Origin of the sequence: uncultured Rikenella sp. (assembly GCF_948810725.1) — a bacterium.
GTDB lineage: Bacteria > Bacteroidota > Bacteroidia > Bacteroidales > Rikenellaceae > Rikenella.
This window is the reverse complement of the sequence record NZ_CAQIVA010000001.1, coordinates 279,949-378,521: the sequence shown is the minus strand read 5'-3', so window position 1 is coordinate 378,521 and position 98,573 is coordinate 279,949. Positions and strand designations below refer to the sequence as shown.

General features: G+C 57.0%; 103 protein-coding genes, 1 tRNA gene and 1 pseudogene. 59 read left to right on the top strand and 46 right to left on the bottom strand.

All coding sequences use genetic code 11. The annotated features are described in order from the left end of the window. The first annotated feature begins 292 nt into the window (after positions 1 to 292). The 4 genes from pgmB to Q9S52_RS01900 all read left to right on the top strand — a co-directional run bounded on the left by pgmB (position 293) and on the right by Q9S52_RS01900 (position 6,025). Positions 293 to 958: a beta-phosphoglucomutase gene (pgmB, locus tag Q9S52_RS01915; protein WP_304707987.1), complete on the top strand. Its 666-nt coding sequence runs from the start codon at positions 293 to 295 to the stop codon at positions 956 to 958. A gap of 12 nt (positions 959 to 970) precedes the next feature. After that, the gene (locus tag Q9S52_RS01910; protein WP_304707986.1) at positions 971 to 3,292 is read left to right on the top strand and encodes a family 65 glycosyl hydrolase domain-containing protein; all 2,322 of its coding nucleotides are present in this window, start codon (positions 971 to 973) and stop codon (positions 3,290 to 3,292) included. Position 3,293: 1 nt separating this feature from the next. Beyond that, entirely contained in the window at positions 3,294 to 4,625 is a 1,332-nt protein-coding gene (locus Q9S52_RS01905) for an alpha-amylase family glycosyl hydrolase (RefSeq protein WP_304707985.1), read from the top strand. Positions 4,626 to 5,188: 563 nt separating this feature from the next. Next, the gene (locus tag Q9S52_RS01900; RefSeq protein ID WP_304707984.1) at positions 5,189 to 6,025 is read left to right on the top strand and encodes a pentapeptide repeat-containing protein; all 837 of its coding nucleotides are present in this window, start codon (positions 5,189 to 5,191) and stop codon (positions 6,023 to 6,025) included. Positions 6,026 to 6,116: 91 nt separating this feature from the next. Here the strand turns inward: Q9S52_RS01900 and dnaA are convergent, their stop codons facing one another. Next, positions 6,117 to 7,526: a chromosomal replication initiator protein DnaA gene (dnaA, locus tag Q9S52_RS01895; RefSeq protein WP_304707983.1), complete on the bottom strand. Its 1,410-nt coding sequence runs from the start codon at positions 7,524 to 7,526 to the stop codon at positions 6,117 to 6,119. A gap of 444 nt (positions 7,527 to 7,970) precedes the next feature. Between dnaA and Q9S52_RS01890 the strand changes: the two genes are divergently transcribed. The 6 genes from Q9S52_RS01890 to recA all read left to right on the top strand — a co-directional run bounded on the left by Q9S52_RS01890 (position 7,971) and on the right by recA (position 13,665). Continuing rightward, positions 7,971 to 9,737 carry a phospho-sugar mutase gene (locus tag Q9S52_RS01890; RefSeq protein WP_304707982.1) on the top strand — a complete coding sequence of 589 codons (1,767 nt, stop codon included), beginning with the start codon at positions 7,971 to 7,973 and terminating at the stop codon, positions 9,735 to 9,737. A gap of 13 nt (positions 9,738 to 9,750) precedes the next feature. Continuing rightward, positions 9,751 to 10,524 (top strand): MBL fold metallo-hydrolase, encoded by a 774-nt coding sequence (locus Q9S52_RS01885; RefSeq protein ID WP_304707981.1) that lies wholly within the window; start codon positions 9,751 to 9,753, stop codon positions 10,522 to 10,524. A gap of 253 nt (positions 10,525 to 10,777) precedes the next feature. Continuing rightward, positions 10,778 to 10,927 (top strand): hypothetical protein, encoded by a 150-nt coding sequence (locus Q9S52_RS01880; protein WP_297625535.1) that lies wholly within the window; start codon positions 10,778 to 10,780, stop codon positions 10,925 to 10,927. Between the two features lie 45 nt (positions 10,928 to 10,972). Then, positions 10,973 to 11,776 carry an SDR family oxidoreductase gene (locus Q9S52_RS01875; protein ID WP_304707980.1) on the top strand — a complete coding sequence of 268 codons (804 nt, stop codon included), beginning with the start codon at positions 10,973 to 10,975 and terminating at the stop codon, positions 11,774 to 11,776. 36 nt (positions 11,777 to 11,812) lie between these two features. Next, a complete protein-coding gene (bcp, locus tag Q9S52_RS01870) occupies positions 11,813 to 12,277 on the top strand; it encodes a thioredoxin-dependent thiol peroxidase (protein WP_294591309.1) in 465 nt (154 codons plus the stop codon). 317 nt (positions 12,278 to 12,594) lie between these two features. Continuing rightward, positions 12,595 to 13,665: a recombinase RecA gene (gene recA, locus Q9S52_RS01865; protein WP_294591307.1), complete on the top strand. Its 1,071-nt coding sequence runs from the start codon at positions 12,595 to 12,597 to the stop codon at positions 13,663 to 13,665. A gap of 180 nt (positions 13,666 to 13,845) precedes the next feature. On the opposite strand, the gene Q9S52_RS01860 is transcribed toward recA, so the two are convergent. Then, positions 13,846 to 13,995 carry a hypothetical protein gene (locus Q9S52_RS01860; RefSeq protein WP_304707979.1) on the bottom strand — a complete coding sequence of 50 codons (150 nt, stop codon included), beginning with the start codon at positions 13,993 to 13,995 and terminating at the stop codon, positions 13,846 to 13,848. Positions 13,996 to 14,260: 265 nt separating this feature from the next. Between Q9S52_RS01860 and Q9S52_RS01855 the strand changes: the two genes are divergently transcribed. The 17 genes from Q9S52_RS01855 (at position 14,261) to nagA (ending at position 29,323) form a co-directional block, all read left to right on the top strand. Then, positions 14,261 to 14,860, top strand: coding sequence for a hypothetical protein (locus Q9S52_RS01855; RefSeq protein ID WP_294591305.1), 600 nt, complete (start codon positions 14,261 to 14,263; stop codon positions 14,858 to 14,860). A gap of 741 nt (positions 14,861 to 15,601) precedes the next feature. Beyond that, on the top strand, positions 15,602 to 16,252 hold the full coding sequence (locus Q9S52_RS01850; protein WP_304707978.1) for a hypothetical protein: 651 nt from the start codon (positions 15,602 to 15,604) through the stop codon (positions 16,250 to 16,252). A 9-nt stretch (positions 16,253 to 16,261) separates the two neighbouring features. Beyond that, the gene (locus Q9S52_RS01845; protein WP_304707977.1) at positions 16,262 to 16,960 is read left to right on the top strand and encodes a hypothetical protein; all 699 of its coding nucleotides are present in this window, start codon (positions 16,262 to 16,264) and stop codon (positions 16,958 to 16,960) included. Positions 16,961 to 17,163: 203 nt separating this feature from the next. After that, positions 17,164 to 19,449: a bifunctional (p)ppGpp synthetase/guanosine-3',5'-bis(diphosphate) 3'-pyrophosphohydrolase gene (locus tag Q9S52_RS01840; RefSeq protein ID WP_370648981.1), complete on the top strand. Its 2,286-nt coding sequence runs from the start codon at positions 17,164 to 17,166 to the stop codon at positions 19,447 to 19,449. 27 nt (positions 19,450 to 19,476) lie between these two features. Further along, positions 19,477 to 19,893 carry a hypothetical protein gene (locus tag Q9S52_RS01835; RefSeq protein WP_304707976.1) on the top strand — a complete coding sequence of 139 codons (417 nt, stop codon included), beginning with the start codon at positions 19,477 to 19,479 and terminating at the stop codon, positions 19,891 to 19,893. 34 nt (positions 19,894 to 19,927) lie between these two features. Beyond that, positions 19,928 to 20,314 carry an HIT family protein gene (locus Q9S52_RS01830; RefSeq protein ID WP_304707975.1) on the top strand — a complete coding sequence of 129 codons (387 nt, stop codon included), beginning with the start codon at positions 19,928 to 19,930 and terminating at the stop codon, positions 20,312 to 20,314. Positions 20,315 to 20,812: 498 nt separating this feature from the next. Continuing rightward, the gene (locus tag Q9S52_RS01825) at positions 20,813 to 21,331 is read left to right on the top strand and encodes a helix-turn-helix transcriptional regulator (protein WP_304707974.1); all 519 of its coding nucleotides are present in this window, start codon (positions 20,813 to 20,815) and stop codon (positions 21,329 to 21,331) included. 45 nt (positions 21,332 to 21,376) lie between these two features. Next, the gene (locus tag Q9S52_RS01820) at positions 21,377 to 21,526 is read left to right on the top strand and encodes a hypothetical protein (RefSeq protein WP_304707973.1); all 150 of its coding nucleotides are present in this window, start codon (positions 21,377 to 21,379) and stop codon (positions 21,524 to 21,526) included. A gap of 134 nt (positions 21,527 to 21,660) precedes the next feature. After that, complete coding sequence (locus Q9S52_RS01815) at positions 21,661 to 22,041, top strand: START-like domain-containing protein (RefSeq protein ID WP_304707972.1); 381 nt, start codon at positions 21,661 to 21,663, stop codon at positions 22,039 to 22,041. 95 nt (positions 22,042 to 22,136) lie between these two features. Further along, on the top strand, positions 22,137 to 23,534 hold the full coding sequence (locus tag Q9S52_RS01810; protein ID WP_304707971.1) for an alpha/beta hydrolase: 1,398 nt from the start codon (positions 22,137 to 22,139) through the stop codon (positions 23,532 to 23,534). Positions 23,535 to 23,540: 6 nt separating this feature from the next. After that, the gene (locus tag Q9S52_RS01805) at positions 23,541 to 25,010 is read left to right on the top strand and encodes an LptF/LptG family permease (RefSeq protein ID WP_304707970.1); all 1,470 of its coding nucleotides are present in this window, start codon (positions 23,541 to 23,543) and stop codon (positions 25,008 to 25,010) included. Further along, positions 25,003 to 26,223: a bifunctional 3,4-dihydroxy-2-butanone-4-phosphate synthase/GTP cyclohydrolase II gene (locus Q9S52_RS01800; protein WP_304707969.1), complete on the top strand. Its 1,221-nt coding sequence runs from the start codon at positions 25,003 to 25,005 to the stop codon at positions 26,221 to 26,223. Before Q9S52_RS01805 ends, Q9S52_RS01800 begins: the two co-directional genes overlap by 8 nt. A 42-nt stretch (positions 26,224 to 26,265) precedes the next feature. Then, positions 26,266 to 26,424: a hypothetical protein gene (locus Q9S52_RS01795; protein WP_304707968.1), complete on the top strand. Its 159-nt coding sequence runs from the start codon at positions 26,266 to 26,268 to the stop codon at positions 26,422 to 26,424. Between the two features lie 52 nt (positions 26,425 to 26,476). Continuing rightward, positions 26,477 to 26,638 (top strand): hypothetical protein, encoded by a 162-nt coding sequence (locus Q9S52_RS01790; RefSeq protein ID WP_304707967.1) that lies wholly within the window; start codon positions 26,477 to 26,479, stop codon positions 26,636 to 26,638. A 38-nt stretch (positions 26,639 to 26,676) separates the two neighbouring features. Beyond that, positions 26,677 to 27,666, top strand: coding sequence for a methionyl-tRNA formyltransferase (gene fmt, locus Q9S52_RS01785; RefSeq protein WP_304707966.1), 990 nt, complete (start codon positions 26,677 to 26,679; stop codon positions 27,664 to 27,666). A 51-nt stretch (positions 27,667 to 27,717) separates the two neighbouring features. Next, a complete protein-coding gene (locus Q9S52_RS01780) occupies positions 27,718 to 28,050 on the top strand; it encodes a hypothetical protein (protein ID WP_297625580.1) in 333 nt (110 codons plus the stop codon). An 85-nt stretch (positions 28,051 to 28,135) separates the two neighbouring features. Beyond that, a complete protein-coding gene (gene nagA, locus Q9S52_RS01775; RefSeq protein ID WP_294591278.1) occupies positions 28,136 to 29,323 on the top strand; it encodes an N-acetylglucosamine-6-phosphate deacetylase in 1,188 nt (395 codons plus the stop codon). Positions 29,324 to 29,348: 25 nt separating this feature from the next. On the opposite strand, the gene Q9S52_RS01770 is transcribed toward nagA, so the two are convergent. From Q9S52_RS01770 to Q9S52_RS01755, 4 genes are read right to left on the bottom strand one after another with little or no spacing between them, the layout of a single operon-like run. Further along, positions 29,349 to 29,636, bottom strand: coding sequence for a septum formation initiator family protein (locus Q9S52_RS01770; RefSeq protein WP_294591276.1), 288 nt, complete (start codon positions 29,634 to 29,636; stop codon positions 29,349 to 29,351). Positions 29,637 to 29,674: 38 nt separating this feature from the next. Then, entirely contained in the window at positions 29,675 to 30,475 is an 801-nt protein-coding gene (gene thiD / locus Q9S52_RS01765) for a bifunctional hydroxymethylpyrimidine kinase/phosphomethylpyrimidine kinase (protein WP_294591274.1), read from the bottom strand. A gap of 2 nt (positions 30,476 to 30,477) precedes the next feature. Continuing rightward, positions 30,478 to 31,455 carry a thiamine-phosphate kinase gene (gene thiL / locus Q9S52_RS01760; protein ID WP_294591272.1) on the bottom strand — a complete coding sequence of 326 codons (978 nt, stop codon included), beginning with the start codon at positions 31,453 to 31,455 and terminating at the stop codon, positions 30,478 to 30,480. 4 nt (positions 31,456 to 31,459) lie between these two features. Then, positions 31,460 to 32,431: a nitronate monooxygenase family protein gene (locus Q9S52_RS01755; RefSeq protein ID WP_304707965.1), complete on the bottom strand. Its 972-nt coding sequence runs from the start codon at positions 32,429 to 32,431 to the stop codon at positions 31,460 to 31,462. 124 nt (positions 32,432 to 32,555) lie between these two features. Between Q9S52_RS01755 and Q9S52_RS01750 the strand changes: the two genes are divergently transcribed. Further along, positions 32,556 to 33,584 (top strand): ATP-grasp domain-containing protein, encoded by a 1,029-nt coding sequence (locus Q9S52_RS01750; protein WP_297625598.1) that lies wholly within the window; start codon positions 32,556 to 32,558, stop codon positions 33,582 to 33,584. A gap of 7 nt (positions 33,585 to 33,591) precedes the next feature. Next, on the top strand, positions 33,592 to 35,538 hold the full coding sequence (locus Q9S52_RS01745) for a 6-phosphogluconolactonase (protein WP_304707964.1): 1,947 nt from the start codon (positions 33,592 to 33,594) through the stop codon (positions 35,536 to 35,538). A 106-nt stretch (positions 35,539 to 35,644) separates the two neighbouring features. On the opposite strand, the gene Q9S52_RS01740 is transcribed toward Q9S52_RS01745, so the two are convergent. Beyond that, positions 35,645 to 36,064 (bottom strand): hypothetical protein, encoded by a 420-nt coding sequence (locus Q9S52_RS01740; RefSeq protein WP_304707963.1) that lies wholly within the window; start codon positions 36,062 to 36,064, stop codon positions 35,645 to 35,647. Positions 36,065 to 36,554: 490 nt separating this feature from the next. Between Q9S52_RS01740 and Q9S52_RS01735 the strand changes: the two genes are divergently transcribed. Beyond that, complete coding sequence (locus Q9S52_RS01735) at positions 36,555 to 38,921, top strand: ABC transporter permease (protein ID WP_297625605.1); 2,367 nt, start codon at positions 36,555 to 36,557, stop codon at positions 38,919 to 38,921. 87 nt (positions 38,922 to 39,008) lie between these two features. Here Q9S52_RS01735 and Q9S52_RS01730 read toward each other — a convergent pair whose 3' ends face one another. After that, positions 39,009 to 39,920 carry an alkaline phosphatase gene (locus Q9S52_RS01730; protein WP_297625608.1) on the bottom strand — a complete coding sequence of 304 codons (912 nt, stop codon included), beginning with the start codon at positions 39,918 to 39,920 and terminating at the stop codon, positions 39,009 to 39,011. Between the two features lie 50 nt (positions 39,921 to 39,970). Further along, positions 39,971 to 41,167 carry a MalY/PatB family protein gene (locus Q9S52_RS01725; RefSeq protein WP_297625611.1) on the bottom strand — a complete coding sequence of 399 codons (1,197 nt, stop codon included), beginning with the start codon at positions 41,165 to 41,167 and terminating at the stop codon, positions 39,971 to 39,973. A 79-nt stretch (positions 41,168 to 41,246) separates the two neighbouring features. Here Q9S52_RS01725 and Q9S52_RS01720 point away from each other — a divergent pair, with 79 nt between their 5' ends. Beyond that, positions 41,247 to 42,377, top strand: a complete 1,131-nt coding sequence (locus tag Q9S52_RS01720; protein WP_304707962.1) for a pseudouridine synthase — start codon at positions 41,247 to 41,249, stop codon at positions 42,375 to 42,377. A gap of 92 nt (positions 42,378 to 42,469) precedes the next feature. Beyond that, positions 42,470 to 43,297, top strand: a complete 828-nt coding sequence (locus Q9S52_RS01715) for a hypothetical protein (protein ID WP_304707961.1) — start codon at positions 42,470 to 42,472, stop codon at positions 43,295 to 43,297. 552 nt (positions 43,298 to 43,849) lie between these two features. On the opposite strand, the gene Q9S52_RS01710 is transcribed toward Q9S52_RS01715, so the two are convergent. After that, positions 43,850 to 44,350 (bottom strand): DNA-deoxyinosine glycosylase, encoded by a 501-nt coding sequence (locus Q9S52_RS01710; protein WP_304707960.1) that lies wholly within the window; start codon positions 44,348 to 44,350, stop codon positions 43,850 to 43,852. 43 nt (positions 44,351 to 44,393) lie between these two features. Between Q9S52_RS01710 and Q9S52_RS01705 the strand changes: the two genes are divergently transcribed. The 6 genes from Q9S52_RS01705 to Q9S52_RS01680 all read left to right on the top strand — a co-directional run bounded on the left by Q9S52_RS01705 (position 44,394) and on the right by Q9S52_RS01680 (position 48,623). Then, positions 44,394 to 46,613 (top strand): cation-translocating P-type ATPase, encoded by a 2,220-nt coding sequence (locus Q9S52_RS01705; protein ID WP_304707959.1) that lies wholly within the window; start codon positions 44,394 to 44,396, stop codon positions 46,611 to 46,613. Between the two features lie 69 nt (positions 46,614 to 46,682). Beyond that, a complete protein-coding gene (locus Q9S52_RS01700) occupies positions 46,683 to 46,832 on the top strand; it encodes a hypothetical protein (RefSeq protein ID WP_294591253.1) in 150 nt (49 codons plus the stop codon). 69 nt (positions 46,833 to 46,901) lie between these two features. Beyond that, entirely contained in the window at positions 46,902 to 47,117 is a 216-nt protein-coding gene (locus Q9S52_RS01695; protein WP_304707958.1) for a heavy metal transport/detoxification protein, read from the top strand. A 7-nt stretch (positions 47,118 to 47,124) separates the two neighbouring features. Further along, positions 47,125 to 47,535 (top strand): secondary thiamine-phosphate synthase enzyme YjbQ, encoded by a 411-nt coding sequence (locus Q9S52_RS01690; protein ID WP_304707957.1) that lies wholly within the window; start codon positions 47,125 to 47,127, stop codon positions 47,533 to 47,535. A gap of 11 nt (positions 47,536 to 47,546) precedes the next feature. Continuing rightward, positions 47,547 to 48,008, top strand: coding sequence for a GNAT family N-acetyltransferase (locus Q9S52_RS01685; protein WP_304707956.1), 462 nt, complete (start codon positions 47,547 to 47,549; stop codon positions 48,006 to 48,008). Between the two features lie 9 nt (positions 48,009 to 48,017). Further along, a complete protein-coding gene (locus Q9S52_RS01680) occupies positions 48,018 to 48,623 on the top strand; it encodes a manganese efflux pump MntP family protein (protein WP_304707955.1) in 606 nt (201 codons plus the stop codon). Between the two features lie 247 nt (positions 48,624 to 48,870). On the opposite strand, the gene Q9S52_RS01675 is transcribed toward Q9S52_RS01680, so the two are convergent. Continuing rightward, positions 48,871 to 49,134, bottom strand: a complete 264-nt coding sequence (locus Q9S52_RS01675; RefSeq protein ID WP_297625646.1) for a hypothetical protein — start codon at positions 49,132 to 49,134, stop codon at positions 48,871 to 48,873. Between Q9S52_RS01675 and Q9S52_RS01670 the strand changes: the two genes are divergently transcribed. Then, positions 49,118 to 50,149, top strand: coding sequence for an endonuclease/exonuclease/phosphatase family protein (locus Q9S52_RS01670; RefSeq protein WP_300828583.1), 1,032 nt, complete (start codon positions 49,118 to 49,120; stop codon positions 50,147 to 50,149). The two genes, Q9S52_RS01675 and Q9S52_RS01670, sit on opposite strands and share 17 nt — an antisense overlap. A gap of 63 nt (positions 50,150 to 50,212) precedes the next feature. Here Q9S52_RS01670 and Q9S52_RS01665 read toward each other — a convergent pair. The 4 genes from Q9S52_RS01665 to Q9S52_RS01650 all read right to left on the bottom strand — a co-directional run bounded on the left by Q9S52_RS01665 (position 50,213) and on the right by Q9S52_RS01650 (position 52,346). Then, positions 50,213 to 50,287 (bottom strand) — tRNA-Pro (locus tag Q9S52_RS01665). 59 nt (positions 50,288 to 50,346) lie between these two features. Then, entirely contained in the window at positions 50,347 to 51,123 is a 777-nt protein-coding gene (locus Q9S52_RS01660) for an inositol monophosphatase family protein (RefSeq protein WP_304707954.1), read from the bottom strand. A gap of 4 nt (positions 51,124 to 51,127) precedes the next feature. After that, entirely contained in the window at positions 51,128 to 51,766 is a 639-nt protein-coding gene (locus Q9S52_RS01655) for a 7-carboxy-7-deazaguanine synthase QueE (RefSeq protein WP_304707953.1), read from the bottom strand. Position 51,767: 1 nt separating this feature from the next. Further along, positions 51,768 to 52,346 carry a phosphoribosyltransferase gene (locus Q9S52_RS01650; RefSeq protein WP_304707952.1) on the bottom strand — a complete coding sequence of 193 codons (579 nt, stop codon included), beginning with the start codon at positions 52,344 to 52,346 and terminating at the stop codon, positions 51,768 to 51,770. A 68-nt stretch (positions 52,347 to 52,414) separates the two neighbouring features. On the opposite strand from Q9S52_RS01650, the gene purE reads away from it, so the two are divergent. The 5 genes and pseudogenes from purE (at position 52,415) to Q9S52_RS01625 (ending at position 55,621) form a co-directional block, all read left to right on the top strand. After that, positions 52,415 to 52,927 (top strand): 5-(carboxyamino)imidazole ribonucleotide mutase, encoded by a 513-nt coding sequence (gene purE / locus Q9S52_RS01645; protein ID WP_297829481.1) that lies wholly within the window; start codon positions 52,415 to 52,417, stop codon positions 52,925 to 52,927. A 136-nt stretch (positions 52,928 to 53,063) separates the two neighbouring features. Beyond that, positions 53,064 to 53,891 (top strand): zinc transporter ZupT, encoded by an 828-nt coding sequence (gene zupT / locus Q9S52_RS01640; protein ID WP_294591231.1) that lies wholly within the window; start codon positions 53,064 to 53,066, stop codon positions 53,889 to 53,891. A 10-nt stretch (positions 53,892 to 53,901) separates the two neighbouring features. Beyond that, entirely contained in the window at positions 53,902 to 54,057 is a 156-nt protein-coding gene (locus Q9S52_RS01635) for a hypothetical protein (protein WP_304707951.1), read from the top strand. A gap of 261 nt (positions 54,058 to 54,318) precedes the next feature. Next, positions 54,319 to 55,176 (top strand): annotated as a pseudogene (locus Q9S52_RS01630) (alpha-galactosidase); the annotation flags it as partial. 13 nt (positions 55,177 to 55,189) lie between these two features. Next, a complete protein-coding gene (locus Q9S52_RS01625; RefSeq protein WP_304707950.1) occupies positions 55,190 to 55,621 on the top strand; it encodes a hypothetical protein in 432 nt (143 codons plus the stop codon). Between the two features lie 27 nt (positions 55,622 to 55,648). Here Q9S52_RS01625 and Q9S52_RS01620 read toward each other — a convergent pair whose 3' ends face one another. From Q9S52_RS01620 to serC, 7 genes are all read right to left on the bottom strand, one after another. Next, positions 55,649 to 56,194 carry a 2-oxoacid:acceptor oxidoreductase family protein gene (locus Q9S52_RS01620; protein WP_297625672.1) on the bottom strand — a complete coding sequence of 182 codons (546 nt, stop codon included), beginning with the start codon at positions 56,192 to 56,194 and terminating at the stop codon, positions 55,649 to 55,651. Between the two features lie 9 nt (positions 56,195 to 56,203). After that, positions 56,204 to 57,004, bottom strand: a complete 801-nt coding sequence (locus tag Q9S52_RS01615) for a thiamine pyrophosphate-dependent enzyme (RefSeq protein ID WP_304707949.1) — start codon at positions 57,002 to 57,004, stop codon at positions 56,204 to 56,206. Between the two features lie 3 nt (positions 57,005 to 57,007). After that, entirely contained in the window at positions 57,008 to 58,105 is a 1,098-nt protein-coding gene (gene vorB, locus Q9S52_RS01610; RefSeq protein ID WP_300828675.1) for a 3-methyl-2-oxobutanoate dehydrogenase subunit VorB, read from the bottom strand. A gap of 3 nt (positions 58,106 to 58,108) precedes the next feature. After that, positions 58,109 to 58,339 carry a ferredoxin family protein gene (locus Q9S52_RS01605; RefSeq protein ID WP_294591219.1) on the bottom strand — a complete coding sequence of 77 codons (231 nt, stop codon included), beginning with the start codon at positions 58,337 to 58,339 and terminating at the stop codon, positions 58,109 to 58,111. 181 nt (positions 58,340 to 58,520) lie between these two features. Beyond that, positions 58,521 to 59,780 carry a DUF1015 domain-containing protein gene (locus Q9S52_RS01600; RefSeq protein WP_304707948.1) on the bottom strand — a complete coding sequence of 420 codons (1,260 nt, stop codon included), beginning with the start codon at positions 59,778 to 59,780 and terminating at the stop codon, positions 58,521 to 58,523. Between the two features lie 4 nt (positions 59,781 to 59,784). Beyond that, positions 59,785 to 60,708 (bottom strand): 3-phosphoglycerate dehydrogenase, encoded by a 924-nt coding sequence (locus Q9S52_RS01595; RefSeq protein ID WP_304707947.1) that lies wholly within the window; start codon positions 60,706 to 60,708, stop codon positions 59,785 to 59,787. 205 nt (positions 60,709 to 60,913) lie between these two features. Continuing rightward, positions 60,914 to 61,987 (bottom strand): 3-phosphoserine/phosphohydroxythreonine transaminase, encoded by a 1,074-nt coding sequence (serC, locus tag Q9S52_RS01590; RefSeq protein ID WP_304707946.1) that lies wholly within the window; start codon positions 61,985 to 61,987, stop codon positions 60,914 to 60,916. A 202-nt stretch (positions 61,988 to 62,189) separates the two neighbouring features. Between serC and Q9S52_RS01585 the strand changes: the two genes are divergently transcribed. The 3 genes from Q9S52_RS01585 to nadD are packed head-to-tail and all read left to right on the top strand — an operon-like array spanning position 62,190 to position 64,414. Next, positions 62,190 to 63,071 carry a YicC/YloC family endoribonuclease gene (locus tag Q9S52_RS01585; RefSeq protein ID WP_304707945.1) on the top strand — a complete coding sequence of 294 codons (882 nt, stop codon included), beginning with the start codon at positions 62,190 to 62,192 and terminating at the stop codon, positions 63,069 to 63,071. 15 nt (positions 63,072 to 63,086) lie between these two features. Then, positions 63,087 to 63,653: a guanylate kinase gene (gene gmk, locus Q9S52_RS01580; protein WP_297625692.1), complete on the top strand. Its 567-nt coding sequence runs from the start codon at positions 63,087 to 63,089 to the stop codon at positions 63,651 to 63,653. Further along, a complete protein-coding gene (nadD, locus tag Q9S52_RS01575; protein ID WP_304707944.1) occupies positions 63,650 to 64,414 on the top strand; it encodes a nicotinate (nicotinamide) nucleotide adenylyltransferase in 765 nt (254 codons plus the stop codon). The genes gmk and nadD overlap by 4 nt, the downstream gene beginning before the upstream one ends. 62 nt (positions 64,415 to 64,476) lie before the next feature. Here the strand turns inward: nadD and Q9S52_RS01570 are convergent, their stop codons facing one another. The 8 genes from Q9S52_RS01570 to Q9S52_RS01535 are packed head-to-tail and all read right to left on the bottom strand — an operon-like array spanning position 64,477 to position 72,700. Beyond that, positions 64,477 to 64,956, bottom strand: a complete 480-nt coding sequence (locus tag Q9S52_RS01570) for a lipocalin family protein (protein WP_304707943.1) — start codon at positions 64,954 to 64,956, stop codon at positions 64,477 to 64,479. A gap of 56 nt (positions 64,957 to 65,012) precedes the next feature. Next, positions 65,013 to 66,794, bottom strand: coding sequence for an aminopeptidase P family protein (locus Q9S52_RS01565; protein ID WP_304707942.1), 1,782 nt, complete (start codon positions 66,792 to 66,794; stop codon positions 65,013 to 65,015). A gap of 4 nt (positions 66,795 to 66,798) precedes the next feature. After that, positions 66,799 to 68,892 (bottom strand): S46 family peptidase, encoded by a 2,094-nt coding sequence (locus Q9S52_RS01560; RefSeq protein WP_304707941.1) that lies wholly within the window; start codon positions 68,890 to 68,892, stop codon positions 66,799 to 66,801. Continuing rightward, positions 68,889 to 69,509, bottom strand: a complete 621-nt coding sequence (locus Q9S52_RS01555; protein WP_304707940.1) for a Maf family nucleotide pyrophosphatase — start codon at positions 69,507 to 69,509, stop codon at positions 68,889 to 68,891. Before Q9S52_RS01555 ends, Q9S52_RS01560 begins: the two co-directional genes overlap by 4 nt. A 14-nt stretch (positions 69,510 to 69,523) precedes the next feature. Then, on the bottom strand, positions 69,524 to 70,162 hold the full coding sequence (locus Q9S52_RS01550) for a fumarylacetoacetate hydrolase family protein (protein ID WP_304707939.1): 639 nt from the start codon (positions 70,160 to 70,162) through the stop codon (positions 69,524 to 69,526). After that, positions 70,159 to 71,331, bottom strand: a complete 1,173-nt coding sequence (gene lpxB / locus Q9S52_RS01545; protein ID WP_304707938.1) for a lipid-A-disaccharide synthase — start codon at positions 71,329 to 71,331, stop codon at positions 70,159 to 70,161. The genes Q9S52_RS01550 and lpxB overlap by 4 nt, the downstream gene beginning before the upstream one ends. Positions 71,332 to 71,340: 9 nt before the next feature. Continuing rightward, the gene (gene trmD, locus Q9S52_RS01540; RefSeq protein WP_300727217.1) at positions 71,341 to 72,021 is read right to left on the bottom strand and encodes a tRNA (guanosine(37)-N1)-methyltransferase TrmD; all 681 of its coding nucleotides are present in this window, start codon (positions 72,019 to 72,021) and stop codon (positions 71,341 to 71,343) included. 19 nt (positions 72,022 to 72,040) lie between these two features. Continuing rightward, the gene (locus Q9S52_RS01535; protein WP_304707937.1) at positions 72,041 to 72,700 is read right to left on the bottom strand and encodes an MBL fold metallo-hydrolase; all 660 of its coding nucleotides are present in this window, start codon (positions 72,698 to 72,700) and stop codon (positions 72,041 to 72,043) included. Positions 72,701 to 72,787: 87 nt separating this feature from the next. Between Q9S52_RS01535 and rlmD the strand changes: the two genes are divergently transcribed. Genes rlmD through Q9S52_RS01520 form a run of 3 tightly spaced genes read left to right on the top strand, consistent with a single transcriptional unit; the run spans position 72,788 to position 75,291 of the window. Beyond that, positions 72,788 to 74,197 (top strand): 23S rRNA (uracil(1939)-C(5))-methyltransferase RlmD, encoded by a 1,410-nt coding sequence (rlmD, locus tag Q9S52_RS01530; protein ID WP_297625726.1) that lies wholly within the window; start codon positions 72,788 to 72,790, stop codon positions 74,195 to 74,197. A gap of 14 nt (positions 74,198 to 74,211) precedes the next feature. Beyond that, positions 74,212 to 74,868, top strand: coding sequence for a tRNA (5-methylaminomethyl-2-thiouridine)(34)-methyltransferase MnmD (gene mnmD / locus Q9S52_RS01525; RefSeq protein ID WP_297625729.1), 657 nt, complete (start codon positions 74,212 to 74,214; stop codon positions 74,866 to 74,868). Positions 74,869 to 74,883: 15 nt separating this feature from the next. Next, positions 74,884 to 75,291 carry a cytidine deaminase gene (locus Q9S52_RS01520; RefSeq protein WP_304707935.1) on the top strand — a complete coding sequence of 136 codons (408 nt, stop codon included), beginning with the start codon at positions 74,884 to 74,886 and terminating at the stop codon, positions 75,289 to 75,291. A gap of 41 nt (positions 75,292 to 75,332) precedes the next feature. Here Q9S52_RS01520 and Q9S52_RS01515 read toward each other — a convergent pair whose 3' ends face one another. The 5 genes from Q9S52_RS01515 to Q9S52_RS01495 form a co-directional block, all read right to left on the bottom strand. After that, the gene (locus Q9S52_RS01515; protein WP_297625735.1) at positions 75,333 to 75,554 is read right to left on the bottom strand and encodes a hypothetical protein; all 222 of its coding nucleotides are present in this window, start codon (positions 75,552 to 75,554) and stop codon (positions 75,333 to 75,335) included. After that, positions 75,544 to 76,266, bottom strand: a complete 723-nt coding sequence (locus Q9S52_RS01510; protein ID WP_304707933.1) for an RluA family pseudouridine synthase — start codon at positions 76,264 to 76,266, stop codon at positions 75,544 to 75,546. The genes Q9S52_RS01515 and Q9S52_RS01510 overlap by 11 nt, the downstream gene beginning before the upstream one ends. 487 nt (positions 76,267 to 76,753) lie before the next feature. Continuing rightward, positions 76,754 to 77,698, bottom strand: a complete 945-nt coding sequence (locus Q9S52_RS01505) for a ribose-phosphate pyrophosphokinase (RefSeq protein WP_304707997.1) — start codon at positions 77,696 to 77,698, stop codon at positions 76,754 to 76,756. 71 nt (positions 77,699 to 77,769) lie between these two features. Next, positions 77,770 to 78,366: a ribosome biogenesis GTP-binding protein YihA/YsxC gene (gene yihA, locus Q9S52_RS01500; protein ID WP_304707930.1), complete on the bottom strand. Its 597-nt coding sequence runs from the start codon at positions 78,364 to 78,366 to the stop codon at positions 77,770 to 77,772. Positions 78,367 to 78,384: 18 nt separating this feature from the next. Continuing rightward, a complete protein-coding gene (locus Q9S52_RS01495) occupies positions 78,385 to 79,725 on the bottom strand; it encodes an MATE family efflux transporter (protein ID WP_304707928.1) in 1,341 nt (446 codons plus the stop codon). 82 nt (positions 79,726 to 79,807) lie between these two features. On the opposite strand from Q9S52_RS01495, the gene Q9S52_RS01490 reads away from it, so the two are divergent. Then, on the top strand, positions 79,808 to 80,218 hold the full coding sequence (locus Q9S52_RS01490; RefSeq protein WP_294594672.1) for an OsmC family protein: 411 nt from the start codon (positions 79,808 to 79,810) through the stop codon (positions 80,216 to 80,218). A gap of 10 nt (positions 80,219 to 80,228) precedes the next feature. After that, complete coding sequence (locus tag Q9S52_RS01485; RefSeq protein WP_304707925.1) at positions 80,229 to 80,471, top strand: hypothetical protein; 243 nt, start codon at positions 80,229 to 80,231, stop codon at positions 80,469 to 80,471. Between the two features lie 156 nt (positions 80,472 to 80,627). On the opposite strand, the gene Q9S52_RS01480 is transcribed toward Q9S52_RS01485, so the two are convergent. Beyond that, on the bottom strand, positions 80,628 to 81,497 hold the full coding sequence (locus tag Q9S52_RS01480) for a glucosaminidase domain-containing protein (protein WP_297625744.1): 870 nt from the start codon (positions 81,495 to 81,497) through the stop codon (positions 80,628 to 80,630). A 171-nt stretch (positions 81,498 to 81,668) separates the two neighbouring features. Here Q9S52_RS01480 and Q9S52_RS01475 point away from each other — a divergent pair, with 171 nt between their 5' ends. Continuing rightward, positions 81,669 to 82,271 (top strand): DUF4254 domain-containing protein, encoded by a 603-nt coding sequence (locus Q9S52_RS01475; protein ID WP_304707922.1) that lies wholly within the window; start codon positions 81,669 to 81,671, stop codon positions 82,269 to 82,271. A 15-nt stretch (positions 82,272 to 82,286) separates the two neighbouring features. Beyond that, complete coding sequence (locus Q9S52_RS01470; protein WP_304707920.1) at positions 82,287 to 83,354, top strand: glycosyltransferase family 9 protein; 1,068 nt, start codon at positions 82,287 to 82,289, stop codon at positions 83,352 to 83,354. 108 nt (positions 83,355 to 83,462) lie between these two features. Here the strand turns inward: Q9S52_RS01470 and Q9S52_RS01465 are convergent, their stop codons facing one another. From Q9S52_RS01465 to Q9S52_RS01425, 9 genes are all read right to left on the bottom strand, one after another. After that, entirely contained in the window at positions 83,463 to 84,686 is a 1,224-nt protein-coding gene (locus tag Q9S52_RS01465; RefSeq protein ID WP_297625753.1) for a 6-phosphofructokinase, read from the bottom strand. 102 nt (positions 84,687 to 84,788) lie between these two features. Further along, the gene (fbaA, locus tag Q9S52_RS01460) at positions 84,789 to 85,862 is read right to left on the bottom strand and encodes a class II fructose-bisphosphate aldolase (protein WP_297625756.1); all 1,074 of its coding nucleotides are present in this window, start codon (positions 85,860 to 85,862) and stop codon (positions 84,789 to 84,791) included. 61 nt (positions 85,863 to 85,923) lie between these two features. Then, the gene (locus Q9S52_RS01455; RefSeq protein WP_297830444.1) at positions 85,924 to 86,313 is read right to left on the bottom strand and encodes a thioesterase family protein; all 390 of its coding nucleotides are present in this window, start codon (positions 86,311 to 86,313) and stop codon (positions 85,924 to 85,926) included. A gap of 22 nt (positions 86,314 to 86,335) precedes the next feature. After that, positions 86,336 to 86,923, bottom strand: a complete 588-nt coding sequence (locus Q9S52_RS01450; RefSeq protein ID WP_304707916.1) for a DNA-3-methyladenine glycosylase I — start codon at positions 86,921 to 86,923, stop codon at positions 86,336 to 86,338. Beyond that, entirely contained in the window at positions 86,924 to 88,141 is a 1,218-nt protein-coding gene (locus tag Q9S52_RS01445; RefSeq protein ID WP_304707914.1) for an FprA family A-type flavoprotein, read from the bottom strand. 25 nt (positions 88,142 to 88,166) lie between these two features. Continuing rightward, positions 88,167 to 89,669 carry a monomeric [FeFe] hydrogenase gene (locus tag Q9S52_RS01440; protein ID WP_304707912.1) on the bottom strand — a complete coding sequence of 501 codons (1,503 nt, stop codon included), beginning with the start codon at positions 89,667 to 89,669 and terminating at the stop codon, positions 88,167 to 88,169. Positions 89,670 to 89,938: 269 nt separating this feature from the next. After that, positions 89,939 to 90,100: a hypothetical protein gene (locus Q9S52_RS01435; protein WP_297830449.1), complete on the bottom strand. Its 162-nt coding sequence runs from the start codon at positions 90,098 to 90,100 to the stop codon at positions 89,939 to 89,941. A 101-nt stretch (positions 90,101 to 90,201) separates the two neighbouring features. Next, on the bottom strand, positions 90,202 to 90,729 hold the full coding sequence (locus tag Q9S52_RS01430) for a (4Fe-4S)-binding protein (protein ID WP_304707908.1): 528 nt from the start codon (positions 90,727 to 90,729) through the stop codon (positions 90,202 to 90,204). Continuing rightward, positions 90,722 to 91,039 (bottom strand): hypothetical protein, encoded by a 318-nt coding sequence (locus Q9S52_RS01425; protein ID WP_304707906.1) that lies wholly within the window; start codon positions 91,037 to 91,039, stop codon positions 90,722 to 90,724. Before Q9S52_RS01425 ends, Q9S52_RS01430 begins: the two co-directional genes overlap by 8 nt. Positions 91,040 to 91,197: 158 nt before the next feature. On the opposite strand from Q9S52_RS01425, the gene ligA reads away from it, so the two are divergent. The 5 genes from ligA to Q9S52_RS01400 all read left to right on the top strand — a co-directional run bounded on the left by ligA (position 91,198) and on the right by Q9S52_RS01400 (position 96,961). Then, on the top strand, positions 91,198 to 93,228 hold the full coding sequence (ligA, locus tag Q9S52_RS01420) for an NAD-dependent DNA ligase LigA (RefSeq protein WP_304707904.1): 2,031 nt from the start codon (positions 91,198 to 91,200) through the stop codon (positions 93,226 to 93,228). 75 nt (positions 93,229 to 93,303) lie between these two features. Continuing rightward, on the top strand, positions 93,304 to 94,191 hold the full coding sequence (gene dapA / locus Q9S52_RS01415) for a 4-hydroxy-tetrahydrodipicolinate synthase (protein WP_297625777.1): 888 nt from the start codon (positions 93,304 to 93,306) through the stop codon (positions 94,189 to 94,191). Between the two features lie 22 nt (positions 94,192 to 94,213). Further along, positions 94,214 to 95,005: a DUF4919 domain-containing protein gene (locus tag Q9S52_RS01410; RefSeq protein ID WP_304707902.1), complete on the top strand. Its 792-nt coding sequence runs from the start codon at positions 94,214 to 94,216 to the stop codon at positions 95,003 to 95,005. Positions 95,006 to 95,026: 21 nt separating this feature from the next. Further along, a complete protein-coding gene (lpdA, locus tag Q9S52_RS01405; protein WP_304707996.1) occupies positions 95,027 to 96,430 on the top strand; it encodes a dihydrolipoyl dehydrogenase in 1,404 nt (467 codons plus the stop codon). Between the two features lie 18 nt (positions 96,431 to 96,448). Continuing rightward, positions 96,449 to 96,961, top strand: coding sequence for a PH domain-containing protein (locus Q9S52_RS01400; protein ID WP_297625784.1), 513 nt, complete (start codon positions 96,449 to 96,451; stop codon positions 96,959 to 96,961). A gap of 4 nt (positions 96,962 to 96,965) precedes the next feature. Here Q9S52_RS01400 and Q9S52_RS01395 read toward each other — a convergent pair whose 3' ends face one another. After that, positions 96,966 to 98,282 (bottom strand): hemolysin family protein, encoded by a 1,317-nt coding sequence (locus tag Q9S52_RS01395; RefSeq protein ID WP_304707898.1) that lies wholly within the window; start codon positions 98,280 to 98,282, stop codon positions 96,966 to 96,968. Positions 98,283 to 98,573 lie beyond the last annotated feature (291 nt).

Below are 98,573 nucleotides of genomic sequence, written 5' to 3'. Positions count from 1 at the left end.
GTAAAACGCCCTATGGGCGTCCGTTTATTCCGAGAGGCAACGCAACTGAAAACCGAAACCGCGATTGAACGCGTGGCCGGGAGAGAGCGCATTCACACCGAAATACAAGTACATGCCCCCGATGTCGTTGACCCCCGAAGACCAACTGTAACCGCTTTCGCAGACACTATACAGCGCCCCGCCGCCCGTACCGCGATAACCCGAATCGCGGAAGCCCGGGGCGGACTGGGGAGGTGAGATTCCGTCTAAAAATTCCTATATTTGACCCAAGGGAGATTCAGAACAACCGAATATGAACATACGAGGAGCGATTTTCGATCTGGACGGTGTGATCGTCGATACGGCGAAATACCATTATCTCGCCTGGCGGCGGCTGGCCGAGGAGCTGGGCTTCGACTTCACCGAGGCGGATAATGAACGGCTCAAGGGGGTCAGTCGGATGCGGTCGCTCAATATCCTGTTGGAGGCGGGCGGTTTCGGGCCCGATGCTTTCTCCGAGGCCAGGAAAGAGGAGATGGCGGCGAGAAAAAACGGATGGTATGTGGAGTATATCTCGCGGATGACACCGCGGGAAATCTTGCCCGGCGTGCTCTCTTTTTTGGAGCAGGTGCGGGCGGACGGGGTGCGGACGGCGCTGGGGTCGGCCAGCAAAAATACAGGTATCATACTCGATCGGCTGAAGATCGGAGCGCTGTTCGATGCGGTGGTGGACGGGACGATGGTGCAGCGGACGAAACCCGATCCGGAGGTCTTTCTGACTTGCGCTTTGATGCTGGGGGGCGGTATTCTGCCGGCGGAGTGCGTCGTATTCGAGGACGCCGAGGCGGGGATCGAGGCGGCGCGTGCGGGAGGGATGCACTGTGTCGGGATCGGCTCGCCGGAAATTTTGCGCGGGGCCGATCGAGTGGTGCCGGGATTTGCGGGGATTTCGTGGAAAGAGATTAAAAAATCAGATTAATACGTTACGGTAATGGGAGAGCGCAGATTGGAAATCGATCCGTGGCGGATCGTCGAGACGGGGTTCGACGCCGCCGACGGGCGGGCGTGTCGGGCGTCGGAGAGTCTTTTCAGCGTGGGGAACGGGGCGATGGGCGGACGGGCCAATTTCGAGGAGTTTTTCAGCGGAGAGTCCTTGCAGGGGAACTATATCGGCGGGGTGTACTATCCGGACAAGACGCGGGTGGGGTGGTGGAAGAACGGCTATCCGGAGTACTTTGCCAAGGTGCTCAACTCGGCGTTCTGGCCGGGGGTGGATCTATATATAGGTGGCGAGCGGCTGGATTTGGCGGCTCCGGGGGCGGTGGTCGGCGATTTTCGGCGCGAACTGGATATGCGGCGGGGGCTGTTGACGCGGGAGTTTACGGTGGTGCTGCCGAAGAGCGGCGTGCGGGTGGCGGTGGAGGCGAGGAGGCTCGTCTCGATGGCGGAACCGGAGTTGGGGGCGGTATCTTATAAACTGACATTGCTGTCGGGGGATAATTTGGCGGTGGCGGCGACGGCGTTTGTCGAGGGCGATGTGCGGAACGAGGATGCCAACTACGACGAAAAATTCTGGGAACTCTCGTCTTTGGATCGGGACGCTCGTGCGTTGACGATGCGGACGCGGAAGACGGGATTCGAGGTGTGTTGGGGGCAGCGGGTGGCGGTCTCTTGTGCGGATCGGAGGCTGAGCGGCGAAAATTTATCGGCGGGAGAGCGGGTGGCGGAGCGTTTCGAAGCGGTTTTGTCGGCGGGGCAATCTGTTGTCATTGAGAAGTTTGTGGGGGTGGCTTCTTCGCTCAATCATCTGGCGGGGGAACTGGCCGATGCGGCGTGCGGAGTGGCGCAACGGGCTCTTGAACACGGGGTTGAGGCGGTTTTGATGGCGCACGAGGCGGCGTGGGCGGAACGGTGGGAGGGGTGTGATGTGGTGATCGGCGGCGACGAGCGGGCGCAACAGGGAATCCGGTTCTGCATTTTCCAGCTGCTTCAGACCTATACGGGGCGGGACAGCCGATTGAACGTCGGGCCGAAAGGGTTTACGGGCGAGAAGTACGGTGGGAGTACCTATTGGGATACGGAGGCGTACTGTCTGCCGTTCTACCTGGCGACGTGCGGCGAGGAGGTGGCGCGACAGCTGCTTCTGTATCGCTACAAACAGCTGCCGCAGGCGATCGAGAATGCCCGCAAGCTGGGATTTTCGGGCGGGGCGGCGCTCTATCCGATGGTGACGATGACGGGCGAGGAGTGTCACAACGAGTGGGAGATCACCTTCGAGGAGATTCACCGGAACGGGGCGATTGCCTATGCGATCTACAATTTCTGTCGCTATACGGGGCGGCAGGACTATCTTTTCGAGGGCGGGGCGGAAGTTTTGATTGGGATTGCGCGGTTCTGGGCCCAGCGGGCTACGTGGTCGGAACCGAAGGGGAGATTCGTGATTCTGGGGGTGACGGGGCCGAACGAGTATGAGAATAATGTCAACAACAACTGGTATACCAACTACTTGGCGGCGTGGTGCCTGAAATATGCGATTGATGCGGTGGGGTATGTCGCGTCCCGTGATCCGAAACACCGGGCGGCGGCGGTTTCGGCGGCCGAGTTGGCGCGGTGGGCGGAGGTGGCGGAGGGGATGTTTTTGCCGGTATGGCCGGAATCGCCGGTGGATAAGGAGGGGATATTCCTGCAACAGGAGGGCTATATGGACAAGGAGCAGGTGATGGCGGAGGATATTCCTGTGAGCGAACGTCCGATCAACCAGCACTGGTCGTGGGATCGGATTCTGCGGAGCTGTTTCATCAAGCAGGCGGATGTGTTGCAGGGGCTTTATTTCTTTCAGGAGTTTTTCGACAGGGATGTCATTGCGCGGAATTTCGACTTCTACGAGCCGCGGACGGTGCATGAATCGTCGCTGTCGCCGTGCGTGCACTCCATTCTGGCCTCTCTGACGGGGCGCGCCGAAAAGGCGTATGAATTGTACCTGCGGACGGCACGGTTGGATTTGGACGACTATAACCGAGAGGTGCACGAGGGGCTGCATATCACGAGTATGGCGGGGTCGTGGCTCTCGGTGGTCGAGGGGTTCGGCGGGGTGCGGGTCGGATGCGACGGCAGGCTGCACATTGCGCCTAAATTGCCGGAGGGGTGGAGTTCGCTGGCGTTTCGGCTGCATTACCGGGGGGCGATTCTGGCGATTCGCGTGGCGGCGGGCGAGGTGGCGGTCTCTTCGGAAAATGGTGTGGCGGCGGAAACGGTGATCGGCGGGGATTGGTATAAAATTGGAAAGGAAGAAATTACAATAAAAATCGGATAGAATGGGGCAGTTGTTGTATCGTTGTCAGTCGCCGGCGTGCAAACGGCATCCGGAGTGGGCTTCGGAGGCGGTGATCTATGAATTGAACGTGCGGCAGTTCTCGCCGGAGGGGACGTTCGGTGCGGTGCGGGCGCAGTTGCCGCGGCTCAGGGATTTGGGGGTCGATATTTTATGGCTGATGCCGATCTACCCGATTGGTGAGGAACGGCGGAAGGGGACGCTGGGCAGTTACTATTCGATTCGGGATTATTGTGCGGTGAATCCGGAGTTCGGGACGTTCGAGGAGTTCCGGGCGTTGGTGGAGGCCATCCACGAGACGGGGATGCGGATTATTTTGGACTGGGTGCCGAACCACACGTCGCGGGATGCGGTGTGGGTGACGGAGCATCCGGAGTGGTACAAGCGCGATCCGGAGACGGGGGAGATCGCTACGCCGTACGACTGGACGGATACGGCGCAGCTGGACTACGACTCTCCGGCGATGCGGCGGGGGATGACGGAGGCGATGCTGTTCTGGCTGCGCGAGACGGCGATCGACGGTTTCCGGGTGGATATGGCGATGCTCGAACCGTTGGCGTTTTGGGAGGCGTGTGTGCCTGAGCTGGAGGCGTTTATGGATGCGCAGTCGCGCGGGTTGTTCATGTTGGCGGAGGCGGAGGGGCCGGAGTTTCACCGGGTGGCGTTCGATGCGACTTATTCGTGGGAGGTGCACCACCTGATGGTGGATATCGCACAGGGCAAGGTGCCGGAACCGGCGTCGGCGTTGCGGGGGAGGCTGCAATACGAGGCGGAGCTGTATCCGCCGGCAGCTCTGCGGATGCGATTTACGTCGAATCACGACGAAAATTCGTGGAACGGATCTGAATTTCAACGCTTCGGGGGGTCGGTGCGGATGATGGCGGCGCTGACTTATCTGTTGCCGGGCATGCCGCTTATTTACAACGGGCAGGAGGCGGGTTCGGATCGGCAGTTGGCTTTCTTCGATAAGGATGGTGTCGATTGGTCGGCTCTCGGAGGCGGGTGGACGGCTTTCTATCAGGAGTTGAATGCTTTGCGGCATTCTCAGGCGGCTTTGCGGGGCGGAATGGAGGGGGGAGATGTGTATGCGATGGATAATTCGTTGTCGAACAGGGTTTTGTCGATCAAACGAAGGGTGGGGGATTCGCTTGTGATGGGGCTCTTCAATCTTTCTGCGGAACACGCGGATTTCGAGGTCTACGATGAAGATTTCAACGGTTCGTTCCGGCAGGTGGGCTCTCCTTCGCTGGCGGAGTTGCGCGGCCATTCGCATTTCTATCTCCCGCCGTGGGGCTTCTTTGTCTATTATCTGTAACCGTTCGATTATCCGTGTTTACCCGGATAGAACCGTACCTTTCTTGAAAGAAAGGTACCCAAAGAACTTTTGCAGAGGTCGTCCCGGTGGGCCGACCACGTGTTCTCTCCGCCTTGTTTCGTTGGGCTGTGATTTTTCCGATGGGCGCGCTTAAAGGTATTTTGCCACATAATAGCGCGCCACACCGGGAAAATCCAGCCCAACCAATCGGGCAGACACGGCCAGCGCATCCCGTAGGGATGCGCTCTAAAGTTTTTCTGGTTCTCTTTGTTCTCAAAGAGAACGGTATCCTCCCGGGCAAGTACAAATAATCGAAGGATTAAAAAAATAAAAAAGGGGATGTTTGAATCCCCTTTTGGCTTTCATTGTACCACACATTCGGCGATTGCTTGCGCAGGCGCGATCGTGTTTTACTATGAAGAAGTGTAATATGTGCTTACTTGCCATCGGTGAGAAGGTCGTGTTGGCTCTTCCAGACCGGTGAGTTGAAGCGTTACCCGATTAGCTACAAACCTCGTGCCAAAAGAGAAATTTGATAGAAATAAAAAATATCGGAAAGGAATATGAAGTCGGATTGTCAGAAGATATGGATGGGAGATTTTGAGGGGAAAGAGGTAAAAATCGGTCGTTCTTTTGATGCGGTTATGGTGTGTCAGTTTCGAGGGGCTGATTTCAGTCGTGGGGGACGGGGAGAACGATGGCGGAACAAGACGTTCAGTGAATGCGACTTTACGGAGGCGGATTTAACCGGGGTGCATGCGTATGGGTGTCGGTTCGAGTGGTGCGATTTTGTGCGGACGAGATTGGCGGAGTTCGGCATGGGGAGCGGGCGGAAACCATCCGTGTATGAACACTGTCTGTTTCAGGAGGTGAAACTGCAGGAGGTTGAACGGTGTGCGTTTATTGATTGTAGGTTTGTCAATTGTGATTTCGAGGGAGTGGATTTCGGGTGGTCGTATTTTAGGGATGTTGTTTTTATGGGAGAGGTTGCGAACTGCGTGTTCGGTGTCGGCGAGGCGACGCGAGGAGGAGAGAGCGATCGTATGGAGGGCGTCTCGTTTGAAGAGGCTGTGTTGCGGGGCGTACGTTTTGGCGGAGGTGTCGGGTTGGATGGAGTCGGGTGGCCGAAGAGGGGCGTGTATGCCTATTTTTCGAATTTCCGGACCCGGTGCGATAGTCTGATCGGGCAGGCGGAGAGCAGATCCGTGGAGAGTGAGGAATTGAAAAGATTTTGGGAAATTTTTGCCAGAGATGAGAGGCAGAGAACGTATTTGATCAATCTGGAGGAGCTGACCGACTCGTTGGGTTTTCAGGAGCGGACGATCCGGTTGATTTGGGATTGTGCCGATTGGATGTTGCTCGATGGGGAAAAATTACCGGCGATGGCGGGCGTGGAATAGCGTGTGCCGGTCTGTAAAAAAGACAACAAAATCCTGAATATTTTGTTGTCTCAAAGATATAGACTGATTCGCGTAATAAATGCGGAATCGATCACCGTAACAGAACCCGTTCGATCTCTTCGACCTGTTGCCGGATAATCTTGTCCGTCTCGATCAAGTTCGGAATCGTTTTGCAAGCATGCAAAACCGTGGCATGGTTCTTTCCCCCCAAAGCCAATCCAATCCCGGAGAGCGGAGTCTTCGTATGCCGTTTGCAGAGGTACATGGCAATCTGTCTCGCCTGTGCCACCTCGCGTGTGCGTTGTGCCGACAAAAGTACAGACTTGTCGATTTTCAATGTAGAGCAGGTCAATTCGATAATGGAATCCACCGTAATCTCCCTCGTCTCGATCTTCACGATGTCCCGCATCACATTTTTGGTCAGCTCCAGCGTAATCTGCTTCCCGAGCAAGCGCGAATGCGCTTCCAATGAGGTCAAAGCCCCTTCGATCTCCCGCACATTGGCTTTGATGTTCTGCGCCAAAAAGTGAATCACCTCCTCGTCCACCTCCAGTCCCATCCGTCCGCACTTGTGGCGGATGATTTCGATTTTAGTCGCCGTATCCGGCACGGTAAGCTGTGCCGACAAACCCCATTTGAATCTGGTAATCAGTCGTTCTTCGATATCCGTCAACTCCACCGGCGGCCGATCCGAAGTGAGAATCAGCTGTTTTCCCAGCATCCTGAGGTGGCTGAATATGTTGAAGAAGATATTTTGCGTCCCCGGCTTCCCCGCGAGTTCCTGAATGTCATCGATAATCAGCACGTCGATCATCTGGTAGAACTGGATGAAGTCGTTGAGTTCCCCTCGCCAAGCCGCGGTCTGGAACTGGCTCTGGAACCGGTTTGCGCTGACATAAAGCACCTTGCACTCCTGATCCCGTTCCTTGATGGCCCATCCGATCGCCTGTGCGATATGGGTCTTCCCGAGACCCGACCCCCCGTAGATAAAGAGCGGGTTGAACGAAGTCTTCCCCGGCGCCACGCTAATGGATATTCCCGCCGATCTGGCCAGCCGGTTGCAGTCTCCTTCGATATGGTTTTCGAAGGTCAGTTCCGGATTGAGCTGCGGATCGACCGTCTCGCGCTTGATCCCCGGAATGATAAACGGGTTCTTGATCGTCGAGGTGTCGGTCTGACTATATAAAGATGCGTTGCTACTATTCCCTCCCCCCTGTTGTCCTTTCGGATGGGCGGTGGGAATGGCGTAGTGCAGCCTGGTTTTCACCCCGAACTCTTCGCGGATAATCGGTCGCAGCATCGAGATGTAGTTCTGCTCGATATACCGCACATGGCCCTGATCCGGCACCCGCACACGGAGATTCTCTCCGTCGAAGCTCAACGGAACCATCGGCTTGAACCATTTGACGAACTCATCGTCCGAGGTCTGACGCTTGATCAGACTCAGACAATGTTGCCAAATGGCGTGATACCGCTCTTCTAAAATCTCGCCCGAAGCCATGAGTGATGAGTGAAAAAAACAGGTCTTTCCGAACAGGGGAATTTCCCCTTTCAGCAGTGCAAAAGTGAGTAATAAATCGGAATAAAAAAAACATCCGGGAGTTGTTTTTTTTGAATGTTTGATTATGCCCGTTTCGGCCTTTTCGACAACCGTTTGGTAATAGCCGATTTAAGGATTAATAGGTGAATTTATTGTAGATGTGAAAATTTTATTCAACTGAAAATCATTCTATTGTTTGATTTTTAAATTCTTTTCTTTTTGGTCTTCAACACATTGGGCGGCGGCGAAAAAATGGCGGCCGGGGCGGCGACGGTTCGGGGTGGATTTCGGGGGTGAAAAGGGTTTTCGAACCGGGGGTTGCGGGTTCGGAGAAAAACGCTAAATTTGTAGGGAGCTAAGGGGAGGTTTCGGGCGAAAACGAAGAATTTTTAAACCCACGATATTATGGAAAATCAGGTAGACAAAACGGTGATCGAACGGGCACAGCAGTGGCTCGACGGCGGATTCGACGAGGCGACCAAGGCGGAGGTGCGCCGGATGATGGAAAACGACCCGAAGGAGTTGACGGAGTCGTTCTATCGGACGCTGGAGTTCGGAACGGGCGGTTTGCGTGGGATTATGGGGGTGGGGACGAATCGGATGAATGTCTACACGGTGGGGATGGCGACGCAGGGGCTGGCGAACTACCTGAAAAAGTCTTTCCCGGGACAGGAAATCAAGGTGGCGGTGGCGCATGACTGTCGGAACAACAGCGACCTGTTTGCCAAGACCACGGCGGATGTCTTTGCTGCCAATGGCTTTACGGTCTATCTGTTCGACGCGCTGCGGCCGACGCCGGAGCTCAGTTTCGCGATCCGCTATTTGGGGTGTATGAGCGGTGTGGTGGTGACGGCGTCGCACAATCCGAAGGAGTACAACGGGTATAAGGCCTATTGGAACGACGGGGCGCAGGTGATTGCGCCGCATGATAAGAATATCATCGACGAGGTGAATAAAATCTCGGACGTGTCGCAGGTCAAATTCTCGGGAGCGGAGGCGGCCGGGGGGCGTATCGTGATGATCGGCGACGAGGTGGATAAGGCTTATCTGGATATGATCGCGGGGTTGTCGGTATCGCCGGAGGCGGTGCGGGCCAATAAAGGGATGGGGATTGTCTATACGCCGATTCACGGGACGGGGGTGCGGCTGGTGCCGGAGTCTCTGGCGCGGTACGGGTTCGAAAATGTGATCCATGTGCCGGAACAGGACGTGAATGACGGGAATTTCCCGACCGTGGTGTCTCCCAATCCGGAGGAGCCGTCGGCGCTGAAGCTGGCGCTGGCCAAGGCGGACGAGACGGGGGCCGATCTGGTGATCGCAACCGACCCGGATGCCGACCGGATCGGGATCGCGGTGCGGCAGTCTTCGCAAGACGGGGGCGGGATGCTGTTGCTCAATGGGAACCAGACGGGGACGTTGCTCACCTATTATTTGCTGGAACGGTGGAAGGAGTTGGGGCGGTTGCATCCGAACGGGGGGAAGGAGTTTGTGGTGAAGACGGTGGTGACCACGGAATTGATAGCACGGATTGCGGCTTCGTTCGGGGTGGAATGCTATGATGTGCTGACGGGCTTCAAGTTCATCGCGGCGGTGATTCGCGAAAACGAGGGTAAGAAACAGTTTATCGGCGGGGGCGAGGAGAGCTACGGCTACTTGGTGGGAGATTCGGTGCGGGACAAGGATGCGGTGGCGAGTGCGTCGATGGTGGCCGAGTGTGCGGCGTGGGCGAAACATACGGGGAAGGGATCGCTGCTGGATTTGCTGAAGGCGATTTACGTGAAGTACGGTTTCTTCAAGGAGGGGCTGGTGTCGGTGGTGCGCAAGGGGAAGGAGGGGCAGGAGGAGATTCGGCAGATGATGGCGGATTTCAGAGCGACTCCGCCGACTTCGCTGGCGGGTTCCCGGGTGGTCGAGGTGCGTGATTACCAGGGGCAGTATAAAATTGTCAATGGCGTGAGGGAGGTGATGGATCATCTGCCGAAGTCGGACGTGTTGCAGTTCGTGACCGAGGATTCGACGATCGTTTCGGTGCGGCCGAGCGGTACGGAACCGAAGATCAAGTTCTACTTCGGGGTGCGGGAGCCGCTCGCGGATGTGGCGGCTTATGATGCGGTGAATGCGCAGCTGGGCGAGAAGATCGAACGCATCAAACGGGAGTTGAAGCTGGTCTGACACTTTTCCACTCATGACGGAACTGACTTTTCTGGGCACCGGCACCTCTCAGGGGGTGCCGATGATCGGATGCCGCTGCGGGGTCTGTGCCTCGTCGGATCGGCGGGATCGGCGGCTGCGGTCGTCGGCGCTGGTGACGGCGGAGAACGGGGCGCGGATCGTGATCGATACGGGGCCGGACTTCAGGTATCAGATGCTCCGGGCCGGGGTGGCGGGGATCGAGGCGATCCTCTACACGCACGGGCATATGGATCATGTGGGAGGGATGGACGATGTGCGGGGGTTCAACTATGCGATGGGGCGGGCGGTGGATGTCTGGTGCGAGCCGCGGGTGGAGGAGACGCTGCGGCGGGTGTTCGACTATGCTTTCGCGGAGCCGAAGTATCCGGGGGTGCCGGAGGTGGTTTTGCATTCGATTCGCTCGACGGACGAGGCGTTCGATGTGCACGGGGTGCGGGTGATGCCGGTGCGGGGGATGCACTATCGGTTGCCGGTATTGGGGTATCGGATCGGGAATATCTGTTATCTGACGGATATGAATGCGATCGAACCGGAGGAGATCGAAAAGTTCAGGGGGGTGGATATCTTGGTGGTCAATGCGTTGCGCAGGGAATCGCACCTCTCGCATTTTACGCTCGACGAGGCGTTGGCGGTGATCGAGGCTGCGAAGCCGGGGCGGGCTTATCTGACCCATGTTTCGCATCAGTTGGGGTTTTATGAACAGGTGAGCCGGGAGTTGCCGGAGGGGGTGTTTTTGGCTTATGATGGGCTGACGGTCAGGGCGTGATTTTGTGTATGGCTTGAGTGCAGCTCCATCCTGTTGGGTAGAGGCTGCCACAGCGAAACGCAGTTTCGCCCGTCCACGGGACGTGGGGCCCGCGCGGCTCTACGAGCCGCAACTGCAATGCCTCATTTACCAACCAACTATCGGTTTCGGCTGTGTGCTCCGGAGGTGGGCCAAAGGCCGAAACCCCCAATGAGGCTGCCGGTAAACTGCCCCGGGCTTCCGTGATCCGGGCAATTATGGGCGATTAGGTGCTTTGGCGAGCGTCGGCGGCACCGGGTACAGTTGGTCGTCGGCGGTCAGCGGGACTAACGGGGTGTTCTTGGACTTCCGCCCGCAGTACCTCAGTTCCAGCTACGTGAACAGCCGTGGCCACGGTTTTCAGTTGCGTTGCCTCTCGGAATAAACGGAACGGAGAAAATACGATTTTTTCAGAAAAACAAAGAGATACATGGATTTCAAAAACAAAGTCGTCGTTGTGACAGGAGCGTCGTCGGGGATCGGAGAGGCGTTGGCCCGGCGGTTTGCAGCTCGGGGAGCGCATGTGGTGGCCGGAGCCCGGACGGCGGACAAACTGGAGGCTATGGTGAGCGGGTTGCCAACGGAGGGGGTTGCCGTGGAGTGCGACGTGACGAGAGAGGAGGATTGTAAACGGCTGATCGATAGGGCGGTGGAACGATTCGGCGGGATCGATGTGCTGGTCAATAATGCGGGTATTTCGATGCGCGCTTTGTTCGACGATGTGGATTTGGACGTGCTGCGCAGGTTGATGGATACCAACTTTTGGGGGGCGGTTTATTGTACGAAATATGCACTGCCTTATATTCAACGCGCTCGGGGAAGTATCGTCGGGATTTCGTCGGTGGCCGGTTTTCACGGGCTGCCGGGACGGACGGGCTATTCGGCGTCGAAGTATGCGATGCACGGCTTGTTGGAGACGGTGCGGATCGAGAACCTGAAAAAAGGGGTGCACGTCTTGATCGTGGCTCCGGGTTTTACGGCGTCGAACGTCCGGTTTGCGGCGCTCACGGCGGACGGGTCGCAGCAGGGAGTGTCGCCGCGCGAAGAGGGGAAGATGATGACGGCAGACGAGGCGGCGCGGCGGATCATCAAGGCGATCGGTCGGCGGAAACGGACGCTCCTGATGGATTTCGACGGAAAAGGGACGCGGATTCTGAAATTTTTTGTGCCGGGGTTGCTGGATAAGATCTATTACCGGCACATGGCGAAAGAACCGGATTCGCCTTTTAAATAGTCGAGCATACGATATATAATAGAAGACCGAGAAAATATGTTGAAAGCGGGAGATAAAGCGCCGGATTTCAAAGCGGCGGATCAGAACGGGAATATTGTATCTTTGTCCGGCCTGTTGGCGGAGGGGAAACGGGTTATTCTCTATTTTTACCCGAAGGACAATACGCCGGGGTGTACGGCCGAGGCGTGCTCGCTCCGGGACGGCTATGCCGAACTTTCGAAACGGGGGTTCGTTGTCGTGGGGGTGAGTGCGGACAGTGTGGCCTCGCATCTGAAATTCAGAGAGAAACACCAGCTTCCGTTCACCTTGCTGGCGGATGCCGACCATGCGATTGCGGAGGCATACGGAACGTGGGGCGAGAAACGTTTTATGGGAAGAACGTACATGGGGATGATTCGGACGACTTTTGTGATTGGGACGGACGGAGTGATCGGGCAGGTGTTCGAAAAGGTGGATACCAAACGCCATTTCGAACAGATAGTGGACGGACTGGGGCAATAGTTTGTTGCTCAGCTTTCGGGTAGAGGCTGCCATTAAAACATCCTGTGGGTGCGTTTATTCCGAGAGGCAACGCAACTGAAGACCGTGGCCTCGATAGTAGGCATAGCTGGAAAGAAGATATTGCATGCTGAAACTTAAATGTAGGCTGTATGTATCGTTTGTTTGGGCAGTCCAGCTGTGTCCATTGCTTCCGGTGCTCCAAAGAAGGCCTGTATCTCGGTTGCGGTAGCCCGGGGCGGGGCGGAAGGGAATCTTCTGAACGGAAGGCTTTTGCTTGAAATGATAAATAAATAGCTGATAATTACATAATAAGAACAATGGCAGAAGAAAAAGAAAAAGCAGCAGCGCCGGCAAAGGCGGCAGCTAAGACGGCAGGGAATAAACGACCGGAAATTCCGGCCGAGAAACTCAAGGTGTTGCAGGCGGCGATGGATAAGTTGGAGAAGGATTTCGGCAAAGGGTCGATTATGCGGATGAGCGACCATGTGGTTGAAGATGTGCCCGTGATCTCGTCCGGGTCGATCGGGTTGGACATCGCTTTGGGGATCGGGGGATATCCGAGAGGGCGGATTGTCGAAATCTATGGGCCGGAGTCGTCGGGGAAGACGACGCTCGCGATCCATGCGATCGCCGAAGCGCAAAAGGCAGGCGGGATTGCCGCATTTATCGATGCGGAACACGCTTTCGACCGTTTTTATGCAGAAAAACTGGGAGTGGACGTCGATAACCTCCTGATTTCGCAGCCGGATAATGGGGAACAGGCGTTGGAGATTGCCGACCACCTGATTCGGTCGAGCGCGATCGATATCGTCGTTATCGACTCGGTGGCGGCGCTGACGCCGAAGTCGGAAATCGAAGGCGATATGGGAGAAGCGAAGGTGGGGTTGCAGGCGCGTTTGATGTCTCAGGCGCTGCGTAAACTCACGGGGAGTATTAGTAAAACCAATACGTTGTGCATCTTTATCAACCAGTTGCGTGATAAGATCGGGGTGGTGTACGGGAATCCGGAAACCACGACCGGGGGGAATGCCTTGAAGTTTTATTCGTCGATTCGGGTGGATGTGCGCAAGGGGACGTCGCTGAAGGATGGCGACGAGGCGATGGGGAATCGCACGAAGGTCAAAATCGTGAAAAACAAAATGGCGCCGCCGTTCAGACGGGCCGAGTTCGACATCGTTTTTGGCGAGGGAATTTCCAAAATCGGTGAAATGATCGACTGGGGGGTGGAGTTCAATATCATCAAGAAGAGCGGCTCCTGGTTCTCGTATGGGGATCGGAAGTTGGCTCAGGGGCGCGAAGCGGTCAAGGCGATTTTGATGGAAGACGCGGAGCTGGCGCAGGAGATCGAAGAAAAGGTGCGTGCAGCTTTGGCGGAGGCGGACAAGTAGTTTGTTATTCATGTTCTTGAAGATTCGAGGGTGTGATTCTCTGACAGAGAATCGCACCCTCGAATCTTACAAGATGTTGGTTGTGTGGGTTTGTGGGCTGTGGTTGTTTGGAGCGAGGCGGTCATTATCACTTTTGGGGGGTCGAGGCTGTCATTTGCCCACCGCGGGCACACGGCCTGTTTATTCCGAGAGGCAACGCAACGGAAAACCGTGGCTACGGTGGTTTGCGGTGCTGGGATTGAGAAGCTGCATACTGAAATTCAAATACAAACCGAGAAGGCCGTTGGCAGTGGCTGACCAATTGAATCCGTCGTTTCCGACACTGACCATATCTCCCGATCGTCCGATACTGCCCCCGTCGCGGAGGCCCGGGGCGGGAAAAACGGGGGATGAGAATGATGAAATGTAGTTCTGAACAGAAAAATCAATATTTTTTGTGATTTTAAAATAATGTAAATCAGATGTTTGTGGATTTTTTGTTTGTGTTTGTTCGGTATGAGTGAAGGGAATGGCACAATAGTTGTTTCTGTAGTTGCAGGCAGGCTCAGGGAGCTGCTGAGAAAAACAATCATTAAAAATAAAAACAGAATACGATATGCGCTCTTCAGTTTTCACTCAGGCAAACGACACGCTGATCAAAAAGGCAAAAAGACAACTCGCCGAAGCGAGCAAATACCTCAATCAGGGGGATGGCGATCGGGCATTCTATCTTTTCAGTTGTTCGGTGGAGAACAGCTGTGGGCGGCTGGAACCGATGCTCAGAAAATATGCGACGCAGACCCATTTTACGGCGGAACAGTTGCAGCGGATCGGTGAACAATCGGATGCGGTGACCGAGTTGTTGCAGGCCATCGAACCGGATGATGAAAAACTGGATGTGCTGTATGATTTTCTGGCGGATTCTGAACGGGAAGTGGATGGGTATCAGCGGTTTCTTTATCGCCAAATGATTCTGAGTTTTATTGCCGGGATTGATAATCGGCCGGTTGCAGCGGCTGGGATGGCTTCGGCGGATCGTTTGGAAAAGGCGTTGGACCTGAAATTTGCGCTGGGAGCCTATCTCGAAACTTTTATCGCTTATCAGGAGTGGTGTCTGAACTTTGCCGAACGGCACGTGGTGTTGCCGGAAGAGATGAGAAGAACGCAACGCGGCGCCCGGTTTCACAAAGGTATGGCGATGGGCGTGAGCGCCTAAAGCGAGAATATTACTCCATCGAAGAGCATATAATTAAGGTATATTCTTGTTTATCAGGCGACCGATCCTTTAAAGGGTCGGTCGCCTTTCTTTTTGCGGGTGGGGGCGACCGGGCGGGTGTGTCGTCCGTTTATTCCGAGAGGCAACGCAATTGAAAACCGTAGGCGCGGTAGTTCGCGTAGCTGGGCCCGAGCCACGTCACAGTGAAATCGACAAATAATCCGTCAGCGTCGTGGATTGAAGACGAGTAACTATATCCATTGCTGCCGCAACCTCTTATTACACCCTCAAAATTTGTACGGCCAGGATCGCGGTAGCCCGGGGCGCGCCCACAGGGCGTTTTGCAGGCCGCCTCTACCCCAATTTGAAGCCAAGGCTGCCCGGTTCGCGTGCCTCTCGTCCCCGTTTTATTCCGAGAGGCAACGCAACTGAAAACCGTAGGCGCGGTCGCTTGCGACGATGTTGAGGTTCTTCGTGCCGAAATGCACGCCTATTCCATTGTTGCCGCTGACGGACGCCGAATAATTGAATCCATTGTTTCCGACGCTGACCAGGGTTCCGCATCCTCCGTTGATCCCCGCGTCGCGGAAGCCCGGGGCGCGATCTGGTTGTTTGTTGGTGTGTTGTTGGTCGATATTTTTAATATTAAAACTCTGGTTTTTTTTTTTTTTTGATTTTTGCGGTGGATTTTAAATGGATTCTTTTATCTTTGTAGGTGAGGGTATGGGAGGTGGAAAAACAATGGAGGATTACAGGATGAAGTCTTTGCTTTTGTTGGTGTTTCTGGGTGCCGGAATCGTCGGGGCGAGGGCGGCGGATCTCGTCAAGGGGCGGGTGTACCTGAAAAACGGAACGGTGGTGGAGTGTACGGGAAACGATCGGATAGAGCTGCCCAAACGGTCGGGGCGGTTGAAAATTTGGCGCGATGCTTTCCTCAAGACTAAAGATAAGGAGTGGATAGAACCGGAGGAGATCGATTCGATAGTCTGCTGGCACGTTCGGACGCCGGAACATCCCCGGCGATTCGTTTATGCGGAGCGGCCGGGATGGATGTGGGTCTATTTTACGACGCCGTATATGCAGGCGTGCGTCTATGCGAGGAAGGGATATGGGATCGATACGAACGGCGGAATACAGGTGTGGCAGCGGATACGGATTTTCAGCCGGTCGAGGGTTGCTTATTTTCTGAGAAAGTCGGGCGAGGAGGGGTTCGAGGATGTGGGTGGGGCTAACCGGAGGGCGAAGGATCGATTCCGGGAGCGGCTCGCACAATATGTCGAGGATGATCCGGAGCTGGCCCAACGAATTCTCCGGTCGAGTACCGGGCGGGGGAAAACGGTGTCGATGCTGAGAGACTATTGTCCGATAATAAACCTGATGTCCAACGAATAAAGTATGCTTATGAAACGATTTATGCTATTTGCAGCGCTCTCGCTGGTGGCGTCGGGCGTTGATTTTCCGGAGGCGGCGGCCAAGAAAACGCAGGATCAGGAGTATCGACGCGTGGTGGTGACGCTTACGTCGGGCGACCGTGTCGAGGGGTATGTGCACCGCGGGTGGCATGCCGAGTCGTCGATGTTCAAAAAGGAGAACTATTCGTTCAAGCTCACGGAGACGCCGGATGCAAAGGAGAAAGAGCCGGTTAAATATACGGCCGAGGAGGTCGAGAGCGTCGAATATGTCGAGAAGACCGAAGGCAATCCGGACGGAATCCGGTGGGAGGCGCATCCGCTGGCGGCGCCCAGTATTGCCGATCGTTATCGTACGCTTCGGAGGTTGGTTTGCGTGAACAAGGAGGGGGAGAATGCCACCGCCTATTGGTGGAAGATATGGACGTTCGAGCAGACGGGAAATATTCAGCGGCGGGTGCTGAAGACCATGTACGGCGTCCGTTTTCACGATGATCCGGAGGGGATCGTTTATCCGTATATGTTCGTCAACACGGTATTGATGGACAAGCAGTATCCGGGATTGAAAGAGTTCTGCAAAAAGTGGTTCAAGGGGCCCGAAGGGAAGGTGCACAAGAAGGAGGCCAAGGAGGACGATGCGTGGGTGCTGGATATGTACGATGCCTATCTGGCGCAGCAGAAGGAGCAGTAGGGGGTGGGCTTTGATGGGTTGATTTCCATTTGTTTATAGTAATTGGAGACAGTGCCGTGTCGCTCAGTTCTTGTCCGGTCGGACGGAATGGGCGGTGCGGCTTTTTTAATGAAGAGGAGGGTAGGCGGATGGAGCGTTTTTTCGGAGAAAAGTGACATCTTTTGCGAAAAAATCGTATCTTAGAGTGGTGAAAACGATCCAATATGGCTGATTCTACCCCGATTCCGGCCGAGGCGACGGTGCCTGCGGCCGACAGTTATGACAAGAAGGACGAATGGATGGTGCAACAGCAGTTCGACGAGCTGTTGGAGTGCTGTGCGGCGATCTGTAAGAACGAGGAGGATTACGACCGAATCCGGAGCGCGTTCTATTTTGCCAACGAGGCGCACCGAGGGGTCAGGAGGAAGTCGGGGGAACCGTATATCACGCATCCGCTGGCGGTGGCGCGGATCGTGGTGACGGAGATCGGGCTGGGGGTCAAGTCGGTGCAGGCGGCGCTGCTGCACGATGTGGTCGAGGATACGGACTATACGGTGGAGGATATCGAACACCGGTTCGGACGGACGGTGGCGACGCTGGTGGACGGGCTCACGAAGCTGGCGGGGGCGTTCGCGCAGGATATTTCGAGTCAGGCCGAAAATTTCAAAAAGATGATACTCACGCTCTCGGACGATATCCGGGTGTGTCTGATCAAGATCGCCGACCGGCTCCACAACATGCGGACGCTGGGCTCGATGCCGAAGCACAAGCAGATGAAAATCGCTTCGGAGACGATCTATCTCTTTGCTCCGCTGGCACATCGGCTGGGGCTGTATCTCATCAAAACGGAGTTCGAGGATTTGAGTCTGAAGTACCGCTTTGCGGACGAGTACAACCAGATCAGCCAGAAACTGGCCGATACGGAGGTACAGCGGTTGCAGTTCCTCGAAAAATTCAACCCGCCGATCATCGAAAAACTCAAGGAAAACAACATCGAGTTCGAGATTTCGGGGAGGGTGAAGTCGGTCTATTCGATCTGGAAGAAGATGAAACGGAAGCAGGTTTCGTTCGAGGAGATTTACGACCTGTTCGCCATCCGGATCGTTTTCAAACCCTCGCCGCTGATTCCTGAAAAATCGCAGTGCTGGCACCTCTATTCGCTCATTACCGATATCTATAAACCGAAACCGGACCGGATTCGGGACTGGGTCAACATTCCGAAGGCCAATGGGTATGAGGCGCTGCACTGTACGGTGATGGGGCCGGAGGGGGTGTGGGCCGAGGTGCAGATCCGGTCGGAGCGGATGAACGAGATTGCGGAGCGGGGATTCGCTGCGCATTGGAAATATAAGGCGGACGGGGCGGTGGCCGAGACCGACAAACGGAGCGAACGGGAGTTCGATCAATGGCTCGCGAAGCTCAGAGAGGCGCTCAATAGCCCGGCGGATGATGCGGTCGAGTTCATGGATAACTTCAAGATGAACTTGCAGGTCTCTGAAATCGTGGTCTTTACGCCGAGCGGCGAGGCGAGGACGATGCCGAAAGGGGCGACAGTGCTGGACTTTGCATACGACATTCACTCGAAAATCGGGAATCGTGCCATCGGGGCGAAGGTCAATTATAAAATTACGCCGCTCTATGCGGAGATCCATTCGGGGGATCAGATCGAGATTTTGACGTCGCAAAGTGCTTACCCTCAGGTCGAATGGCTCGACCATATCACGACGGCGAAGGCGAGGGGGTATATCAAACAGTTCCTCAAACGAGACGGGGAGAATAATATCCGGCGGGGGCAGGAGCTTTTCGAGGCGGAGATGAAGAAACTCGGCGTGCCGTTGCAGGCGCGGGTCTTTCGGAAGGTCTTGCCGGCCTATCACTCTTCCAACAAGGACGAGTTTTACAGCAAATTGGGGGCGGGAATCATTTCGATCGACGGGCTGGATAAGATTCTGAAGCAGAATGCGGCGAGCAAGTTGATGAAATACTGGACGTTGCAGTTTCCGAATCCGTTCCGTTTTCTGGGCGGGGGAGCGTCGGAGGGGGGACATCGGGAGGAGGAGACGGCGGGGGACGGAGAGGAGTATCGGTATGTGATGGCGGAGTGCTGCAATCCGATTCCGGGAGACGAGGTGGTAGGGTTTAAAGGGGAGGACGGAACGGTGGAGGTGCATAAGAAAAATTGTCACCGGGCGGTGAAGTTGTCGGCGCAACATGGAGAACGGATCGTGCCGGCCAAGTGGTCGAGCGAAAAGGTGATGTCGTATCTGGCGGTGATCGAGGTGAGGGGGATCGACCGGCTGGGGATTCTGTACGACTTGGCGAAGATTATCAGCGGAGAGTTGAATATCAATATCCGGGAGTTGCATGTGCACAGCCATGACGGAATTTTCGAGGGGACGATCAGCCTCTATGTGCGGAACAGCGAAGACCTGAAACTGATTATGGATAAGGTGAAGGCGATCAAGGGGGTCGAAAAGGTGCATCGGACGGAGGCTTCGATGGTGGACTGAGAGCTTGGGGTTTGAAAAAAGATTTTTATGGATACGATTGAAATCATCCAAATTGTACTGGTGGCGGTGGCTATTTTGGTGGGTGCCTCGTGGAATGCGGTGGGGGGAAAGAGCAAACGGACAAGAAAAGAGATCGAGCCGGCGCGGCGCATAGAGCGGAGAATGGTGTCGGAAAGGCGTCAAGAAGAGTCTGGACAGTGGAAGCTCGAGCAGCAACGGGAGTTGGAGCGTCAGGAGGAGTTGAAACGGGCGGTGGCGAGAGCGGAGGCGCGTCCGGTGTCTGTTTCGATGGCGGTTTCGGAGCTTGCGGATGGGGGCGGTGAGTTGAATAGGGGAGCAGAAACGCTGGAGATGCAGCGGGAGGAAGAAAGTTTTGTGGCGGTGGATTTGAAAACGATGATTATTGCGAGCGAATTGCTCAGACCGAAATACGAGGAGTACTAACATTCGATTTAACATAATTAAACTCAAATAAATCATGTCTACGATCTTCAGCAAGATCATCGGGGGAGAAATCCCGAGTTTCAAGGTGGCGGAGGATGAGCGGCATTATGCTTTTCTGGACATCAATCCGTTGGCGGAGGGACACACGCTGGTGGTGCCGAAACGGGAGGTGGACTATCTGTTCGATTTGCCGGAGGAGGAATTGAAGGAGTTGATGGCTTTTGCACGGCGGGTAGCAATTCGATTGCGGGAGGTGATGCCGTGTCGGCGGATCGGAATGGCGGTGATCGGACTCGATGTGCCGCATGCGCATATCCATCTGGTGCCGATCAACGAGGGAGGCGATTTGGATTTCAGTCGACCGAAATTGAAACTGACGCCGGAGGAGTTTCAGGCGATTCAGACAAAAATCCAGTTTTAGACTTCCGGGGATTGTGAGTTCCGTTTGCCACTCATAGAGGCGAACGGGTTTAGTTTTAGCCTTAGCTTTTTGCTAAGGCTTTTTTTGTCGGTTGTATAGTCATGGCGAGCTCGTTTCGAGCTCGCCATTTTTGTTTTTATACCCTCAAAAGGGATTACAGATGTGGAAATATGAGTTGTAAATGTATATGTCACAGTGGAAATTAGGCTGCATTATTTTTGTGTAATAAATATGATATTCAGATTATTATGTATTTTTAATTCAAGCATTGGTTTTATGTTTGTTTGCTGATACAGGCCATAAAATGTCTTAAGGGTGTTCGTCTTCTGTATGTAGTTTATTTAGTATGCTGTATTTTAGTGCGTTGTGAATTTTATATAAACTCAATTTTTTGATTTTATTTTCTCTTGTCGTGGAGGGCAGTAAATAAATCAAGGAGGGTGTCGAGGGAGTTTACAAGGAAGTATTATCTTTGTAAATGCGCTAAATGTTACGAATATGAAAGAAAGATTGGCTCAATTCCTCAAATTAGAGGGGCTTACAGCTGTAAAGTTCGCGGAGATTATGGAGGTGCAACCCTCCAGCATATCGCACTTATTAGCCGGTAGAAACAAGCCGAATTTTGAGTTTATCTCCCGAATGCTGCTCCGTTTTCCCGAGTTGAATCCGGATTGGGTGATCAATGGACTGGGAGAGATGTATAAATCCGTAAATACTCCCAAGAATGATTTGTTTACCAATGTAAATAAAGAGAACATTACAGAAGTAAATCAAGGGAAAATAGAAGAGAAAGCGAGTGTAGTTACTGGTGTAAACGACAAGCAAGATGCAGATAATCATAGTAATATAACACACATAGAGCCAGCAAAACAGTCAATTACAGATGTAAACTATAAAATTATGGCGGATATACCACGGGAGGATTTATCGCACTCGGAAAAAGAGGCTCCGAAAAAAATCGCGCGGGTCATTATCTTTTTTGCGGATGGTACGCTGGAGGATTATCGCCCCGATTAAATCGAAAAAATCGCAGTTAGTTATGTTAAATAATTTGGGCGGTAGATGGTTTTAATGATGTCTCTTTATTTAATTGTTATTTATATTATGTTAAATAATGGTGGGGATAATTTAGGTGTGAAGGCTCAAACCAGCCCTGTCGCTGCAATTGGATTCGTTGGCCGAACACGATTCCACGGTGCGCAAACCGGATAAAATGACGCTCGTGGAGGCGGATGTTTCCGAAACCGGGCAATGGGGAAATTCGACGATACGTTATAGGTTTTTAGGGAAAGATTCGCTATTTTGCGAAAAACCTTCTCGATCGACTCCTCTATATGCCTGCTGTTATGAAGAAAAAAATTGTCTTGGAATATCCTTTTTCCTGTACGCCCGGTTCGCTCTACCGGGCGATTACTACCCCGCTGGGGCTCGGTAGCTGGTTTGCAGACCGGGTCGAGGTGACGGGAGAGCGTTATGTATTTTTCTGGAACAAAACGACTCAGACGGCTCGGATGGTGCGCCAGAAACCGAATGTCTCGGTGAGGTACGAGTGGCTGGACGAGGAGGGCCATGAATTCGAATTCCGTTTGTCGCACCAGGAGCTGACGGGGGATTTGATGCTGACGGTCATCGATTTTGCGGAGGAGGCGGAGGTGGAGGATTGCCGCACGCTCTGGAATGCGCAGGTCGAGAAGTTGAAACGGGCGATCGGTTGTCCGAAAAAATGATAAATTTGTACTCTTAATTGTCTGTCCGCTCTTTGGCGCGATTCTACGGGGGAGAAGGTACGTCATGGAGGGAATTGACGAATAAACCGATGAGGATGAAAAACATATGGATTGCGGTACTTGCCATGCTCGGCGCAGGAATGGCCGGTGCGGCTGCCGACAATCATATCGTCGGTTCCTGGGAGGGGCGACTCAAGGTGACGCCGCAGGTGGAGCTGAAACTGGTGTTTCATCTCGAAACCGATGCGGACGGCAGAGCTTCGGTGACACTGGATTCGCCGGATCAGGGGGTTTATGGGATAGTCGGCGAGGTTGACTGCCTGTCGGCGGATTCCATCCGGGTGTCGGTGAGGCGTATCGGTTTGTCGTATGCCGGACATCGGGAAGGGGACGAATGGGTCGGAAGGTGCACGCAGGGGGCGATGGATGAGGAGCTGATATTGTATGCGGGAAAAGCGGAGGCAGGCCGACCGCAGACGCCGCGGCCTCCGTTCCCTTACGGTACGGAAGAAGTTACCTTTAACAATCTGCGGGATCAGGTCGTTCTTGCCGGAACAGTCACGCTGCCGGAAGGCTGCACGACTGAGACGCCTGCTGTGGTGATGGTGACGGGGAGCGGACTGCAAAACCGGGATGAGGAGATTCTTGGGCATAAACCGTTTGCTGTGATTGCGGATTATCTGGCGCGGAACGGTATCGCCTCTTTGCGGTATGATGACAGAGGTTTCGGTGAATCTACCGGCGACGGGACAAATGCAACGACTGAGGATTTCGCGCAAGACGCAAAGGCGGGGGTGGAATATATGCGTCGGATCGGAAATTTCAAACATGTCGGTATCCTTGGGCATAGCGAAGGGGCTACGGTTGCGTTTATGTTGGGTGCCAAGAACGATCCGGTGCTTTGCGCCGGGCCCGATTTCATTATTGCCCTGGGGGCGCAGGCTGTTCGGGGCGACAGTATCCTGATAGACCAGAGCACGACTGCGTTGGAGCAGGGAAATATGCCCGAACGGGTCGTGTCTGACTATACAGAGGCGTTGCGGAAGGTCTATGCCCTGAAAATGGAGAAGGGCGACGGCGAGGCATTTGACAGGGTGGAGGTTATATGCGCTGGCTGGGAAACAACCCCTGTTCATGCCGCTTTGAAAGAAAATCTGAAGAAAATAGCCGGCGAGCCGAATCCTTGGATCGGATACTTCATCGGCTTTTCGCCGGCCGGGAGTATCGCTGCGACCGACTGCCCGGCATTCGTGCTTTATGGAGAAAAGGATATTCAAATCCGGCCGGATTTGAATATGCCTTCGATGCGACGGCTCGCGCCCAATACCACGATCAAACTCTATCCGGGATTAAATCATTTGTTCCAACAGGCGCAAACGGGGGCTGTGCAGGAATACGGCACGATTGAAGAGACCATCTCTCCCGAGGTGCTCCGCGATATTCAAAATTTTATAACCTCTTTATATGACGTAAGGCTTCGATCCGGAAGTTAGCATTACATGAAGACAGTTTATCGTTTCGTATTGAAAGCTTACGTGGGGCCCATGGTGCTCACGTTTTTTATCGTGATGTTCATCCTCCTGATGCACTATCTGTGGATGCACATCGACGAGCTGGTCGGAAAGGGGCTCGGGCCGGGGGTGATTATCGAGCTGGTGATGTATGCCAGTGCGACGCTCGTGCCGATGGGGCTGCCGTTGGCGACGCTGCTGGCCTCGATCATGACGATGGGGAATTTGGGCGAGAACAACGAACTGCTGGCGCTGAAGGCGGCCGGGATTTCGCTGCCCCGGATCATGAAGCCCCTTATTATCCTGATGATGGTGGTCTGCGTCGGGAGTTTCTTCGTGATTAACGACCTGACCCCTTATTCGTTCCGGAAAATGATCTCGTTGATGCGGGATATCTCCAAGCAGCGGCAGGAGATGAAGTTCCAGGACGGGATTTTCTTCAACGGCATTCCGGATCGGAGCATCCGGATCGGTCATCAGGATCCGGAGACCAACAAACTGACCGATATCCTGATCTACGACAATGCCAAGTACAGCAACATGCAGACGATCGTGGCCGATTCGGGGTATATCCGCATCTCGGACGACAAGAAATACCTGCTGGTGCTGCTCTATAACGGTCAGATTTACGAAGAGAACCGCGATTACCAGTGGTTCGAACAGAATGAATTGAGTCATCACCTGTTCGATGAACAGCAGCTGCTGATTCCGTTGTCGGGCTTTGCGTTCGAGCGGTCGGAGGGCGAGTTCTCGAACCAGAGCGAGACCAAAAACATGCACCAGCTCTCGCACATGATCGACTCGCTGAAACAGGCTCAGGATTCGATCGTTACCCTGTTCGAGCATCGGCTCATCAAGTCGCACATCTTTCGGAATATGGCCTCGATGGAGCTCGATTCGCTGCTGCCGCTGCGGAAAGTTTCGGTGGCCGGGATGCTCGACACGATGAGTGTCGAGGCACGGAACGCGGTATTCACGCAGGCGTCGGCGTGGGCCGAGGAGGCGCGCGTCTATAGCGATTACGAGTCGGAATACATGCGTTATACGTCGCAGCTGCTCTATCGGGCGCAGGCCGATTTTCAACGAAAGATCGCACTACCCTTCTCTATCATGATCTTTTTCCTGATCGGGGCGCCGCTGGGGGCGATCATCCGGAAAGGGGGGCTCGGGATGCCGATCGTGGTCTCGGTGATCTTCTTCGTGGTCTACTACATCATTACGATTACGGGCGAAAAGTTTGTGAAAGACGGGGCGTGGTCGCCGTTCTGGGGGATTTGGGTGTCGAGTTTCATCCTCTTCCCGATCGCGATCTTCCTGACCTATAAATCGACGAACGACTCGGCGATTTTCAATCCGGATGCCTATAAAAAACGGCTGGAGCCGGCGATCGTCTGGGGACGACGGGTGTGGGAACGTTTCAAAGCATTTAAAAATCAAAAACATACATCGAATGAATAGGAGGCTCAATACCATCGAGGAGGCGATCGAAGATTTCCGTCGGGGCGAGTTCGTTATCGTTGTGGACGACGAGGATCGGGAGAACGAAGGGGATTTGATTATCGCGGCGGAAAAAATTACGCCCGAACAGGTCAATTTCATGCTCAAGGAAGCGCGGGGGGTGCTTTGTGCGCCGATCACGCTGTCGCGCTGCGTGGAGCTCGATCTGCCGCACCAGGTGACGGACAATACGTCGGTGCTCGGGACGCCATTTACGGTGACGATCGATAAGCTCGAAGGGTGCAGTACGGGGGTTTCGGCGGCGGATCGGGCGGCTACGATCCGGGCGCTGGCCGATCCGGCTTCGACGCCGGCCACTTTCGGGCGGCCGGGGCATATCAATCCGCTCTATGCGCAGGATAAAGGGGTGTTGCGTCGGGCGGGGCACACGGAGGCGGCGGTCGATTTGGCGCGGCTGGCGGGGTTGTATCCGGCGGGGGCGCTGATGGAGATCATGAACGAGGACGGGACGATGGCGCGGTTGCCGGAACTGTTGCAGTTTGCGGAGAAGCACGGGTTGAAGATTATTTCGATCGCCGACCTGATTGCGTATCGTTTGAAAGAGGAGTCGATCATCGAACGGGGGGCGGAGGCGACGTTGCCGACCGAGTGGGGCGATTTCCGGATCGTGGCCTATCGGCAGAAGAGCAACGGGCTGGAACACATGGCGTTGGTGAAGGGGGAATGGGCGGAGGACGAGCCGGTGCTGGTGCGGATGCACTCGTCGTGTGCGACGGGCGATATCTTGGGGTCGTGTCGGTGCGATTGCGGGGCGCAGCTGCACAAGGCGATGGAGATGGTCGAACAGGCGGGGCGAGGAGTGATCGTCTACTTGAATCAGGAGGGGCGTGGAATCGGTCTGTTCAATAAAATCAAGGCTTACAAGTTGCAGGACGAGGGGCTGGATACGGTGGAGGCCAATTTGCAGCTGGGGTTCAAGGCGGATGAGCGGGATTACGGGGTCGGGGCGAGCATCCTGCATGATTTGGGGGTGCGGAATATCCGTCTGATGACGAACAACCCGCAGAAGCGGGCGGGGTTGGAGGGTTATGGCCTGAAAATCGTGGAAAACGTGCCGATCGTGATCGCTCCGAATCCGCATAATGCGCACTATCTGGAGACGAAGGAACGGGCTATGGGGCACACGTTGGGGTTGTTTGCCAAGGGGGATTAGTGGGGTGCCCCGGGCTTCCGCGACGCGGGACCCAGCGGGGGGTTGGGCACACTGATGAGCGTCGGCGGCTACGGCTACAGCCTTTCATCGCAGGTGAACGCGATTAATGGAGTATGGATGGAATTTCGCCCAACATTGCTCGATCCCAGTTTTACTTTCAGCCGCGCCTACGGTCTTCAGTTGCGTTGCCTCTCGGAATAAACGGGGGCCGAGCAGCCCCGCCCCGGGCAACCGCGGCTACGGCGAGGGCGCGTTGTGGACCGTCGGCAACAGCGGGTACAGCTGGTCGTCCACGTCCTACGGTTCGGGCGACCACTACCGTGGCATGTACTTGAGCTTCAGCGTGACGGCGCTCAGCCCCAGCGACGTGTACCTTCGCGGCTACAGTTTTCAGTTGCGTTGCCTCTCGGAATAAACGGAGAGATGAGAGATACATTTCCACTACATATATAAATGGACGCGAAACAGTTACGGATAGTTTACATGGGGACGCCCGATTTTGCGGTCGAACCCCTCAGACGGTTGGTCGAGGGAGGATACCGCATCGTCGGAGTCGTGACGGTGCCTGATAAGCCGGCGGGACGGGGATTGAAAATGCAGCAGTCTGCTGTCAAACGGTATGCCGAAGAGGCTTTGCCGGGCGTGCCGCTGCTGCAACCGGTGAAACTGAAAGACCCTGAGTTTGTCGCGGCTTTCGAGGCGTTGGAGGCCGATCTGGCGATTGTGGTGGCTTTTCGGATGCTGCCGGAAGTGATTTGGGCGATGCCGAGGCTCGGGACATTCAACCTCCACGCTTCGTTGCTGCCGCACTACAGGGGGGCGGCGCCGATCAATTGGGCGGTGATGAACGGGGAACGAAAGACCGGGGTGACCACGTTTTTGTTGGATCACGAGATCGATACGGGGGCGATATTGATGCAGAGGGAGTTGTCGATTTCGGACACCGATACGGCGGGGACGGTGCACGACGGGTTGATGGAACTGGGGGCAGGATTGGTGGTGGAGACGGTGGAGGCGTTGGCTGCGGGGACGATTCGGGCACAGGCGCAGCTTGCGGATGGAGCCGGTGCGGGTGCACTGAAACCGGCGCCGAAGATTTTCAAGGAGGATTGCCGGTTGGTGGCCGAGGGGAAACGGTGGAGAGACTACTCTACCCGCTCGTTGTACGATAAGGTGCGCGGGTTGAGTCCCTATCCGGGAGCGTGGTGCGATTTTCCGGGATCGGGCGAGGTGTCGGCGCCGAGGACAACGGCTAAAATTCTGGCGGCGCATGGCGAATCTTTTGCGCCTGGTGAGGTGGCGGCGACTGCTGATTTTGAATCCGATGGAAAACACTGGTTGCGAGTGGCCTGCGCAGACGGGTGGCTGTACGTCGACCGGTTGCAGGTGGCGGGAAAACGGGCTATGGAGGTCGAAGAATTTTTGAGGGGATACAGAATTTGAGGGGGAGGATTCCCGAAATTGTAACAAAGCTCAATCCAAATAAACAGAGTTATGGCAATCGTATTTACCATCTTTGTGGGAGTGGTCGTCGGCTTGATAGACGCGCTTCCCATGTTTCTGAAAAAGATGAACCGGGCCAATTGCTGGTCTGCTTTTCTTCAGTATGTGGTGGTCACATTCGTCGTTTTCAATACGACGCTTCCGCAGATAGGCGTAACTCATTGGTTGGTCGGCCCCATTGTGGCTGTTCTGATGGCCCTTCCGATGGTCGTGATGATAGCCAGAGAGGAGAAGAAGGCCGTTCCGTTCGTTTTGGTCAATGCGGTGGTGCTTGGTTTTATCATCTCGGCGATCAAGCATTTCACGGCATCGTTTTTCGCCTGAAAGATGCAACCGGCGAGCGGGTTGTTTATTCAAAAAAGAGAAGTAGCGTTGCAGTTATCGTTTTCATTTACAGGGAGATACAAGAATGTCGGTTAATGCTTGGGTGAAAATCGTAAACGGCCGGGTGGTGACGCCGGGAGGGATTCTGTCGCAGGGGCAAATCATCGTTACGGAGGGTAAAATCGCTGAGGTGACGGAGCGGAATGTCGAGTTGCCGGCCGATGCCGAAGTGTTCGATGCGGAGGGGTGTTATGTGGCTCCGGGGTGTATCGATATGCATGTGCACGGAGCGGCGGGGCACGATTTTTCGGAGGCGACGCCGGAGGCTTTCCGGGCGATCGCCCGGGCGCATGCCTTGCGGGGGACGACGGCGCTCTACCCGACGATTGCGGCTGATTCCGTGGAGGTTTTTCGGCGGGCGATTCGGACGTGCGAGGCGGTGATGACCGAACCGGCTGGCGATGGGGCGTGTATCCTGGGGCTGCACTTGGAGGGCAATTATCTGAATCCGGCGATGAAGGGGGCGCAGCATCCGGATCACATCTATCCCCCGAAGCCGGAAGAATATCACGAGCTGTTGGAGGGGACGACGTGTATCAAACGCTGGAGCGCGGCTCCGGAGCTGCCGGGGGCGTTGGAGTTCGGCCGGTATGCGTCGGAACGGGGCGTGGTGGTCTCGGTGGCCCATACGACGGCCGACTATCCGGCGGTGAGACGGGCTTGGGAGGCGGGATTCACGCATGCCACCCACTTCTATAACGCGATGACGGCGGTGCATAAGGAGGGGGTCTACAAGTACGAAGGGACGGTCGAGGGGATTTATCTGACCGAAGGGATGACGGTCGAGGTGATTGCCGACGGGATCCATGTGCCGCCGGCGATCTTGCAGCTCGTTTGCCGGATCAAGGGGACGGAGCGGGTGGCTCTGGTGACGGATGCGATGTCGGAGGCGTGCTCGGAGGGGGAAAAGGAGGGGATTTGCCGACGCGATTCGAGGCTGATGATCGAGGAGGGGGTTTGCAAGCTGGCGGACGGTTCAGCCATTGCGGGGAGTATTGCCACGGGGATTCGGCTGATTCGCACGATGGTGCGGGAGGCCGGATGTTCGTTGTCGGAGGCGGTGCGGATGGCGGCTGAGACACCGGCCCGCATTATGGGAATTTCGGAACGGAAGGGGGCGATTCGCCGGGGGATGGATGCCGACCTCATCGTATTCGATGACGATTTCGCGTTGCGGAGGACGATGGTCGGAGGGCGGTGGGTGCGAAAATAGGCTTTGCGCCTTTTCCGGAACGCGGTTACTTTTCGTCGATCAGGTAGATCACCTCGCCCGGGCGGTGCATCAGGAAGTTCTCCCGGGCGAAGCGTTCCAGAAACGCACTGTCTTTCAGCCCGGCGATCACGGCGCTGTCTTCCGCGATCTTGTGGATGTAGAATATCTTTTCCTGTTCCAATTCCCGGATTTTTCGATCCAGCTGCCGGCTGTCGAGGTAGTTGTTCCGGTCGAAAAAGACGATCCACGCGACGAATACCAGGGTCGCGCAGATGAAGATGTTCCGGTTGGAGAAAAGTCGCTCGAATTTCATGGCCTGCCGGGCAAAGATACGGTAAATTTCGGGCGGAGTCAGCGATTGAAAACGAAAAACGGATCGACCGGCCCGTGTCCCGAACCGATCGAACGGTCGCGGGCGGCGACGATCGCGTCGTGGATGAAGTCTGTCGCCTTTTCTGCCGCTTCGGCCAAGGGTAGGCCCATGGCCAGATAAACGGCCAGAGCAGAAGATAAGGTACAGCCCGTGCCGTGCGTGTTTCGCGTCTCGATCCGGGCGTGGGTGTAGGCATGCGCCGTCGGATCGCCGGTGGAAAAGAGCGTATCGGTGAGCCGGTCGCCCGTCAGGTGACCTCCTTTGAGCAGGACGGCCTGAGCCCCCATCGCCCGAAATCGTTCCCAAACAGTCTCGTAGTCGTCCGGCGAGGCGATGGAGAGCCCCGTTAGTCGTTGGGCCTCGGGAATATTGGGCGTCATGACCGTGGCTAACGGCATCAGGCGGTGTACGATAGCCTCCGTCGCGCTCCCGGCGGTCAGCACGTCGCCCGAGGTGGCGACCAGTACCGGGTCGAGCACGATGATCGGCGGACGGTACGTTTCCAGTAACTTGGCAACCCGCTCGACCACCTCTCTCGTGCCCAGCATCCCGATCTTCACCGCGTCCGTCCCGATGTCGTCCAGCACGGCGCGCAACTGTTTCTCAACGATATCCGGCGAGAGGAACTCCACATCCGTTACCCCCCTCGTATTCTGTGCCGTCACGGCCGTCAGGACGCTCGATGCGTAGCCCCCCAAGGCCGAAATGGTCTTGATGTCGGTCTGGATACCTGCGCCGCCGCCGCTGTCAGAACCGGCTATGGTCAATATGCGTTTCATGGTCAAAAGTGTTTGAATCCGCTGAAATCCAGCGGTTTTCCGTCGTATCGGATTTCGGCCGGCCCGGCGACGCAGCGTCCGATCACAGCCAAAGGTCGTCCGAACCGGGCCGTGAACCGGGCCTGAAGCTCTTCGAACCGCGCCGGAGCCACCGTCCCCAGCAAAACGTAGTCTTCGCCGCCGGTCAAAGCCAATTTCAAAGGCTTCCACCCCTGCTCCGTGGCCGTTTTTCGCAATCGGTCGGAGACGGGGAGAGACGCCGTGTCGATCTCCGCCCCGACCCCCGATGCGCGCAGAATGTGTCCCAAATCCGAGGCCACGCCGTCCGAAACATCCATCAGAGCGTGCACATCGGCTTCGCGTCCCAGCCACTCCCCTTCGGCCAGATGCGGTCGCGGACGGTGGTGGGCCTCGATCAGGGCGGCGATTTCCGGCGTGGTCGGCAAATCCGCCAGCAAGGCCTGTAATCCGGCTGCCGAGTCGCCCAGCGGCCCCGTGACGACGATCAGGTCGCCCGCCTCTGCCCCGTTCCGCCGCTTGATCCGGTCGTTTTCCGCTATTCCGAGTACTGTGACGTTGACGACGATACCTTGCGGAGAAGCGGTCGTGTCGCCTCCCAAGAGCGGTACGCCGAAAGAGCGGTAGCCCTCAAAAAAACGGTCGCACCACTCTACCCCGACCCCGTCGGCCGGCAGACCGAGGCTCAGGAAGGTGGCCGCCGGCGTGGCCCCCATCGCTGCTATGTCGCTCAGATTGACGGCTAAGACCTTGTATCCCAAATCGTAAGCCGAAATCCGGTCGCGCAGGAAATGGACATTCTCGATCAGCAGGTCGGTGGTGACGACCACCGACCTGTCGTCGCTCCACGGAATGACGGCACAGTCGTCGCCGATCCCCTCCCACCCTGTCGGTATGAGCGGCCGAAAAGCGGCGGCGATGCGGCCGATCAGTCCGAATTCTCCGATTTCGTCGATTTTCATCGCTCTATGCCTTTCCCGTATCGGTTTTCCATCGGCTGACCCGCTCTGCGGCGGCGTCGAATTCCGTCACCAGGCGGCGCATGATCTCCGCCACCGGCTCCACCTCGCGAATCAATGACGCGATTTGTCCGATCTCCAGCTCTCCTTCCGTCAGGTCGCCTTCGAAAATGCCTCGTTTCGAACGTTTTGCGCCCAGCAACTCTCGCAACTCTTCGGCCGAAGCCCCTCGCGCCTCGGCTTCGGCCACACGGCGGTAAAATTCGTTTTTAATCATCCGAACCGGGCTTAACTTCTTCAGCGCAAGCATCGTATCCCCTTCTCCGATAGTCACGCACAGCTGTTTGAAAGCCTCGTGGGCCGACGACTCCGCGGCCAGCGCAAAGCGCGTGCCCAATTGCACTCCGTCGGCTCCCAACGTCATGACGGCCAGCATGCTAGCTCCGGTCGCGATCCCGCCTGCGGCCAGCAGCGGCAGCCCGGTCACCGCCCGCACCTGCGGAATCAGGGCCATGGTCGTAATCTCCTCCCGTCCGTTGTGTCCGCCCGCCTCGAACCCTTCGGCCACGATGGCGTCCACCCCCGCCGCTTCTGCTTTTTGGGCGAAACGGGCCGAGGCCACCACGTGCGCCACGGTAATCCCCGCCTCTTTGAGGCGGCCGGTGTAGAGTGCCGGGTTGCCGCCCGAGGTGAAGACGATCGGTACGCGTTCATCGATCAGCAGTTGAATCACCCGTTCGATCTCGGGGTAGAACAGCGGGACGTTCACGCCGAACGGTCGGCCGCTGTCGGCCAGTGCGGCCCGGGTTTTGGCGATGTGTTCCGCCAGCGTCTCGGGGTGCATGGAGCCGGCCCCCAGCAGTCCCAGCCCTCCGGAGGCCGATACGGCCGAGGCGAGCCGCCAGCCGCTGCACCAGACCATACCCCCCGAAACGATGGGGTGTTCTATCTTAAACAGCTCTGTGACAGTGGTTTTCATGAGGAGGTGAGTTTTTGGATATTTATTGGATAAAGATAAAGCAAAAAATCCATAAATTTGTAGAGTGCAATACCGTTGTCGGCGGGCAACGGAAGGGCTGAAATTTTGTCGGGAACACGAAAAAATGGCTGAAAAAAAGATTATTGCGGTGATTGTCGGGGGAGATTCTTCCGAGGATGTGATTTCATACAAGAGCGGAGCGCAGGTGTGGAGCTGCCTGAACCGGGATGTTTATGAACCCTATTTGGTGGTGCTGCGGAAGGGGGTGTGGCGGGTCAATCCGGTGGACGCGACGCCTCAGGGGGCGATGGTGCCGGTGGATTTGAACGATTTCAGTTTCGTCGATCCGGTACAGCCGGGGGCGGGCGGCAAAAAAAAGTTCGATTATGCGCTGATCGAGATTCACGGGACGCCGGGCGAGAACGGCATTTTGCAGGGGTATTTCGAATTGATGGGAATCCCCTACTCGACTTGTACGCCGGAGGTTTCGGCGCTGACTTTCAATAAGTCGCTCTGTAAGGCGGCTTTGCGGGGGAGGCCGGGGATCAATCTGGCGCGGGAGATCTTGCTGCGGCGCGGCGAGCCGCTGCCGGAGGCGGACGCTATTGCAGAGGAGCTGGGGTTGCCGTTTTTCATCAAACCGAATGCCAGCGGGAGCAGTTTCGGGGTGACGAAAATCAAATCGGCCGATCCTGCGGCGATCGAAGCGGCTATCGAGGCGGCTTTCGCGGAGAGCGATGCGGTGCTCTTGGAGCAGTTCGTCGACGGGCGCGAGGTGAGCTGCGGAATGATGGTGATCGACGGACGGGAGTGGATTCTGCCGGTGACGGAGTTGATCTCGGAGAAAGAATTTTTCGACTTCGAGGCCAAATACGAAGGGGCGTGTCGCGAGGTGACGCCGGCGATATTGCCAGAGGAGGTGGTACGTGCACTCAATACTGCGACGGCGGAGGCGTACCGTACTTTGGGATGCAGGGGGGTCGTGCGGGTCGATTTCATTATCGACCGACGGACGGGAGAGCCTTATTTTATCGAGGTCAACACCACGCCGGGGATGAGCGCGGCCAGTATCGTGCCCCAGCAGTGGCGCGAGGCGGGCCTCACCATGGGCGAAGCGTTCGGAATGATTATCAACGAAACATCAAAACAATAAAACCGTTATGAGTACCAATTACAAGCTTAAGACCGAAGGAGGACTGAAAGCAGGGGCCGAACCGATGGAGATCGTCACCCGGTTCGAGCGCATTCCCACCTACATTGCGGCGACGGCGGAAGAGGGAGCGGTGCGTGTGGCGAACGAAATCGCGGCCACGATCCAGGCCAAAGCGGCGGCGGGAGAAAACTGCGTGCTGGCGTTGACCGCCGGGAAATCGCCCATCGGCGTCTATCGGGAATTGGTGCGGCGGCATAAAAACGAGGGGTTGAGCTTTAAGAATGTCGTGATTTTCACCCAGTTCGAATTCTATCCCATCCAGGCGAACGAACAGCAGAGCTATACCTATTCGTTGTACGAGGAGCTGATCAACCAGGTGGATATTCCGGCCGGACAGGTGCATATGCTGGACGGAACGGTGCCGGCGGAACGAGTCAGCGAATATTGCAAAACCTACGAAGCGGAGATTCTCGCTGCGGGGGGGATCGATATCCTGCTGCTCGGGATGGGCGATCAGGGCCAGGTGGCGCTGAACGAGGCCGGAACCTATCAGAATACCCGCACCCGGATCGTGGCGTTGAGCAATGCGTCGCGCAAACTGGTGGCATCGTCGTTCTACGGGATCGAGAATGTGCCGACGCGGGCGCTGACGGTCGGGATTGCCACTATTATGCAGGCCAAACGCATCATCCTGATCGGTTGGGGCGAGGATAAATCGAAAGTGGCTGTCAAAGTGATCGAGGGGGCTGTGGATGCGGCTGTGCCGGCTTCGTACTTGCAGAATCATACGGATGTCGAGGTGGTGTTGGACGAAGACGCGGCGTCGCAACTCACGCGAGTGGCGACACCGTGGCTCGTGGGGACGTGCGTGTGGACGAACCGGTTTATCCGGAAAGCGGTCTTGTGGCTTTGCCAGAAGGTCAACAAACCGATCCTGAAGGTGACCTATCAGGACTATATCGACAACAGCCTCGGGCAGCTGATCGAAGAGACGGGGTTGACCTACGATAAGATCAATATTCAGGTTTTCAACGATTTGCAGCATACCATCTCGGGGTGGCCGGGCGGCAAGCCGAATGCCGACGACTCGACGCGGCCGGCACGGTCGTTCCCGTTCCCGAAACGGGTGGTGATCTTCAGCCCGCATCCGGACGACGACGTGATTTCGATGGGGGGGACATTTATTCGCTTGGCGGATCAGGGGCACGACGTGCATGTCGCTTACCAGACTTCCGGGAATATCGCCGTGCATGACGATGTGGTGCTTCAGACCTTGGATACGGCGCGCGAATGCGGGTTCGAGGACAAGTACGAACACTTCAAACAGCTGATTCAGAGCAAGGTGAAGGGACAGCCGGAACCGCTCGAGCTCAGAATGTTCAAAGGGGCGATTCGGCGCGGCGAGGCCAGAGCGGCTGACCGGAGTTTCGGCTTGAACGACGATACCAATGTGCATTTCCTCAATCTGCCGTTCTACGAAACCGGTTCGGTGAAGAAAGGGGCGATCAGTCAGGCGGATATCGATATCGTGGTCGCGCTGCTGCGGAAGATTCAGCCGCACCAGATCTATGCGGCGGGCGACCTGTCGGACCCGCACGGGACGCACCGCGTTTGTATCGAGATCGTGCTGGCGGCGGTGAACCAGATCAAAGAGGCGGGGGACGAATGGTTGAAGGATTGCGTGATGTGGCTCTACCGCGGGGCTTGGCAGGAGTGGGATTTGGATATGGTGGACATGGCGGTGCCACTGAGTCCGGACGAGGTGATCAAGAAACGCCATGCCATTTACCGGCACTTGTCGCAGAAGGATATCGTGCCGTTCCCGGGGGACGACAAACGCGAGTTCTGGGAACGGGCGGAAGACCGGACGCAGGCTACGGCTCAGTTGTACGATAAGCTCGGGATGGCGGAATATCAGGCGATCGAGGTATTTGTGAAATACCCGATTTTCTAACCGCTTTTCCGACAGCTTTCGAAACGAGGCCTCCGGGCTGTGCAATCTCTCATCGCAGAGATTCACAGCCCGGAGGCCTTGCATTTACCGAGTGATGGGTGAAAGCTTATTGATCCGATTCGGCTGTTTCTGCTTTGGGAACCGGAGTGAATTGGATGAGGTAATAATCTTCATCCGGTTTCATCATGGCGCCTGTGGCCGCATCGACGCCGAGACCGATTATGCCGCCTAACAGGATATTGAGCAGAGATGCTGCATTGAAATTTTTGTAGACAGTCAAATTTGTTTTTTCGTACCCTGACGCTTCTGCTGTTACCTCTGTTTTTCGGAACCCTCGTTTTATTTTGGTTCTATACGGGAAAGATACGTGAGTGTGTTTTTGTCCGTCGATGGTCAGCGTGGCGGATTCTACCGGTACATTGCTGTTGAAAGTGACTTTGGCGCGGGAACCGCAGAAGATGGTGGCGCATGACGAACAAACGAGACATGTGGCTGTACATAACAGCAGAGAAGAGAGTTTCTTCATGGTAGTGGTGATTTGATGACGTTTATGATTCTTCGGTAAATGCCGGTTTGCGGGTTCGGCGAAGAACTCAGGGGTCAAAAAAAGACGTAGAGCCTCCGCCATACGTCATCAAGGCTCACCACAAGCCTCCTTATTTTATGGGGCGACTCTACGCTATACTATGCGTAGTGTACTCAACAAATAAGGATTCGGTTTGCTCGTGTTCGTTTCGAGGTGGTGATTCTGATGACGATTGAGCAAGATATGTCCGGACGGGATTCTTCGGCGTCCGTTTGAAAACAAAGATAGGGAGTTTATTCGGGTTTGGCAAAAGGATGAACGTGGAGGAGGTATAGAGTGTCCTGATGTCAAAAAATTAGACAGTCGATGTCTAATTTTTTGACATCAGTCGGACGGTGTGTATTCTGTAATAATTTGTTTATCAGTGAAATAAATAGTTTGGTATGGTTTCGGCATAACCCGGAGTATCTCTATAAATTCTTGATTGACCATGAAGTTGATTTTACGAAATTTGCTGACCGTCTTGCGACGCTTTCGGCTGGCCTCGACGCTCAATATCCTGGGATTGAGCGTAGCCTTTGCCGCCTTTACGATCATTCTGATGCAGGTGAGCTACGACCGCTCGTTCGACCGGTTCCACCCGAAGAGCGATCGGATTTACCGGGTCGAGGTGAGCGGGGACAGCACACAGTACAATGCGATGGTGGGACGTAAATGGGCCGAACTGATCGAAACCCGCTTGCCGCAGATCGAGGCGATCGGCCTGCGGATGGAGTATGGGACGATCGGGAATCTGGCCAAGGTCGAACGCAACGGCGCGGTGCAGGGCTTCCGGGTCGATGCCCACCTGGTTCATCCGGACTTTGCCGAGATATTCGACTTCCGGATGGTTGAGGGTCGGCGCGAGGTGTTGCAGGAACCGGGACAGGTACTGATTCCGGAGAGCATGGCGCGGAAGTTCTTCGGCTCGGAGTCGGCCGTCGGACGGTCGATCACCTTCACCAGCAACCACGATACGCTGATGACCGTCGGAGGCGTCTACCGCGATTTTCCGCGGAATACGCTGGTGCAGAACGTCGTCTACAACGGGATCGACCCGCTGGCCTGGTGGCCGTGGGACGGCTGGCACTTCAATTATCAGTTGTATGTTACCCTCGCGGAGGGGAGCGATCCGAAAGAGGTCGAACGGCAGTTGTTGAACGAGGTGCTCCACTCGCCGGATATTCCGGGGTGGATTCGGGCTTACAAGGCCGTGCGGCTCCATCCGCTGGCCGACCTGCATTATGCAGCCGATACGCAGTACGACTCCGTGCCGAAAGGGAGTCGGGCCACGACCTCTGTGCTGCTGGCTATCGCGCTGCTGGTGATCGGGATTGCGGCGGTGAATTTCGTCAATTTCTCCACTTCGCTCGTGCCGCTTCGGATCAAGAGTATCAATACGCAAAAGGTGTTCGGTTCGTCGGTCGGGATGCTCCGCACGGTGCTGGTCGGCGAGGCGGTGGGAATCGCGCTGCTGGCTTTTCTCGTCTCCCTGCTTTGGGTCTATGCCGTCGGGCAGACCGGTTTTACGGCCTTCTTCGATGCCGATATCGCGCTGGGGGCTGCGCCGGATATCGTCGCGATCTCGTTTGCGGTGGCTCTCGGCGTCGGGCTGCTGGCGGGCATCTATCCGGCTTTCTATGCTACGCGTTTTCCGCCGGCGCTGGTGCTTAAAGGATCGTTCGGGCTCTCGTTGCGGGGGCGTGCCCTGCGGACGGTGTTAGTCGGAATGCAGTATGTGATCTCGACGGGGCTGATCATCGCGGCTTTCTTCATGCAGCTCCAAAACGGATACCTCCGTACGCGCGATACGGGTTACGATACGGAGCAGGTGGCGGTGCTCGAGCTGAACGAGGCGCTCACCCGGGAGAACCGGACGAGGCTGGTGAACCGCCTCAAGGAGAGTCCGCAGATCGAGCACGTGGCTTTCTCGCAGTTCCTCTTCGGCACGGGCGGGGCGCAGGCCAACGAAACGAAGCTGGGTGGCGAGACGCTCCGATTCGCCTACCTGCCGGTGTCGCCCGAGTTTCTGGACGTCATGCGGATTCCGGTCACCGAAGGGCGCGATTTTCAGGAGAATGACCTGACCTCCGATCGGATGCACTTTATTATGAACGAAGCCGCGCGGCGCATGTATCCGGTGATCGAACCGGGACTCGATCTCGGGGGCTACGGCGAGGTGGTCGGAATCATGCCGGACATCAATTATCAACCTTTGCAACTCACCAGCTCGGGAGCTTTCTGTCTGAGTGTCGAGCCGTTGAGGGGGCGTTATGTCTCGGCTCTGCCGTGGACGTATGTCCGGATCAACGGCGATGTGGAGCGGGCGGTGGAACATATCCGCCGGACGGTGGCCGAGTTCGATCCTACGTATCCGGTGTCGGTGCAGTTCTACGACGAGGTCTTCAACAGTGTCTACCAGAAGGAGCGGAAGACGACGGCGCTGATTACGACTTTCTCGTTGTTGGCGGTGGTGATTTCGCTGGTGGGTGTTTTCGGGCTGGTGGTCTTCGAAACCCAGTATCGGCGCAAGGAGATCGGGGTGCGGAAGGTACTGGGGGCGACGGTGAGCGAGATTCTCGGGATGTTCAACCGGAAGTTCGTGCGGTTGGTGTTGATCTGCTTCGTAGTGGCGGTGCCGTTGGCGTGGTACGGGGTGAGCAAGTGGTTGGAGGGATTCGCCTACCGGACGCCGGTTTACTGGTGGGTTTTCGCGGTGTCGCTGTTGATTGTGCTGACGATTACGCTAGCTACGGTGACGGTTCAGAGTTGGCGGGCGGCGACGGCGAATCCGGTGGATGCGTTGAAGACAGAATAAGTGCGGCGGAGGCGCGATCAAAAAAAGCAGGGAGCACGCTTGCGATAAAGCGTGCTCCCTGTTGCTGTCCAGAAGGTTGCGGGTAAACTACCGCAGAATAGATTTTCCGTACCAAGCCTCCGGCGCGTCGAGCCGCAACAGATCCGCGATGGTCGGCGCGTTGTCGTATTTCATCACGATGCGGTCGATTTTCTGTCCGGCCGGAATCTTGGGCCCGATGACGATATAGGGCACCTGCATCTCGCTCATGGTCTTGCCGCCGTGTCCCGTTCCTTTTCCGCCGTGGTCGGAGGTGAAGATGACGGCGGTCGTCTTCATATCCATATTCTCCCGCACGCAGTCATAGATGACGCCCACCAGCGAATCGACTTTTTGGCAGGAGGCGATGTATTCCGGCGATTTCCATCCGCGTGTGTGTCCCGTGTGATCCGGTTCGCTGATGTACATAAAGGCCAGCGTCGGTTGTTGTTCTTTCACGAAGTCGCAGAAGAGTCGGGTCGCTTCGTCATCGTCGTCGCGAGTCGCCCGGACGAAGTCGACGGCCTCTTTTTCAAACAGATAGCCGATCCCTTCCCACGAATAGACCACGCCGGTCACCGCCTCCGGCCGCTGGTCGCGCACGACGCTGAAAATCCCCGGAAACATCCCGTATTTGGTGGTGCAGATCGGTTCCACCTCCGGGGTCTTGCTCCCCCACTCGGTGAATCCGTGCATCTCGGAGCCGGCTCCCATCAGCAGGGTGGCCCAATTGATGGCGCTCGACGAAGGCAGTACGCTCCGCGCTTCGGTGGTGTAAGAGCCCGCTTTCATCATCCGTTCTATGTTGGGGAACGCACCGGGATTTTGGGTCAGTATCTCAGCGCTGAAGCCGTCCGTACCGATCAGGATGACGTGTTTCACCTTCGGTGCCCGTGCCGTGGCCGACTCGGCCGTCAGAGAGGCCCCTCCGACGAATGCGGCCGTCAGAAAGAGAGCGATTGTCTTGTTTTTCAGGAACATATAGGTTGAATTTTGGGTTAGTCGTTCTGTTCACATGCGGAAAAATAGGGTCACAATCCCCGTTTCTGCACCGCTTCGGCGAGCTGGCTCAAAGCGCGTTCGAGCACCGACCGCGGTGTGCCGATGTTGAGCCGTTCGAAACCGGTGCCCTCGGCTCCGTAAATGGAGCCATCGCCCAAGCCCAGCCCCGCCTCTTCCACGAGGAAGCGGTTGAGCTCCTCCTGAGTCATCCCCCAGGCGCGGAAGTCGAGCCACATCAGGAAGGTCGATTCCGGTTTGTAGCACTTCACCGACGGCAGCTCCTTCTGTATGAATTCATAGACGAAATCGACATTTTCCTGCAAGTACTCCAGCAACTGGTTCATCCACTCGTCGCCCTGCTCGTAAGCGGTCTGCAAGGCCACGGCACCGAAGATATTGCCATTTTCGATATGGATTTTGTCCACTTCGGTCTGATAGGCGGCGCGGCGTTCGGCATTCGGAATCACGGCTGCCGCCGTAGAGAATCCGGCTACGTTGAAACTCTTGCTCGGCGCGATCAGGGTCACCGTCCGATTGGCCAGATCGTCGTTCAGGGCGGCGATGTGCAGGTGCCGATGGGGCCGGAAGATGAAGTCGCAGTGGATTTCGTCCGAAATGATCGTGACGTCGTGTTTGCGGCACAACTCGCCGATTTTCAGGAGTTCGCCTTTCGTAAAGACCCGCCCGGTCGGGTTGTGCGGGTTGCACAGAATCATCGCGCGCGCCTGCGAGAGCTTGGCGTCCAAATCTTCGAAGTCGATCCGGTAGCCGCCGCAGCCGCCCTCCCCTTCCGGATCCTGAATCAGCGGGTTGTTCAGCACCTTGCGTCCGTTGTTCCGGATGGTGTTGGCGAACGGGTGGTAGACCGGCGGCTGGATAACGACGCCGTCGCCCGGCTCGGTGCAGCTGAGCATGGCGAAGGTCACCCCCGCCACCACGCCGGGCGAAAAGGCGATCCACGACGGGTCAATCTGCCATTCGCTTCGTCGTGCCATCCAGCCGCAGATCGCTTCGTGGTAGCACCGGGGACGGAAGGTGTAGCCGAAAATCGGATGTTGCATCCGTTTGTGCATCGCTTCGACGATGAAGTCGGCCGTGGCGAAGTCCATGTCGGCGATCCAGAGCGGAATCACCCGGTCGGTGCCGAAAATGGTCATCAGGTCTTCGTATTTTTCGCAGGCGGTGCCGCGGCGGTCGATGCAGGTGTCGAAGTCGTATCTTTTCATGGTTCGTTGAAAATGCGTACAAATTTAGAGAATAAGGGGTATCTTTGCAACGTTTTCAGCACTGTTTTGCAAGTATATTATGGATCAAAAGCATACGAATAAGAAGCGTCCGTTCGGCGGACGCGACGGCCGGAGCGGTCGTTCTTTCTTCCGGACGCGGCGCGAGGAGGCGTTGCGCAGCGAGGAGGAGGCCGAAGAAGAACGCGGAGACGAACGGACGGAGGGGCCGGTGTTCAAGGATTTTCGGAACGACTTCAAGAAGAAGGGGCCGAAAAAGGAGTTCAAACAGAAAGAGTTCGGCTCGCGGCGGGATGCGACGCGGAGCGAGGAAGATCGTCCGGAAGGGATGAAGAAACGGGCGTATGACTCGGATAAACGGCAGCCCTACTCCAAGAACAATAACAACAAGAAGCAGGCCTATTCCGATAAGCGCTCCTCCGACGAGGGGCGGGAACGCAGGCGGCGGTATGAAGAGGCGGCGCAGGCGATGCCGGCGGAGATGCGGCTCAATCGGTTTATCGCGATGTCGGGCGTCTGTTCGCGGCGCGAGGCGGATCAACTGATCGAGGCGGGCGAGGTGACGGTGAACGGGGTGCGGGTCGATCAGCTGGGTTCGAAGGTGCGGCCGGGAAAGGACGAGGTGCGGCTCAACGGGGAGTTGCTTAAGGGGGAGAAAAAGGTCTACATCATCCTGAATAAGCCGAAGGGGTATGTGACGACAGTGGACGATCCGCATGCGGATCGGACGGTGATCGACCTGTTGAAGGGCGCGTGCAAGGAGCGGGTCTATCCGGTGGGGCGGTTGGACAAGAATACGACGGGGGTGCTGTTGTTGACCAACGACGGCAATCTGACCAAGGAGCTGACCCATCCGAGCTACAATAAAAAGAAGATCTATCACGTTTTTCTCGATAAGCCGTGCAGCGAGGAGGATATCGAGAAATTGACCGCCGGGATCGAGCTGGAGGACGGGCCGATTCGGGCCGACGAGGTGAGCTGGGTGGAGGGGAATATGCGCGAGGTGGGGGTGGAGCTCCATTCGGGGCGCAACCGGATCGTGCGGCGGATGTTCGAAGCGCTGGGATACGAGGTGGTGAAGCTGGATCGGGTCTATTTCGCCGGTCTGACGAAGATGGGGCTGCGGAGAGGCTTCTGGCGTTATCTGACGCCGAGGGAGGTGGGGATTCTGAAGTCGAACGCTTACGAGTAGAAAGTTGCTGAAAATAGGTGTGATTTCAATTGGTTTTGGGTGTTGTTTTATCTTGGGCATTTTAATTTTGTTGTATTAAATAAGAGGTATATATGATTCCTAAGTATTTGTATCATTATACATCTTGTGAAACTTTAGAAGCAATTTTTAAATCTCGTAAAATTCGGTTTAATCGCTTAGATCGGCTGAACGATAAATATGAAGGTTTTAATGTTATTGAAGATGAAGATCACCAATACCTTAGAAAATGTATTTATGTTTCGTGTTGGAATGCTGAAGAGAAAGATATGATTCCGTTATGGAATTTATATGCTGAATTTAGAGGTTTAAGAATTAAATTACCGACTAATTTATTTAATATCAAGAATCAATGGGAACAAGTAGAATTGTCGGATTCCTTTGTACTTGCGTCGGTTATCGACCCTATATTGGTGGACGCAAAAATTTCAGTACCGAATGATGAGTGGGATAAATGTCGTATTGTTGATAAAGTTATCGGACCTGTTCGGGTTGAGTATGTAACTAATTTAGAAGATATTTGCCGGAATGCGATTTCGCAAAAAAAGGAAAAAGGAAGTAAGGATTCATTTTTGATGATTGAAACTCGATTATCTGAGTTGGGGTTGAAGAAAATTGAAGACTGGGCTTTTGAAAAAGAATGGAGATATGTGATTCAGGGTTTAAAAGCAGTGAAGATTTGTGGATCTAAACAAATAATTGAACAGTTCGACAGGATGGTCATTTTGCCTGATTATATTGATATTCCGTATAGGCCCGAAGCTATGCAAGGGATAGAGATCCTGATAGGTCCGCTTGCAAATGATGGAGTTCAAAAGGAAGTCGAAAATTTGCTAAAGCGTTATGAAATTAAGGGGAGTGTAAAACGTAGTCCGTTGAAAATCGCTCTGAAAAATAAATAAAATAGATGTTGTGTATCAACTTTTGTTAGAGTTGATAGTTGTGTTCTGTTTTTCGAACTTAGGATGATCAAAGTGTGAGTTGGGGTTGTTACATTTTTGTAAGAGCTGTTGAGGTTATTTTACACGATTCTTTAGGAACGACAGGATCACCGTAAAATAGACTTCTTTAATTTTACTGCTTGTGCAGTTCCTGTCCATGTTCTTGTGTCTTTCTTGGTGTATCCTGAATCACACGCTGTGAGGTATACACGTAGGTGCTTGTTATCTTACTCAATATTGTTTCGTTTTGAACGGTTCTTATCCCAGAACCGACTATCTCTTGCTATAATTCAAATCGAATGGTGGCATTAGTGCTGCATTCCACTGCTTTATTAGGGCTTTGCCTAGTTGGGTGTCAGAGTAAAGTTTCAACACTATGACATCCGACTAAGCAAAGCCTAGAATGTCGTCTTGCACGATTGGGGGTGATAGTGGGTAGGCGCATTCGAATTAGTCGTAGGTATTGGCGGCTTACGAGTTTGTCGGAAAAGGAATTTGGCGGGGGCATAAGGTTTAAAGCCATTTTTTGAGTTCCGACCAGGCGGCGAGCTTCCGCTCGTACGACCACGAGGCGTTGGCCGGGCTGGTGGACGGCAGGGTCAGCACGGCCCTCCCCTCGCCTATCGTGTCGAGACCGATGTGCTTCTTGAAGAGCCGGAAAGCAGGGCCGCCGTTGAAGGCCACGGCCCGGATCGAGGGGTGGGCCGTCAGCAGAGCCGGTATGTCGTTCGGGGCCTCGTCTACGATGTGGCTGTCCAGACTCCCCGCCCGGCGGCAACTGTGACACACGTCCCACAGGGCGATTCCGGTGCGGCGCAGCAGGGCTAATTTGTCGGCATAGCATTCCGGCACATCGTCTGCTCCGCCCAATGCGGTTATGATGCGCCAGAATGCGTTGTGCGGAAAGCCGTAATACTCTTGTTTGGCGAGCGATGCGACGCCTGGCATCGTGCCGAGGATCAGAACTCGGCTCGTCGGGGTGACGACGGGGGCGAAACTATGTAGGATTTCCATTATTTTTGTATCGGGGCCTTGTGGGGCTCCGTTGGACGAAATTATGAAAAATCGGGTAAAGAAGACCGTTCCGGTCTTGGAAATGAGTTGCGCCGTCTGTGCGGCGAGCGTGGAGAGCACGGTGAGGGCGTTGCCGGGGGTCTGCGAGGCGTCGGTCAATTTTGCGGCCGGTACCTTGGGGGTCGAATACGATCCGTCCGAGATCACTCCCGAACAGATGCGCGAGGCGGTGCGGGTGATCGGTTACGACCTGATTATCGACGAGGAAAATGCTGTCGAGGCGCAGGAGCGGGAGCAGCGGAGGCACTATCGGGCGCTGCTGCGGCGGACGCTTTGGGCCTGGGCGTTGTGTGTGCCGTTGATGGTCGTGGGAATGGGGTGGATGCATGCGTCGTGGTCGCCGTGGGTGCAGCTGGGGCTGACGGTGCCGGTGCTTTTCGTCTTCGGGCGCGGATTCTATGCGACGGGGTGGCGGCAGGCCAGGCACGGAAAGGCCAATATGGATACGCTGGTGGCGTTGAGCACCGGTATCGCCTTTCTATTTAGCCTCTTTAATACGCTGTTTCCGGAAGTGTGGCGGGTGCACGGGTTGGAACCGCATGTCTATTACGAGGCGGCGGCGATGATCGTGGCTTTCGTCTCGGTGGGCAAGTTGCTCGAAGAGCGGGCCAAGGGGAGCACCTCGTCGGCTATTCGGGGGTTGATGGGCTTGCAGCCGAAGAGGGCGCGTCTGGTCGGGGAGGATGGGACGGAACGGGAGGTGCCGATTGCGCAGCTCCGGCCGGGCGATCGGATCGCAGTGCGTCCGGGCGACCGGATTCCGGTGGACGGACTGGTGGTCGAGGGGGCTTCGTATGTGGATGAGAGTATGATCAGCGGCGAGCCGCTGCCAGTGTCGAAAAATCCGGGCGATGGAGTGTGGACGGGGACGATTAACCAGCGCGGCGCGTTCGTGCTGGAGGCGCGGGCGGTGGGTGCGGAGACGGTGCTGGCGCGGATTGTGGAGATGGTGCAGCTGGCGCAGGGAAGCAAGGCGCCGGTGCAACGGATGGTGGATCGGGTGAGCGCGATTTTCGTGCCGACGGTCATCGGCATCTCGCTCGTGACGTTCGCGGTGTGGATCGCTTTCGGGGGCTGGGCGAATTTGACTTATGCCCTGTTGGCGGCGGTATCGGTGCTGGTGATCGCCTGTCCGTGCGCACTGGGGCTGGCGACGCCGACGGCGTTGATGGTGGGGATCGGTCGGGCGGCCGAACGGCAAATCCTGATTAAGGACGCGTTTGCGTTGGAGAATATGTGCCGGATCGACACGGTGGTGCTGGACAAGACGGGCACGCTGACCGAGGGGAGACCGGCGGTGACGGAGTGGCTCTGGCTGGCTCCGGAGGCTGCGCGCGGGCGGTTGCAGGCTGTTCTGCTGGGGGCGGAACTGCGGTCGGAGCATCCGTTGGCGGCAGCTGTGGTGGCGGCGCTTTCGGAGGCTGGGATTGCGGCGGCGGAGGTGACCGATTTCCGCAGCCTGACGGGGAAAGGGATTGCGGTGCGGGGAGAGGACGGCGAAACGTATTGGGTCGGAAGCCGGACGCTGGCTGCGGAGTATGGAGCGGAGGTGTCGGAAGAGGCGGGACGGCAGATCGAGGCGTGGCAGGCGTCGGGAAAGAGCGTGATCGGATATGGACGGGGGGCTGAGCTGTTGGCGGTGGCGGCGATCGCCGATCCGGTGAAGCCGACTTCGGCGGAGGCGGTGCGGGAGTTGGAGCGGATGGGGATCGAGGTGCACATGCTGACGGGTGACGGGCGGAAGACGGCCGAGGCGGTGGCTCGGGAGCTGGGCATCGGGCATCTCCGGGCGGAGGTGCTGCCGGACGATAAGGAGCGATACGTGCGGCAGTTGCAGGAGCGGCGTGTGGCGATGGTGGGCGACGGGATCAACGATTCGCAGGCGCTGGCGCGGGCGGATGTGAGCGTGGCGATGGGGCGCGGGACGGATATTGCGATGGATGTGGCGATGGTGACTTTGATGAGTTCCGACCTGGCGCGTTTGCCGCAGACAGTGCTTTTGTCCCGGCGGACGGTGCGGGCGATTCGGCAGAATCTCTTTTGGGCGTTCATTTACAACCTGATCGGGATTCCGCTGGCGGCGGGGGCTTTGTATCCGGCTTACGACATCCTGCTGAGTCCGATGTGGGCGAGCGCGGCGATGGCGTTCAGTTCGGTGTCGGTGGTGCTCAACAGCTTGAGGCTCAAGTGGAGCCGGTTTTAAAACGGATCGGAATACTTTCGGCTGTCGAACGGCCCCGCCCCGGGCGATCGCCCCGCACACTCAGGCACGTTGGGCAGTGTAGGCTATCTCGGATACTGCTATTCTTCATCGGCGGAAGGCAGCAATGGAGTCAACCTGGCTTTCCACGCGACGGCACTTGGTCCCAACAACGCGAGCAGCCGCGGCCTCGGTTTTCAGTTGCGTTGCCTCTCGGAATAAACGGACTGCGTGAAAAGCCGAGACTACTCTACCCTAAAATCTGAAGATTAATTTTTACATTTACATAAAATGACGATTCATAAATTCAAAACCAATGCGAAATGCGGCGGGTGCGCGGCTGCCATCGGCGCTGCGCTGGAGAAAAATGGAGTGGCGACGGGGGCGTGGTCGTTGGACTTGACGGGGCCGGATAAGGTGCTGACCGTCGAGAGCGATTTGACGGCGGTAGACATTGTGCGTATCGTGACGGAGGCTGGTTTCCGGGCCGAGCTGCTGGAACGGTAGGTGCGATATGGTCGAGCAAGTGGTTTTTACCCTCCGAGCGCGGGCACGCGGCTTTCATTTGATTACCGACGAGGTGATGGCTGCGCTGCCTGCGTTGCCGGAAGCGGGACTCCTGCATCTGTTTATTCGCCACACGTCGGCGGCGCTGACGATCAACGAGAATGCCGATCCGGATGTCCGGGTCGATTTGGAAGCGATCTTCGATCGGCTGGTGCCGGAGCGACAACCCTATTTTCGGCATACGCTCGAAGGGGACGACGATATGCCGGCTCATGCCAAGGCGTCGCTCGTCGGGTCGGGCGTGACGGTTCCCATCGCAGGCGGGCGGCTGGCGTTGGGGCGGTGGCAGGGGATTTATCTGGGCGAATTCCGAGACCGGGCGCAAGAACGGGAGGTGGTTGCCACCATCGTGAGATAAGACGCGAAAATATGGAATTGACATCGGTGACAGAGGTGGAATATCCTGCCTTGATTGCTTTATGGGAGGCTTCGGTGCGGGCGACGCACGATTTCCTGTCGGAGGCGGATCGGCTGTTCTATCGAGAACGGATGCCGGGGTATCTGCGGGCGGTGCGGTTGGTAGCGGCACGGGACGACGGAGGGCGGATCGTGGCTTTTCTTGGGACGGCGGGGGCGACGGGCAGTATCGAGATGCTTTTCGTCGCTCCCGAGTGGCGTGGGCGGGGGATCGGCGCACGATTGGTACGCTATGCGGTCGACGAACTCGGTTGCAGCCGGGTGGAGGTCAATGAACAAAACACGCAGGCGGAGGGATTTTATCGTCGGATGGGGTTCATCCGCAGGGGGCGATCGGATTTTGACGGAGAGGGGAAACCGTATCCGATTTTGCAGTTGGAACTGGCTGACGATGAGGAGGGTTTTCGAAAATAATCGAATGATATGAATTTGACGATTCTGTTATTGCTGGCTCTGAGTCTCTGTTTTGACTCGTTTGCCGTATCGCTTTCGTGCGGGATGGCGGTGCAGAAGGAGGGTGCGGTGCGGGGGCGGATGTTTCGTTTTGCGGTGGTATTGGCTGTGTGTCAGGGCGTGGCGCCGCTGATCGGATGGACGGTTGCGGCGAATTTTCGGGCTGCGATCGAAGCGTATGACCATTGGGTGGCTTTTGTGCTGCTGGCGGTGTTGGGCGGGAAGATGATTTTCGACGCTTTCGGAACGGACGAGGGGGAGGATGGCGGCGAGGCGGAGCAGCTGTTCGGTTGGGGGCGGAATGTGACGCTGGGGATTGCGACGAGTATCGATGCCGTGGTGGCGGGGGTGGCGATGGCGATGTTGCCGCTGACGATCGTGCCGAGCGATTCGCAGTGGATCAATATGTTGGCGGCGGTTTTGGTGATTGCGGCGGTGACGCTGACGGCTTCGTTGGCGGGGTTGCTGCTGGGGCGACGCAGTCGGGATCGGATCGGTTGGCGGGCGGAGCTGGTCGGCGGGGTGATTTTGGTGTTGATCGGCGTGAAGGTGCTGGTGGAACATTTGACGGAATAGATACTCCGTTTATTCCGAGAGGCAGCGCAACGGAAGACCGTGGGCGCGGGTGTCAGAAGTGGTGGTGTCGAACCATGACATGCCGAAACTTGCACTTATGCCATAAGTATCTTTGGCAGAACAAGACCAGTGGGAACCGCTGCCGCCGATGAGTCTAAACGCGCCGTCCGTGGGGTGGCGGAAGCCCGGGGCGCGCCCACAGGGCGTTTTACTGGCAGCCTCTACCCTAAATGCCTCTGCCTCCCATTTATTCCGAGAGGCAACGTAACGGAAAACCGTGGGTACGACCGTGCGTATGGCTGGGATTGAGCCATGTTGGTTTGAAGTCGAGCCAAAAACAGTGGGAATTGTTGAACGAAGCAGAGTAGCTGTACCCGTATCCGCCGGGACCTACCAGTTCACCATTGGAACGTTCGCGGTAGCCCGGGGCGGGGCCCGATGAGAGGTAAGCAAAAGGAGGTAAAAATTCGAATGACAAAGTAAAACATAGAAAAATGAGACGTTTTTTCATCTGTTTGGTCGGCCTGCTTTGGGGAGTAGGCCTTGCCGCTGCGCGAGAACTCAAAGTATTGCAAATCAATATCTGGCAGGAGGGAACGGCTGTACCCGGCGGTTATGACGCACTGGTCAGCGAGATCGAGTATGCCGATGCTGATTTCGTGATGCTCAGCGAGGTGCGGAACTACAACGGCACCCGTTTTTGCGACCGGATCGTCGAGTCGTTGCGGGCGAAGGGAAAGAACTACTATTCGTTCAAAAGCAAAGATTCGGGGCTGTTGAGCCGCTTCCCGATTTCGGACAGCGTGACGATCTTTCCGGAGAAAGACGACCACGGGAGTATGTACAAATTGGTTGCTACCCTGCCGGAAGGGCAAAAGGTGAGCGTCTATACGACCCATCTGGACTATCGGAATTGCGCTTACTATCGGGTGCGGGGATACGACGGGAGCACGTGGGCGGAGTTGCCGGAGCCGGATACCGACTTGGCGAGCATCCTGGCGGATAATGTGGCGTCGCAGCGGGACGACGCGATCCGGTTGTTCTTGGCCGATGCGGCCCGGGATGCGGCGGCGGGCCATCTGATTTTGCTGGGAGGCGATTTCAACGAGCCGTCGCATTTGGACTGGACTGAGGCGACGCGCGACAGTGCCGATCATCGGGGAATGGTGGTGCCGTGGACGGTGACGACGCTGCTGGACGGAGCGGGATACGCGGATGCCTATCGGGTGAAATATCCGAATCCGGTGACCCATCCGGGCTATACCTATCCGGCGGACTGTCCGGGGGCGGAGATGCGCCAGTTGCTGTGGGCGCCCAAGGCGGATGAGCGGGAGCGGATCGATTTCATCTTCTACCGGCCGGACAAGCGGCTGAAGTTGCGGGAGGTGACGATTTTCGGGCCGCGGGGCTCGGTGCAGCGGGGGAGGCGGATGGTGGAGCATTCGCAAGACCCGTTCCTGCTGCCGGCGACGGATAACTGGCCGACGGATCACAAGGGGGTGCTGGCGACTTTCCGGGTACGGTAATTCGGCAGTGAAAAAATTAGAGGGGGTGGGATTTCCTAAGGAAATTCCACCCCCTCTCGATTGTCGGGGTACCAGGATTCGAACCTGGGACCCCCTGCTCCCAAAGCAGGTGCGCTAACCGGACTGCGCTACACCCCGAACGTTGAATGTGGCGTAAAGATAGTGCTTTTTCCTGCGCTGACCAAACCCGAGGGCGGTTATTTGTTCAGCATAGCGATCGCGGTCTCGTGCAAAGCCGGTGCGGAGGCGATGATAGAATCGCCCGTCTCCGGCTCGCCGCCGTAGTAATCGGTAATGGTTCCGCCGGCTCCGCGAATCACCGGAATCAGGGCGGCGATGTCCCACCGGCTCATAATCGGGTCTACCAGTATATCGGCCCGGCCCGTTGCCAGCAGGCAGTAACCGTAAGCGTCGCCCCACGTCCTCAGGAGTCGGCATTCGCGTGCCAGCTCTAAAAAGGAGGGCAGGTTCCGATGCAGTTCGATGTCGAGCAGGTCGGTGGTCAGCAAAGTCGCGCCGGCCAGCGAGTCACAGTCGCGCATCCGTGTCGGCACGCCGTTCCAAAGCGCCACCCGGTTGTCGCCCACGATCAGGTCGTCCAGCAACGGGTTGTAGATGGCACCGTAAACCGCTTTCCCGCCGACCATAACGCCGATCAGGGTGGCGAACAGCGGGACGCCGTGGATGAAACTTTTCGTGCCGTCGATCGGGTCGATGATCCATTCGACCTGCGATTCGGTGTCGGGCGAGGTCGCCGGATGCGTGCCACTCTCCTCGCCCACGATCGTGCCGCCCGGAAAACGGGTTTCGATCTGCGAGACGATATACTGTTCGATCTCTTTGTCCGCCAGGGTCACCGGCGAGCGGTCGGATTTGTACTCCACTTGGACGCGACCGATGTATTTCTCGACCGTCTCCCGAATCGTCGGGGTCAGCGAACGGACGAAATCCGAAAATGCTTCGAATGTGAACATAGTACTATGGAATGTGCATGAATTTATGGATCTGGAGCGAGATGTTCCACCGCGGATCGGCTTTGGCGTACTCCACCAGCACCGGAACCATCTCTTTGCGCCGGCTCCACTCCGGTTGCAGGTAGAGGCGGCAATGCGTCGAAACCCGTGCGGCATTCTCTTCGGCCCATTGCAAATCCTTCTCGGTCTCGATAATGACCTTGAGTTCGTCCGCCCGCAGGAGTACTTCGGTCAAAGGCGGTTGTTGCCGCTTCGGCGACAGGCAAACCCAGTCGATTGCCCCCGTCAGCGGATGGGTGCCCGAGGTCTCGATGAATATCTCCAGCCCCTGCGCCTTGAGTGCCGCGGTCAGCGGCTCCAGCGGATAGAGGGTCGGCTCTCCGCCCGTAATCACGATGGCCTGTGCCGGCAAGGCCGCTGCCCGCTCGATAATCTCGGTCACCGGCGTCGGCGGATAGAGCCGGGCGTTCCAGGTGAATCTGGCGTCGCACCACCGGCACCCTACATCGCATCCGCCCAATCGGATAAAATAGGCCGGTTTACCCGCGTGGTATCCCTCGCCCTGAATGGTGTAGAAGTCTTCGACCAGCGGCAACAGGCGGCCGCCGTCCAGAAGATCGTCCATATGCGTGTGATCTGTCATGTTATTCGTTGTCGCAAACGGCATAGAGCGCCCCAAGATTCCGCCCGGCCCCGTCGTAGTCCATCCCGTAGCCGACCAGAAAGAGGGGTTCGGTCTCGAAAGCGGCGTAGTCGATCGGAAGCAGGCGCGCCTTTTCTGCCTGTGGGTAGTAGACGCTCGGTTTCAGGAGCAAAGTCGCCACCCGTACACTCCGCGCTCCGCGCTCACGGAGCATGTGGTACAGCGTGTCGATGGTTCTGCCCGTCTCCACGATATCCTCGGCGATCAGCACGTCCCGCCCTTCGACCGCCGCCGTCATGGGCACATCGACCGATACGGTTCCCGACGAGGTCATGCCCGCGCCGTATGAGCCGAGTTTGACGAAAGCGACTTCGAACGGCCCTTCCAGCTGTCGGAACAGCTCTCCGGCAAAGACGAAAGCGCCGTTGAGGGTGACCAGCAGCAACGGCCGTTCGGCGTCGGCATAGTCGCGGTTGATCGTCGCGGCAAGGTGCGAAATCGCGTTCCGGATCGCGTCGCCGGAGAGGTAGGGCCGGAAACGGCGGTCGCGGATCGTTATCGTTTCGGTTTCGGAAGTCACTGCGGGTGGAGGCGTTTTGCCGAAAAATTTATACTTTCGCAAAAATACGAAATAAATACCCTATTCCTATGCAACCGAAAGTTTCGATTATCATGGGCAGCACGTCGGACTTGAAGATCATGTCCGAGGCGGCCAAATTCTTGGACGAAATGGGCATCCCGTTCGAGATCAATGCCCTCTCGGCGCATCGCACGCCGGATCTGGTGCTGGATTTCGCCCGGAACGCTCATACGCGGGGGGTGAAGGTGATCATCGCGGGTGCGGGCGGCGCGGCGCATTTGCCGGGGGTGGTCGCTGCGCTGACGCCGCTGCCGGTGGTCGGGGTGCCGATCAAGTCGTCCAACTCGATCGACGGGTGGGACAGCATCCTCTCGATGTTGCAGATGCCGTCGGGCATTCCGGTGGCTACGGTGGCGCTGGACGGGGCTAAGAATGCGGCGATTCTGGCCATGCAGATCATTGCGACGGGCGAACCGGAGTTGCAGTCCAAAATGCTGAAGTTCAAGTCTGAGCTGGCGGACAAGATTGCGCAGGCTAATAAAGAGCTGGCCTCGGTGGAGTTCAAAAACCGGGTACGGTAGGCGGACGGAGGTTGATTGGGAAAGAGAGCGGCGCTTTTCGTCCGTCCGGCGAAAAGCGGTCGATTTTGCGCGAAATTTGCTGGAATGCGCTGTCGGGAGCGGGCTCGCTCCATGGAAAATCAACCGAATGTAACGCATGGAATCGAATGTAATTTCAGCTTTTGTACTCACGCTGCTGGCCGGTCTCTCGACGGGGATCGGCAGCCTGATCGCTCTGTTGGCCCGGCGGACGAATCGGCGTTTTCTGTCGTTTGCGCTGGGTTTTTCGGCGGGGGTGATGATCTATGTGTCGTTTGTAGATCTTTTTCCGCAGTCGATGCGTATCCTCGGCGAGGGCTATGGCGAGCATTGGGGAGGGGTGGCGACGACGGCGGCTTTTTTCGGAGGGATTCTGTTTATCGCTCTGATCGACCGGCTGGTGCCGTCGGTGGAGAACCCGCACGAGGTGCGCAGTGTCGAAAGTATGCGGCTGGAGTTGCGGAATCGGGACGGAGGGCGGCTGGCCAATCCGAAGCACATGATGCGGACGGGGCTGATGACGGCGCTGGTGATCGGGATTCACAACTTTCCGGAGGGGATCGCCACTTTTATGGCGGCGCTGGAGGATCCGCGGATGGGGCTGGCGATCGCCGTGGCGATTGCGATTCACAACATTCCGGAGGGGATTGCGGTTTCGGTGCCGGTCTACTATGCGACGGGGAGCCGGAAGCGGGCGTTTAAATTTTCGTTCCTCTCGGGGTTGGCGGAGCCGGTGGGAGCGGTGGTCGGGTACCTGATTTTGGCGCCGTTCTTGACGCCGGAGATGCTGGGCTATATCTTCGCGGCGATTGCGGGGATTATGGTCTATATCTCGCTGGACGAGTTGCTGCCGGCGGCGCATGAGTACGGCGAGCACCATGTGGCGATCTGGGGGTTGATTATCGGGATGGCGGTGATGGCGGCGGGTATTGTGGCGTTTCATTAACGAAAAAGGTATGGGAAATCGGGTGACACGGTGGTGGGAGGGGCGTTCGATGAACGAAAAACTGATGTATCTGTTGATCGTGGCGCTGGTGGTGGGGATTGCGACGCGGTGGCGTTTCGTGTTCGGCGAGGCGGCGGAGGCGTTTCGGCATATTTTCGGGCGGTAAGGCTTGAAAAATGTGTGGTGGGGGTGAATCGGATTCAAAATTCTAATGGTTTACGAATGAAAAAATTGTGGTGGCTCTGCTGCGGGATGTGGGGCACAGGGGCTCTTTGCGCGGCAGAAACGGTGCCGGAGAACCTGATCCGGATCGGGACGGAGCGAACGGAGCTGATTCTCCGGGGCGACGACGATCGGCGGCTTCGGCAGGCCTATTTCGGCCCCCGGCTGGCGAACGAAAGCGATTTGGCTTATTTGTCGAAGGCTCGGGGTGGTGGACGGCCTCCTGACGCGTTATCCGGAGATCGCTTACTTCAAATGGGATTGCAACAGCCCGATCACCAACATCTACTCGCCTTATCTCGGGGCGGACAAACAGTCGAACCTCTATGTCGACTATGTGCGGGGCTTGTATCGGGTGCTCGACCGGGTGGCGGCCAAGTATCCGACTCTGCCGATGATGCTCTGTTCGGGTGGCGGGGGACGGACCGATTACGAAGGGTTGCGCTACTTCACGGAGTTTTGGGCGAGCGATAAGACGGATCCGGTGGAGCGGATTTTTATCCAGTGGGGCTACTCGTATCTCTTTCCGGCCAAGGCCACGGCGGCGCACGTAACGTCGTGGGGAAAGCAGTCGTTGAAGTTCCGGACGGATGTGGCGATGATGGGGAAATTGGGATTCGATATCCGGGTGGATGAGCTTTCGGAGCCGGAGCGGGAGTTTGCGCGGGCGGCGGTGGCGAACTACAACCGACTGAAACCGGTGATTCTCGACGGAGATCTCTATCGGCTGGTGTCGCCTTACTCAGGCGAACATTCGGCGGTGATGTATGCCGATAAGGGGCGGGAGCGGGCGGTCGTCTTCGCTTTCAACCGCAATCCGAGGTTCTCGGCACCGATTCGGAATGTGCGGCTCGATGGGCTGGAACCGCAACGCATTTACACGGTGCGGGAGATCAACCGGATGCCGGGTGCGCGATCGGATTGGGGGGACGATGGGCAGCGTTTTTCGGGCGACTATCTGATGAAGGTCGGTTTGCCGCTCTTCTCGGGCGCGCACCTGACCAGCCGGGTGGTGGAGGTGGTGGCGACGGGGATCGATTGGAACGGGCTGTGTTCCGAATGAAATAAGCGAAACGATGAAAAAGATTTTTGTGATCGATTGGGTGTTGATTCCGGCTTTTGCCTTGTCGTTCTTCACCGTACTGGGATTGCATGCGGCAGGGTATGGACATCACCACGGAGGATGGCATGTGTGGACTTTCCTGCACATCTTGACGAGCCTCGCGTTTTTGATTGCGGTCGTGTTGCATGTGACGACGCATCAGGCTTGGTATCGTGGGATTGTCAGGGGCGGAATCGACCGAAAGAGTAAGTGGACGGCAGGATTGTCGCTGCTGTTTCCGGGTCTGGTGATTACGGGGCTTGTGCTGTTCGGTGTGAAAGGGATGCACTCGCCTGTCGGACTGTGGCATTACAAAATCGGAATCGCCACCGGTGTGGTGGCGATTGGACATGGGATTGTGCGGTTCCCGATTTTGCGCCGGTCGCTGAACCGGTCGAAATCTTGAGATTCAGGCGGGGGGGGGGGCGAAGAGTTACTCCGCCTTTTTCACCAACTCCATCCCTTTGCGCAGAGCCGCCTCGTTGGCCGGTATCATCTTGTGTGCCCGCTCCGGCAGCGAGTGTCGGAGGCCTTCGATGACATTTTCGATCGTCACCAACGGCTTGATTTTCAGAAAAGCTCCCAAGACGAACATATTGAATACCTTGGCATTCCCGCTCCGGGCCGCTTCGACCGCCGCGTCGATGGTATAGATATCCAGATCCGTTCTGCGCGGCGCCCGGGTGATGCCGTTCGGGTCGTAGAGCAAAGTCCCGCCCGACTTGATCGACTCTTCGAATTTGTCTAACGACTGTTGGTTCAGCACGATTCCCGTGTCGAACTCCTGCAAGACCGGCGAACTGATCTTCCGGTCGCTCAGAATCACGGTGACGTTGGCCGTCCCGCCCCGCATCTCCGGCCCGTAGGATGGAATCCAGCTCACCTCCTGACCCTGCATCACGCCCGAATAGGCCAAAATTTTGCCCATCGACAAAACGCCCTGACCTCCGAAACCGGCTATAATGATCTCTTCTTTCATAGTGTGTCGTTATTTTTCAACAGCCGCCCCTACTGAGGTCGTGTCTTTCAAATCCCCCAACGGGTAGGTGGCGTGCATGTTCTCTTCCATCCACCGATTGGCCGCCACGGGCGACAGTTTCCAGCCCGAATTGCAGGTCGCCACGATCTCGACAAAGGAGAATCCTTTGTTATTGATGGAATTCTCGAACGCTTTTTTAATCGCTTTCTTCGCTCGCCGCACATTGGCCGGAGAATTGACGCTCTGCCGCGTCACATAGGTCACCCCGTCCAGCAAAGCGAGCATGTCGGCCACTTTGAACGGATAACCGTTCAGCTCCGGCGTCCGTCCCATCGGCGTGGTGGCGGTCTTCATCCCCAACAACGTGGTGGGTGCCATCTGTCCGCCGGTCATCCCGTATATCGCGTTGTTGATGAAGATAATCGCAATGTTATCCCCCCTATTCGCCGCATGGATAGCTTCGGCCGTCCCGATGGCCGCCAGATCGCCGTCCCCCTGGTAGGTGAAGACGAGTTTGTCGGTGCAAAGCCGTTTCACGGCCGTAGCCACCGACGGCGCCCGTCCGTGCGATGCCTGAATCCAGTCTATGTCGATGTAGTTGTACAGAAAAGCCGCACATCCCACCGGCGTAATCCCGATGGCTTTGTCTTCTGCGCCGAGCTCGTCGATCGCTTCGGCCACTAACTTATGCACCGTCCCGTGCGAACACCCCGGACAGTAGTGCATCGTGGCGTCCAGCAACAAGCGCGGACGGTCGTAAACCCGATTGGCGTCGGTTTCGGCTATTTCTAATATAGGTGTCTCTGCCATAGCTTACAATCCTCCGGTTTCAGTCATAAATTGCTTGAGGGCTTCGTAGACTTCGCGCGGCGAGTGGATGATCCCTCCGGTACGTCCGAAGTGTCGCACCGGTATTTCGGCGTTCCCCACCGCCATCCGCACGTCTTCGATCATCTGTCCCATACTCAACTCCACAGAGAGGAACCCTTTGGCATGCTGTGCCGCCCGCCGGATCGCTTCGCTCGGGAACGGGAATAGGGTGATCGGACGGATCAGCCCGACCTTCAATCCCGCTGCGCGTGCCTCTTCGACTACCTTGGCGCAGATCCGCGACGAGGCGCCGTAAGCCACCAAAACATACTCCGCATCGGAGACCTCCATCTCTTCGACCCTCACCTCTTCGCGCTCCATCCGCTCGTATTTCGCCTGCAACTTGTGGTTGTGACGCTCCATGGTCTCCGGATCGATGTAGCATGACGTCACGATATTCCGCTCTTTCCGGTGTGCTCCCTTGCCGATGGCTGCCCACGGACATTCTTTACGAATTTCTTCCTCGGTGCGTCTGGGTTTCTGCGGGCTCAGCCGCACTTTCTCCATCATCTGCCCGATCACGCCGTCAGCCAGAATCATGGCCGGATTCAGGTACTTGAAAGCCAGTTCGAAAGCTAAATCCACGAAATCGTTCATCTCCTGCACCGAGTTCGGCGCCAGCACCGGCATCCGGTAGTCGCCATGCCCCCCACCCTTCACAACCTGAAAATAGTCGGCTTGCGACGCCTGAATCGTCCCCAGCCCCGGCCCGCCGCGCGATACGTCGATCACGACGCACGGCAGCTCCGCGCCCGCCAGATAAGAGAGCCCTTCGCACATCAGCGAGAGTCCCGGGCTCGATGTCGAGGTCAGGACGCGTTTCCCCACCGACGCGCCTCCGTAAACCATATTGATCGATGCTACCTCGCTCTCGGCCTGCAATACGACCATGCCGGTGGTCTCCCAAGGCCGCAGTTCGGTCAGTGTCTCCAAGACCTCCGACTGCGGGGTGATGGGGTATCCGAAGTAGCCGTCAGCCCCGCACCGCACGGCGGCGTAGGCGAGCACTTCGTTCCCTTTCATCAGTTTGATATCTTCCATCTCTTATGCTTCTTTTTTCTCGCGGTAAACGACGATGCAGCTGTCCGGACATACCACGGCACACCCGGCGCATCCGATACAGGCGTCGGGAGCTGCCATATAACAGTAGTTGTACCCTTTGGAGTTGACTTGCGGGTTCAGTTCGATGGTTTGTGTCGGACAGGCCTCGATGCAGACGCCGCAACCTTTGCAACGTTCGATGTCTACGACGATCTTTCCTTTTATTTTGGCCATGGCGTATGTTCTGGAGTTTGTGCCCAATACTAACGTACAAATGTACGCGGAATGTTGTTCGGCACAGGGGCTAGTTTGAGTTCGGATACGGAGGCCAAAAGCATAAAAAATAGGGTAACGATCTGTTACCCTATTTTTTAAGGATCGACTTATTTCGATATCCAAACTTCTGTGCGTCGTTCTATTCGTCGAGCGAGTGGATCACCAGTCCCGACCGCAGTTTCGGTTCGAACCAGGTGGTTTTCGGCGGCATGATATTTCCCGTATCGGCAATGTCGATCAGTTGTTTCATCGAGACCGGATATAAAGCGAACGCCACGGCCATCTCCCCGCTGTCCACGCGGTCGGCCAACTCCTTGAGGCCCCGAATCCCGCCGACGAAGTCGATACGTTTGTCTGTCCGCAAATCCTTGATTCCAAGGATTTTGTCTAATACCAGATTCGACAGGATCGTGACATCCAATACCCCGATCGGATCGCTATCGTCGTAGGTTCCGGGTTTGGCCTTGAGTTCGTACCACTCCCCTCCCAGATACATGGCAAAGTCATGTAATTCAGCCGGTTTGTAAATCTCTTTGCCTTTTTTCGTCACGATAAAATCGGCTTCCAAAGCTGAGAGGAGTTGCGCCGGCGTCAAACCGTTCAAATCCCGCACCACCCGGTTGTAGTCGATGATTTTCAGCTGGTTGTCCGGGAAAATCACTGCCAGAAAGTAGTTGAATTCTTCCGTACCGGTATACGTCCCCCCGGCTTTGAGAAGAGCCTCCTTTTTTTCGGCCCCTACCCGCGCCGCGGCAGCGGTACGATGGTGTCCATCCGCCACATACAAAGCCGGAATTCGGGCGAAAATTTTCGTAATCCGCGCAATCGTCTCCGGATCGTCGATCACCCAAAATTTATGTCCGAATCCGTCCCCCTCGGCAACGAAATCATATTCAGGCGCTTTCGAAGCCGTAACTTGGCGGATGATGGTATCCATCTCATCCTGTGCAGGATAGGCGAAAAATACCGGTTCGATATTGGCGTTTTGGTTCCGCACGTGGATCATGCGGTCTTCCTCCTTGTCCGGTCGGGTCAGTTCGTGCTTCTTGATCTTGCCGTCGACGTAGTCCTGAAAATGGCACGCCGCCACCAAACCGTACTGCGTCCGTCCGTCCATCGTCTGGGCATAGACGTAGTAATGTTCCTTGTCGTCCTGCACGAGCCAGCCGTTTGCTTTCCACGTTTTAAAATTGGCCACAGCTTGGTCGTAAGCCTGAGTGGAGTGTTCGTCGATGATCGGGTCGAAGTCGATTTCCGGCTTGATGATATGGAGCAGCGATTTCTCTCCCGCTTCCGCCTTGGCTTCTGCGGAGTTCAGCACGTCGTACGGGCGCGAAGCCACCTCTTTGGCCAAGGCTGCCGGCGGCCGTATTCCCTTGAAAGGTTTGATCTGTACCATAAGTCTATTTATTCACCTGAAATTTAGTCACTCCGTCTTTCAGGAACGACACGATCTGCCGTGCCGCCGCCAATCCGGCATTCACGTTGGCCTCTGCGGTCTCCGCTCCCATCTTTTTCGGGGTGGTGAAGAAGCGTTTGCCGAATTTCTCGGTCAGCTCGGCTGCGGTGTCCGGCAAAATGTCGGTGATATATTTCAAGTCTGTCCGCTCTTCGAGAGCCTTGGCCAAACCCGCCTCGTCGATCACCTCTTTGCGTGCCGTGTTGACGAGTGTAGCGCCTTTCGGCATGGACATCAGCAGGTCGTAGCCGATGGAGCCCTTGGTCTCTGCCGTCGCCGGAATGTGCAGCGACAGGTAGTCGCTATTCCGGTACAGTTCGGCCACGGACGAAGCCATCTTTACTCCGTCGTTGGCGAAGATGGTCGGATCGGTAATGAACGGGTCGTAGGCAGATACCTCCATCCCCAATGCCTTTCCGTAACGCGCCACGATCCGGCCCACGTTCCCGTAAGCGTGGATCCCCAGCCGTTTTCCGTTGATCTCATGTCCCGTCCCCGGCGTGAACTGGTTCCGAGCCATGAAGATCATCATCGCGATGGCCAGTTCAGCCACTGCATTGGAGTTCTGTCCCGGGGTGTTCATCGCTACGATCCCGCGTGCGGTGCAGGCCGCCAGGTCGAGGTTGTCATACCCTGCCCCGGCCCGAACCACGATTTTCAACTTCGGCGCTGCTGCAATTACATCTGCTGTCACTTTATCCGACCGCACGATCAGCGCGTCGGCGTCCGCGACGGCGGTTTTCAGTTCGTCGACGGAGGTATATTTTTCGAGTAAGGCGCACTCGTATCCTGCTTCGCGGGCAATAGCTGCGATGCCGTCGGTGGCTTGTTTCGAAAATGGTTTCTCGGTCGCTACTAATATCTTCATAACAAATCGTTTAACGTACATTTATTGTCATTGATTTACCGCCTCGAACTGTTCTTTTTCTGAAGAAAAAGAACCCAAAAGACTTTCGACGGATTCACGAAGAATGAGGACTGCGGAGCCTAAGGCGTAGCGTAGCTATCACGAAAGTTCTTTGCGCCGCTTTCTTACAAGAAAGCGGCAGTTCCAACCGACACAAAGAATACAGTTAAATGTACTGTTTTTCGAATTCCTGCATGCAGTCTACCAGTGCCTGGACACTCTCCTTCGGCATCGCATTGTAGAGCGAAGCACGGAAACCCCCTACCAGGCGGTGACCCTTGATTCCCACCATGCCGCGTTCTTTGGCGAAATCGAGGAACGCACTCGGTTCCAAATCCTTGTGCGCGTCGCTGTAAACGAAGCAGACATTCATCAGCGAGCGGTCTTCCCGTGCCGCAGTGCCCGTGAACATCGAATTGCGGTCGATCTCGTTATAGAGAAGCGCCGCTTTCTCTTCGTTCAGTTTCTGGATCGCCGGAACGCCGCCGATCGACTTGAGCCACTTCAACGTTTCGCGTACCACGTAGATCGGGAACACCGGCGGCGTGTTGAACATCGATCCGCCCTCCACATGCGTGCGGTAGTCCAGCATGGTCGGAATCGGTCGCGAAACCTTGCCCAATATGTCGTTGCGGACGATAACGAAAGTCACCCCCGCCGGCCCCAGATTCTTCTGTGCCCCGCCGTAGATCAGGCCGTATTTCGACACGTCCACCGGCCGCGAAAGAATGTCCGACGACATATCCGCCACGAGTGTCACCGGCGAGTCGATGTCGGTCTTGTACTCCGTCCCGAAGATCGTGTTGTTGGTCGTGATGTGCAGGTAGTCCAGATCCGTCGGAATCGTGTATCCTTTCGGAATATACGAGAAGTTCTTGTCTTCCGACGAAGCCACCGTTTCGACCTCGCCGAACAGTTTGGCCTCTTTCAGCGCCTTTTTGGCCCACACCCCGGTATTGATATACCCGGCTCTCTTTTCCAGCAGGTTGAACGGCACCATGCAGAACTGCATGCTCGCCCCGCCGCCGAGGAACAGTACGCTGTACCCTTCCGGGATGTGCAGCAGCTCTTTGAACAGCGCTACCGCTTCGTCCAGCACCTCTTCGAAATCCTTGGTGCGGTGCGATATTTCGAGCACCGAAAGCCCGATACCATTGAGGTCCAGTACGGCTTTGGCGGCGTTTTCGACCGCTGCGCGGGGCAGGATCGAAGGCCCGGCGGAAAAGTTGTGTTTCTTCATATCGAGTTTGTATTTCTTAAGATGTACGCCTGTTCGGGTGGCCGGAAGTCCGGCGGATAGAAAGCCCAAATATCGGAAAATATTATCCAATCGTGAAATTTTCAAGGGGATTTTGTTCCGGGGCGAGGCGCCGGGAGCTGAGGCCCGAGGGAAAAATGAGAAATTCGCGTTATATTTGCTCGGTATAAATCAGTGAATCGTTATGGTAAAGTCGATGACCGGCTACGGTCGTGCCGAACGGCACACGAAGCAGCGCAAAATAATCGTCGAAATCAAAAGTCTGAACAGCAAACAGTTGGATATGTCGGTGCGGATTCCGACCCTGTATCGGGAGAAGGAGTACGACATTCGCAATACGGTGGGTAAGGCGTTGGGGCGGGGAAAGGTAGACCTCTGCGTCTCGTTTGAGAACCTCGGAGGGGTCAAGGCGGGGTGCGGCGGGACGATCAATGCGGCGTTGTTCAAATCCTACTATGAGCAGCTCGTGCGGCTGCGGAGCGAGGTGGGCGATACGAATGGAAACGAACCGCTGATGACGGCGGTGTTGCGGCTGCCGGAGGTGATGCAGACTGAGATGGTGAGGGTCGATCCGGAGGAGTGGACGGCATTGGCCGAAGCGGTGAACGAGGCGGTGGAGAACCTGAACCGGTTCCGGGAGCAGGAGGGTGAGGTGCTTATCGCAGATCTCCTGAAACGGATCGATACGATTGAGGAGTTGGCGGCTCAGATCGTGCCGCTCGAGGGGGAGCGCATCGAGACGGTGCGGGCGCGGTTGAGGGACAATCTGGAGGCGTTGCAGGTGAAGGTAGACCATAACCGGTTCGAGCAGGAGATCATCTACTACCTCGAAAAGTTCGATATCACGGAGGAGAAGGTGCGGCTCAAGCAGCATTGCGACTATTTCCGGACGGTGGCCCGGGAGTCGGAGGGGGTGGGACGCAAGTTGGGTTTCATCGCGCAGGAGATCGGACGCGAGATCAATACGACGGGCTCCAAGGCGAACCATGCGGGGATTCAGAAGCTGGTAGTGCGGATGAAGGATGAGTTGGAAAAGATCAAGGAGCAGTTACTCAACCTCTTGTAAAAAACGTTTCGAGCTATGGGCAAAGTCTTGATATTCTCGGCACCGTCGGGATCGGGTAAAACGACGATCGTTCGGCACCTGTTGGAGCGCTTTCCGGAGCTGGAGTTTTCGATTTCGGCCACGTCGCGGGCGCCGCGGGGGGCGGAACGCGACGGGGTGGATTACTACTTTATGGACGACGCGGAGTTTCGGGCGCGGGTGGAACAAGGCGAGTTCGTGGAGTGGGAGGAGGTCTATGCCGGAACGTGTTACGGGACGTTGAGGGCCGAAATCGACCGGATTTGGGATCGGGAGCATGTGGTGGTCTTCGATGTCGATGTCGTGGGGGCGTTGAATATCAAAAAGTTGTTCGGCGATCAGGCTTTGTCAATCTTCATCATGCCGCCGTCGGTGGAGGTGTTGCGGGCCCGGTTGGAGGGGCGCGGTACCGACTCGCCGGAGGCGATCGAACGGCGGCTGGCCAAGGCGGAACAGGAGATCGCCTATGCGTCGAAATTCGACCGGGTGATTGTCAATGACGACCTGGAGACGGCTTATGCGGAGGCGCGGCGGGTGGTCGGCGATTTTCTGGCCGGGCGATGAGGCGGAGCGGAGAGAGGCGAATCGCGCTCCTGATGGGGTCGTTCAATCCGGTGCACGGCGGGCATCTGGCGGTGGCGCGGTATGTGTTGGAGCGGGAGCTGGCGGAGGAGGTGTGGATGGTGGTGTCGCCGCAGAATCCGTTGAAAAGTCCGGAGGAACTGGCTCCTTTTGAGGATCGGTTGGAGATGGTGCGGTTGGCTTTGGAGGAGATCGGCGAGGCGCGGCTCCGGGTTTGCGATGTGGAACGCGATCTGCCCTACCCTTTTTACACGATTCACACGATCGAGTATCTGCAACGTCTCTATCCGGATATGGTATTTACGATTCTGGCGGGCAGCGATATTGCCGCCCAGTTGCCGCGGTGGCATCGGTCGGAGGAGTTGCAGCGGCGGGTGCGTTTTCTGTTCTATCCGCGGGGCGGCGGGGCGGCGTCGCCGGAGATGGCGCAGGCACCGCAGTTCGAGATCGATTCCACATCGATTCGGCGGGCTTTGGCGGCGGGCGAAACGTTGGCCGAAGGGGTGGTGCCGGCAGTGGTGGAGGCTTATACCCGTGAACGGGGATTGTACGGGGCCGGAGTGTCGGCGGATTTCTATTTCGAACGGGGACGATCGTATTATCGACAGAATGATTTCGGTCGGGCGCTCAACGATTTCAACCGGGCGTTGGAGTTGGAGCCGGGGCATACGGCGGCGCGGGAGATGCGCGATATGACGGAGGCGATTTTCAACTTCCGGAATTTTGACCTCTATAATCCGTGAGGGATATTTTTGCTATAAAGCGGCGCGGGGACATTTCATGAATGAAATGTCCCCGCGGTTTTTTAGTATGGTGTCCGGTCGTTCTGTTCGGTGAAATGGAGTTTCGAGGTGTCGAAACCGCGTTGTCGTGCCACATCGAGCAGCTGTTGCGTCGTTTCTTGTGACAGTTGCGGTTGCCGGGAGAGAATCCACAGCGTTTTGTGCCGTTTACCCGCCACGAGGGCGTATTGGTAGTCCGGATCCAAGGCCAGAATGTAGTACGGTGCGTAGAAAGGCCCGAAGAAGGAGACTTTCAGAAAGCCCGGACGGACGGGGTCTTTCGGCGCTCCTAATTTCGCCTTGCCCTCTGCGGTGACTGTCGGGCCGTCGGGCGAACCGCGCCGACCGGTGTTCACGATTCGTATCTTGCCGTCCGACCGCAAACTGTATTCGGCGGTGACGGCATACATATCACGTTCGAACCGGTAGTCGAACCGGGCGATTTCGTACCATTTTCCTAAATAACGCTTCGGATCGAAGCCGGTAATTGTTTCGTATTCCATTGTTCGATAGTTTATTAAGGGTTTGTACCGAACGTCGGAAACATCAAGAAGCGTGCCTAAATCGGGCGGGTCTTCTCCGCCAACCAGGCGCGCTCCTCGGGCGTCAGCCGGGGTGAGAGTCGTTCATACACCGCGGCATGATACCGGTTCAGCCAGTCGCGCTGATCGGCGTCCAACGTCCCGATTTCGACAGCCCGCAGCGAGATGGGGCACAAGGTCAGCGGTTCGAACCGCAGAAAACCGGTCGGACACCCCTCTTCCGTCACCAGCGTCAGGTTTTCGATTCGTATCCCGTGCCTCCCCGTGAGGTATAATCCCGGTTCGCAACTCTGTACCATGCCCGGTTGCAAGGTCACTGGATTTTCGTTCATCCGGATCGACTGAGGCCCCTCGTGTACGCACAGGCAGTGCCCTACCCCATGCCCAGTCCCGTGCAGGTAGTTCTGCCCGGCTTTCCAAAGGTAACGGCGCGCCAGCACGTCCAACTGAGCGCCTCGTGTCCCGACCGGAAACTGCGCGGCGCTCAGGTCGATCATCCCCCGTAAAACGGCGGTATAATCCCTCTGCTGCTCCTCCGTGGGCGTGCTGAAATGATAGGTGCGCGTGATGTCGGTCGTCCCGAACGGGTATTGGCCGCCGCTGTCGATCAGCAGAAAACTGTCGGTGCCGATCGCCCGGTCGCTCTCCTCGGAGACGGCATAGTGTACGATTGCCCCGTGCGAACCATATCCGGCAATGGTTTCGAAACTTTCGCCGCGGAAATCGGGATCGGCTGTCCGAAAAGCGTGCAACCGGTCGGTGATCTCCCGTTCAGTAGGCCGTCCGCCCGCTTCGACCGTCTGTTCGAGCCACCGTTCGAACCGCACCAATGCCGCTCCGTCCACCTCCATGGCTCGTCGGAATCCGTCGATTTCGGTCGGATTCTTGACGGCTTTCAGCAGAGCGGTCGAGCTGTAAGGCGTTGTCTCCTCTTCGATTCGAGCTCCGGCAGCTTCCAAAGCGGCGTAATGAAACTGATCCAGCCCCTCCGGATGTACCACAACCGGTCGATTCGCCAGCGTAGCGAGGTAGGCGTCGAAAGCCTCGTAAGCCCGTACTTCCACCCCCTCGGCAGCCAATTGTTCCCGTTCCCGCGGGCCGAATCGTTCCGGTGCGGTGAAGAGCAGCGCGCGTTCCGGTTCGACCGACAGATAACTGATGACGAGCGGATTGTATTCGATATCTGTGCCCCTGATATTCAGTGTCCAGGCAATCTCGTCCAGCACGGCGACCAGCCGTACCGCCTCCTCTGGCTTTCCGTCGCCCAGTGCCCGGATGCGCTGCAGTTTCGAGCGGGTCGATTCGCCGCTGTATCGTTCCTCTAAAATCGTGGCCGGTTCGGCCGGAATGTCCGGTCTTCCGTCCCAAATCGTGTCGAACGGATCGGAGCAGTCGACCAAGGTCATTCCCCTCTCCGCTGCCTCGTCCGCCAGCCGCAGGAAAGCCCGGTGGCTGAACAAACGACCGTCGATGCCGATCCGCCGCACATCGGACTGTGCGGCCAGCCACTCCATCACCTCCGGTGTCCCGACCAGTCCCATCCGCTGGAGTTCGATACCGCTTCCGTCGAGCTGCGCCTCGGCTTGCAGAAAGTAGCGCGAATCGGTCCACAAGGCAGCTCCTTTCCGTGTTACGACCACCGTCCCCGCCGACCCGTCGAACCCGCTGATCCACGCCCGACAGGCCCAATGCGGAGCGACGTATTCGCTGAAATGAGGATCGTTCGACGGCACAATGAAAGCCTCGACCCCCTCCGCGGCCATCCACTCCCGCAGTTTTTCCAGACGACTCCGAATCATGTCTCTATTTCGCAAATTTCATTTCGTCCAACAGATAGCCCGCGCCGCCGACCCGGTCGATCAGGAACAGGGCGTAGCGGATATCCAGCGCGATGTTGCGGCAGACGACCGGATCGTACTCCAGGTCGGACATCGTCCCCTCCCAGCAGCGGTCGAAGTTCACGCCGATCAACTCGCCCCGGGCGTTCAGCACCGGGCTGCCCGAGTTGCCGCCCGTGGTGTGGTTCGTGGCGATGAAAGCCACCGGCACCGTCCCGTTCACCGCCCAACGGCCATAGTCTTTCGCCTCGTACAATTGCCGCAGCCGGGCCGGCACGTCGTAGTCGTAGATCTCCGGATTGTCCTTCTCCATCACCCCGTCGAGGGTCGAGAAGGGTTCGTAGCAGACCGCGTCCACCGGCCGGTAGCCGTCCACCTTGCCATAGGCGATGCGCAAGGTCGAGTTGGCGTCCGGATAGAACGCGTGTTCGCCCCGCCGCATCTCCATCATGCCCCGCATGTAGGTGCGGTATTCGCGGTCGATCTGTTTGTTCAGCGCCGCATAAGCCGGTTCGATTCGGTTTTTGTAGACCTCCGTGAAAGTCCGATAAGCTCCCACAGCGGTGTCGTTGTCGATAACATTGTGCATGGCAGTCGTATCTTCCGAGGCCAGCAGGCTGTTCACCCGGGATGAATCGGTAAAGAGGCTGGCGGCGAAAATCGCTGCCATATCCGTGGTTGCTCCGTTCGGCCGGAATCGTTCCGGAACGTTGCGGAGGTATTCGCTCATCAGCGCCCCCGCCGTCTCCCGGTCGATAGCCACGGAGTAGTCTTTGAAAAAGAGGTCGGCATCGTTCTGCAATCTGGCGAGTGTTTTCGGGGTCAAATCGTCGGCAAATTTCCCGGCGAACTTGAGCAGCTCGATGGCCAGAACGGCCTCCGCATGGTAGTCCCGCGCAAAGGCATACGGCTCCAGCGAGTCGTACAGCGCCGCCAGCCTCTGCGTGGTGCCCGCATATTCCGGCTTATCGGCCGCCCAGGCTTCGAATTTCGCTTCGAAGTCGCGTTTCTTATCGACCGTTCCCAAACGCTGCAACCCCTTCATCTCGCCCTGCCACTTTTTCCAGGCGTTCGACACGCTGGCGTTCTTCGCCGCATACTGGATCCGTACTTTCGGATCGGCCGCCTGCGCCCGGTTCATGATGTTCAGCCGCAGCGTCCGCAGGTTCACTTTGTGCGGATCGCTCTTCTCTTCGATGTAGCGCACGGCCTCGGAGTGCAGGTACTGGTAAGTCCGTCCCGGGAAGCCGTAGACGAAGGTGAAATCGCCGGGCCGCATCCCGCGCAGCGAGATGGTGAACGATTTTTTCGGCACGTAAGGTACATTCTCCGGCGAATATTTTGCCGGTTTGTTGTCCCGCCCCGCATAGACGCGGAAGATGGAGAAATCGCCCGTGTGCCGCGGCCACATCCAGTTGTCGGTATCGCCTCCGAACTTGCCCACCGCCGACGGCGGAGCGAAAACCAACCGCACGTCTTCGAACACTTCGTAGACGAAGAGAAAATATTGATTCCCATAATACAACGCCTCGACCGAAGCTTTGTAGTGATTCCCTTCGGTAGCCGTCCGGACGACGGCTTCTTTGTTGGCGTCGATTCTCTTTTGCCGTTCCGCTTCGCTCATCTCTGGGGTAACGCCGGCGAGAATCCGGTCGGTCACGTCGCTCATCTCGACCAGAAAGCTCACGACGAGGCCCGGATTGGGCAACTCTTCGTTGCGGTTCATGGCGGCGAAACCGTGGGTCAGGTAGTCGTGTTCCACGGAGCTGTGCTGCTGAATCTGTCCGTACCCGCAATGGTGGTTGGTGATCAGGAGCCCCTGATCGGAGATCAGTTCGCCGGTGCAGCCGCTGCCGAACCGCACGATGGCGTCTTTCAGGCTGGCCCGGTTCACGGCATACAAGTCCTGTGCCTTGAGCCGGAATCCCTTGGCGCGCATATCTTTGATGCGCCCCTGTTCGATCAGGCTCGGCAGCCACATCCCCTCGTCGGCCCGCACCGCAGAGCGGCCGCACAGCAGGAGGCCGCAGGTCAGAGCGAATAGAGTCGATTTTTTCATATCTCGTTCATGGATTTATGATTAGCACTGTATCGTGTCCGTATAAAGTCGGTCAGTTTCGTGTACAAAAGCCGCGTGGGCAGCCCCATGACGTTGTAGAACGATCCGTCGATGCGTTCGATGCCCACATAGCCGATCCACTCCTGAATGCCGTATGCCCCCGCCTTGTCGTACGGTCGGAAGGTGTCGACGTAAAAGGCGATTTCGTCCATAGAAAGCGTTCCGAACGTTACCGCCGTAGTCTCCGAAAAGGTGACTTGTGCCGCATGGTTCCGAATCGTTACGCCGGTCGTGACGTGGTGTGTGCCTCCCGACAAGGTATTCAGCATTTCGATAGCCGCCTGTCGGTCTTTCGGCTTGCCGAGCGCCCGTTCGCCGAGCAAAACGAGGGTGTCGGCCGTGATGAGTATCTGGTTCTCCTCCAGCGGCTTCGGATAGGCTTCCGATTTCAGTCGGGAGAGATAGCCCGGAACCTCCGCCAGCGGTAGCGAGGCGGGATAACGCTCTTCGACCGCATAAGCGTCAGCCACCCGAAACGGGATCGCCATCCCGGTCAATAACTCTCGCCGTCGCGGTGAACCGCTGGCGAGAATGATGTCTAAATCTTTGAATTCCACTCGATTTTTCGGTGTTATTTGATCTGGAAATCTAACATAGGGCGCCCTTCCAATTCCGCGGTAATCCGGTCGCCGATATGTACTTGTCCCACCCCGACCGGCGTTCCGGTGAAGAGCAGGTCGCCGATCCGCAGGGTGACGAACTGCGACACATAGGCAATGATCCGATCCACGCTGAAAATCATATCCCCCGTACATCCCGTCTGTTTCCGTTCGCTGTTCAAATCCATCGAGAAATGGATGTTTTGAATATCAGGCAATTCCGCCTTTGGTACAAAGACCGGCGCAATGGCCGCCGAGTGGTCGAATCCTTTGGCGATCTCCCACGGAAGCCCCTCGGTTTTGCACCGCCGTTGCAGGTCGCGGGCCGTGAAATCGATTCCCAGCCCCACCTCTTCGTAACAACGATGGGCGAACCGCTCTTCGATCCCCTTGCACAATCGGTTGATTCGCACCACCAACTCGCACTCGTATTGCACGTCCTGCGAAAAGTCGGGCAGGTAGAACGGATCGTTGTTCCGCAGCAGCGCCGTGTCCGGCTTGATGAAAAAGACCGGCTCCCGCGGGGCTTCCCGCGGCGTCTGTTCGTCCCACACCGACGGCAGCTCCCGGACGTGTTCCGAGTAGTTCATGCCGATACAGATAATCTTCATTTCGAATGATTTACGTGTAACAACCGTACCATCTCGTCCGCCACGCGCGCCGATGCTCCCGGCTCGCCCACCACCCGGCGCAACTCCCCGAAATCCTGCATGATCCGCTCGTGTTTCACCCCGCCCGGCAACACCGCACGCAACTCCGCTTCCGCCGTCTCCGGCGTAAAATCGGTCTGGATCAACTCGCGGATCGCTTCCCGGTCGAGGATCAGATTGACCAGCGAAATAAAGCGCAATCGTGCGCTCACCACCTTTTTCGCAATCCAGAAACTCACAGCCGATCCGCGGTAGCAGACTACCTCCGGAATCCCCAGCAAAGCCGTTTCGAGCGTCGCTGTCCCCGAGGTGACCAGCGCTGCCGCCGAACGGGCGATCGTTTCGTAAGTCCGGTCGCAGACGAACCGCACGTCGCTCCCCTCTAAATAGTTGTCGTACAGCGATCTGTCGAGCCACGAAACTCCCGTTACCACAAACTGATATTCCGGAAACCGTCGCGCCACGGCCACCATGGGCGGTAGGTTGTACCGAATCTCCGAAGCCCTGCTCCCCGCCACCAGCGCAATGATCGACCGCTCGTCCAAACCGTTCTCAGTCCGAAAAACCTTGTCGTTCTCCGGCGTCACCGCCGGCCGCCCGGCGATGGCGTCCATCAGCGGATTGCCCGCAAAGAAAGCCTCGATCCCATGTCGCCGGAAATAGTCGGTTTCGAACGGGAAAATGATGAAGAGCCGGTCGACATATCTCCGTAAATCCTTGACGCGCCGCTCTTTCCACGCCCAGACCTTCGGGGCGATGTAATAAAAGACCTTCGGCCTGTTGACACCTGTCGGCCAGAGATGCTCGTGGGCAAATTTCGCCATCCGCAGGTTGAAACCCGGATAATCTATGAGAATCAGCGTATCCGGACGGTAAGCCGCGATGTCTTCCCGGCAGAAACGCATCTGTCGACCGATCCGCCGCAGGTTCTTGAGCACCTCCCAAAAACCCATGATCGAAGCCTCTTTGTAGTGTTTGACCAGCTGTCCGCGGTTGCCCGCCGCTTCGACCATCTTGTCGCCGCCCCAGAAACGGAATTCGGCCTCCGGATCGGCCGCGAGCAGCCCCTTGATGAGGTTCGAGCCGTGCAAATCTCCGGACGCCTCGCCGGAGAGGATGTAATATTTCATGTCGTTCGGTTATTCGGTCTCCAACAGATCCGGCCTCAGCCGTTGTGTCCGCTCGAAAGCCTGATCTTCCTGCCACTTCGAAATCTCGGCGAAATTCCCGGACAGCAGTACGTCCGGCACTCGCCACCCGTTGAACTCCGCCGGGCGCGTATAAACCGGCGGTGCCAGCAGGTTGTCCTGGAAACTGTCCGTCAGGGCCGAACACTCGTCGCCGATCGCTCCCGGCAGAATCCGCACTACGCTGTCCGTAATGATCGCCGCCGCCAGCTCGCCGCCCGTCAGCACATAGTCCCCGATCGAAATCTCGCGCGTAATCAGATGCTCCCGCACCCGATAGTCCACCCCTTTGTAGTGTCCGCACAGGATGATCAGATTGCCTAAGGTAGATAACCGGTTGGCCTCCTGTTGGTTATAGGTCACCCCGTCCGGCGAGGTGTAAATGATTTCGTCGTACTCCCGTTCGGAGCGTAATTGTGTGATAATCTTATAGATCGGCTCTACCTTCATGACCATCCCCGCCTCGCCGCCGAACGGATAGTCATCCGCTGTGCGATGCTTGTCCTCACAGTAGTCCCGCAGGTTGTGGATGTGTATTTCGACCAGCCCCTTGTCCTGCGCCCGCTTGATGATCGATTCGCTCAGGGCGCCGTCCAACAGTTTGGGCAGCAGGGTGATAATATCAATTCTCATGCGTCGTGCGATCGCTTTTTTAGTTCACGTCGCCGCGCAACGCTTCGACGATGAACGGGTTGAACATCACTTCGTGCGCCACGGTACTGCCCGGCCCGTGTCCCGGAAAGATGCGGGTGTCGCCGCCCAGCGGAATCACCTGACTGATAATGCTCTCCATCAGGGTCGGATAGCTTCCGCCCGGCAAGTCCGTCCGACCGATGCTCTCTTTGAACAGCAGGTCGCCCGTCAGCAACAACTCTGCGTCCGGTACATGGATCGCGACGTGTCCCGGCGAGTGTCCCGGGGTCTGGAGGATACGGAGGGTGCTGTTCCCCACCGGAATGGTCTCGGTCTCCGCGAGGTCGACCTCCACCGTCGGAATCGGATCGACGTCGAAGCCCATATCGGCATAGCAGTGGGCCATCTCCAGAAGGGGCCGGTCGTTGCGATGCAGGGCGAAAGGAATCCCCCACTGCCGTTTGGCGAACTCCACGCCGCAGATATGATCCACATGGCCGTGCGTATTGATGGCCATCATAGGTCGCAGGTCGTTTTTTTCGATGAAAGCGGCGAGGGTCTGCCGTTCCTGTTCCGTCGAGCAGCCGACGTCGACGAGGACGCACTGTTTCGTCTCGTCGAACAGCACGTAGGTGTTTTCACCGAACGGGTTGAAGGTAAGGGTGGCCAGTTTGAGCATAAGGCGAGGAAGGTAAAGGGTTATCGCCTCCAAATTTACGAAATTTACCCGTATCTTTGCCTTTATACCGAAATCGAGCAATCATTTATGAAACCGAGAAAGAGCAAATATCCGCAGATCGAGGCGCTGGAGATCACCGATATAGCCGCCGAGGGAAAGTCGCTGGGAAAATATAACGATGTGGTGGTTTTCGTGCCCCATACGGTGCCGGGCGATGTGGTTCGCGTCCAGATCAACAACAAACGGCGGCGGTTTATGGAGGGGTATGTGCTGGATTTCGTGCAGTATTCGCCGCTTCGGGTCGAGCCTTTCTGCAAACATTACGGCGAGTGCGGGGGGTGCAAGTGGCAGGCGCTGCCCTACCCGATGCAGCTGGAGTACAAGCAGCGGCAGGTGGCCGACCAGCTTCGACGGCTGGGGGGGATCGAATTGCCGGAGCTTTCGCCGATCATCGGGTCGGAGAAGAGCGAATATTACCGGAATAAACTGGAATTCACCTTTTCGGATAAGCGGTGGGTGCCGCGGGCGGAGGTGGCCGAAGGGGCGGCGACGGGGGATGGCGATGCGCTGGGGTTCCATATCCCGGGGATGTTCGACAAGGTGCTGGACGTCGAGTGGTGTCACCTGCAACCGGAGCCTTCGAATGCCATTCGGTTGGAGGTCAAACGGTTCGCGCAGGAAAACGGGATGGAGTTTTACAACCTGCGGGAGCATCGGGGGTTGTTGCGGAATATCATTGTCCGGACTTCGACGACCGGCGAGGTGATGGTGACAGTGGTCTTTGCGCGGGAGGATGCGGCGGCCCGGACGGCTCTGTTGGAGCACTTGCGGGTGCGGTTTCCGGAGATTACTTCGCTCAATTATATCATCAATGAGAAACTGAACGATTCCATCGGGGATCAGGAGGTGTTCTGTTACTCTGGTAAGCCGTATATGGAGGAGCGGATGGAGAATCTGACCTTCCGGATCAATCCCAAGTCGTTCTACCAGACCAATTCGGAACAAGCGTATAATCTCTATAAGGTGGCGCGCGATTTTGCGGAGCTGACAGGCGATGAGGTGGTCTACGACCTCTATACGGGGACGGGGACGATCGCCAATTTTGTGGCGGCGAGGGCGAAACGGGTCGTCGGGATCGAATATGTGCCCGAGGCGATCGAGGATGCCAAACAGAATTCGGCGCTCAACGGGATCGGGAATACGCTGTTCTTCGCGGGGGATATGAAGGATGTGCTGAATGCGGAGTTCATTGCCGAACACGGGCGTCCGGACGTGATTATTCTCGATCCGCCGCGGGCGGGGATTCACGGCGATGTGGCGGCGACGATTCTGGCGGCGGCTCCGCGACGGATCGTCTACGTGAGCTGCAATCCGGCGACGCAGGCGCGCGATTTGGCGATTTTCGATTCGGCTTACCGGGTGACCCGGGTGCAGCCGGTGGATATGTTTCCGCACACGCACCATGTCGAGAATGTGGTGCAGTTGGTGCGGCGTTAATCGGGTGCGGCGCGATGGAGTTTTTGGAGACGGAAGACGGTTCGCTGACGGTGCGCCATCCGGTGCTGGGCGAGCTCTACCACTCGGATCGAGGCGCGGTGGGCGAGGCGGAGCATGTCTATATCCGGGCCGGATTCGAGGCGGTTCCCGCTCGGGAGCCGGCGGTGTTCGAGGTGGGTTTCGGAACGGGGCTCAATGCGTGGCTGACTTTGCAGCGGGCGGCGGAGACGGGGCGGCGGGTGGATTATCGGGCGATCGAGCTCTACCCGGTGGAGCGGGAGGATGCGGCGCGGCTGAATTATACGGATGATCCGCTTTTCCTGGAATTGCACGATGCGACGTGGGACGGGGCCCGGCACGAGGTGGGAGCGGGATGCGGGCTGACGAAGTATCGGGCGGATTTGCTGCGGTTCGATTTCGCGCCGTTGGCGGGGCGTTTCGATGTGATCTATTTCGATGCTTTCGCGCCGGATGCGCAACCGGAACTCTGGTCGGCGGAGGTGATGGAGCGGATGTTTTCGATTCTGAAGCCGGGCGGCGTGCTGGTGACCTATTCGGCCAAGGGGACGGTCAAACAGGCTTTGCGGACGGCCGGGTTCGAGGTGGTGCGGCTGCCGGGGGCATTGGGCAAACGGCATATGGTGCGGGCGGTGAAACCGTCGGTGGAATAAAAACGGATTTTTCTTATGGAAGACAAGGAATTGGTGGCAAGGGCGTTGGAGGCGGCGCAACGGGCATGGGCACCCTATTCCCGCTTTCGGGTGGGTGCGGCGGTGCTTTTGGAAGACGGCGGGGTCGTGTGCGGGAACAATCAGGAGAATCGGGCTTACCCTCTGGGAAGTTGTGCGGAGCGGGTGGCGGTGAATTATGCGCGGGCGACTTTTCCGGAGTTGCGGGTAGTGGCGATTGCGATCGCTTCGCCGGATTCGGAGGTTCCGGTGGCGCCGTGCGGCGGGTGTCGGGAGCTGCTTCTGGAGGCGGTGCGGGCACAGGGCGCGCAGGATATACGGGTGTTGATGGCGGATCGAACGGGGAATTCGGTTCGGGAGGCGATGGTGGCGGAATTGTTGCCTTTCGCTTTCGAACTCGAATAGCGGGAAAGAGGGCAGACACTCTTTCAGGGTCGCCGTCCTGTTTATTCCGAGAGGCACCGCAACTGAAAACCGTAGCCGCGGTTGTACGCGTCGCCGGGGTTGAGCCACGTCGTGTGGAAGTGCAAGAGCACGCCGTTAGTCCTGCTAAAGGAGGAAGACCAAATGTACCCACCGATGCCTACACCCCACAATGCGCCTTCGCTGCTGCCGCGGTGGCCCGGGGCGATTGTGATGATGGATTTTTCTCTGCTACTATTCCGCATTCGAGTTGGTCGCTCTCTCAAAAAAGGCCCACAGTGTATCGTCTGCCGGTGTCGGCGCTTCGACGGTAATCGTTTTGTGCGTGACCGGGTGTTCGAAACTCAGGCGTCTGGCCCACAAAGATATCCCGCCGTCTTTATTGGAGCGAGCCGCGCCGTATTTCAGGTCGCCTTTGATCGGGCAGCCGATCTTACTGAGTTGACACCGGATCTGGTGGTGCCGCCCGGTCAGCAGTTCGATCTCCAATAGATGATAGCGGTCGCCGGAGGCCAGGAGTTTGTATCGTAAAATCGCCTCTTTCGCCTCCCCTCTCAGCCGCTCCGGAACTGCCGTGAGCGTTTCGTAAGCCGTCGATTTGTTGGTCTTTCCGTTCCGAACGATGTAGTGTTTCAACTCTCCTGCCGCCGTGTTGCCGGAGGGGCGGTTTTCGATGATCGCCCAGTAGGTCTTTCGGAATTTCCGCTGTTTGAGCTGTTCGTTGAGTCGAACGAGGGCTTTCGAAGTCCGGGCCAGCAGTACGGCGCCTCCGACCGGTCGATCGATCCGGTGGACGACACCCAAAAAAACGGCTCCCGGCTTGGCGTATTTCACTTTGATATAATCCTTTACGGTCTCTTCCAGCGCGGGCCCTCCCGACTGGTCGGGCTGTACGAGCTCGCCGGGACGTTTGTTGACCACGATCACGTGGTTGTCTTCGTAAAGTACTTCTACCATAGTGTGAGAAAGATATAAAAATCCCGCCGGCCTTCCGGTCTACCAAATGGGGGCGAGTAGACCGAAAGCAAGTGCCGACGGGAAAAAATCATTCGTTTATTTGTATTTGCCCTGGAGGGGACTGTTCTTTTTGTGAACAAAAAGAACCAAAAAAACTTTAGACGGATGCTAACGCATCCTCCAGCTGCCGGCGGCCCGGTTCTCGGACTCTTCTTTGGGCCGGGGATTCTTCCGGGCGCGATAATGCGGGAATTACCCTAACGCGCCCGGAGAACCCCGACCCAAAAGCAGTCACAAAGACTGAGGACTGCGGAGCGTAAGGAGTAGCGTAGCTATCATAAAAGTTTACCTTAAGGTTTCCTCCTTGCGCCTCGGCCATTCAAGTAAACTTGATGGCAACTCGGCTGCTGCGTCGGTTTTGGTGCCGCTTTTTCCAAAAAGCGGCGGTTCCAGCCGGGTAGGTACAATTAAACCAAATACCGGATGTTTAGAAAATAAACATCGAACTGATCTCCTTGTAGTTGTACACCCGTTCCACCACATCGGCAAAGATATCCGCCACCGTCAAAACCTTGAACTTCGAGATATCTTTCCCCTCTTTCAGCGGAATAGTATCCGTCGTAATAATTTCATCCAGCGCACTCTCCGCAATCCGTTCATAAGCCGGCCCCGAGAGCACCGGATGGGTCACCACCGCCCGCACCGAAAGAGCGCCCATATTCTTCATCATATCCGCCGCTTTGGTAATCGTCCCGGCCGTGTCAATCATGTCGTCGAACAGAATGACATTCCGCCCCTTCACCTCTCCGATCGCCGTCATCTCGCTGACCACGTTCGGTTTCGACCGGTGCTTGTGGCAGATCACCATCGGAGCGCCCAAGTATTGTGCATAAGCGTTCGCCCGCTTCGACCCCCCGATATCCGGCGTCGCCACCGTCAGGTTTTTGATACAGAGGCTCTTGATATATGGCACGAAGACCCCGCTGGCATACAGGTGATCCACCGGCACATCGAAGAAACCCTGAATCTGGTCGGCATGCAAGTCCATCGTCATAATCCGGTCGACCCCCGCCGCATGCAACAGGTTGGCCACCAACTTAGCCCCGATCGAGACCCGCGGACGGTCTTTCCGATCCTGCCGGGCCCACCCGAAGTAAGGCATAATGGCCACCACGCGTTTCGCCGAAGCCCGCTTGGCGGCATCCACCATCAGCAACAGCTCCATCATATTATCCGCCGGCGGAAAGGTCGAGCAGACGACGAAGACGGTGCACCCGCGAATACTTTCGTCGTAGGCCGGTTGAAATTCGCCGTCGCTGAATTCCAGCACGACGGAGTTGCCGAGTTCCGATCCATGGTGTTTCGCGATTTTTTCGGCCAGATAGCGCGAGTTCCGGCAAGCGAAGAATTTGATTTTGGAGGATTCGCTCATGATCGTGTGCGATGCGGATAAAGTGTGATGTGTAAAGTTGTTTCCGATTTGCGGCAAAGGTACTCTTTTTTTCAGCTTCCGGCTAAACAATTTTCAATAAAATCCAGAATTTCGTCGCGTCCCCTCCCCTTCTCCGACGAGGTGACGAAGAGTTGCGGAAGCTCTTCCCACTCTTCGCCCAATCGCTGTTTGTAGGCTTCGATATTGCGGTGCAGCTGGCTCTGGGAGAGTTTGTCGGCCTTGGTGAAGACGATACCGAACGGTACGCCGTGGGTGCCGAGAAAATGGATGAATTCGAGGTCGATCCGTTGCGGCTCGTGGCGCGCATCGACCAGCACGAAGAGGTAGTAGAGTTGTCGGCGGTTCAGGATGTAGCCGGTGATGAGCGACGAGAAACCGCTCCGTTCCTGCCGCGAGACTTTGGCGTAGCCGTAGCCGGGCAGGTCGACCAGTGTCCAGCGGTCGTCGATGATGAAATGGTTGATCAGCCGGGTCTTGCCGGGCGTGCCGGAGACTTTCGCCAGCCCGGGACGACCGGTCAGCATGTTGATAAGCGATGATTTGCCGACGTTCGACCGGCCGATAAAGGCGAATTCGGGACGGTCGTCCGGCGGACATTGCGAAACTTTCTGGCTGCTGCACAGAAAAGAGGCGGAGGTAATGTTCATGGGCGTGTGGTCGGAATGTTAGATTCGTTTGCTGCGCCAGTCGGCTTTCCGCATATAGAGGTAGGCCAGCGAGAACATCACGAGGCCGTAGACGTGTTCGGTCGTCCAGCACCAGGCCACGTCGGCCCGCAGGCGGATCACGACGAGGTAGACGTAGAGCGCATAGGTCACGATGGCGATCATCTCCAGCGTAAAGGCGGCGCGGGTGTTCCCGGTTCCCGAAACGGTGTTGAACCAGATGAAGGCGGCGGTCTGGAACAGATAGGCGGTGGTCATGACGGTCAGGGCGGGCACCGAAGCGGCGATCAGGGGCAGGTTGTCGGTGTAGATGCGCAGCACGAACTGCGGCCAGATCAGGATGATCGTCATCAGGGGCAGGATGATCCAGTAGCACATCCGCACGATGCGCCAGACGGTGGACATGACGTCGCGGCTCTGCTCGGCGCCGATCATGTTGCTGACCAGCGAGCTGGAAGTGGTGGCGAACGAGCTGGCGATGATGAAGAGCAGCGAGGAGATGCTCCGCACGATATTGGTCACGGCCAGCTGTCGTTCACCGAGGTGTTCGACGGCGACGAAGAACATGAACCAGGTGCTGACGGCGACGAATTGTTGCACCATCGTCCAGGCCGAGAGGTTCAGGATGTGCCCCAGCTCCCGGAACCGGAACCGCACGCGTCGGAAGAGGTCGTATCGCCGCCAGTCGATTCGGGTCGAGGTGTAGACGGCGAAGAATACTAACGATACTAATTCGGCCACGGAGGAGGCGATGGCGGCCCCGGCGATGCCCAAAGCGGGCAGTCCGAAGCGTCCGAAGATCAGGCCGTAGTTCAGGACGACGTTGCTGAGCACCATAACGATGGAGTTGGCGGTCAGAATCTTCGTCCGCGTAATCCCGACATAAAAGGCGCGGAAAATAACGGCGAGGAAGATGAAAAAGAAGCCGTATATCCGCCAGTTCAGGTACTCCAGCGTGGCGTGGTAAATCTCTTCCGAGGTGATGAGCCGGCTCAGCAGCCGGGGGGCGCAGAAGCGGGAGAAGAGATAGACGAGGGTGGCCAGAAAGAGCAGGAAAAAGGCGCTCTGCTGAAAAATCGGACCGATCTCGCGGTAGCGTTCTTCTCCGTTCCGGCGGGCCATCAGGATCTGGGCGCCGACGCTGAACCCGAATCCGAGCATGAAGACGGCGATATAGTAGACGCCTCCCAGGGCGGAAGCGCCGAGGGCGATCTCGCCGGCATGACCGCCGAGCCGCCCCAGGAAGGCGGTGTCGGTCAGCCCGATCAGGTGCTCCATCAGCAGGCTGAGGAGGATCGGAAAGGCGATGTGCCAAATGGTTTTGTGGGTATAGGGTGTCATGGAATCGGTGAGGAAAAGGGTTGCAAAGGTACGAAAATATGCCGTATCTTTGGGGTGTTCAACTCTAAAAAATCAAAGGATTATGGCAGTTACTGTACATACCCGCTATCTGGGCGGGTTGCGCACCGAAGCGGAACATTTGCAGTCGGGTAACCGGATTACGACGGATGCACCGACGGATAATCAGGGAAAGGGGGAATTTTTCTCGCCGACGGATTTGCTGGCTACTTCGCTGGGGAGCTGCATGCTGACGATTATGGGGATTGCGGCGCGTACGCACGGTTTCGATATCGACGGTACGGAGGTGGAGATTACGAAGGTGATGGGTACGGCTCCGAGGCGGGTGGTGGAGATTGTGGTGGAGCTGACGTTCCCGTCGGACTATGAACCGAAGGTGAAGAAGATTCTCGAAGCGGCGGCACATGAGTGCCCGGTGGCCAATTCGCTCCATCCGGATCTCAAGCAAACGGTCATCTTCCATTTCGGAAAATAACCTTTTTGCTTTGATTTCGTTGTTTGTGTTTGAGGGTACTGTTCTTTTTAACTTCGCTGCGCTCGTTTTCCTCCTCGCCGCTCGGCAATTCGCAAACTTTGTTTGCATTGCTCTCGCTGGCAGCGTCGGTTGTGAACAAAAAGAACCAAAAAAACTTCAGAGCGCATCCCTGCGGGATGCTCTGGCTGTGTCTGCCCGAATGGTTGGGCTGGATTTTCGGCGGGCGCGCTTGGGTGATATGCCCTATATTTAGCGCGCCTTGCCTGAAAATCTCAGCCCAACGAACGAGGCGGAGAAAACCCGTGGTCGTCCCATGGGGACGACCTTTGCAAAAGTTCTTTGGGTACCTTTCTTTCAAGAAAGGTACGGTTCCGTCCAGCACAAAGCAATAATGCCACAGAAAAAGGAATTAGCGTAAGCGGAGTTCCTGGCCGACCCGCGGCGGGAAATGACGGATCGTCGGGTTCATCTTCTGGAGACTGCGGAGCTTGATCCCGTAGCGTTGTGCCACCGCGTGATACGAATCCCCCTGTTCGATCGTATGGATTCGGGCCAGCGCCGCCCGTTTGCGTTTCGGACTGATGTAGACCGCCGTGCCCGCCGGAAGCGGGAACGCGCTGCTCAGGTCGTTGAGTCGCAGCAACCGGCGAATCGGCATGTTGTACTGTTCGGCGATGGAGGCGAAACTTTCCCCCTCTTCCGACACGATGTACCGAACATTGTTGTTCTGTTCGATGACATGCCGGTGAATCGGCTGCTGTTGTTGCGGCGCCTCGATGACGGGATCGCCACTCGGTTCCCGTCGCTCTTTGCGGTGTCCGAACAGCCCGCCCGGGCCGGCCGGACGATCCAGCAGATAGAGCCGGTTTTTCTCGATCAGATCGATCAGCAGCTCCGGGTATCTCGGATTCGTGGCATACCCGGCCTCTTTCAGCCCGTAAGCCCAACCCTTGTAGTCCGTCACGTCGAGCTCGAACAGCCGCGCATACCGGGGCGATTCGGTCAGGAATTTCGAGTGGTCGCGGTAGGAGTGCTCCGCGTTGCGGTATTTCCGGAAACATTCCCCTTTCGCGTCGTCATCGTGGTGGATCGTTTCGCCGCGCCACGAGCCTTTGCACTTGATTCCGAAATGGTTGTTGCCCTCGACCGCCAGCCGGCTCCCGCCGTTGCCCGATTCCAGCAGCCCCTGAGCCATCGTGATGCTGGCCGGGATATGGTACTCTTTCATCGTCCGGATCGCCAGCTGTTTGTAGGTGTCGATATACTCCTGGGTACTCATTTTGTATTGGGCGCAGGCAGCGGCCGGCCACAAAACGAGGAGCGGGAGCAGATGACGGGCGATTCGGTTCATAACCTGAGGGAGGGAATGTGTGGTGCAAATGTAGAAAATCGGGGCTTTCCGGCAAAAATTGTTTTATCTTTGCCCGCGCAACGAAAATTGTTTTTGAAAATGTTTACGGCACGCTGTAACGAAATATTCCGACAGGCCATAGAAGATTATCATCGTCGCGATCAGGTCGATACGCCGATCGAAAATCCGTATCCGGCGGGAGCGATCGACCATCTGTTGTATGCCAAGAACTGGATCGACACGGTGCAGTGGCATCTGGAGGATATCATTCGCGATCCGGAGATCGATCCGGCGACGGCGCTGACCATTAAGCGGTGGATCGACGCCTCGAATCAGGAGCGGACGGATATGGTGGAGTATATCGACAGCTATTTTCTCGACCGATACAAGGCGGTGACTCCGGGTGCGGAGGCGCGGATCAATACCGAGACACCGGCATGGGCGGTGGATCGCTTGTCGATTCTGGCGTTGAAAATCTACCACATGGAGCAGGAGGCGGGGCGCGAGGAGGCTTCGGCGGAACACCGGGCGGCTTGCGGACGGAAGCTGGAGGTGCTGCGGGTGCAGCGAGAAGACCTCTCGCAGGCGATCGAGGAGTTGCTGGCGGACATCGAGGCCGGGCGGAAATACATGAAACTCTACAAACAGATGAAGATGTACAACGATCCGGCGTTGAATCCGGTGTTGTATGCAAAAAAATAGACCCTCTACCCGATCGTGAAGGCTGCACCGAAGAAAATATTGGTGATTCGTTCTTCTGCCATGGGCGACGTGGCGATGACTGCGCCGGTACTGGCGCAGGTGGCGGCGGCGTATCCGGAGGTGGAGATCATCTTGCTGACGCGGCGGTTCTACGAACCTTTCTTCGACGGAATCGACCGGTTGACGATCCATAACATAAATATAGATCAAGGGCAGGCGCATCGGGGGATTAAGGGATTGGTGCGGTTGTACAGAGAGTTGCGGAGGTGTTGTCCGGGGGTGGAGATGGTGATCGACTTGCAGGATAAGATTTATTCCAAACTGTTGCGGAAATTTTACCGGCTGGCGGGGGTGAAAACGTTTCACATCGATAAGGGACGGGTGGAGAAGAAACACCTGACGGCGGTGCCGGGTAAGGGAAAGGTGATGAGACAGTTGCGGACGAGTATCGACCGTTATGCGGATGTCTTTCGGGAGGCGGGTTTCGAATTGGGGACGGTTCCGGCAGCGCTCTCTTTTTATCGGCGGCAGCGGACGGTGCCGGCGGGTTTGGGCTTTTCGAAAGGAGCGGGAGAGGTGTGGATCGGGATCGCGCCGTTTGCGCAACACCAGGGAAAGGTCTATCCGTTGGAGAAGATGCAGGAGGTGATGCGGATGGCGGGAGAACGGTGGGCGTCGGCCCGGATGTTTATCTTCGGCGGCGGCGAGGAGGAACGGAGACTGGCGGAGTTGGCGGTGGCTGAGGACGTATCGGGGCGGGCGGTTTCGGTGGTGGGGCGGTTCGGGCTGCGGGAGGAGATGGATCTGATGGCGAATTTGGATTTGATGGTCTCGATGGACTCGTCGGCGATGCACATGGCGTCGTTGGTGGGGGTGCCGGTGGTTTCGGTGTGGGGGGCGACGCACCCGTATGCCGGTTTTCTGGGATTGGGACAGGCGATGGAGGATGCGGTGGGGCTGGAGTTGGATTGCCGCCCGTGTTCGGTTTATGGACACAAGGTTTGCTGGCGGGGGGATTATGCCTGCATGAACGATTTGGCGCCGGAGGCGGTGTTCGAACGGATGGTGCGGCGGTTGGGGTGAGAGAGGTGCGGCGGGGGCCGGGAATTTTAATTAAAAGAGAAAGGGCTGTTTCCATTGAAATGGAAACAGCCCTTTCTCGCACGAGAGCCTATCGGAAACGAGCCTGAGCTATCGTTCCCATTCGAGAATCTTATAGAAGTCGTACTCTTCCGGGTCATCGACATATTTCGATGCCCCTTTGTAGTCCTCCCGGGTGATGTAGTGCAGGTTGTTTTGGATGATTTGCTGCACTTTTCTGGATTCGACGTCCACCAGACGGGGCATGATCTTGCCCTCTTTGTCCGCCACGCTGTCCATGAAGAGCGGTTCGACCGAGCCGTCGCGGCCCACGGTCACCATACAACCCGAGTGTCCCGCCTTGTAGAGTTCGTACACCCCTAACCCCAGCTGGGTAGCATACGAGAGGTCGTAGGCGATCGGTCGGCAGCAGCGCAGTTCATATCCCATCTCATTCGGCCGGCTCTTGACCTTAATGCGCAAGGTCTTGAGCTTCTGTTGCACGAGCATGTTGAAGATGTGCGACTTGCTGACGTTCCCCAGCTCCGGGTGTCCGTGTTCGTCGTAGGTGAACTGGACGCCGGTGTTGATGATCTCTTCGTCGTTCATGAAGTGGAAGACGCCTTCCGAGATCACCGCCACGCCATAAGGAATCCCCATCAGCCGACGTTTCACCATCGACGAAATAACCAGCCGGGCGATCTTGTCGAACGTAATCGGGGTCTTGTTGAACATTTCGGGGATGACGATCATCGGATAGTGGCAGGCCGAGCCGATCCCGAAGGCCAGGTGTCCGGCTTCGCGCCCCATGGCGGAGACGACGAACCAGTTGCCGCTCGTTCTGGCATCTTCGTAGAGCGTGGTGGCCAGTTTCACCCCCTCTTCCTTCGCGGAGTTGTATCCGAAGGTCGGATAGCCGGCCGGCAGGGGCAGGTCGTTGTCGATGGTCTTCGGTACGTGGATGCTGGAGACGTCCAGACCTTTGCTTTTCAGAAATTTGGTCAGCCGGTTGGCGGTCGAAGCGGTGTCGTCTCCGCCGATCGTGACGAGTACTTTGACGTTGTACCGTTCGAAAAAGTCGGTGCGGAACTCCTTGTCGGCCGGTTTGTAGCGGCTCATTACCAGGGCGGAGCCTCCCCGGCAGTAGATGTTGTCGGCGGTTTCGAAGTCGAGGTAGACGAAGTCGGGTTCGTCGCTGACCAGGCTTTTGTAGCCGCCGTTGAGTCCGATCACCTGATAGCCGTTCTGGCTGAAGATTTTCGTCACGGCGCTGATGACCGTATTGATGCCGGGTGCAGGGCCGCCGGCACAGAGTATTGCGACTGCGTTTTTCATGGTATGTGTCGAATACGATTGGTTTCGGTTATGAAACAAACGGCCCCAGTGGGATTGGGGCCGTTTGTCTGGAAATTGTCCTGTGTGTTTGTGGAGTTATGGTTACAGCACGTTCACGCAGTTCAGGTTATCGAAGGCGATTTTCATGCGTTCGATAATCGAGGCTTCGCCGGCCCGCAGCCAAACGCGCGGATCGTAGAATTTCTTGTTCGGTTTGTCTTCGCCTTCCGGATTCCCGAGCTGCCCTTGCAGGTAGGCTTCGTTCTTCTTGTAGTACTGGCGAATCCCGTCCCAGAAAGCCCACTGGGTGTCGGTGTCGATGTTCATCTTGATAACCCCGTAAGAGATCGCTTCGGCGATTTTTTCCGGTTCGGAGCCCGACCCGCCGTGGAAGACGAAGTTCACCGGTTTGTCGGTCGGCGTATGGAGGTTTTTGTGGATATAGGCCTGCGAGTCGCGCAGAATCTTCGGCTCCAGCACCACGTTCCCCGGTTTGTAAACCCCGTGTACGTTCCCGAACGACGCTGCAATCGTAAAGTTCGGGCTGATCTTCATCAGGGTTTCGTAAGCGAGGCAGACGTCTTCCGGCTGGGTATAGAGTTTCGAAGCGTCGACGTGCGAGTTGTCCACCCCGTCTTCTTCGCCGCCCGTGATCCCGAGTTCGATTTCGAGGGTCATCCCCATCTTGGCCATTCGGGTGAGGTATTTCGAGCAGATTTCGAGGTTCTCTTTCAGCGGTTCTTCGCTCAGGTCGAGCATGTGCGAACTGAAGAGCGGCGTGCCGGTCTCTGCGAAGTGTTTTTCGCTGGCATCCAGCAGGCCGTCGATCCACGGCAGCAGTTTCTTAGCGGCATGGTCGGTGTGGAGAATCACCGGAATCCCATAAGCCTTGGCTACCGTATGCACGTGTTTGGCAGCGGCGATAGCCCCGAGCACCTGTGCCTCCTGGCCTTCGAGTTTCAGCCCTTTCCCGGCTACGAAAGCAGCCCCGCCGTTCGAAATCTGGATGATAACGGGCGAATTGACTGCTGCAGCCGATTCGAGCACGGCGTTGATGGTGTCGGTCCCGGTCACGTTCACCGCCGGAATGGCAAAGCCTTTTTCTTTGGCATAGGCGAACAGCTGCCCTACTTTGTCTCCGGTGAGCACACCGGCCGGAAATTTTTTGTCACTCATTATGTGTTGGATTTTAATTAGTTGATTGTGCGCTGTTGGAATTATCTCTTCAAATTTACGATTATTTTCCGATTCGGGCCATAAATTTTTGCACATCGACGATAAAACGGGTATGGGTTCCCTCGCCGATAACGGCTCCGGAGGAGTCTTGCGCCGTGACGGCGAAGTCGATCCGCCTTCCGTCCGTATGGGTGACGGCGGCGGTTGCCGTGATCGTATCGCCGATGGCTGTGGCCCGATTGTGGGCGATTTGTAACGAAATGCCCACACTGCTTTCCGCTTCAGGGGTCAGGAACGGGGCGATGGCCTGCATGGCCGCCTGCTCCATCAAAGCTGCCATCGCCGGTGTCCCCAGTACCGGCAGATCGCCGGAGCCTAAGGCCGCTGCGCTGTGCGCCTCGGTCACGACCAAAGTGGCGGTGTAAGAGGCGGCGAGAGGTATCGGTTGCATAGGTGTGTTTGAAAATCGTTGTTTAGCGTGTTTTGCCGCTTCTACAGAGGCATCCCTCCAAGTGGTCGTCCACAAAGCCGGTGGCCTGTAAAAAGGCATAACAAATCGTGGAGCCGAAGAAACGGAAGCCTCGTTTTCGCATATCCCGGCTCATGGCGTCCGACTCCGGCGAGGTGGCGGGAATTTCGGCCAAGCTCTCGAAATGGTTCACGACGGGCAATGGACGATCATCGAAGAAGGTGAGGATGTACCGGTAAAAACTTCCGAACTCTTTCTGAATGGCCATGAACCGTCGCGCGTTCTCGATGGTGTGACGAATTTTCAGCCGGTTGCGGACGATCCCGTCGTGGTGCATCAAGCGTTCGACCTCTGTCTCCGGATCCATCCGGGCGATTTGCTCGACGTCGAAGTCGTGGAAAGCCTCCCGGTACCCCTCCCGCTTGCGCAGGATGGTCAGCCACGACAAACCAGCCTGTGCGCTTTCGAGTACCAGAAATTCGAACAGGGTACGATCGTCTGTTACAAGACGTCCCCACTCCCGGTCGTGGTATTCGACATAGAGCGGGTCTGTTCCGGCCCAGCCGCAACGGCCGTCGACGAGGTTTTCCATCTATTGTGCGTCGCAGTTTTTCAATACAGTCGCCATCCCCTGTGCGATAGCGTCGCAGGCGGCGAGTTTTTCCGGGGTCGGGGTGCCGAACACATCCACCGGATCAGCCACCAAAGGCCAGCCGATTTGTTCGGCGAAAATTTTCAGGTTCTTCACCCCTCCTCCGTTCCAGCTGTACGAGCCGAAGAGCCCCAAGGCCTTGTTCTTTACGCCCATGTGGAGCAATTCGGTGGTCAGCCGCTCGACGGTCGGGAACATTTGGGCATTGTAAGCGCAGCTGCCGAGGATGATCCCCCGGTACCGCCATACGTCGTCGATCAGGTATGAGAGGTGTGTCTTCGAAGCGTCCCGCACGCGGATGTCCCGAATCCCCGCTTCCGCGCATTTCCGGGCGATGTAATCCGCCGTCGCTGCGTTGTTGCCGTACATCGAGCCGTAGATAATCACGACTCCCGGTTCCGCTTCATACCGGCTCCAGCGGTCGTACAGGTCGATCACTTTTTTCGGTTCGCTCCGCCAAACCGGCCCGTGAAGCGGGCAAATGGTATCGATTGGTACCGATCCGAGCTTGGCGAATGCCTTCTGTACCATATTGCTGTACTTCCCGACGATATTGGAATAGTATCGCCGCATTTCGCCCAGGTATCTGGTGTCGAAATCGGCAATTTCGTCGTCGAAAATCGCCCCGTCCAGGGTCCCGAACGTGCCGAAAGCGTCGCCCGAGAACAGGATGTGTTCGGTGGTGTCGTAGCTCATCATGGTCTCCGGCCAGTGCACCCACGGAGTCATCACGAATTGCAGTTTATGATGGCCCAGATCGAGCGTATCGCCCTCCCCTACTTCGACGAGGTTTTCGGTGATGCCGTAATAGCCTTCCAGAATCTTGAAGGTCTTGCAGTTTCCCACGATCCGCACCTGAGGCCACCGACGGACGATGTCTCCGATTTCGCCCGAATGGTCGGGCTCCATATGGTTGATAATCAGATAATCCAACTCCGTCCGTCCCGTTTCGGTCAGGAGGCGTTCGATCCATCCCACGTAGTCTCCGCCTGTTCCCATCTCGATGGTGTCAAGCAGGGCGGTTTTTTCGTCCGTAATGAGGTAGGAGTTGTAGCTCACGCCATCCGGCAGGGGCCACAGATTTTCGAAAAGGTGTTTCCGACGGTCGTTGGTACCCAACCAGTAGATCCGGTCGGTCACTTTTACTTTCAAATCCATATCGTTCGTGTAGTGTATCCGTTGTTTACTTGGTTTCGGGTTGCTCTTTGGCCAACTCTTTGACCTGTCGGGTGGCGATCTTGGGATTGGCGATGACGTTGCATCCGTTGACGCATCCCCCTTCGCAGGCCATCACTTCGACCATATTGCCCGGACAGCTCTTGGCATATCCCCGTATTTCGCGAATGGTCTGTTTGTCGATGCCGTTGATGACGATCGGCCGGATCTGTTCGCGCTCCTTTGCGGACAGGGCTCCCGCCACCGCGCTCATCACCCCTTCGCTCGCCGCATAGCCGCGGCTGCTGGCCAGAATTTCGCCGTCCAATGCGGTTTTGCTGTCGGCGAAGATGTCGACGCCCATCGCTACGAGCATCGTGCCGAGCTCTTCGAAACTCAGCATCAGGTCGACGTTCGGATCGGCGTAGGCCTCTTTCCGCTTGGCCACGCACGGCCCGATAAAGACCAGCGTGGCATCCGGATACTGCTTCCGGGCAATCTCTGCGGTGTAGTACATCGGGCTCCGGGTGTGCGAAACGTAGGGCACGATCTCCGGCATGTGTTTGTGCGCCAGCATGTAATACGACGGACAGCACGAGGTGGTCATAAAGTCCTGGTCGCCGTCCAGCACCTTTTCGGCCAACTCGGCCGCTTCATTGGCTGTTGTCACATCGGCCCCTTTGGCCACTTCGATCACGTCGTCGAACCCCAGTTTCCGAATGGCGCCGATGATGTTGGCGAGCGAGGTCTTGAATTGTCCCGCCACGGCCGGGGCGACGAGCGCCACGGTCGGTTTCTCCGACTGAAAAGATTTGAAGAGTTCGATCAGGTGGGACTTTTCGACCACGGCTCCGAACGGACAGGCGGAGAGGCAGCGTCCGCAATAGATACATTTCGCCGGGTCGATATGTTCTTTGCCGTGTTCGTCTTTGCTGATGGCTCCCACGGGGCAAGACTCCTCGCACGGCACGGGAATGTAGACGATGGCGTGGAACGGGCAGTTTTTCATGCACTGGCCGCAATTGACGCATCGGGTCGGATCGATATGCGCCTGTCCGTTGGCGAAATGGATGGCTCCTTTGTTGCAGTTGACTTCGCAGGGCCGGGCCACGCAGCCCCGGCACATGTTGGTGACGACGTAGTTGACTTTCACGCATGCCGAGCAGGCGTCGGTCATCACGGTCAGCGGATTTTCGGAGATCTCTTTCCGGTCGAACGCGCGCCGGACGTATTCGGCGAGCGGGGTCATCTCGTCTTCCTCTTCTTCGATGCCGAAGCCGAGTATCCCCATGGCGCGGTATTTCAGGATGGCGCGGTCTTTATAGATGCAGCAACGGGAGACCTCTTCGTACCCTTTCGGCCGCATTTCGTAGGGGATGCGGTCGATCTCTTCTTCCAGTCTGCCGGCGTGGAGCAGTTTGACGATGCGCGTGAGGAGTTCGCGCCGCAGGATCATGGTGTTGTTGGTGACGGCCATAGCGAAAGGGTTGTCCGTAGGTCGGTAATGGATCGGATTTTTGTTTGTCGTCAAAGATAATACTTTCCGGCGGAAATTTCGGCATTTGGCGGGTTGTCGGTTTTCCTGCGTCGGGTTAGGTGCTCCGTTTATTCCGAGAGGCAACGCAACGGAAGACCGAAGGAGCAACTGTATATACGGTTAGGTAGAACATCTTGTGCATGAAACCATAGGAAATATCCGCGAATTCCGCTAACAGTGGAAGACCAACTACATCCGGCATTACAGAGATGCCACAGTGCGCCCCCACCGTCATTGCGGTAGCCCGAGGCGGTTTTCTCTGTTTATTCCGAGAGGCAACGCAACTGAAAACCGCAGGCGCGGTGGTGCGCGGTGCTGGGATTGAGGTACGCCACGCCGAAGCCCATATATAAGCTCCGGTAGTGGTTTCCCGAATCAACAGACGTGAACGACCAGTTGTACCCGTCGTTGCTGACGCCCCACAACGCGCCTTCGCCGTAGCCGCGGCTGCCCGGGGCGGGGATTAAGACGTCTTAACGGGTTTCGAAAACAAAATAATAGGAAATAAAAAAGGCTTTCGGTGAGGTTATTTCCGAAAGCCCGATTCGATGTGTGATCCGTCGCAGAAAGGTTGGTTTGCCGACCTGCCGCATCGACAAAAAACAGCTCGCCTGTTCAATCCGCTCTCTCCGATCTCCTTTCCCGTCCAGTTGATGATCCGGAAATTGCCGGAAATGGTCAGCGGCTGTCCTTCCCGAAACAGAACGGTGGTCTCTCCTGCCGAAACAGGGGGCGTTCCGCCGATTTTTTGTTCCGCGGCAGGCGCAGAAAACAGACGCCCTAAATGCGCCGTGTCGAACAGCTTGTGCGAATGTTTCTTTCCTGCTATCGTTCGTTCCGGATCGTTCCAAAAGAAGGTCAGTGCCTGACTCGGACACCGTTCGACGATGTCGATGATCTCTTCGGTTTCGGCTGCGCTCAGGTCGATCCACGGCCGCCGCACCGGATCGAACACCCGACGCAACGACCGGAAGCACACCCCTGCATGGATGCACTCGGCCGGCTGCCATACGACGGTGATCGTCCCGTTGCTGTATTTGCGATTGTTATTCATCGTCTTCGTCCGACGTATCGGCGATCTGTTCGGCACCCGATATTTCGTCGTTGTCGTCTTCGTAATAATCTTTTTCGAGTTCCTCTTCCGGTTTGGAGTCGATCTTGACATCGACTTTCACCAGGTAGCTGATCTCGTCGGTTTCGAACGGAACGACGTAGAAAAAGTCGCCGCTCGGCTTGTCTATGCGGATCAATGACTCGCCGTATCCGTGCGGATAGGTCGTTTTGAAAGCCTCCAATTGATCGGAGCCGAGGTTCGCATAGCTGATAATCACGCGTTTTTTCGCGTTTCCCGCTTTGGTAGCCATAGTGTTTCGCAGGTAGTCTCTGGTCGTTGGAAATTTTCTGCAAGTATAAAACAAAAATTAAAACCGCAGAATAGTCCGGTTGTTTTTCTTTCGTCGTGCGATTGTTATATCTTTGGAAGCCGCTTGGGGCGGTTGCACGAAACCGTTTTTCTCTACCTATGGACAATACGAAGCAAAAAATAGACCATTTGCGTCGGGTGCTCGACCGGCTGAACTATGATTATTATGTACGGAATGCGCCGGCGGCCGAAGACCGCGAGTACGACCGGATGATGGCCGAACTGGCCGCTCTGGAGGCTGCGCACCCGGAGTTTGCGGATCCTAATTCGCCGACGCATCGCGTGGGGAGCGACCTGACCCGGGAGTTCCAGCAGGTGGCCCACCGATATCCGATGTTGTCGCTGGCCAACACCTACTCCGAGGAGGAGGTGCGCGACTTCATCGCGCGGGTCGACAGGGAGACCGCGGTGCCGACGGCATACTGTTGCGAACTGAAGTTCGACGGGACGGCGATTTCGCTGACGTATGAAAACGGGCGGTTCGTGCGGGCCGTGACGCGGGGCGACGGGACGCAGGGCGACGATGTGTCGGCCAACGTGCGGACGATCCGCAGCATCCCGATGTCGTTGCAGGGCGACGGATGGCCGGCGTATATGGAGGTGCGGGGCGAGATTTATATGCCCCACGGGAGTTTCGAGCGGCTCAATGCCGAGCGGGCCGATATCGGTGAGGAGCCGTTCGCCAATCCGCGAAACGCGGCCGCCGGGACGCTCAAACAACAGAACTCGGCCGTCGTGGCGAAGCGGGGGCTCGATGCCGTGCTCTATGCCGTACAGGCGGACGCACCGGTGGCGGCGTCGCATTACGAAACGTTGCAAAAGCTGCGGGAGTGGGGCTTCAAGACCTCTTCGGCGGTGCAGTTGTGCCGGTCGGCGGAGGAGATTATGGCCTACATCCGGCATTGGGACAAGGCCCGGCACGAGCTGCCTTACGAGACGGACGGGGCGGTGATCAAGGTGGACAGCATCCGGTTGCAGCGCGACCTGGGGGCGACGGCCAAGGCGCCGCGGTGGGCGGTGGCTTATAAGTTCAAGGCGGAGCAGGCGGTGACGCGGCTCGTGTCGGTCGATTTTCAGGTCGGACGGACAGGAGCCATTACGCCGGTGGCCAATCTGGAGCCGGTGCGGCTGGCCGGGACGACGGTTCGGCGGGCGTCGCTGCACAATGCCGAGCAGATCGAACTGCTGGATATCCGGGTGGGCGATGCGGTGCGGGTCGAAAAGGGGGGCGAGATCATTCCGAAGATCGTCGGGGTCGATCTGGCGCAGCGGCCGGCGGAGAGCGTGCCGTTCCGGTATATTACGCACTGTCCGGAGTGCGGGACGCCGCTGGTCAGGGAGGAGGACGAGGCGAAACACTATTGTCCGAACGCCACGGGATGTCCGCCGCAGATCGTGGGGCGGATCGTACACTACATTTCGCGCAAGGCGATGAATATCGAGGGGCTGGGAGACGAGACGGTGCAGCTCTTGTACAACAACGGACTGCTGGGCGATATCGCCAACCTGTACGACCTGGAGGTCGAGCATCTGGTGCCGCTGGAGCGCCTGGGGCGGAAGTCGGCGGAAAATATCGTCGGAAATATCGCCGGATCGGTCGAGGTGCCTTATGCCCGGGTATTGTTCGCTATCGGAATCCGGTATGTGGGCGAGACGACGGCCCGGAAGCTGGCGGCGGCGATCCCTTCGATCAACGCCCTGATGACCGCTTCGCGCGAGGAGCTGCTGGAGGTGGAGGAGGTCGGGGGAAAGATCGCGGACAGCATTCTCGCCTACTTCGCCGACCGGCGGAATGTCGAGATGATCGACCGGTTGCGGCGGGCCGGGGTGCAGTTGCAGGCGGTGGAGCGGGCCAGACTGTCGGAGGCGTTGGCCGGGAAGAAGATCGTGATTTCCGGAACGTTCGACCTCCATTCGCGACCGGAGCTGAAGGAGTTGATCGAGCTGCACGGGGGGACGAATCAGAGCAGTGTGTCGAAGGCGACGGACTATCTGCTGGCCGGTTCGGGCATCGGGCCGAAAAAGCTGGAGACAGCGACGAAGCTCGGGGTGCGGATCCTTTCCGAAGAGGAGTTTATGGAGATGATCGGAGAAGGAATGTTAAAAATTCAACAAACAACCCTCTTTTAGTTGAAAAACCGCGGACGGGATGCAATCCCCGGGGAATAAACGTAACTTTGTCTCCATACAAATTTCAGAAATATCATGTCACTTCAATTGAAAGGCGTAGGCGTCGCGCTGGTGACGCCGTTTACCGAGGGCGGAGAGGTTGATTTTCCGGCCCTGACCGCACTGATCGACCATGTGACGACGGGCGGAGTCGATTATCTGGTGGTGCTGGGGACGACGGGCGAACCGGCCACGATGACGGCGGAGGAGCGACACCGTGTCGTGCGGCATTGTGTGGCGCACAATCCGGGCAATCTGCCGATTGTGGTGGGGATCGGGGGGAACAATACGGCGGAGGTGATCCGGACGATGCAGACGTTCGATCTGGAGGGGGTGAGCGCAATTCTCTCCGTGACACCTTACTACAACAAACCGAATCAGGCGGGGCTGTATGCCCATTTCAGCGCGATTCTGGAGGCGGCGCCGCTGCCGGTCATCTTGTATAATGTGCCGGGCCGGACGGGGGTCAATATGACGGCAGAAACTACCTTGAAACTGGCGCATGCTTTTCCGGGGCGGGCGATTGCCGTTAAGGAGGCGTCGGGGAACCTTTCGCAGGCGGCTTATATCCTGCGCGATCGGCCGGAGGGCTTTTTCGTCCTCTCGGGCGACGACAACCTGGCGATGGCGCTGGTGGCTATGGGAGGCGACGGGGTGATTTCGGTGGCGGCGAATGTCTTTCCGGATACCTTCTCGTGCATGATCCATGCGACGATGGCGGGAAATATCGCGGATGCGGCGCCGCTGAACCTGACGTTGCACGAGGTGACCGATTTGCTCTTTGCCGAAGGGAATCCGGTGGGGGCCAAGGGGGCTTTGGCGATCAAAGGGCTGATGGGAAATAACTTGCGGTTGCCGCTCGTGCCGGCCAGCGAGGGGCTGTTGGCGAAAATCAAGGCCCAGATCGACCGGTACGGATTGTAGGGGGGCTTAAGAGAAAAGAGGTATGCGAAAATTTTGGGCAGGGCTCTTGTTGTTCGTTTTCGGGACGGCGGGGGCGCAGCAGACGGACACGATAGGGGGTGCGGCGCCGGACTATCGGCGGATTGCGGCCGAGACGGCGGATATCGCTTCGCCGTACTACTATCCGCGGCTCTTCGGGCGGTACGAGCGGGGCGATACGACACTGACGGTCGAGGATTTCCGATACCTCTATTACGGCTACTCGGAACAGAGGGGATACAAACCGCTGTTGAGTTCGCCGTATGCGGACAGTCTCGAACGCGCGTTCGGCAAGAAGACGCGGCTGGAGGCGGAAGACTATCGGCGGATCGTGGGGTTTGCGCGTGAGATACTCCGGGAGGAGCCGTTCAGCATGCGGGATTTGAACGTTTTGGCTTTCGCCTACCGGATGCTGGACGAACCGGAGCGGGCGGCGGCACAAATGTTCAAAATACGCGGCATTCTGGAGGCGATCCGTTCCACGGGAACGGGGCTGCGCGAGGAGTCGCCGTGGTATGTGATCTACCAGCGCGATGCGCAGGATGTGCTGAACCTGATCGGAGCCCGGTTCACGAAGCTCATTATTTTGACGCGGAACGTGGAGTATGCACCGGTCTACAACATGCCGGACGACGGGAGCCGGGGCGGGCGGAAAAACAAGGGATACTATTTCGACTACAGCGAGGTGTACAAGCGGCGGCCGGACTATCTGGACGAGGTGCCGAAGCGCAAACGCAAGTTCGAGATCAATCCGCTCTACAATCCGCGGTCGAAACAGAATATTTTACCGAAATAATACAGTACGAACAGCATGGAGATGTCATACGACGTGATGGTGATCGGCAGCGGGCCGGGCGGATATGCGGCAGCGATTCGGTGTGCGCAGCTGGGGCTGCGGACGGCGGTGGTCGAACGGGCCGAATTGGGTGGAACATGTCTCAATTGGGGGTGTATCCCGACCAAGGCGTTGTTGAAAAGTGCGGAGATTTTTCGTTACGCTTCCCATGCGGCGGAGTACGGGGTGGATATTGCGGCGGGAGCTATGAAAGCCGATTTGCCGAAGATGGTGGCCCGCAGTCGGGGCGTGGCGGAGCAGATGAGCAAAGGGATCGATTTCCTGCTCAGGAAGAATAAGGTGGAGGTGATTGTCGGGGCGGGTTCGCTGACCGATGTGCCGCATACGGTGGCGGTGACGGCGGGGGACGGGACGGCGACCACTTATGAGGCTCGGCATATCATATTGGCGACGGGGGCGAGGCCGAGGGAGTTTCCGTCGATTCCGGTGGACGGACGACGGGTGATTACTTCGCGTCATGCTTTGACTTTGACGGAGCTGCCGGAGTCGATGGTGGTGATCGGTTCGGGAGCGATCGGGGCGGAATTCGCTACTTTTTTCGGTACGCTGGGGACGAAGGTGACGATCGTGGAGTACGCGCCGAACCTGGCGCCGTTGGAGGACGAGGAGATTTCGAAACTTCTGGAGCGGGCGTTCCGCAAGGCGAAAATCGCGGTGATGACTGCGACGGAAGTCAAGCAGGTCGTGGTGGACGAAGCGGCCGGGCTGTGCCGGGTGAGCGTGGCGGGGAAGAAGGGCGAGCAGGTGTTGGAGACGGAAGTGGTTCTGTCGGCGGTGGGGATTGCGGCCAATACGGAGGGGATCGGATTGGAGGCGGCGGGGGTGCGGATTGAGCGGGGGAAAGTCATTGTGGACGAGCACTATCGGACTTCGGTCGAGGGGGTTTATGCCATCGGGGATTTGATACCGACGCCGGCATTGGCCCATGTGGCGACGGCCGAGGCGATCCATTGTGCGGAGTTTATTGCGGGTCTTGCGCCGGAGGCAGTGGATTATGCCGTGGTGCCGTCGTGCATCTACACGACGCCGGAGGTCGCGTCGGTGGGGCTGACCGAGGCACAGGCGACGGAGCGGGGATATACTGTGCGTGTGGGGCGTTTTCCCTACACGGCTTCGGGCAAGGCGACGGCGGCGGGGAACCGGGACGGGATGGTGAAGCTGATTTTCGATGCCGAGACCGATCGGTTGCTGGGGGCGCACCTGTTCGGGCTGAATGTCACGGAGATGGTGGCCGAGCCGGCCTTAGGGTTGACTTTAGGGGCGAAGGCGGAAGACGTTATCCGCACGATCCATGCCCACCCGACGATGTCGGAGGGGGTGATGGAGGCGGCTGCGGCGGCGTACGACGAGGCGATCCATCTTTAGCATTAAATCGGATAAACCATGGAAAATCGTAACATCTCGTTGCCGTTTCATTGGAGCGGCGCAGTGTGGGCGGTGACTATGGTGTTTTTGCTTGTTTTGGTTGGAGTGGGCTTCCATTTGGAATCACTCGGGTGGCCGACAGAGCTGCTTTGGTTGAAGTATCTGTTGTTTCTCGTTTTTCTGGTCTCCTTTTTGGTGGTGTTGGGCTATATGCCGATCCGCCTAAAGGCAGATGGGGACAAGATAGCTGTCAGCCGCTTGTTCGGCGCGCTGGAGATTCCGTTGAGCGAGGTGATCAGCGTGGCTCCGATTTCGAAATCTTATATCGACGGTTCGATACGGACGTTCGGGAGCGGTGGAGCGGGCGGTTATTTAGGTCGATTCAAAAATAAGACGCTGGGCCGTTATACGATGTACGCCACGGAGTTGAAGCACTTGGTGCTCGTTCGGACACGACAGAAGAAGTATGTCTTCAGCTGTACGCAGCCGGAGGAGTTCGTGGCATACGTTCAGGCACGGTTGAAGCGATAGCGGATTAGCGATCGGCGGCAGTTTCCGCTGCCGCCTTTTCCCGATTCGTGACCCGCAGTTTGGCCACGCAGCTCGCATTCATCTGTACGATTTCGAACGAGAGGTGGCGATAATCGAAGCGGTCTCCCGTCTCCGGAATTCGGCCCAACAGGAACATAGAGAGGCCGCTCAGGGTATCGAAATTCTCTTTTTGTAGCTCGTCGCAGGCCACGACACCCATCTCTTCCATAAAATCGTCCATACTGTACGTGCCGTCTACCAGCACGGAACCGTCCTCCTGCACGACATAGGCCGGATCGTCGCAGGTTCCGTCTTCGTCCGGAATCTCGCCCAGAATGCTTTCCGCCAGGTCGTTCAGCGTAATCACCCCCTCCACGACACCGTATTCGCTGATAACCACTCCAAAACTGCATTTGTGTTGCTTGAACAGATCGAGCACGCGTTGTGCCGAGAGGTTTTCCGGAATCAGCAACGGTTCGACGGCGATCGAGCGCAGGTCGAAACGGGCATTCCGACGGAGCAGGCCGATGATGTCTTTGACCGAAACCATACCGATGATGTCCGAAGTGGAGTCGCCGCACAGCAGATAGCGCGTATGGGGCGCTTCGGAAATCGTGTCGATGACCTCTTCCCTGCCCTGCCCGGCGAAGAGATAGACGACGTCTTTGCGATGCGTCTTGAGCTCCTTGGCGTGTTTGTCCGTAAAGCGGAAGACGTCGCGAATCATTTCGGTCTCTTCTTTTTCCAGCAGTCCTTGTTCGGTACTTTGCCGGAGAATCATTTTGATCTCCTCCTCGTTGAGAGAACGTTCCTTGCTAGTTCGGACGCCGAGGATTTTATTGACCAGTTTGGTGGAGACGCTCAACATCCAGACGAACGGATACGAGATGCGTGTCAGGCCGCACATCATGGGGGTGAGCATCATGGCGATTCGTTCGGGGTTGCCCAGCGCGATGGATTTCGGGACTAATTCGCCGATAATCAACGAGAAATAGGTAATCAGCCCGACCACGGTGATCAGCGACAAATCGCGGGCATAGGGGGCTAAAAAGGAGACCCGGGCGAACCACGGTTCGACATCGTCGGCCAGGGCGACGCCGCCGAATGCCCCGGAGACGATGCCGATCAGGGTGATTCCGATTTGGATGGTCGAGAGGATGGTTTCCGGATCGTCCAGCAGTTCGAGGGTTCTGGCCGCCCGTCTGCTTCCTCGGGCCGTTTCGCTTTGCAGGCGTGCCCGGCTGCTGGAGATCAGCGCGATTTCATACATGGCGAAAATGCCGTTCAGGAGGAGGAGTAAGAAAAGAATGACGATTTCCATAGTCCGTTGCGGATCAGTAAAATAGGTGGATTTTTGAGATGGGTGATAAATCCGTTCAGGGGGTAAGTTAATCAATTAGTCTATCAAATTAGCGGCCAAATTGGGAATTCGTGCGATGATTTTGTGAGAAAGTGGGAATAATCAGGATTTGTTGCGGGCAATTTCGGGGGTAGAGACATCATCTTCTTTAGGCGGTGGCGAGTGAACGATGGGTTGGTGAGGCTGCCGTAGCTTTATATATGCGGGTATACCCTGCCAGAGCATCCCGTAGGGATGCGCTCTAAAGTTTTT

What these genes read in the sequence shown, in the direction of transcription:
- trmD (WP_300727217.1), bottom strand. Translation starts at nt 72,021, where the DNA reads ATGAGAATTGATATTATCACCCTGCTGCCCAAACTGTTGGACGGCGCC.
- Q9S52_RS01805 (WP_304707970.1), top strand. Translation starts at nt 23,541, where the DNA reads ATGAAGACAGTTTATCGTTTCGTATTGAAAGCTTACGTGGGGCCCATG.
- Q9S52_RS01625 (WP_304707950.1), top strand. Translation starts at nt 55,190, where the DNA reads ATGAAAAAGATTTTTGTGATCGATTGGGTGTTGATTCCGGCTTTTGCC.
- Q9S52_RS01675 (WP_297625646.1), bottom strand. Translation starts at nt 49,134, where the DNA reads ATGAAAAAACGTCTCATTTTTCTATGTTTTACTTTGTCATTCGAATTT.
- Q9S52_RS01495 (WP_304707928.1), bottom strand. Translation starts at nt 79,725, where the DNA reads ATGACACCCTATACCCACAAAACCATTTGGCACATCGCCTTTCCGATC.
- fbaA (WP_297625756.1), bottom strand. Translation starts at nt 85,862, where the DNA reads ATGAGTGACAAAAAATTTCCGGCCGGTGTGCTCACCGGAGACAAAGTA.
- zupT (WP_294591231.1), top strand. Translation starts at nt 53,064, where the DNA reads ATGGAATCGAATGTAATTTCAGCTTTTGTACTCACGCTGCTGGCCGGT.
- vorB (WP_300828675.1), bottom strand. Translation starts at nt 58,105, where the DNA reads ATGGAAGATATCAAACTGATGAAAGGGAACGAAGTGCTCGCCTACGCC.
- Q9S52_RS01705 (WP_304707959.1), top strand. Translation starts at nt 44,394, where the DNA reads ATGAAAAATCGGGTAAAGAAGACCGTTCCGGTCTTGGAAATGAGTTGC.
- Q9S52_RS01735 (WP_297625605.1), top strand. Translation starts at nt 36,555, where the DNA reads ATGAAGTTGATTTTACGAAATTTGCTGACCGTCTTGCGACGCTTTCGG.
- Q9S52_RS01780 (WP_297625580.1), top strand. Translation starts at nt 27,718, where the DNA reads ATGGCAATCGTATTTACCATCTTTGTGGGAGTGGTCGTCGGCTTGATA.
- Q9S52_RS01450 (WP_304707916.1), bottom strand. Translation starts at nt 86,923, where the DNA reads ATGGAAAACCTCGTCGACGGCCGTTGCGGCTGGGCCGGAACAGACCCG.
- lpxB (WP_304707938.1), bottom strand. Translation starts at nt 71,331, where the DNA reads ATGAAATATTACATCCTCTCCGGCGAGGCGTCCGGAGATTTGCACGGC.
- Q9S52_RS01720 (WP_304707962.1), top strand. Translation starts at nt 41,247, where the DNA reads ATGGATCAAAAGCATACGAATAAGAAGCGTCCGTTCGGCGGACGCGAC.
- Q9S52_RS01695 (WP_304707958.1), top strand. Translation starts at nt 46,902, where the DNA reads ATGACGATTCATAAATTCAAAACCAATGCGAAATGCGGCGGGTGCGCG.
- Q9S52_RS01660 (WP_304707954.1), bottom strand. Translation starts at nt 51,123, where the DNA reads ATGTTCACATTCGAAGCATTTTCGGATTTCGTCCGTTCGCTGACCCCG.
- purE (WP_297829481.1), top strand. Translation starts at nt 52,415, where the DNA reads ATGCAACCGAAAGTTTCGATTATCATGGGCAGCACGTCGGACTTGAAG.
- Q9S52_RS01615 (WP_304707949.1), bottom strand. Translation starts at nt 57,004, where the DNA reads ATGGCAGAGACACCTATATTAGAAATAGCCGAAACCGACGCCAATCGG.
- Q9S52_RS01710 (WP_304707960.1), bottom strand. Translation starts at nt 44,350, where the DNA reads ATGGAAATCCTACATAGTTTCGCCCCCGTCGTCACCCCGACGAGCCGA.
- gmk (WP_297625692.1), top strand. Translation starts at nt 63,087, where the DNA reads ATGGGCAAAGTCTTGATATTCTCGGCACCGTCGGGATCGGGTAAAACG.
- Q9S52_RS01815 (WP_304707972.1), top strand. Translation starts at nt 21,661, where the DNA reads ATGAAGAAAAAAATTGTCTTGGAATATCCTTTTTCCTGTACGCCCGGT.
- Q9S52_RS01820 (WP_304707973.1), top strand. Translation starts at nt 21,377, where the DNA reads ATGGTTTTAATGATGTCTCTTTATTTAATTGTTATTTATATTATGTTA.
- mnmD (WP_297625729.1), top strand. Translation starts at nt 74,212, where the DNA reads ATGGAGTTTTTGGAGACGGAAGACGGTTCGCTGACGGTGCGCCATCCG.
- Q9S52_RS01465 (WP_297625753.1), bottom strand. Translation starts at nt 84,686, where the DNA reads ATGAAAAACGCAGTCGCAATACTCTGTGCCGGCGGCCCTGCACCCGGC.
- thiD (WP_294591274.1), bottom strand. Translation starts at nt 30,475, where the DNA reads ATGAAACGCATATTGACCATAGCCGGTTCTGACAGCGGCGGCGGCGCA.
- Q9S52_RS01875 (WP_304707980.1), top strand. Translation starts at nt 10,973, where the DNA reads ATGGATTTCAAAAACAAAGTCGTCGTTGTGACAGGAGCGTCGTCGGGG.
- recA (WP_294591307.1), top strand. Translation starts at nt 12,595, where the DNA reads ATGGCAGAAGAAAAAGAAAAAGCAGCAGCGCCGGCAAAGGCGGCAGCT.
- rlmD (WP_297625726.1), top strand. Translation starts at nt 72,788, where the DNA reads ATGAAACCGAGAAAGAGCAAATATCCGCAGATCGAGGCGCTGGAGATC.
- Q9S52_RS01515 (WP_297625735.1), bottom strand. Translation starts at nt 75,554, where the DNA reads ATGCGGAATAGTAGCAGAGAAAAATCCATCATCACAATCGCCCCGGGC.
- Q9S52_RS01885 (WP_304707981.1), top strand. Translation starts at nt 9,751, where the DNA reads ATGACGGAACTGACTTTTCTGGGCACCGGCACCTCTCAGGGGGTGCCG.
- Q9S52_RS01410 (WP_304707902.1), top strand. Translation starts at nt 94,214, where the DNA reads ATGCGAAAATTTTGGGCAGGGCTCTTGTTGTTCGTTTTCGGGACGGCG.
- Q9S52_RS01850 (WP_304707978.1), top strand. Translation starts at nt 15,602, where the DNA reads ATGGAGGATTACAGGATGAAGTCTTTGCTTTTGTTGGTGTTTCTGGGT.
- Q9S52_RS01430 (WP_304707908.1), bottom strand. Translation starts at nt 90,729, where the DNA reads ATGAATAACAATCGCAAATACAGCAACGGGACGATCACCGTCGTATGG.
- Q9S52_RS01770 (WP_294591276.1), bottom strand. Translation starts at nt 29,636, where the DNA reads ATGAAATTCGAGCGACTTTTCTCCAACCGGAACATCTTCATCTGCGCG.
- Q9S52_RS01905 (WP_304707985.1), top strand. Translation starts at nt 3,294, where the DNA reads ATGGGGCAGTTGTTGTATCGTTGTCAGTCGCCGGCGTGCAAACGGCAT.
- Q9S52_RS01690 (WP_304707957.1), top strand. Translation starts at nt 47,125, where the DNA reads ATGGTCGAGCAAGTGGTTTTTACCCTCCGAGCGCGGGCACGCGGCTTT.
- pgmB (WP_304707987.1), top strand. Translation starts at nt 293, where the DNA reads ATGAACATACGAGGAGCGATTTTCGATCTGGACGGTGTGATCGTCGAT.
- Q9S52_RS01890 (WP_304707982.1), top strand. Translation starts at nt 7,971, where the DNA reads ATGGAAAATCAGGTAGACAAAACGGTGATCGAACGGGCACAGCAGTGG.
- Q9S52_RS01585 (WP_304707945.1), top strand. Translation starts at nt 62,190, where the DNA reads ATGGTAAAGTCGATGACCGGCTACGGTCGTGCCGAACGGCACACGAAG.
- Q9S52_RS01725 (WP_297625611.1), bottom strand. Translation starts at nt 41,167, where the DNA reads ATGAAAAGATACGACTTCGACACCTGCATCGACCGCCGCGGCACCGCC.
- Q9S52_RS01750 (WP_297625598.1), top strand. Translation starts at nt 32,556, where the DNA reads ATGGCTGAAAAAAAGATTATTGCGGTGATTGTCGGGGGAGATTCTTCC.
- ligA (WP_304707904.1), top strand. Translation starts at nt 91,198, where the DNA reads ATGGACAATACGAAGCAAAAAATAGACCATTTGCGTCGGGTGCTCGAC.
- Q9S52_RS01855 (WP_294591305.1), top strand. Translation starts at nt 14,261, where the DNA reads ATGCGCTCTTCAGTTTTCACTCAGGCAAACGACACGCTGATCAAAAAG.
- Q9S52_RS01395 (WP_304707898.1), bottom strand. Translation starts at nt 98,282, where the DNA reads ATGGAAATCGTCATTCTTTTCTTACTCCTCCTCCTGAACGGCATTTTC.
- Q9S52_RS01635 (WP_304707951.1), top strand. Translation starts at nt 53,902, where the DNA reads ATGGGAAATCGGGTGACACGGTGGTGGGAGGGGCGTTCGATGAACGAA.
- Q9S52_RS01570 (WP_304707943.1), bottom strand. Translation starts at nt 64,956, where the DNA reads ATGGAATACGAAACAATTACCGGCTTCGATCCGAAGCGTTATTTAGGA.
- Q9S52_RS01655 (WP_304707953.1), bottom strand. Translation starts at nt 51,766, where the DNA reads ATGACAGATCACACGCATATGGACGATCTTCTGGACGGCGGCCGCCTG.
- Q9S52_RS01565 (WP_304707942.1), bottom strand. Translation starts at nt 66,794, where the DNA reads ATGATTCGGAGTCGTCTGGAAAAACTGCGGGAGTGGATGGCCGCGGAG.
- Q9S52_RS01560 (WP_304707941.1), bottom strand. Translation starts at nt 68,892, where the DNA reads ATGAAAAAATCGACTCTATTCGCTCTGACCTGCGGCCTCCTGCTGTGC.
- Q9S52_RS01745 (WP_304707964.1), top strand. Translation starts at nt 33,592, where the DNA reads ATGAGTACCAATTACAAGCTTAAGACCGAAGGAGGACTGAAAGCAGGG.
- Q9S52_RS01685 (WP_304707956.1), top strand. Translation starts at nt 47,547, where the DNA reads ATGGAATTGACATCGGTGACAGAGGTGGAATATCCTGCCTTGATTGCT.
- Q9S52_RS01680 (WP_304707955.1), top strand. Translation starts at nt 48,018, where the DNA reads ATGAATTTGACGATTCTGTTATTGCTGGCTCTGAGTCTCTGTTTTGAC.
- Q9S52_RS01490 (WP_294594672.1), top strand. Translation starts at nt 79,808, where the DNA reads ATGGCAGTTACTGTACATACCCGCTATCTGGGCGGGTTGCGCACCGAA.
- fmt (WP_304707966.1), top strand. Translation starts at nt 26,677, where the DNA reads ATGGACGCGAAACAGTTACGGATAGTTTACATGGGGACGCCCGATTTT.
- Q9S52_RS01840 (WP_370648981.1), top strand. Translation starts at nt 17,164, where the DNA reads ATGGCTGATTCTACCCCGATTCCGGCCGAGGCGACGGTGCCTGCGGCC.
- dnaA (WP_304707983.1), bottom strand. Translation starts at nt 7,526, where the DNA reads ATGGCTTCGGGCGAGATTTTAGAAGAGCGGTATCACGCCATTTGGCAA.
- Q9S52_RS01535 (WP_304707937.1), bottom strand. Translation starts at nt 72,700, where the DNA reads ATGCTCAAACTGGCCACCCTTACCTTCAACCCGTTCGGTGAAAACACC.
- lpdA (WP_304707996.1), top strand. Translation starts at nt 95,027, where the DNA reads ATGTCATACGACGTGATGGTGATCGGCAGCGGGCCGGGCGGATATGCG.
- Q9S52_RS01835 (WP_304707976.1), top strand. Translation starts at nt 19,477, where the DNA reads ATGGATACGATTGAAATCATCCAAATTGTACTGGTGGCGGTGGCTATT.
- Q9S52_RS01480 (WP_297625744.1), bottom strand. Translation starts at nt 81,497, where the DNA reads ATGAGTACCCAGGAGTATATCGACACCTACAAACAGCTGGCGATCCGG.
- Q9S52_RS01505 (WP_304707997.1), bottom strand. Translation starts at nt 77,698, where the DNA reads ATGAGCGAATCCTCCAAAATCAAATTCTTCGCTTGCCGGAACTCGCGC.
- Q9S52_RS01600 (WP_304707948.1), bottom strand. Translation starts at nt 59,780, where the DNA reads ATGGTACAGATCAAACCTTTCAAGGGAATACGGCCGCCGGCAGCCTTG.
- Q9S52_RS01900 (WP_304707984.1), top strand. Translation starts at nt 5,189, where the DNA reads ATGAAGTCGGATTGTCAGAAGATATGGATGGGAGATTTTGAGGGGAAA.
- Q9S52_RS01860 (WP_304707979.1), bottom strand. Translation starts at nt 13,995, where the DNA reads ATGGTCAGTGTCGGAAACGACGGATTCAATTGGTCAGCCACTGCCAAC.
- Q9S52_RS01830 (WP_304707975.1), top strand. Translation starts at nt 19,928, where the DNA reads ATGTCTACGATCTTCAGCAAGATCATCGGGGGAGAAATCCCGAGTTTC.
- bcp (WP_294591309.1), top strand. Translation starts at nt 11,813, where the DNA reads ATGTTGAAAGCGGGAGATAAAGCGCCGGATTTCAAAGCGGCGGATCAG.
- thiL (WP_294591272.1), bottom strand. Translation starts at nt 31,455, where the DNA reads ATGAAAATCGACGAAATCGGAGAATTCGGACTGATCGGCCGCATCGCC.
- nadD (WP_304707944.1), top strand. Translation starts at nt 63,650, where the DNA reads ATGAGGCGGAGCGGAGAGAGGCGAATCGCGCTCCTGATGGGGTCGTTC.
- Q9S52_RS01595 (WP_304707947.1), bottom strand. Translation starts at nt 60,708, where the DNA reads ATGAAGATATTAGTAGCGACCGAGAAACCATTTTCGAAACAAGCCACC.
- Q9S52_RS01825 (WP_304707974.1), top strand. Translation starts at nt 20,813, where the DNA reads ATGAAAGAAAGATTGGCTCAATTCCTCAAATTAGAGGGGCTTACAGCT.
- Q9S52_RS01755 (WP_304707965.1), bottom strand. Translation starts at nt 32,431, where the DNA reads ATGAAAACCACTGTCACAGAGCTGTTTAAGATAGAACACCCCATCGTT.
- Q9S52_RS01510 (WP_304707933.1), bottom strand. Translation starts at nt 76,266, where the DNA reads ATGGTAGAAGTACTTTACGAAGACAACCACGTGATCGTGGTCAACAAA.
- Q9S52_RS01810 (WP_304707971.1), top strand. Translation starts at nt 22,137, where the DNA reads ATGAAAAACATATGGATTGCGGTACTTGCCATGCTCGGCGCAGGAATG.
- Q9S52_RS01455 (WP_297830444.1), bottom strand. Translation starts at nt 86,313, where the DNA reads ATGCAACCGATACCTCTCGCCGCCTCTTACACCGCCACTTTGGTCGTG.
- Q9S52_RS01620 (WP_297625672.1), bottom strand. Translation starts at nt 56,194, where the DNA reads ATGAAAGAAGAGATCATTATAGCCGGTTTCGGAGGTCAGGGCGTTTTG.
- Q9S52_RS01425 (WP_304707906.1), bottom strand. Translation starts at nt 91,039, where the DNA reads ATGGCTACCAAAGCGGGAAACGCGAAAAAACGCGTGATTATCAGCTAT.
- Q9S52_RS01740 (WP_304707963.1), bottom strand. Translation starts at nt 36,064, where the DNA reads ATGAAGAAACTCTCTTCTCTGCTGTTATGTACAGCCACATGTCTCGTT.
- Q9S52_RS01670 (WP_300828583.1), top strand. Translation starts at nt 49,118, where the DNA reads ATGAGACGTTTTTTCATCTGTTTGGTCGGCCTGCTTTGGGGAGTAGGC.
- Q9S52_RS01800 (WP_304707969.1), top strand. Translation starts at nt 25,003, where the DNA reads ATGAATAGGAGGCTCAATACCATCGAGGAGGCGATCGAAGATTTCCGT.
- serC (WP_304707946.1), bottom strand. Translation starts at nt 61,987, where the DNA reads ATGAAGAAACACAACTTTTCCGCCGGGCCTTCGATCCTGCCCCGCGCA.
- Q9S52_RS01400 (WP_297625784.1), top strand. Translation starts at nt 96,449, where the DNA reads ATGGAAAATCGTAACATCTCGTTGCCGTTTCATTGGAGCGGCGCAGTG.
- Q9S52_RS01845 (WP_304707977.1), top strand. Translation starts at nt 16,262, where the DNA reads ATGAAACGATTTATGCTATTTGCAGCGCTCTCGCTGGTGGCGTCGGGC.
- Q9S52_RS01715 (WP_304707961.1), top strand. Translation starts at nt 42,470, where the DNA reads ATGATTCCTAAGTATTTGTATCATTATACATCTTGTGAAACTTTAGAA.
- Q9S52_RS01445 (WP_304707914.1), bottom strand. Translation starts at nt 88,141, where the DNA reads ATGGATTTGAAAGTAAAAGTGACCGACCGGATCTACTGGTTGGGTACC.
- dapA (WP_297625777.1), top strand. Translation starts at nt 93,304, where the DNA reads ATGTCACTTCAATTGAAAGGCGTAGGCGTCGCGCTGGTGACGCCGTTT.
- Q9S52_RS01520 (WP_304707935.1), top strand. Translation starts at nt 74,884, where the DNA reads ATGGAAGACAAGGAATTGGTGGCAAGGGCGTTGGAGGCGGCGCAACGG.
- Q9S52_RS01730 (WP_297625608.1), bottom strand. Translation starts at nt 39,920, where the DNA reads ATGTTCCTGAAAAACAAGACAATCGCTCTCTTTCTGACGGCCGCATTC.
- nagA (WP_294591278.1), top strand. Translation starts at nt 28,136, where the DNA reads ATGTCGGTTAATGCTTGGGTGAAAATCGTAAACGGCCGGGTGGTGACG.
- Q9S52_RS01605 (WP_294591219.1), bottom strand. Translation starts at nt 58,339, where the DNA reads ATGGCCAAAATAAAAGGAAAGATCGTCGTAGACATCGAACGTTGCAAA.
- Q9S52_RS01475 (WP_304707922.1), top strand. Translation starts at nt 81,669, where the DNA reads ATGTTTACGGCACGCTGTAACGAAATATTCCGACAGGCCATAGAAGAT.
- yihA (WP_304707930.1), bottom strand. Translation starts at nt 78,366, where the DNA reads ATGAACATTACCTCCGCCTCTTTTCTGTGCAGCAGCCAGAAAGTTTCG.
- Q9S52_RS01910 (WP_304707986.1), top strand. Translation starts at nt 971, where the DNA reads ATGGGAGAGCGCAGATTGGAAATCGATCCGTGGCGGATCGTCGAGACG.
- Q9S52_RS01550 (WP_304707939.1), bottom strand. Translation starts at nt 70,162, where the DNA reads ATGAAGATTATCTGTATCGGCATGAACTACTCGGAACACGTCCGGGAG.